Consider the following 115073-nt stretch of genomic DNA (forward strand, 5'->3'; position numbering starts at 1 on the left):
GGCTGTAGCGCGACAGATCCAGAGCCGTCATCCACCGGGCGCGATGTTCGGGGCTGGCGCGCATTTGTTCGCACAGTCGTGGGCTCCAGGGCCGGGAGGAAAACGCCAGGCGCAGCTGGTGAGTGCGCGGGTAAGAGAGATAAGACCGGGGCGGGGGCGCGTTTGCTGCGGGCTGGGTAATGAGCGTAAAGGCCGCATCCGCGCCGCTGACCGCGTATTCATGAAAGGTGTCGGCGGTCTCGTCGAATACGTACACAAAGCCGCCGTACAACTGGCGAAGGGTATAACCGCGAGTGTGCAGTGCCGGCAGCTGTGCCCAGACGCCGTCTTTGGGCAAGGGCTTGAGGGCTTCACTGTCGACATCGAAGCGCGACCGGTCCAGTGCATAACGCACCGGCACGATGGCGATGTCCGGCCCCTTGAACGGGCAGGAACTGATGGCGCTGGCCACGGTGCGGGGGAAACAGGTGGCGCGCCGCTGTGGCACGGTGCCGTCCTTTTGAGCCATGCCGAGCCTCCTTGGCGATGGGCTAAAACCAGAACGGATTACAAAAGGCGTGCCAGCAAAATATTTATATTTCAAATCAAGGGCTTAGAGATTAATTGGCCGAAATATCAGCCCGCACTCTCATGAAAATTGCGCAGGTTTTTGCACGGGTGCGCAGGTATCTGCACATTGACCGGATTCAGGTGTACGCCAGCAATCGACCACAGCTGATGATGCCGATCCACAGCGATATCGATAACAGCGCCTGAAGCCTGGCGATGGCAGGGGTGGAGGTGTCGATGTTCCACTGTTCGACCGAGCGATAGACTCCCAGGTGGAATATCGCGGCGTTGGCACCGGCAACGAGAATCAGCCCCAGCTTGAGCAGGAACACGCCGTTGCCGGCGAATTCGGCAGGTTGGGCGGCGAACATTGCGGCCCCCGCCGGTACGATCAGCAGCAGGGATGCCAGAGCCCAAAGCAGCAGATGTCGCGCCAGCATGCGGACCGGCAGGGTGGCGGCGCACCCCAGCAGACGCAGATCAAAAAGGGTGACCGCACCGACCAGCACCGAGAACCCGACGATATGGACGATCTCGACGGCAGGGTAAAGCCAGACCTGTTCGCGCATGGCCCGGCTGAGGGCTGCGCTTTCCAGCCAGGCCAGCCACGCCGGCATCAGCGCAACTCGATGGTTTTGCCGGCAATGGTGATGCGTTCGGCGCGCAGCTCGTCAGGCTTGTTGCGATTGGGATAGCCAGTGACTTCGGCCTTGGCGCCTACCGCCAGCATGTCCCGTGTCAGGCCACGATTTTCCATCCGTGAAGGCGGTGCAAGTATCACGTCCCAGGTCTTGTCGGCGGTCTTGAGTTTTACGTGCCCGTGGGGATTTGAATAATGGGCTTGCTCGATGGCCCCGTCGAGCTTCAGCACATTGGCGGCGTCGTATTCGCTCCAGCCGTGATGGGCCATCGCCGCGGAGGCGACCAGCAGAGTGGACAATCCGATGCAGCGGAGCATTGCTTTCATGGCGCGGTTTCTCCTGATGCGGATGATCGGGTTCGTGCCGGTAAGTGAATCAGGTGCAGCGGGAATGTGAATGTCTGTACGGTTGCAACCGACGGATGGTGCAGCGATGTCCGACGTCTTCGTGAGAGCCAGTTCAGGCTGACTCCTGCCGGGTCGGTGCTACCAGTAGGAGCGAGCTTGCTCGCGATACAGGCGACGCGGTGTCTCAGGCGGGTCAAGTTATCGTTTCATCGCCAGCAAGCTGGCTCCTACCGGGTAGGTGGCGCTCGTAGGAGCGAGCTTGCTCGCGATACAGGCGACGCGGTGTCTCAGGCGGGTCAAGTTATCGTTTCATCGCCAGCAAGCTGGCTCCTAATGGATAGGTGGCGCCCGCAGGAGCGAGTCTGCTCGCGATACAGGCGACGCGGTGTCTCAGGCGGGTCGCATTATCGTTTCATCGCCAGCAAGCTGGCTCCTACTGGATAGGTGGCGCCCGTAGGAGCGAGCCTGCTCGCGATACAGGCGACGCGGTGTCTCAGGCGGGTCGCGTTATCGTTTCATCGCCAGCAAGCTGGCTCCTACTGGATAGGTGGCGCCCGTAGGAGCGAGCCTGCTCGCGATACAGGCGACGCGGTGTCTCAGGCGGGTCGCGTTATCGTTTCATCACCAGCAAGCTGGCTCCTACTGGATAGGTGGCGCCCGCAGGAGCGAGCTTGCTCGCGATACAGGCGACGCGGTGTCTCAGGCGGGTCGCGTTATCGTTTCATCGCCAGCAAGCTGGCTCCTACTGGATAGTGATCTGCCCGTAGGAGCGAGCTTGCTCGCGATACAGGCGACGCGGTGTATCAGGCGGGTCCTGTTATCGCTACATCGACAGCTTCTTCAACCCTGCCAGCCCAGGCACCGAATGCTATTCAACCGGCTCGTACGGCAAACCCACATAGTTTTCCGCGATGGTCTGGCGCGCCGCCGCCGAACCCATGTGGTAGTCCAGCTCGGTCTGCTGGATGCGGCGGCTGAAACTGTCGGTGTCGGGAAACCGGTGCAGCAGCGAAGTCATCCACCAGGAGAACCGTTCCGCTTTCCACACCCGGCGCAGGCAGATCGACGAATAGCGTTCCAGCAGATCGGTGCGACCTTCACGATAAACCTTGAGCAGAATCCGGTACAGGGTGCTCACGTCGCTGGCGGCCAGGTTCAGGCCCTTGGCGCCGGTCGGCGGCACGATATGGGCCGCATCCCCCAACAGGAACAGCCGACCGTACTGCATCGGCTCGACCACGAAGCTGCGCAACGGCGCAATGCTCTTCTCGATGGAGGGACCGGTCACCAGGCGGTCGGCCAGATGCGTCGGCAGACGCATCTTGAGTTCTTCCCAGAAACGCTCGTCGGACCAGTCTTCCAGCTTTTCCTGGGCATCGACCTGCACGTAATAGCGGGTACGCACCGCCGAGCGCATGCTGCACAGCGCGAAGCCGCGCGGATGACTGGCGTAGACCAGCTCTTCGTTGACCGGCGGCGTATCGGCGAGCACGCCCAGCCAGCCGAACGGATAGACGCGTTCGAACACCTGCAAGGACTCGGCCGGAATCGACTGGCGCGAAACGCCATGAAAGCCGTCGCAACCGGCGACGTAATCGCATTCCACCCGTACGGTTTCGCCATTGTGATTGAAGGTCACCCAGGGCTGGTCGGTCTTAAGATCGCGGAGCTCGACGTCTTCCGCTTCGAAGAACGTCATGCCGCCAGCGGCGGCGCGGGCCTCGAGAAGGTCGCAGGTCACTTCGGTCTGCCCATAGACCATCACGCTTTTGCCGCCGGTCAGCGCCTTCAGATCGATCCGTTCGCAGCGGCCCTCGAACGCCAGTTCGAAGCCGTCGTGAACCAGACCTTCGGCGTCCATGCGTTCGCCGACGCCGGCTTCGCGCAGCAGCTCGACCATGCCTTGTTCCAGCACGCCGGCGCGGATTCGCGAAAGAATGTAGTCAGGGTTTTTGCGTTCGATGATGACGTTGGAAATGCCTGCGCGTTGCAGCAGCTGGCCCAGCAAGAGTCCGGACGGACCTGAGCCGATGATTGCGACCTGGGTTTTCATTGTATAGTCCTTTTGCTCGTTCAGGCCGTAGCCCCGCGAGCTGTCATTGTTGTTGTCTCCTGCATTTTTGATGGATGAAGACGGGATAAGAAGGCACTATCCGACGAATAAAAAGTACTTTTCGAGGATGGCAGACGCTCATGTCCCGAGCACGTCCAGCACCGATTCCAGTGTTCAAACTCTATGGTGAGGTCAAGGCGTGGCCCACGCCCGACCTGATTCATTGCGAGTCGATTCCGGAGCGCAGCCGGCTCCACGATTGGGAAATCAAGCCGCATCGGCACAGCGACCTGGTACAGGTTTTGTACGTGCAGGCGGGGCAGGCGCAGCTGAGCGTCGAAGACCGGACCTCATGCGTCACGACTCCGGTGCTGCAAGTGGTGCCGGCGCTGAGCGTACATACCTTCCGCTTTTCCGAAGATATCCAGGGACATATCCTGAGCCTCGCGCGGCCGCTGGTGGATGAGCTGGAGAGGGCGCTGGACGAATTCCCGCTGCGCACCGCCCGCTGTCATGCGCTGGAAGATGACGCTCAGTACATCGCCATGCTGTTTGCCGCGATCAGCGCCGAGTACCGGCAGCGCGGTCCGGGGCGCGACTTGATGCTGCACTCGTTGATCAATCTGCTGGCGGTATGGCTCAGCCGGCGCGGGCGCGAGCACGCCGAGGCGGACGTTTCCGTGCAGGACCGTGGCCGGGAGCATCTGCAGGCGTTCTTGCAACAACTGGAGTCGAGCTTTCGCGATCATGTGACCATCGATCAGCATGCGCGACGGCTGGGCATCAGCGCGGCGCACCTGAACGCGCTATGCCGCAGACTGAGCGACCAGTCGGCCTTGCAGATCGTCAACCAGAGACTGTTGCTGGAGGCCAAGCGCAACCTGGTCTACACGGCAATGACCGTCAACCAGATCTCCGACAGCCTCGGGTTTTCTGAGCCCGGTTACTTCTCGCGCTTTTTCAAGCGCGCCACGGGGCAGTCGCCGAAGGCGTTTCGTGAGCGACGTTGAAAGGGCGCCCGAAAGCGCCCTTGACGAGCCTCAGGTCACAACCTGATAGCAAGGCACGTAAGCCGCGCCGCCCGGCAGTTTCATCCGGTGCTGTTCGACGAATGCCTGCAAAAGCTTGTCCAGCGGGCGCATGATGGCCGGGTCGCCGTGGATCTGGTACGGCCCGTGCTCCTCGATCAGGCGGATGCCCTTGTCCTTGACGTTGCCGGCCACGATGCCGGAAAACGCCCGGCGCAGGTTGGCGGCCAGCTCGTGCGGGGGCAGGTCGTGGTTGAGCTGCAGTCGCGCCATGTTCTCGTGGGTCGGATCGAAGGGGTGCTGGAAGCCTTCTTCGATCTTGAGCAGCCAGTTGAAATGGAAGGCGTCATTGCGCTCGCGGCGGAACTGCTTGACGTCTTTCAGCCCGCGGGCCATGTAGCGCGCCACTTCGGCGGGGTTGTCGATGATGATTTCGTAGTGACGCTGGGCCGCTTCGCCCAGGGTAGCGCCGACGAAGGCATGCAGCTGCTGCAGATAGGGCTCGGTGCTCTTGGGGCCGGTCAGCACCACTGGGAACGGCAGTTGCGCGTTGTCCGGATGCATCAGGATGCCGAGCAGGTACAGGAACTCTTCGGCCGTGCCCGCGCCGCCCGGGAAGATGATGATGCCGTGGCCTACGCGCACGAAGGCTTCCAGGCGTTTTTCGATGTCAGGCAGGATCACCAGTTCGTTGACGATGGGGTTCGGCGCTTCGGCCGCGATGATTCCCGGCTCGGTCAGGCCCAGGTAGCGGCCGGCGGTAATGCGCTGCTTGGCGTGGGCGATGGTCGCGCCTTTCATCGGACCTTTCATCACGCCCGGTCCGCAACCGGTGCAGATATCCAGGCTGCGCAGACCCAGTTCGTGGCCGACCTTCTTGGTGTATTTGTATTCTTCGGTGTTGATCGAGTGACCGCCCCAGCACACCACCATCTTGGGCTCCACGCCGGCACGCAGGGTGCGGGCGTTGCGTAGCAGGTGGAAGACGTAGTCGGTGATGCCCTGCGAGCTGCTCAGGTCGATGCGCTGGCTGTCCAGTTCGCTCTCGGTGTAGACGATGTCGCGCAAGGCGCTGAACAGCATCTCGCGGGTGCTGGCAATCATTTCGCCATCGACGAAGGCATCGGCCGGAGCGTTGAGCAGTTCCAGGCGTACGCCGCGATCCTGCTGATGAATGCGGACTTCGAAGTTCTCGTAGGCCTCGAGGATGGTCTTGGCGTTGTCGACATGCGCGCCGGTGTTGAGGATCGCCAGCGCACACTGGCGGAAAAGGGTGTAGATGCTGCCGGAACCTGCGGCGCTCAGTTGTTGCACTTCACGTTGGGAAAGGGTTTCGAGGCTGCCTTTTGGGCTGACGGAGGCATTGATGACTTGTCTTGGGATCATTCTTGGTTCCATTGAACGATGCAGCCGAGCATGGCGTTGGCCGCTTCGGGACGCTCGCGTCGATGACGCCTGCGTCGGGATAGTGAGCATCGGGGACGTTCACGCCTGGCTGCCAGTTATTACAGCACTGAGGCGGGAAATCAATCATCGAGCGCCGCGGCCCGGACGAGATTGGAGTGGGAAATGTCCGATTAGCGCTATTCTCAGGATAGTCGTCACGGTTCAGATTCTTGCATCTCGTGCCCGCCTGCGCCTGAAGCGGCGGCTGTTTTTTGACGCCCGGTGCCGCCGATAATGAACCTGACCCCGATCACAGGGTCTGTTAGCTGATGGTCCGGCAGGGCAGTCTTCAGGCTTTGCCGTCCGGGGCACTGCAACGCTACCCAATGGCAGACCGCCAGTGCGGGCAGGAGTTGCATAAAACTGATCCAGTTGCAGGCCCATCGTTAGCTGGCCCGTTCATCGGGGCCTTTTTTCACCCAGAGAAAGATAATCATCGCCATGCCATCTCATTTTTGCGCACTTCTTTCACGTGCACCTGGCCTCTTCATTTCTCCGCGTCGCGCCCTGGGCGCGGCTTTCATGGGCGCCGTGCTGGCGGTGCTGAGCCCTTTGTCGGCGCAGGCCGCGCCGTCCGATCGCTGGGTCAGCGATAGCCTGACCACCTACGTGCGCAGTGGCCCGACCGATGGGCACCGGATCGTCGGCACGCTGAAGTCCGGCGAAAAGGTTGAGCTGCTCAGCTCCTCGGGACGCTTCAGCCAGGTACGCGGCGAGGGCGGCAGCACCGTCTGGATTCCCAGCGACGATTTGCAGGAAGCACCGGGCCAGGCCGAACGCGTGCCTCAGCTTACCCAACAGGTCGCGGATCTGACGGCGCAACTGTCGGACATCGACAACACCTGGAAGACCCGGGTGCAGGGCATGCAGGAAACCCTGGATGCGCGCAAGAAGCTGGTCGATGAGCTGGAAGCCCGCGCCAAGACCCTCAATGCGGAGCTGACCGATACCCAGGCCGAGTTGCGCACGACCCAGGCCAGGCTGGGTGACGAAAACAAGCAAGTCATGATGCGCTACATGGTCTACGGCGGCAGCATCGCCGGGGCCGGTCTGCTGGTGGGTCTGATCCTTCCGGCCCTGACCAGCCGCCGCAAGAAAAACGACGGCTGGGTCTGATCACGGCCGTCAACCGCGCGGGCTAGTCCTGTCAGTCATACGCTGTGCGCCAGCAGCGTATCGATTCATCTCTCATTTGCCGCGGCGCGTTTGCCGAATGCGCTCGCGGCATCCACTTTGGCTCTATAGTTTCTCCGACAACGGTCGAAAAACTTGGAGTCCCTGCAATTTGCGGATAATGGGCCGATTCTCGCCCCGTCAATTTTTTTCAGCGGCAGGCTGCCCTGGGACATTCCGCGCACCCCGGATCAGGGCGTAGCGTCGGGCGGCCTGCTGTTTTTACTTTCCTGTTTAGGATCCTGGATGCTGGCGTACAACCAAAAAAGCTTTCTGATCGTCGACGATTTTTCCGATTTTCGCAGCTCGGTCAGGTCGATGCTGCGCGAACTGGGCGTCAAGGAAGTGGATACCGCCGACACTGGCGAACAGGCGCTGCGCATGTGTTCGCAGAAGCGCTACGACTTCGTGCTGCACGATTTCAACCTGGGCGACGGCCGTAAAAACGGTCAGCAGGTGCTCGAGGACCTGATGGTCGAGCGGCTGCTCAGCTACGAAAGCGTGTTCATCATGGTGACCGCCGAGAACAGCCAGGCGATGGTGATGAGCGCGCTGGAATGGGAGCCCGACGGCTATCTCACCAAGCCGTTCAACCGCGCCGGACTGGCCCAGCGAATCGAGAAGCTGGTGCAGCGCAAGACCCTGCTCAAGCCGATCCTTCAAGCACTGGACCGCCGCAAGCCTGCCGAAGTGCTGGCCGCTTGCAACAAGCTGATTCAACAGGACCCGCGCTTTGCGCCGCTGTGCCTGCGCTACAAGGCCGATGCCCTGCGCGACCTGAACCAGCATGAGCCGCTGGAAGCGTTTCTCAAGGGCATTCTCGCCGACCGCGCTACGCCTTGGGCCTACGGCGCGCTGGGCAGTCTGTTGCTCAAGCGCGGCAAGACCGCCGAAGCCCAAGCCGTTTACGAACAGGCGATCAAGGCATTTCCAACCATGCCGGCGTTGTTCGACGGCCTGGCTGACGTGCTGGTCGCACGGGGCGATGCCAAGCGCGCCCAGAGCGTGCTCGAAAGCGCCGTGCGCCTTTCGCCGCTGGCGGTTCGGCGGCAGAAGCTCCTGGGCAAGCTGGCGCTGGATAACCAGGATTTCGAGACTTCGTCCAAAGCTTTCCGCCAGGCCGTTTCCCAGGGTCAGCATTCGCGTTTCAAGGATCCGGAGACCAATCTGGGTCTGGCCCACGCCCTGATCAACAAAGGCGGCGACCAGGGTCTGGATGCGCGTACCCGCGTGGAGATCAACAACGCGCTGGGTGATGTTGCCAAAGAGCACAGCAACGATGAGGGCCTGCAGGTCCGTACTCGTCTGATGAAGGCGGCCAGTCTGCAGCATTCCGACCCGGAAACCGCCGCCAAGCTGACCGAACAGGCCGTCGCCCGCATGGATAACATGGAGCAGTTTCTCGGTGCCGAAGCCGCGCTGGTGGTGGCCGCGCAGCTCAAGCAGCTCGGTCAGGAAGAGGCCGGCGCCGGGGTGCTGAAGAACTGTGCGGAAATGTACGGCGACGATCCCGCGATCATGAAAAGCGTCGCCAGCATGACCGACGATCCGGACATTCTCGGCACCAGCAAGGCCGCCATCGACTTCAACCTGCAAGGCGTGCGCAGCTACAAGGCCGGCAATCTGACCGAGGCGCAGGAGTTCTTCCGTCGCGGCCTGGCGTTGCAACCCAAGAACATCAGTATCGCGCTGAACATGGCGCAGTCGTTGCTGCATCCCGGACAGAATCTGGGCCAGGCCGGGCTCGAAGAATGTCGCGCCAGTCTCAGGTCGGTCGGCAAGATCCCTGATAGCGATCCTCGCTACGAGCGCTATCGCAAACTCAAGGAAAAGGCGTTCGGCGCATGAGTGACTCACAGCAGGGGCTGGATTTCTCCATGGTGATTGCCTCCACCGTGCATGACATGAAGAACTCGCTGGCAACCCTGACCCAGGCGCATACCCAGTGGCTGTCCCGGCTGCCGGAGGCCCATCGGGATACGCCGGAGAACGGCGTGATCGAGTACGAATTCGCCAGCCTCAACGGAATGCTGGTGCAGCTGCTGGGGCTGTACAAGCTCGGCGTCAATCAGCTGCCGCTGCGCCCCGACTATCACGAACTCGACGACTTCATCGAGGCGCAACTGGCTCATCAGCAGGAAGTGCTGGACAGTCGCGGCATCGGTGCCAGCGTCGACATAGACGACTTGAGCCCGCTGGGTTTCTTCGACCGCGAGCTGATCGGCTCGGTGGTCGCCAACATCATCGTCAACGCAATTCGCTTCGCCCGCGAGAAAATCCTCATCACCCTGGGTGATGATCAGCGTCAGCTGAAGATCTCCATCAACGACGACGGCCCCGGTTATCCGGCGCATCTGATCGAGCACCAGACCGACTACGTGCTTGGCATCAATCAGGGCAGCGGCAGTACCGGACTGGGCCTGTACTTCGCGTCCCATATCGCACGGCTGCACGCGCGCAACGGTGTGCAGGGACGGATCGAGATCGCCAACGGCGGCGAGCTGGGTGGCGGGTTGTTCAGTATCTACCTGCCATAAGAATCGAGGAGCGCCCCGAGCGGGGCGCCCGGCGGTTCACAGCGACAAACCCCACTGTTCCTTGATGCCGGTCAGGCTGTCGATCAATTCCTGATTCGACGCCACCGGGTATTTCAGCGGCATGTAGCCATGCTTGGCTTCGAAATGGCTCATGGCCTCCAGCACGTTCTGCCGATGACCGGCGTTGGACGCCAGGGTCGACTGTTCCACGCTCCACAGCTCATCACCCAGATACAGATGGGAATCGCTGATGTCGGGGAAGAACCAGAACGGGGGATGCATCTGCTGATTGATGATCGCCAGCGTGTGATCCACGTGCTCCAGTGCATTGTGGAAGGTCTCGTCCATGAGCCCTGCGCGCTCCAGGCTTAGTTTCGAATAGTAGGAAAACGCGCCGACGCAGTGGCGGTATAGCGGCAGGTTGATGGACTGCCCGTAGTCGATGTTGAGCACCGGATTCGGCTCTCCAGACGCGGTGCGGTTCATCAGCCCGTGCTGGCTGTAGTTGAGATGCTGGATGCCGGTCAGCTTCGACGTGAGGATGTACAGCTCGAAGACTGCCGGGTTCTTGATGAAGATGTCGTCTTCGATCAGAAAGAAGTGATCGCACTGTTGCTCGATCAGCAGCGACAGGGCCTTGTTCTTGGATTTGCCGACGCCCAGATTGGTGTCGTTGTGCAGAAACACGGCCGGGTCGTATTCCGAAAACTCCGGGTACCAGGCGCCGTCATTGATGATGACCAGATGGTCCAGCAGATGATGGGGCAGTGAGTCGTACAGCTTGCGCAACTGTGCCGGACGGTTGAACGTCACGATTCCGCAGCCGATTTTCTGGTTGTCTATCATGCAAGCCCCTGGGTTGCGTTATGTCCGGTCGGTCTTTGCCGAGCGGCACAGCCGGTGTCAGTTTTCGATCATGTCGTACAGCTCTGCCTGCCCGAAGCAAGATGGGTGCCAGCCATCGGCGAGGGTTGCGCGGCTCAAGCTTCCCTTCGCCAGGCCGATAAATCGGGGAGTTGTACAGACAAGTCAAACGGACACAGGTGGGGCGTCATGCGGCTAGCAACGAAATACTGTCAGGGAAAAGGCATCGAGCTGGGCGCTGCCGCGCACAACTCTTTTGGTCTGGTCGATTGCATGAACGTTGCGCCGTGCGACGGCACGCAATACCTGCATGAACGGGATCTGGCCGATTATCAGCAGTACCACACCGAACAGATGAAGATGTCCGGCCAGGTCTCCCGGGTCGACATGCTGGGCGATTTCCAGTGCATTCATGCGCCGGATGCTTCGGTCGACTACATCATCAGTTCGCATGTGATCGAGCACGTGCCGAACCTGTTCGCCGCCTTTATCGAAGCTCAGCGCGTGCTCAAGCATGGCGGTGTCTTCTTCTGCATCTTTCCCAAGCGCACGGCCGCCCGCACTGACCGGACCCGCAGCCTGACCACCCTGGCGCAGATGATCGAAGCCTATGAAAACAACGTCGACATGACTACGGTTTCCCAGGACGACTGGCGAGGTCACTATCAGGTTTTTTCGCTGCAAAGCATGGTGCGCGCGATCAACCATATCAATACGCAGGGGCTTGGCAGCTGGTTCATCGAATGCATCGAGGAAACCGACTCCAAGGTCGGCAACGGCCATACCCTGGTGCTGAGAAAGGTCGACGGCCTGTCCGCGGAAAAATGGCTCAAGGTCGAGGACTTCAACGCGCAGTTCAATCACTTGCTGATGGCCGGGGAGCTGGAAAACGCGCTCACCCTGACCAAGCTTCTGTTGTCCTTCGACTTCTTCGACGCCAACAAGCTGTACCTGGCGAGCGCCCTGAGTCGCCAGACCGGCAACCTCTACGAAGGTGTCGAGTTTCTGCGCCAGGCCCTGGTGGTCGACCCGGAGAACGAAGAGTACCGCCGCGAGTTCCTCGATGTGACGGGCGTGGCCTACGTCAATCCGGTCCTTTAAGCATGCGGACATGACAGGCGCTTGAAACCTTCTGTCCGGGATGCGTATGTTGTACGGACTGCCGCCCGGCGGCCCGTTCACAGACCAAGGATCGATCATGACCAGCCCTGACCCGCATTTTCTCGCCCAGCGTCTGACGGGCATCGATCAGGTGGAGTGCGTAACGCCCGACCTGAACGGTGTGCCGCGCGGCAAGGTGATGACGGCCGAGGGCTTTCTCGAAGGGCGACGCCTGCAGCTGGCGCGAGGTGTCTTGCTGCAATGCATCATGGGCGGTTATCCGGCCGCCCGGTTCTATGGCAGTGACGATGGCGACGTGGCAATGATCGCCGACGTCGATCAGATTCATGTGCTGCCTTGGGCAACGCCCGGCCGAGCGCTGGCGATCTGCGACACCCAGGAACTCGATGGAACGCCGTGCAGCCTCTCGACTCGCGCATTGCTCAAGGGCGTCATCGGCCGCTATGCCGAACGCGGCTTGCAGCCGGTAGTGGCGACTGAACTCGAATTCTTCGTTTTTGCCCCCAATCCGGATCCAGTGTTGCCTTTTGCCGCACCCGTAGGTGTCGACGGGCGTCGCGAGCAGGGCCATTCGGCCTTCAGTGTCAGCTCCAACAACGGTCTGCGGCCGTTCTTCGACGAAGTCTACGCGACCATGGCCGCGCTTGGGCTGCCTCGGGATACGTTCATGCACGAGATGGGCGTCAGCCAGTTCGAGATCAACCTGTGGCACGGCGATCCGCTGTTGCTGGCGGACCAGACGTTTCTGTTCAAGCACCTGCTCAAGGAGATCGGCCTCAAGCATGGGCTGAACGTCGTCTGCATGGCCAAACCGCTGGCGCACACGCCCGGCAGTTCCATGCACATTCACCAGAGCGTGGTGGACATCGACTCGGGCCAGAACATTTTCAGTACCTCGGATGGCGAGCCCAGCCACAGCTTCCGCCACTTCCTTGGCGGTTCTCAGGCCTGCCTGGCGGATTTCACCGCGCTGTTCGCGCCGAACGTCAATTCCTACCACCGGCTGTGTCATCCCTTCGCGTCGCCCAACAACGCCTGCTGGTCGCTGGACAATCGCTCCGCGGGCTTGCGCATTCCGGCCAGCGAACCGGCCGCCCGGCGCGTGGAAAATCGTCTGCCCGGCGCCGATGCCAACCCCTATCTGGCGATCGCGGCAAGCCTCGCGGCAGGTCTCTGCGGCATCGACCAGCAGCTTGAGCCCGACGCTGCGGTGCAGGGCGAAATCGAAGTCCCGGATCATCTCGCGCTACCCTGTACGCTGCATGCGGCGCTGGAACGGCTCAAACGCAGCGCGCTGGCCGAGGAACTGTTCGGGCGAGAATTCATCGAAGGCTACGTTGCTTCCAAAGACCTTGAGCTGACCAGCTTCCTCGATGAAATCACGCCTTGGGAGCGACGCGTTCTCGCGGCACAAGTCTAGGCTTCACTCATCATTCATCAGCCGGTCCGGATCGTCCGGTCGGCAACCTCTCATTTTTGGAAAGCCGATGCGCCAGATATGGAAGTCCTTCCGAGCGCTGTATTTCGCGACACTGATGATGCTGATTGGCTCGGGCCTTTTGAGTACCTACCTGGCGTTGCGGCTGGCCGCCGATCAGGTGGACAGCCTGTGGGTCGGCGCGTTGATGGCGGCCAACTATTTCGGCCTGGTGCTGGGCGGCAAGATCGGTCACCGGCTGATCGGCGGGGTAGGGCACATTCGTGCCTACGCCACCTGCGCGGGCATCGTCGGGGCGGCGGTCCTCGGCCACGGACTGATCACCTGGCTGCCGGCATGGCTGGTGCTGAGGGTTATTATCGGTCTGGGGATGATGTGCCAGTACATGGTGCTGGAGAGCTGGCTCAACGAACAGGCCGCCGCGCACCAGCGCGGGATGGTGTTCAGTGGCTACATGACCGCTTCCTATCTCGGGCTGGTGCTCGGACAACTGATACTGGTGGTGCACCCCGGCCTGGGGCCCGAGTTGCTGATGCTGGTAGCGCTGTGTTTTGCCCTGTGTCTGGTGCCGGTCGCGCTGACCCGCAGCATTCACCCGGCGCCGCTGCATCCGGCGCCGCTGGAGCCTTTGTTCTTCATCGGGCGCGTGCCGCAGTCGCTGACCGCCGTGCTGGGCGCCGGGGTGATCATGGGCGCTTTCTATGGCCTGGCACCGGTGTATGCCGCCGACCAGGGCCTGACCACCAAGCAGGTCGGTCTGTTCATGGGTTGCTGCATTCTTGCGGGGTTTCTCGTGCAATGGCCATTGGGCTTGCTGTCCGACCGTTGCGACCGCGCCAAACTCATGCGCATCTTCGCGGCAGCGCTGGTGGCGGCATCACTGCCATTGGCGGTCCTGCCCGAGGTGCCGGTGATGATGTTGTTCATCGTCGGCTTTCTGGCGTCGCTCATGCAGTTCTGCCTGTACCCGCTGGCGGTGGCTTTTGCCAATGACCATGTCGAGGCTGAGCGAAGGGTTTCGCTGACGGCGATGCTGCTGATGACCTACGGCATCGGCGCGAGCATCGGTCCGCTGGTGGCCGGCGTGATCATGAAGGCGCTCGGCGGGCATATGCTGTATGCCTTCGTCTGCTGTGCGGGCATCGTGCTGGTGCTGCTGATCCGGCCCAAGGCCGTCACCCATGAACATCAGGTGGAAAACGCGCCCCTGCATCACGTGCCGATGCCCGACAGCATGTCCAGCTCGCCGCTGGTGGTCGCCCTCGACCCGCGTGTGGATGAGCATGTGGTTCAGGAGCAGATGCAGACCGCCGTCGAGCCTGAGTACGATCCTTCGATGGCCGATACGCCCGTGGCCGAACATGAGGAAGAGACGCGGCCGGCGTGATTTGACGTTGTCGCGGTGTCTTTATCGCCAGCAAGCTGGCTCCTACACATCAGATCTCGTAGGAGCCACCGGGGCGGCGTTCCGCCTTGCTGGCGATGCATCAGAAATCGTCGTCCTTGTCGAAACGACGCGCCTCGCGCTGAAGCTGGTAGACAAAGCGCTCGACCTGGCGCTGGACCAGCCCGCTCATGTTATGAAAGCGCACGCCGGCGAAGGTGGTGTTCACTTTTTCTTCGAAATGCAGGTAGCGCAGTTCCACCGGAGCGGTCATGGCGCCGAAGGGCAGGTGGGCGACGAAGCGCTCGTAGACCTGACCCAGTTGCAGGCGTTCGGAGATATCGCCTTCGAAACGCAGCTTGCAGCCGGTGGCGGAAATGTCGAGGAGTTTGCCGGGGAGGGTGAATTTGATCCGGTCTCCGCCGATTTCGACATCAACCAGTTGGGCCAGTTTGAGAGCGGCCCGGAAGGCATTGCGGCGTTGGTGATACACGACTTCGTCGGGGAGGCTGCCACGGTACAGGCGCTGGCCGTCGACCTCGACAATGTCCATCTGCTGGCTGCTTTCCCAGGCGATGCGCACGCCGTCGTGGAAACCTTCTACTTTGTACGGCTCGCCATTGGCCAGAAACCGCTCGCCGTCGCGGGGGATCATCTCATCGAGCGCCAGTATGTTGCCGTCACGCTCGACTTCCACTACGTAGCTTTGAAAGCGTTGGGAGCGCTCATGAAAGGTGATGATCAAGGGATCATGGCTTTCCAGGAGCAACCGCAAGTTGGCGGCAATTTCCAAAGGTGTATTCAAGACCTTCGGGGGCTGCGGAGCATCGTCCGCGCTTGAGCCATTCACGTTTATCCATCTCCAGGCAAAATACTACGGCAACGCAACAACAGGCATTCTGCCACTACGCAACGAAGCTTGAAACAGGAAGTTACGCTTGACTGAGCGGACGCGGCCTCGCTCGCCCGGCGGTAGAGCCGCGGCTGTCATAAAGCGTCGGCGTGTCGCCGCCATTCAGGATGCGAAGCTGGTGAGCGGTGTTAACCTGCTGCAACTGGATAAGGCTGCCATTCTGCTCGTTGATGGCCTGACACTGTGCGATCAGATCGCTGAGTTCTTCGCTTGCCGCCAGGAGCTGTTCGCCGACATCCGACTGGCTCGCCAGCAACCCGAGACCTTCGCGGTTGGCCGGCAAGCCCATGCCGGTCAGTACCTGGCTGCGCTTGCGACCCTGCTGTTCGAGCAGCACCACCAGCGCCTGTTTCTGCGCGAGGATGTGTTCCATTTCCAGCATGTTGCGGCCATGCAGGACCAGCGTCTCGGCCTGCAGCATTTCGAGCAGGCGCCGGGCAGGCACCATGTCGTCGGTCATCATTTGAAGCAAAGTAGTGTCGTGCATCGCATGCTCTGGTTTTCAGGCGTCCAGAAGATCCAGCGCGAGCATTGGGCTAGCGTTGGGATTCAAAGTTAAGCATCTTGCTTGCAACGCGGTTGCTGTCGACGGTGTAGGTGCCGTTGGCAATCGCTTGTTTCAGTTCGGCTACGCGTGCGCTGTTGACGATGGGCTGGTCGCGCAGCTTGTCAGTGATCGTTTGCAACTTTTGAGCCTCACTGCTCAGGTGAACGGTCTCTCCGGTGCTTTTTACGTCGGCCGGGGCGCTGATGGATGCTGGAGCATCGGTCTTGCCGGTCGCGCTGGTGCGCGAGGTACCGGCGACGGACTGCGAATTGTTCAGGCGACTAAAGTCTATGACCATGATGAAAAACCTCTAGGTGTTTGGACGCTTGCCTTGTTTTCGGCCAATTCCGAAATAACTTTAGGCACGAAATGATAAAGCGTCGCAAAGACGCCCGATCACCGTCGGACAATCACCGCAGTCTAGAAAAGTCGCGCTCTGAGCGCCAGCACCACATCGTTTTCACATAGAGACTTCCACCTGCCCAGGCCCGGTGATGTTGGCTTTGATCACCCGGTTGGAATTGAGGTTCTTCACCCGTATCTGTTCGTTGAAACCACCATCGGACATCGCTTCGCCCGGCATCCGTACCGCCAGATTGCCGGCCCGTGCGATGATCACGACCTGATCACCCTTGCGCACCATCGCCGGCTGCTCCAGCGCGACCGGCGTAACCACCTGGTCGATGACCATTGGTCGGAGAACTTTCTGTCCGATCGCCTGATCGAGCGAAGCCAGGAAACCCAGACCGAGAGTGCCGACATCCCGCTCCCGCATCGCAACGTCCTCTGCCATCACGATCGCATCGCGCTTGAGAGGACGTACGACCGTCACTACATTTCGGTAAAGCAAAACCTGTGCCGGAACGAACACGGACCACGGGGAAGAGCCTTCGCAGCGCACTCGCACGCTCACCCGGCCTACCGGACGTGGCGAATGCAACTCTGCTGTCAAATCCTTGTCGCAGTACGCCATGCGTGTGCGGGGGTCCAGTTGCTTGACGTTGATTTCATAGCGGCCTTCGATCTGATTAGTGGTCAGATAGTCTTCAACTGTGAATTCAAGAAACCCCTGAGTGACGCCGATAAGCTGTTCAGGCAGTGTGAAGTTCTCGGCACGGCTGAATTGCGTCGTGGTCGAAACACACAGCAAAGCGATAGCGCACAGGGTTCTGCGGATAACTGGGGCGATGTGTCGAAAAATTGTCGTCGTAGCGTTCATGACATATACAGAGCAAGGCCCGTGCCGTTTACCGATGTCGGGGAACGGATGATGGTCGCTACAGGTTAGGGGGTCGGCATGGCGGGTGTAATGGATTCAGTGAACCAGCGAACGCAGCTGGTTGGACAGAATCGCCTCGAGCTGCTCTTGTTCCGTCTCGACGGCAAGCAGCTCTACGGGATCAACGTTTTCAAAGTCAAAGAAGTATTGCAGTGCCCCAAGCTGACCGTCATGCCCAAGTCGAGTCCGATCGTGCGAGGCGTTGCGAACATTCGCGGCGGCACCATCCCGATCATGGACCTGGCGATGGCGACCGGTTCGGCGGGGATGATCTCGCTGGTCAACTCCTTCGTGATCATCACTGAATACAACACCAAGGTTCAGGGTTTTCTGGTGCATTCGGTGGAGCGCATCGTCAACATGAACTGGGAAGAGATCCATCCGCCACCCAAGGGGACCGGACGCGATCATTATCTGACCGCGGTCACCCGGGTCGATAATCAGCTGGTCGAGATCATTGACGTGGAAAAGATTCTGGCGGAGGTTGCGCCGATTTCCGAAGATGTATCAGCTGGCGTCATCGACGAAGAGGTTCAGCACAAGGCAGTTTCGCTGCGAGTGCTGACCGTCGACGATTCGTCGGTGGCGCGCAAGCAGGTGACCCGCTGCCTGGAAACGGTCGGCGTGGAGGTAGTGGCCTTGAACGACGGCCGGCAGGCGCTGGACTACCTGCGCAAGCTGGTCGACGAAGGCAAGAAGCCTGAAGAAGAGTTTCTGATGATGATTTCCGACATTGAAATGCCGGAAATGGATGGCTATACCCTTACAGCTGCTATTCGGAACGATCCGCGCATGCAGCAATTGCACATCACCTTGCATACTTCGCTTTCGGGCGTCTTTAACCAGGCGATGGTCAAGAAAGTCGGTGCTGACGATTTCCTCGCAAAATTTCGACCCGATGACCTCGCGGCCAGGGTCGTGGCGCGGATCAAGGCAGCAGATATTAGCTAGGGACTTCGTTCCTGGTGGTTCACATGATTGAGAGGCGGCACCTTGTCTACGGGTAATTTGGATTTTGAGCAGTTCCGGGTCTTTCTGGAAAAAGCCTGTGGCATTCTGCTGGGGGAAAACAAGCAGTATCTGGTTTCCAGCCGTCTCAACAAGCTGATGGAACAACAGGGCATCAAGTCGCTTGGCGAGCTGGTACAGCGCATTCAGGCGCAACCGCGTGGCGGTCTGCGCGAGCAGGTCGTCGATGCTATGACGACCAACGAAACGCTGTGGTTCCGTGATACCTATCCTTTCGAAGTGCTCAAGAACCGGGTGCTGCCGGAGGCGATCAAGGCCAGTCCGGGTCAGCGCCTGCGCATCTGGTCGGCGGCCTGCTCGTCGGGTCAGGAACCTTACTCGCTGTCGATGTCCATCGATGAGTTCGAGCGCAGCAACCCGGGCCAGCTCAAGAGTGGTGTGCAGATCGTCGCCACTGATCTGTCCGGCGCGATGCTCAACAACTGCAAGACCGGGGAGTACGACAGTCTGGCGATCGGCCGCGGTCTGTCCCCGGATCGCCTGCAGCGTTATTTTGATGTCAAAGCTCCGGGCCGCTGGGCGGTCAAGGCGCCGATCAGGAGCCGCGTGGAATTCCGCTCGTTCAACCTGCTCGACAGCTACGCCAGCCTGGGCAAGTTCGACATGGTGTTCTGCCGCAACGTGCTGATCTACTTCTCGGCGGAAGTGAAGAAGGACATCCTGCTGCGTATCCACGCTACGCTCAAGCCGGGTGGCTACCTGTTCCTGGGCGCATCCGAAGCGCTCAACGGCTTGCCGGATCATTATCAGATGGTCCAGTGCAGTCCGGGCATCATCTATAAGGCCAAGTGACGTTCGGCGTCGCTCCATGAAAAAGAGACCTTCGGGTCTCTTTTTTATTGGAGCGGCAATCGCCAGCAAGCTGGCTCCTACGCGATCAACCGTAGGAGCCACCGGGGCGGCGTTCCGCCTTGCTGGCGATGGGGCGAAACCCTACGGCAATACTGGCAAAAAAACGGCGCGCCCCTTGCCGCTTTGCCACTCTCCAGCGGAAATGCCTTGCCGCTTTTCTGGCATTGCCGCCGCCGGTTTGGCTAAAAGCCCCGGAAACACTGGCTTTTTCGATTTGGCACGACGATTGCTTTCTCAGTGCTACGAAAGTCAGGACAACCGGTAAAGGTTCCCGAAATGAGCATCAGCTTCGATAAAGCCCTAGGCATACATGAAAAGGCCCTTAACTTCCGGGCGCAGCGCGCGGAGGTGTTGGCCAACAACATCTCCAACGCCGACACCCCGAATTTCAAGGCACGTGATCTGGACTTCTCTTCGGTGCTGGCCGCCGAAAACCAGAAGGTGCAGAACGGTCACTTCGCCCTGAACATGACCAACAGCCGTCATATCGAAGCTGAAGGCATGGGCATGGAGGACGGCACGCTGCTGTATCGCACTCCGTCCCAGCCGTCGCTTGACCAGAACACCGTCGACTCGCAGGTCGAGCAGGCCAACTACACCGAGAACGCGATGGGCTTCCAGGCCAGCTTCACGTTGCTCAACAGCAAGTTCAAAGGGCTGGTTGCAGCTCTTCGCGGAGAATAACCATGTCCCTTTCCAATGTATTCAACATTGCCGGTAGCGCCATGAGTGCTCAGAACACGCGTCTGAACACCACGGCCAGTAACATCGCCAACGCCGAGACCGTCTCATCCAGCATGGATCAGACCTACCGCGCTCGTCATCCGGTGTTCGCCACCGTATTCCAGGGCCAGCAGTCCACTGGCGGTTCGTTGTTCGAAGAGCAGGGGCAGGCCGGGCAGGGTGTGCAGGTGACGGGAATTGTCGAAGACAGCTCCAACCTCGAAGCGCGCTATGAGCCTAATCATCCTTCGGCCGACAAGAACGGGTACGTCTACTACCCCAACGTCAATGTCGTGGAAGAAATGGCCGACATGATCTCCGCCAGTCGTTCGTTCCAGACCAATGTGGAAATCATGAACACTGCCAAAACCATGATGCAGAAGGTCCTGACCCTGGGTCAGTGATAAAGGACGATTTCCATGGCCGTTGAAAACGACGTATCGACAAGCTTTATCAGCAAGCTGCAGAACCCGACGCCGACCGCGACGGACTCGACCGGTACGCTGGGCAAGGACGCGTTCCTGCAGCTGCTTGTCACCCAGATGAAAAACCAGAACCCGCTGGACCCTCAGGACAACACTCAGTTCGTGGCCCAGCTGGCTCAGTTCAGCAGCCTCGAAAGCATGCAGAACCTGACCTCGACCGTCGATTCGATTGCGTCGAGCTATCAGTCGTCTCAGGCATTGCAGGCGTCTTCGCTGGTGGGCCGCTCGGTGATCGTGCCAGCGACCTCCACACTGGTAGATACCGCCAAGGGCATGACCGGCACGGTCGTGGTGCCGTCGGCATCCAGCATGACCACCGTGAAGGTCACCGACGCACAGGGCAACGTGGTCAAGACCATCGACCTGGGCGCTCAGACCGGCGGCAACGCCAGCTTCGCGTGGGATGGCAAGGCCGACGACGGCACTACCGCCGCAGCCGGCAACTACAGTTTTGTTGCCAGCGGGACCCTCGAAGGCCAGAACACTGCGCTGACGACTTACCTGCCAGCGACCGTAAGCAGCGTGACCCTGGGCGTCAATGGCGCCGAAACAACTCTCAACCTGGCCAGCGGCAATACCGTTGCGTTGTCCAAAGTACAGACCATCGGAATTTAGAGCCGGCTAAACGGCGAAGGAGTGTTACATGTCTTTCAATATCGGCCTTAGCGGGCTCTATGCAGCAAACAAAAGCCTCGACGTTACCGGCAACAACATTGCCAACGTTGCGACCACCGGCTTCAAGTCGTCGCGCGTCGAGTTCGCCGACCAGTACGCCCAGTCGATCCGTGGCACCTCGGGCCAGACCAACGTCGGCAGCGGCGTGAGCACCGCGGCGGTTGCCCAGCAGTTCTCTCAGGGCAACCTGACCACCGGCACTGCCAACAGCCTGGACCTGGCCATCAACGGCAACGGTTTCTTCATGCTCAGCAACAACGGCGAGAAGCTCTACACCCGCGCCGGTGCATTCCACACCGACAAGGAAGGCTACGTCGTCAACAGCGCCGGCATGAAACTGCAGGGCTATAACGTCGATGCGAACGGCAGCGTCGTCACTGGTGCCCTGAGCGATCTGCGCGTCGATTCGTCGAACCTGGAGCCCAAGGCGACCAGCTCGATCACCAACGTCGCCAACCTGAACTCCACCACCGCGCTGCCCACGGTGACCACCTTCGACCCGAACGACACCAAGAGCTACAACATCAAGTACAGCACTCCGACCTACGACACTCAGGGCAATGCGCACACCCTGGACCAGTACTTCGTGAAGACCGGCACCAACACCTGGTCGATGTACTCGCTGATGGACGGCCGCAGCATCAACGACCCGACATCCGAAACCCCTGACGTGAACAACCTGACGTTCAACTCGTCGGGCGGTCTGGTCGTGACCGGCACTGGCGTGCCGACCAGCAGCGCCAACATCGCTTTCAACACCGATGGTACCTTCACCGTCAGCAACTGGACGCCTGCCGTTCAGGTCGGCAGCGGCACCACCACCAGCTGGGAAGCCAACGGCGCGACCGGCGACACTATCAAGCTGAACATGGCCGGCATCACCCAGACCGCATCGGTTTCGGGTCTGATCAGCCAGGACCAGAACGGCTATGCAACCGGTCAGCTGAGCGCCATGAGCGTGGACGCGACCGGCAACCTGTTCGCCACCTACACCAACGGCAAGTCGCAGGTGATCGGCCAGGTATCGCTGACCAACTTCGCCAACGTGCAGGGTCTGGCGCAGGCGGGCGGCACCAACTGGCGGGAAACTTACGCGTCGGGCGTTCCGGTCAGCGGTACTCCGGAGTCGGGCACCCTGGGTTATGTCACCGGTCAGGCGCTGGAAGATTCCAACGTCGACCTGACCATGGAACTGGTAAACCTGATCAAGGCGCAGAGCAACTATCAGGCTAACGCCAAGACCATCTCCACCCAGAGCACTATCATGCAGACCACTATTCAGATGACCTGATGATGGCTGAGTGAAGTTTGAATAAAAGAGCCCCTGATGAAGGGGCTTTTTTATGGGTATTATTCCGTCCTCACGACCGGCCTGGTTTCTGTAGGAGCGGACTTGTCCGCGAAGCAATTGATCAGACAATACAAGTGTGGCGCTCCTGCCAGCCATCGCGGATGAATCCGCTCCTACCCAGCTGCGCGCCGCCAGGCGCGCACCTCTTGGCAATCCGCAAATAACTAGAAGTATCCCACTTCATAACTAGAAAACTCCTACTTTGATGGGTGCGAGAATCGAGTTCGTGGTCACGGGACTTTCATGGCGTCGCGCAATGAACAGTTTTGTGAATGACAACAACAATTACGCATCCATGAACTGGCCGGTTATCCGGCTCGGGAGTCTTCATGTCATTCAATATTGCACTAGGTGGCCTGAGTGCCGCTCACAAGCGACTTGAAGTGGCGGGCAACAATATCGCCAACGTCGGAACCGTGGGCTTCAAATCTTCAAGGGCGGAATTCGCGGCGCTGTATTCCTCGGCGCGTCTGGGCAGCGGCCGCAACGCGGTGGGCGACGGCGTGCGCCTGGCGAACGTCAGCCAGAACTTCAACGCGGGCGGCGCGTTTTCCAGCGACGGTCATCCCTTGGACATGCGCATCCAGGGCAACGGTTTTTTCGTCATCAGTGATCGCGGTTCGGTGAGCTATACCCGAGCCGGCGCCTTCGTGAAGGATGCCAACGACTTCATCGTCGACAACCATGGCAGCCGGCTGCAAGGCTATGGCGCCGATGCGCGGGGGCAAATCATACCCGGGGTGCGGACCGACCTCAGGATCGATACGTCGAACATGGCGCCGAAGGCCACCACCGAGGTCAGCCAGGTCATCAACCTGGGATCGGCCACGCCATCGCTGGCGACGCTGCCGCTGTTCAACCCCGCCGATCCCTCGACCTACACCAAAGTCATCACCCGAACCATTCAGGACGCCGGAATCCCGGCGGTGCCCGAGGTGGTGGACGGCAACGGCACGGTGATCACTCCGGCGCGGCCCGCCATCCCGCCGGCTGACCATGAATTGAAACAGTACTTCGTCAAGACCGACGATGATCACTGGAATTCATACGTTACCGTGGACGGGATCAACCCGGCGGATCCCGATTCCATGGCGCCATTGCAATGGTCGCTGGCAAAACGTCCCGATGGAACCATGGCCTATGCCGGCGGCAGTCAGCACATCAAGAAGATTTCTGACACTGAATTCAGTCTGACCCGCTGGATACCCGCGCAACAAAAAGGCGGAGCCTGGGTGCCCAGTCCCGCTGCCAGTGGCGGACCGGTATCGCTGCCCCTCAGTCACGGCGGCGTCAACGGCATCGATGCGCTCGACCCGGTGGTCGATCGTCCGGTGCCAACGTTCCGTTCCTCGGACCCGACCTCCTATAACCATACCTTTTCCAGCAGGGTGTACGACTCCCAAGGCAATGAGCACGAACTCAAGCAGTACTTCGTCAAGGACGGAATCAACAGCTGGCGGATGCATCTGCTGATCAATGACCGCAACCCGATGGATGCGCAACGCACGGAACCCTATACCGCCGGTTTTCTGTTCAACGCCGACGGCACCATCAGCTCGATGACGGGCGGGCCCGGATTGCAACTGGACAACCAGACCCTGACCCTCACCGGCTGGATACCCTCGCGGCTGGTCGATGCCGGCAAGAGCACGGCGCAGTGGATTTCCAACGGCGCGGTTGCCCATCCCGAGGGAATCCGCCTGGACATGAGCCGGCTCTCGCAGCATAACGCCGAGACCGCGCGGTCTTCGTTGCAGGTGGATGGTTACTCGCCGGGATTGTTGACCGGGATGAACATCGACGGCAGCGGCATCATGCGCGCCAGTTTCAGCAATGGCCTGTACCGCAATATCGGCCAGGTGATGCTGGCCAGCTTCGCCAACGAACAGGGCCTGCAACCCCAGAGCGATACGCGCTGGACCGAGACCATCGAGTCGGGCGCGGCCATTTACGATGCGCCCGGCATCGGCACGCTGGGGTCGATCGTCGAACAGTCGCTGGAAGGCTCGAACGTCAAACTGACCGAGGAATTGATTGAGTTGATCCAGGCGCAGACCGCCTATCAGGCGAACTCCAAAGTGATCTCGACCGAAGCCACCTTGATGCAGACGCTCATCCAAGCGACGTAAGGATTCGCCGTGATCTATCGCCAGCAAGCTGGCTCCCACGTGCAGTAGACCTGTAGGAGCCAGCTTGCTGGCGATCCGTCGTGCTGGCGATAGATCAGATCGAACAATCCGCCTTGATATAGCTGCCATTCATCCTTGTCCACCCCGGCCCCGGACTGGTCTGGGCGCAGACGATGCGGTCGTCGCCCTGCCATTTGTAAAAGCGGGCCGGAGCTGCCTGGGAGGGCAGGGTGGCGATGATCAGGAGGCCGGCCAGTATGGCCAGCGCGCGGCGCTTCGAATGCATGGTGAATCCTTGGATTGTCAGGCTCTGACATTGACCGGGATACACAAGCAATCCCCTTGCCACCTCGCCACGCAGTTTTTTTGGCGTCGCGTCGGTCGCATCGCGGCCATTGTGGCAATCCTCCGCCGCCTCGAACAGCGCCGTCACTGCCCACGAGCGCCGGAACCCATCAAATCCGGGCCTTTCAGGCCCTGTGTAACAGTTTTGATAAGTTGGTTCGGAATTTGCTTAACCCCTCGCGAACAGCTACAGGCGGCAAGCGTCTGTCGGAGGAGGATTACTGTGGACAAGTTGCTTTACGTGGCAATGAGCGGCGCGTCTGAAAACGCCGTTGCGCAAAAGGCCCATGCCAACAACCTGGCGAACGTTTCAACCAACGGCTTCATGCGCGACCTGGAGCAGGCCCGCTCGATGCCGGTATTTGGCGAGGTGATGCCTGCCCGTGCCTATGCCATGAGCGAGCGTCCGGGTACCGACTTTTCCGGCGGCGCCATGATCGAGACCGGTCGCGAACTGGACATCGCCATCAAGGGCGACGGCTGGATCGCAGTGCAGACCGCCGACGGCGGCGAGGCCTATACCCGTAGTGCCGGCATGAACATCGACGCCCTTGGCGTGCTGCGCGACGGCAGAGGTTTGCCGGTCATGGGCAACGGCGGTCCTATCGCCGTGCCGCCTCAGCAGCAGATCGAGATCGGCGCCGACGGCACCATCAGTATCCGTTCTTCCGGCGAGAGCCCGCAGGTTATGGCTCAGGTCGACCGTATCAAGCTGGTCAACCCGGATCTGAACACCATGGAAAAAGGCCCTGATGGCCTGATCCACACCAAGAACGGTCAGCCGGCTCCAGCGGACGCCAACGTCCAGGTCGAGTCCGGCTTTCTGCAGGCGAGCAACGTCAACGCGGTCGAGGAAATGACCTCGGTGTTGAACCTGGCTCGTCAATTCGAGCTGCACGTCAAAATGATGAAAACCGCCGAAGAAGACGACCAGGCCATGGCTCGCGTCTTGCAGATTGGCTAACCACTGACAGCTTGCGCCGACAAACCGGCGCTCGAGGAGAAACGAATGCTTCCTGCAATGTACGTTGCCAAAACCGGTCTGGCCGCTCAGGACACCAACCTGACCACGATCTCCAACAACCTGGCGAACGTGTCGACCACGGGTTTCAAGAGCGATCGCGCCGAGTTCCAGGACCTGCTCTACCAGATCAAGCGTCAGCCGGGCGCGCAGTCCACTCAGGACAGCGAGCTGCCATCTGGCCTGCAACTGGGTACCGGTGTGCGCATCGTCGGCACCCAGAAGAACTTCACCGCCGGCAGCCTGCAGACCACCAACAACCCGCTGGACATGGCGGTCAACGGTCGTGGCTTTTTCCAGATCAGCCAGCCTGACGGCACCGTGGCCTACACCCGCGACGGCACTTTCCACCTCGATGCCAACGGCCAGATCGTGACTTCCAATGGCTACGCGCTGGAGCCGGCCATCGTGGTTCCGCAGAACGCCCAGACCTTCACGGTTGGCCAGGACGGTACGGTATCGATCACTCTGCCGGGCGCCGCGGCGACCCCGCAGATCATCGGCAACATCCAGACTGCCGACTTCATCAACCCGGCCGGCCTGCAGGCTATCGGCGGCAACCTGTTCCTGGAAACCGGCTCCAGCGGTGCGCCGCAGATCGGCACTCCTGGCCTGAACGGTCTCGGTCCGACCCTGCAGAACACCCTGGAAAACTCCAACGTCAGCACCGTTGAAGAACTGGTGAACATGATCACTACCCAGCGCGCCTACGAGATGAACTCCAAGGTGATCTCGACCGCTGACCAGATGCTGCAGAACCTGACTCAGACCCTGTAAGAACCTGATCCAACTGCTCAATCCGCCTGCTACACCGCGAGGTTTTTAGTGTCATGAAACGCCCAAGTGTCCTGCGTTTTACCGTATCGATCGTTTCTCTGTGCGGCATCACCATGCTCGCCGGTTGCGTGGCGCCCGCCGCGCGGCCGAACGATCCTTACTACGCTCCGGTGTTGCCTCGCACGCCCATGTCGGCGGCCGCCAACAATGGCGCGATCTATCAGGCGGGTTTCGAGCAGAATATGTACGGCGACCGCAAGGCGTTCCGGGTCGGTGACATCATCACCATCACCCTGTCCGAGCGGATGGCGGCGAGCAAGGCGGCCAGCTCTGACCTGAGCAAGGACAGCACCAACAGCATCGGCCTGACCTCGCTGTTCGGCTCGGGTCTGACCGCCAACAATCCCGTTGGCGGCGGCAATCTCAGCCTCAACGCCGGGTATTCGGGCTCCCGCGAAAGCTCGGGCGAGGGCAAGGCGGCGCAGAGCAACAGTCTGACCGGCTCGGTCACCGTGACCGTTGCCGACGTGCTGCCCAACGGCATTCTGGCGGTGCGCGGCGAAAAGTGGATGACGCTGAACACAGGCGACGAACTGGTACGCATAGCTGGCCTGATTCGTGCAGATGACATTGCGACTGACAATACTGTGTCGTCCACACGTATCGCCGATGCCCGCATTACCTATTCAGGTACTGGAGCATTCGCCGATACCAGCCAGCCAGGCTGGTTCGACCGGTTCTTCCTCAGCCCGTTGTTCCCTTTCTGATCGCGGGATAGACATGATCAAGTTCAAGCAACTGATAGCGGCAACCCTGTTGTTCACTGCGGCGTTCGGCGCTCACGCCGAGCGCCTGAAGGATATCGCCAGCATTTCCGGAGTCCGGGCCAACCAGCTGATCGGCTACGGTCTGGTGGTGGGCCTCAATGGTACGGGTGACCAGACCACCCAGACGCCGTTCACCTTGCAGACCTTCAACAACATGCTGTCGCAGTTCGGCATCAAGGTTCCGCCTGGATCGGGCACCGTGCAGCTCAAGAACGTCGCGGCAGTGGCGGTCTACGCCGACCTGCCGGCGTTCGCCAAGCCGGGTCAGACCGTGGACATCACGGTTTCGTCCATTGGTAACTCCAAGAGCCTGCGGGGCGGCAGCCTGCTGATGACCCCCCTCAAGGGTATCGACGGCAACGTCTACGCAATCGCCCAAGGCAACCTGGTGGTCGGTGGTTTTGACGCCGAAGGTCGCGACGGTTCGAAGATTACCGTCAACGTTCCGTCGTCCGGTCGCATCCCCAATGGTGCTTCTGTAGAACGCGCGGTGCCGAGCGGCTTCAATCAAGGCAATACGCTGACGCTGAACCTCAACCGTTCGGACTTCACCACTGCCAAGCGCATTGTCGACAAGATCAACGATATGCTTGGCCCAGGCGTCGCCCAGGCGCTGGATGGCGGCTCGGTGCGAGTGACTGCGCCTCTGGATCCGGGTCAGCGCGTCGATTACCTGTCGGTGCTGGAAAACCTGGAAATCGATCCGGGCCAGACGGCTGCCAAGGTCATCATCAACTCGCGTACCGGCACCATCGTGATCGGTCAGAACGTCAAGGTTTCGCCGGCGGCCGTGACTCACGGCAGCCTGACCGTGACCATCACCGAAGACCCGATCGTCAGCCAGCCAGGTCCATTGTCCAACGGCCAGACCGCCGTGGTGCCACGCTCGCGGGTCAACGCCGAGCAGGAAATGCATCCGATGTTCAAGTTCGGTCCGGGTACCACGCTTGACGAGATCGTGCGTGCGGTCAACCAGGTGGGCGCTGCTCCAGGCGACTTGATGGCGATTCTCGAAGCATTGAAACAGGCCGGCGCGCTGCAAGCCGACCTGATCGTAATCTGAGGGTTCGAGCATGGATATGCCCAAGGGCGGAATTTCCACGGCGGTCGATACCGGTGCCTACACCGATATCAACCGGCTGGCTTCGTTGAAGCATGGCGACAAGGACAGCCAGGCCAACCTCAAGAAGGTGGCCCAGGAGTTCGAGTCGCTGTTCGTCAGCCAGATGCTCAAGTCCATGCGATCGGCCAACGAAGTGCTGGCCAAGGACAACCCGATGAATACCGCCGCAACGCGGCAGTATCAGGACATGTATGACCAACAGTTGGCGGTGACACTGTCGACTCGCGGCAACGGTATCGGTCTGCAGGACGTGCTGATGCGCCAGCTCTCCAAGGACAAGGGCGTCAATCATGCGCCGGCTGCCGATACGTCCGCCGCGACCGCTGCCGCCGACGCGCCGGCCAAGACCGGTCTGGCCGGCAGCGTTTATCAGCGTCCGTTATGGGCGACCCGTTCCGCCGCTGCCGATCAGGCTGCCGGCGCCGCCTCTGTGGAAGGCCGCAACGATATGGCGGCGCTCAACGCGCGGCGCCTGTCGCTGCCGAGCAAGCTGACCGATCGCCTGCTGACGGGCATCGTGCCGTCGGCTGCGACCAATGTCGCCCAGGCAGCTGCCGGAAAACCGGCGCAGGCCGCAACTGGAAGCAACGGCGACTGGACCACCGATCCGAACCTGGCGCCAGCGCCAGAGTTCGTTCGCTCGGTTGCTCAGCCTCCGCTGGCACCGCCCAAGCGCGCGTTCGGCAATGCCGACCAGTTCGTGGCGACCATGCTGCCGCTGGCCAAGGAAGCCGCGGCGCGTATCGGCGTCGATCCGGTCATGCTGGTGGCGCAAGCCGCGCTGGAAACCGGCTGGGGCAAATCGATCATGCGTTCGCAGGATGGTGGCAGCAGCCACAACCTGTTCGGCATCAAGGCAATGGGCAGCTGGAAGGGCGCCGAAGCGCGCGCGATCACCAGCGAGTTCCGCGACGGCAAGATGGTCAAGGAAACGGCGGACTTCCGCTCCTACGACTCCTACGCCGACAGCTTCCACGATCTGGTCAGCCTGTTGCAGAACAACAGTCGTTATAAAGAAGTGATCAACTCGGCCGATAACTCTGAACAGTTTGTAAAAGAATTGCAGAAGGCCGGCTACGCCACCGATCCGGACTATGCCAGCAAGATCTCGCAGATCGCGAAGCAGATGAAGAGTTACCAGACTTACGCCGCCGCAGCGGGCTCTTCCACGACTTTATAAGGTTTTAATCATGTCGCTGATTTCAATTGGGCTCTCGGGAATTACCGCCAGTAATGCCGCGATCAATACCATCGGTAACAACACGGCCAACGTGGATACCGCCGGGTACTCGCGTCAGCAGGTAATGACCACGGCTTCGGCGCAGATCAACATTGGCCTGGGTGTCGGCTACATCGGCACCGGGACCACGCTGTCCGACGTGCGTCGGATCTACAACAGCTACCTTGACGCCCAATTGCAATCGAGCACCGCCCTGAGCGCCGACGCCGTGGCGTATTCGGGCCAGGCCAGCAAGACCGACGCACTGCTGTCCGACAGCACCACCGGTGTCGCGGCGCAGATGACCGCGTTCTTCACCAGCCTGCAGTCCATCGCCAACAACGCGACTCAGTCGGCCGAGCGTTCGAGCTTCCTGACCCAGGCCTCGGCGCTGGCCTCGCGGTTCAATTCCGTTGCCGCGCAACTGTCGTCGCAGAACGAGAACGTCAACGCTCAGCTCAACACCTACACCAGTCAGGTCAATGAGCTGACCAACACCATTGCCGGGCTGAACAAGCAGATCACCCAGGCATCGGCCGGCAACACGTCGCCCAACAGCCTGCTGGACTCGCGCAACGAAGCCGTGCGCCAGCTCAACGAGCTGGTCGGCGTGAAAGTGGTCGAGAACAACGGCAACTACGACATCTACACCGGTACCGGCCAGTCGCTGGTCAGCGGCGCCACGTCGTACAAGATGTCGGCAACGCCGAGCCCGGCCGATCCGCTGCAGTACAACGTGCAGATCGCCTACGGCCAGAGCCAGACCGACGTCACCACGGTCGTGACCGGCGGTGCGATCGGCGGTCTGCTGCGTTATCGCTCCGAAGTGCTGGTGCCGTCGATGAACGAGCTCAGCCGCGTCGCCATGGTCATGAACGATCAGGTCAACACGCAGCTGGCCCAGGGCATCGACAGCAAGGGCAACTTCGGCACCGCGTTGTTCAACAACATCAACACGGCCGAGCAGATTTCCCAGCGCAGCGTCGGCAATCTGAACAACAGCCTGGGTTCGGGCAACCTTGATGTCACCATCAAGAACACCAGCAAGCTCACCGGCAGCGACTACGAAGTCACCTTCAGCGACGCGGACAACTACACCGTGCGCCGCCTGCCCAGTGGCGAAAGCGTAGGTGCCGGCAAGCTGAGCGACAACCCGCCCAAGGAATTCGAAGGCTTCACCATGAGCCTGAACGGCGCTGCCGTGGCGGCGGGTGACAGCTTTAAGGTGACACCGACCCGCAATGGCGCGTCGGGCATGTCCGTGGCGCTGACCGATGCCAAGGACATCGCCGCTGCCGCGCCGCTGACCGCAGCCGCGGGCGTGAGCAACTCGGGCACCGGTGGTTTTACCCAGCCCGTGCTCAACACCAAGACCGACATCTACAACTCGACCAAGATGCTGGACCTGCGCAACGCGCTCAAGGACTCGACGCCGATGCGTTTGGTCATGGGGGCGGCCAGCAATGGCGTGCAGACCTATCAGTTGCTGGACGCCAAGGGCGCGGCGGTGACTGATCAGAACGGCAACGCCGTCACCGGCACCATCATTCAGGGCCAGAACAATACCCTGAAGCTCAACGTGGGCTACACCGATACCTCGACCACGCCGAGCAGCGCGACCTCATTCGAATTCGAGATGACGGTTTCGGGCACGCCCCAGGCCAATGACACCTTCTCGATCAGCCTGACCGGCGCCGGTTCGTCCGACAACCGTAATGCAGTGTCGACCGTGGCCTTGCAGACCGCCAAGACCGTGGGCGTGACCAACGGCAGCGTGGGCACCAGCCTGTCCGGCGCCTATGCGGACCTGACCGCGGCGGTCGGTACCCGCGCGGCACAAGGCAAGAGCGACGTGACCGCCACCGCGGCCGTGGTCAGCACTGCCAAATCGGCCCGCGATTCGGTTTCCGGCGTGTCCCTGGACGAAGAAGCCGCCAACCTGATCAAGTACCAGCAGTACTACACCGCGTCGTCGCAGATCATCAAGGCGGCGCAGACCATTTTCAGCACGCTGATCAACAGTCTCTAAGGAATCGTGAGCCATGCGTATTTCCACTACACAGTTCTTCGAAGCCACGACTGCCAACTATCAGCGCAGCTATTCGAACGTCATGAAGACCAGCGAGGAAATCTCCAGCGGTGTGAAGCTCAACACCGCCGCGGATAACCCCATTGGCGCCGCTCGCGTGCTGCAACTGTCTCAGCAGAACTCGATGCTGACCCAGTACGCGTCGAACATCACCACGATCAACACCAACATCACCAACACTGAAACCGCGCTGCGCAGCATTTCGGATTCCATCCAGGCTGCCCGTGAGCTGATCGTCAAGGCAGGCAACGGTTCGTACACCGACAGTGACCGCATCTCCACCGCCAACGAGCTCAAGGAATTGCAGCAGACCATCCTGGGCCTGATGAACAGTCAGGATTCCAACGGTCAGTACATGTTCGGCGGCTCGAAGTCGTCGACGCCGCCTTACTCGCTGAATGCAGATGGCTCCTACAGCTACGACGGCGATCAGAACGCCATCAAACTGGCGGTGGGCGATGGCCTGTCGCTGGCGGCCACCACCACAGGCTACGAGGCGTTCGAGCAGGCGCTGAACACTACGCGCACTTCGTCCACCCGACTGTCGCCGGCAACCGAAGACGGCAAGGTGACCCTGTCCAACGGCGTGGTGCAGAACAGCACTACCTATAACTCCAGCTATCAGGGTGGCGAGCCGTACACGCTGACCTTCATCAGCGCTACCGAATTTCGTATCACTGACGGCGCGACCCCGGCCAATGACGTGACCGTGGAAGCGTCGAACGCCGGCAAGATCGACTACAGCTCGTTCGCCGACCAGACGTTCACCTTCCGTGGCGTCGACCTCAAGCTCAACCTGAACCTGACCGACGCCGACAAGGCGACCTCCGGTTCGGCAGATACCGTGCTCACCGGTCGTAGCTATCAGTTGGCTTCGACGCCGGATACCATCACGGTGTCGCGCAGCCCCGGCAACGCATCTGCCGCGACCGTCAGTGGCGCGGCGGTCGGCACGTCCGCCGCTGATCTGACCACCTTCAACAATGTCTTTCCATCGACAGGCGCAGTGCTGCGTTATTCCGGCACCAATGGCTACGAGCTGTACGCATCGCCCTATACCGCCAACAGCTCGCCAGTGGCGGCGGGCGTGGTGACAGGCTCGGTGGTCAAGGCGGCAGGTGTGGAATTCACCATCGCCGGTGGCCCGCCAGCCGACGGCGACGTGTTCCAGGTACAGAGCGGTACTCACCAGACCGAGAACATCCTCAACACCTTGACCAATGTGATCAACGTGCTGAACACCAAAGCCGACGGCGACCTGGTGGCGACCCAGAAGCTGAATGCGGCATTGACCTCCGCCCTGGGTAACGTCACCAGCAGCAGCGAGCAGGTGTCCACGGCAATCTCCGCCGGCGGTGCGCGTCAGGTCGCTGCCAAGGCTCAGGACAGCACCAACGAGCTGCTCAAGAACAACAACACGCTGGAGCAGGACAGCTACGTCAACGCCGATGTGGTTGAAGCGACCACCCGCCTGACGTTGCAAAAGACTATGCTGGAAGCCTCGCAGGCAGTGTTCACCCAGTTGTCGCGGTTGAACCTGTTCAGCCAGTTGTAAGCCTGCCCGCGCAGGTCGTCTTTTCCTTAGCGGTGAGGGGAGCCATCCGACCGGCTGGTTTCCCGCCGGTCGTGAGTTCGTACTGTGAAATCAACTCCCCTCGTCAGCATCGTCATCCCCGCCTTCAACTCCGGCTTCTTCCGCGTCGCACTGCAAAGCGCGCTCGACCAGTCCTACGACAACCTTGAAATCATCGTCTGCGACGACAGCCGCACCGGCGAAATCAAGGCTGTGTTCGACGAGATCGTGCCCGCCGACAGCGGCATCGCGCGCTATGTCGCTAACCCCCAGCGGCTGGGCTTCCAGAACAATCTCTTGAGGTGCCTCGAACTGGCTCAAGGCGAGTACATCAAGTTTCTGTGCGACGACGATCGCCTGTACAACTTCTGCGTTGCGCGTCAGGCCCAGGTGCTGGACGAACACGAAGATGTACGGCTGGTGGTCGGCCGCCGCCATCTGGTGGACGTCGACGATTACGTGCTGCCGACCCGTATGGAAAACGTCGGCCTGGTGCCCTACGACGCGCTGTTCAAGGGCGACGACATGCTGGCGATTTTCGAACGCACGCCGCGCAACTATCTGGGCGGTCTGAGTACCGCACTGATGCGCCGCGCCGACGTTCAGGATTTCCTGCCGGCGCTGGCCCAGCCGGGTCAGGGCTTCGTGGCACTGCTGGATTTCGCGTTGTTCATCTGCCTGATGCGCCGCGGCAACCTGGTGGCGCTGCACAGCGTGGAAAGCGTGGAGCGGGTGCACCCAGCGCGCTTCAGCAGCCAGCCGGACATGTACCACAAGGCCACCACCGAATGGGGCTGGCTGGGCGAAATGCTCAAGGCCCGCAGCGGCGAGCAGGCGCCGGCCCAGGGCTGGGTGCGCTTTGTGCCGCTGCGCAAGGCCGCCGAAGGATCCCGCGAATGGGACGAGGTGGGCCTGTATGGCGTGATGGCCAACCGGCAGGGCGTCATGCGCAGCCGCGTCGGAGGCGACAGCGACAGCTTCGCCCAGCTCTACGATCAGTGGCTGGCGGCGCGCCGCTTCGGACCCAACGACGAAAAACTCATCGAAAAACGCGTGGCGTTGTGGCCGTCCCAGCCGCGTATCGTTACTTTGATCATCGACCCGCAAAACGACACCGAAGGTCTGCGAATCACCCTCGACAGCATCGCCGGGCAGGATTACCCCGCGCATTCGGTAGTGGTCATGACCGACGCGCCCAAGGTCGAAGACCCGCAGGTATTGCGTCTGCCCCTGCAGGACAATTGGGCCGGCCAGCTCAATGAAGTACTGCCACTGCTCGAAGGCGCCGACTGGGTCTACCTGCTGCGCGCCGGCGACCGCCTGACCAAGGCCGCGCTGCTGATCCTGGCCGAGCGGGTCGCGCAGGTGCCGGGCCTGATGTGCGTCTACAGCGACGAAGGCGGGCTGAATGAGGAAGAGTCCGGCGAGCCAATCTTCAAGCCCGATTTCAACCTCGACCTGCTTCGCGCCTACCCTTATGTCGGACGCGCGCTGGCGTTGCAGCGTCAGGGCGTGATCGAGCTGGGCGGGTTCGATGCGCGCTTCGGGGAGCTGGCGCCGCATGACGTTATCTGGCGTCTGCTGGAGACGGCGGGACCGCAGACCATCGAGCACATTGCCGAAGTTCAGGTCGAGTCGCGGCTGGCCTTCGCCCAGTGGCTGTCGTTGCCTGAAGTGGTCGAGCAGAATGCGCCGGTCGTGGCCGCGCATCTGGAGCGGATCGGACGTCCCCATGTGATTCACAAGGACCAGTCGCCGCTGATCAACCGCGTACAGTACCTGCATGACGAGCAGCCGCTGGTCTCGATCATCGTCAGCACCAAGGACCAGCTGGCCGCGCTCGAACGTTGCGTGGACAGCCTGCTGAGCAAGACGGCTTATCCGCATTACGAACTACTGCTGGTCGACAAGGCCAGCGAAAGCGCCGAGGCTCGCGCCTGGTTCGCCGCCATGGCCGATCTGGGCAGTGACAAGTTGCGTGTGTTGCGCGCGCCGGATGCGGACAACGAAGCTGCCAGCCAGAACTTCGCGATCCGTGAGGCGCGGGGTGATTACCTGGTGCTGTTCAGTCCCCATGCGATCGTGCTCCAGGGCGACTGGCTCGAACGTCTGCTCGATCACGCTCAGCGTCCGGAAGTGGGCGTCGTCGGACCGCGGATACTCGATACCCGGGGCAAGGTGCTGTACGCCGGCATGGTGCTGGGCATGGACGGTATCGCGGGCCGCCCGTTCATCAATGCCTCGGCCAATGCCGGCGGCTACATGCAGCGCATGCACCTGACCCAGGACTGGAGCGTGGTCAGCGGCAACTGCCTGATGGTGCGTCGCGACGTCTTCGAAGTCGTGGGCGAACTGGACAACGCGACGTTCACCCAAGGGCTGCATGATCTCGACCTGTGCCTGCGGGTCGGTCGCGAGGGTTATCTGGTCGTCTGCACCCCCGAGGCCTCGGTGGCGCTCGCCGAGCCGTCCGCACCTGTGCGCAGCCCTGAGTCGCGTCAGAAGCTGGACGACGAGCAGCAGGCGTTCTACCGCCGCTGGCTGCCGACCATCGCGCGCGATCCGGCCTACAACCCGAACCTGAGCCTGAGCGAAGCGACCGCGTTTCATCTGGAACCCGGTCTGCTGGCCGGCTGGAATCCATTCTGCACGCGCCATCTGCCTTCAATTCTGGGCATGGCCGTCAACTCCTCGGCGGTCGGGCATTACCGCGTCAGTCAGCCTCTGATCGAACTGGCGGCGGCGGGGCGGATCATCGGGCGCATGAGCTACGAATCGCCTTCCATCGTCGAGATCGAGCGCCAGTCCCCGGACGTCGTGGTCTTCCAGGGGCGTTACACCGAAGCCAAGGTGCCGGATATCGTGCAGGTCAAGAACCTGTCGAATGCGATGCGCATCTTCGAGCTGGACGATTACATCGCCGACGTCCCGGAGCGCAACGAACACCGCCGCAACATGCCGGACAACATCGCGACCATGCTGCGCAAGGGCGTGCAGCTGTGCGACCGCGTCGTGGTGTCGACCCATCCACTGGCCCAGGCCTTGTCGAGCATGCACAGCGACATTCGCGTCGTGCCCAACATGCTCGCGCCGCACCTGTGGAACAATCTCAAGACCAAGCGCCGCACCTCCGACAAGCCGCGGATCGGCTGGGGCGGTGGCACCAGCCACCGTGGCGATCTGGAACTGATCGTCGACGTGGTACGCGAGCTGGCCGATGAAGTGGAGTGGGTGTTCTTCGGCATGTGCCCGGATCTGCTGCGGCCCTATATCCATGAATTCCACACGGCGGTGAGCCTGAGCACTTATCCGGCCAAGCTCGCCAGCCTGAATCTTGATCTGGCGCTGGCGCCGCTGGAGTTCCACATTTTCAACGACTGCAAGAGCAACCTGCGTCTGCTCGAATACGGCGCCTGCGGCTATCCGGTGATCTGCTCGGACACCGAGGCCTATCGTGGGCACTTGCCGGCGACCCGGATCTACACCAACAGCTCGCAGGAATGGCTGCAGGCGATCCGCATGCACCTGTCCGATCCCAATGCCAGCTATCGTATGGGAGACGAATTGCGTGAAGCGGTACTGCGCGACTTTATGTTGCGTGGCGAAAACCTGCAGTACTGGGCCAATGGCTGGCTGCCGGACTGACCGAACTTCAACCCAATGCGCTCCAGCGATACGGCTGGAGCGAACCTGTATTTGCCGCCGCTGCGAAGGGTATTCAGCCACCCTGTGACATCGACTCTTCGAGCCGGCTCTGGTTGCCAAGGAAAGACTATGCAAGACACATTCGGGAATGCCGTTACGCCCAGCCATCAAGACCTGACGCTGGTACTGCTGGCCCAAGATCAGGCGGATTTCCTGCGCCGCGCATTGAAGTACTACAGTGACTTTCCTTTTGCCATCCGTGTCGTGGACAGCTCGTCGAAGGCCGACGAACATGCCATGGCGATTCTGGGGGCGCAGTATGTCCATCGCCCGGAATCGGGCAACGCCGACCTCAGCGCGCGAATCGCCGCCGGCGTGGAACAGGTGACGACACCTTTCGTGGTCTGCGCCGACGTTAGCACTTTTCTGCTCGCCGAAGGTCTCGGCCAGTCGCTGGACTTTCTGCGGGCCAACCCGCAATACGGTGTCGCCCAGGGCTACAGCCTGAGCTACCAGGCACACGTCAATCATGTCGACTATCTGCGTCGCGATCGCAAAGTGATCGAAGATCACGCCGCCGAGTTGCCTCAGGAGCGCTTGTCGAGTCTGCTGGGGGCGAGCATTTCCCTGCTCAACGCCGTGACGCGTACCGAGCTGGCGCAGCGCTGGTTCGCCTCGGTCCCGGAGCACACCGAACCCCATTGGCAGGACATCGGCCAGATGAGCTTCATGGCCGCGGCAGCCCGGGTCCGGATCCTGCCGGTCGCCTACGCCTTGCACCTGCTGGAAGACGAAGCGCGTCACGCTCGCCATTGCACCCTTATCCAGGCGGCATTGAGCCACAAGGATCCCAAGGCGACCGGTGTTCGACAGGATTTCGCGCGCATGCTGATTGCCGCGCTGGGCGAGGGCTCGGCACTGAACAGCGAGCAGGGCGAGGCGCAGGTGCTGGCCGCGCTGGAGGCGATGGCCGCCGATCTGCAAACCCACCCGTTCCAGGGCAAGGAAGTGCTGTTCAAGGCGCAGTGGAATGTCGCGTTCGAGCGCTCCGAGCCGCGTTTCGAGCCGGAGCAGTTCGTCGAGTTGCCGTTCTATAACCAGCCGCTGTTCGATGAGCTGGCCAGAATCGAGTTTCTGATTCATGTCCTGCCGGCCGGTCGCGTGCAACTCGGCGAACTGGAAGGCGCGCTGCTGCGCCAGGCCGAGTTGACCCGGGCGCAGCTGAATCCGGATGCCGAGACCCTCAAGAGTCGCCTGTGGCAAGCCTACGCGCTGTATGCCTTCAACCTGGGTGTGGTGCAGAGTCTGGCCGTCGAACTGGAAAACTCCGCTGCCGACGAGGAAGAAACCACGCGTCTGGTGGCCTGGGGTCAGCGTCTGCAAGCCGTATCCAGTACTGACAACGCGCGGCTGCTCGACGATATGCCGTCCGGGCGTCTGCTCAACTGGCTGGACAGCCGCGACCCGGCACCGTTCGAGCTCAAGAAGCAGACTGCCCGACTCGCGGCGCAGCCTGGCGAATCGCAGATCGGCATCCTGTTGCTGGATCTGGAAGCCGACATTTTCAAGTTGCAGATCACTTTCGACAGCTTGATGAACAGCCACTACAAGGCGTTCAAGGTCATCGTGTTCACCACCGGCGATCTGCCCGCCGTCACCACTTTGCAGAACACGCTGCATTTCGTGAAAGTGACCGAAGCCAATTACGTCGATCGCATCAACCAGACTGTCAAGCAATCGACCAGTGACTGGCTGATGCTGGCCACGGCTGGTGAGCAGTTCACACGCAGCGGCCTGTTCAAGGCCAGCGTCGAACTCGCCGATGCCGCGCAAGTGCGCGCGGTGGCCGTGGACGAGATTCATCGTCAGGCCGACGGCACGCTCACGCCGTTGTTCCGTCCCGGTTTCAACCTGGACCTGTTGCAAAGCGTGCCGGCCCTGATGGCACCGCACTGGTTGATTCGCCGCGAATTGCTTGTCCAGGTCGGCGGCTATTCCAGAGAATTCGACAAGGCGCTGGAATTCGACTTGCTGCTGCGCCTGGTCGAGCAGGGCGGCATGAGTGGGCTGGCGCACTTCAGCGAGCCGGTGGTGATCTGCGACGCGCCTGAGCTTGAGGTCAACCAGGCCGAGCAGAAGGCGTTGACCCGCCATCTAGGCCAGCGTGGTTATCAGGCCGAGGTCAGCTCCGCGCTGCCGGGCACTTACAAGATCGACTATCGCCACACCACGCGGCCGATGGTTTCGATCCTGCTGCACAGCCAGGACAACCTCGCCGACCTGCAGCGCTGCCTTCAGAACGTGTTGCAGCGCACCCGCTATCAGCGTTATGAAATCCTCATTGCCGATAACCACAGCAGTTCCCCGGAACTATTGGCCTGGCTGGACCAGCAACAGCAGGCGTCCAGTCGCGTGCGGGTGTTCAAGTCCGATACCCGGATCAGTCCGTCCGCGCTGCGAAACCAGGTCAGCCGCGAGGCCAAGGGCGAATATCTGATTCTGCTCGACGCCGAGAGCCAGGTGGTCAACGTCGGCTGGATCGAATCCTTGCTCAATCAGGCCCAGCGGCCGGAAGTCGGCGTGGTCGGCGTCAAGCTCGTGGACCGCGAGGGCTCGGTGACCCAGGCCGGGTTGATCCTGGGCTTCGAGGGCAGTGTCGGTTCGGCCTTCGTGGGCGAATCCAAGCGCGCTCGTGGATACATGCAGCGACTGGTGGTGGAGCAGAACTGGTCCGCGGTCTCCGGCGCATGCCTGATGATCGGCAAGGAGCTGTTCGACGCGGTGGGCGGGCTGGACGAAAGCGCGTTCGCAAACAGCCTGGCGGATGTCGACCTGTGCCTCAAAGCGGCCCAGTCCGGCTACCTCGTTGTCTGGACACCCCATGTCCAGGTCGTGCACTCAGGGGCGATCGAGGCGACGGACGAAGCGCGTCGGGCGCTGGCCGACAAGTGGTCTGCGGCATTCGCTCAGGATGAAGCGTACAACATCAATCTGGACCTCAAGGCGCCCGGCTTTACCCTCATATCTGCCTGAAGCCTGCGGGCAGCGGCGATTGCGTCCCCGGTGCGGGACGGATCGCCAGGCCGCCGCGCCGTATCGCGCGGCTGCGCCACACTTCCTCCCGGACCATCCCCGGCCCGTTCCGAAAACGCACAAAGCACCGGATGCGAGTGACCTGCAGGTCATAAAGTGCATCTTCACCTTATCGTATTGCGGGAACCGACGTTCGCCCGGCTTGCCTGGACAGGCCCTGGGCCTGAAAATGCCCGCTAATTACCTCCATTCGGTAGCGCCCTGATACGTCTGGGACGAACATTGACCTGTTTACTAATCGGGAAGCCACGATGATTGGCATAAAAAGCATAGCGAGCTACGTGCCGAACGACGGCGTTGATAACTACGCTCAAGGCGCCAAATTCGGCAAGGATGAAGAGTTCATCCTTGGGAAGATCGGCTCCACCTTCCTGCCGCGCAAGGCAGAGGGTCAGGAAACCTCGGACCTGTGTGTTGAAGCCGCCAATGTGCTGTTTGCCAACAACCCGCAACTCAAGCGCGAAGACATCGACGTCCTGATCGTCGTCACCCAGAACGGCGACGAGGAAGGTCTGCCCCATACCGCCGCCATTGTCCAGGACAAGCTGGGCCTGTCGACCAACGTGGCGGCTTTCGATATTTCGCTGGGCTGCTCCGGTTATGTCTACGGCATCTACGCGATCAAGGGCTTCATGGAGGCAGCCGGCCTCAAGAACGGCCTGCTGTTGACCGCCGACCCTTATTCCAAGATCGTCGACCCGGAAGATCGCAACACCACCATGCTGTTCGGTGATGCGGCGACCGCAACCTGGATGGGCGAGGGCGCTCCTTGGTTGCTGGGCAAGGCCAAGTTCGGCACCGACGGTGCCGGCGCGCCGCATCTGAAGGTCAGCAACGGGGTGTTCTTCATGAACGGCCGTCAGGTGTTCAACTTTGCACTGCTCAAGGTTCCGGCGCACTTGCACGAGCTGCTGGGCGAATCCGACCTGACGCCGGACGACATCGACGCCTTCTGCATTCACCAGGGCAGCGCGGCGATCGTCGATGCCGTGGCGCGTCGTTTCGAAGACAAGCCCGAGAAGTTTCTCAAGGATATGGTGGAGACCGGCAACACCGTGTCGTCCAGCATTCCGCTGTTGATCGAAAAGCACGTCATGAACTCGTCCTGGAATCGCGTCGCGCTGAGCGGTTTCGGCGTGGGACTGTCCTGGGGCTCGGCGATCATCTATCGCGGCTGATACGTCCAGCGTCATCGAAAAAGCGTCCGCCGGTCCGACCGTCGGGCGCTTTTTCATATAAACACCGAAACCGGCATAATCGCACCCCGTGATGCCGGTCGCATTTCACCCTGAAATGCCTGCTCCATCGAGCGTTTTTCTGGCGTCATTTCCTCGCCGTTTGGGTCGCAAGCCCTTGTTTTGCAAGGGCTGGCAGTTTGCTGGCAAATTTTTTCAAAAAATCCCTCAAGCAACCTGCCACCGCGACGATAACTATTACGAAGGTTCTCTAGGCACACCCGGCGCTTGCAGGGGCCGGAAGCCACGTAGTACCAAAACCAACGAGGAATTCATCATGGCTTTAACAGTAAACACCAACGTTGCCTCCTTGAACGTTCAGAAGAACCTCAGCAAGGCGTCTGACGCTCTTTCGACTTCGATGACCCGTCTGTCCTCCGGCCTGAAAATCAACAGCGCCAAAGACGACGCCGCTGGCCTGCAGATCGCTACCCGCATCAACTCGCAGATCCGTGGTCAGACCATGGCAATCAAGAACGCCAACGACGGTATCTCCATCGCTCAGACCGCTGAAGGCGCTCTGCAAGAGTCCACCGCCATTCTGCAGCGTATGCGTGAACTGGCTGTTCAGTCCCGCAACGACAGCAACAGCGCTGATGACCGTGTCGCTCTGAACAAAGAATTCACTCAGATGAGTTCGGAACTGACCCGTATCGCCAACAGCACCAACCTGAACGGCAAGAACCTGATCGACGGTTCCGCCAGCACCATGACTTTCCAGGTAGGTTCCAACACTGGCGATTCGAACCAGATCACTCTGACCCTGAGCTCCAGCTTCGACGCTGACACTCTGGGTGTGGGTTCGGCCATCACCATCGCCGGTTCCGACAGCGCTGCAGCAGAAACCAACTTCTCTGCCGCTCTGAACGCAATCGACTCGGCTCTGTCGACCATCAACTCGACTCGTGCTGACCTCGGTGCTGCCCAGAACCGTCTGACCAGCACTATCTCCAACCTGCAGAACATCAACGAAAACGCCAGTGCCGCACTGGGTCGCGTACAAGATACCGACTTCGCTGCTGAAACTGCACAGCTGACCAAGCAGCAGACCCTGCAGCAGGCTTCGACCTCTGTTCTGGCTCAGGCTAACCAGCTGCCATCCGCTGTACTGAAGCTGCTTCAGTAATATCGGAATGAGTTTGGCGGGGGAGTGCGTAACAGTGCTCTCTCGCTTTTTTACTTTCAGAGATCATGGTCATGGATATGAGTGTAAAGCTGAACCTGTCTTATCCGGCCGTTCAACCGGCTAACCCTGCCCCCGTGGCGGAAAAGCCTGTCGAAAAGCCTGCCGACGCGCCCGTTGAGGCGTCGACTGAAAGTAAGGGCTCACCCCTCAAGGACAAAGAGGCTCAGGAAGACGCGAAGGCGAAAGCCGCCGCGGAAGACATCCAGAAATTCTTCCATGCGGTCAAGCGCAACCTGGAGTTCTCCATCGATGAAGCGTCGGGTAAAGTGATCGTCAAGGTCATTGCAAGTGATTCCGGTGAAGTGGTCAGGCAGATTCCCAATGCGGAAATCCTGAAGCTGGCTGAAAGCCTGAGCGATGCGAACAGTTTGTTGTTCCGCGCCAAGGCCTGAACTGGCACGCAACTTGTTGTGTAATCCGCGATTCCTTGAGCGGGTCAAAAGACCGACAGCAATCCTGAAGTGAAGGGAGATGCACAATGGCAAGTCCAATTACACCGTCTACTGGCCTGGGTTCGGGCCTGGAAATCGGCACCATCGTCGACGCGCTCGTTTCCGCCGAAAAGACCCCCAAGCAGAACCAGATCACCAAGGCCACTACCGCAAACACGGCGTCGCTGTCCGCGGTCAGTCAGATCAAAAGTGCCCTGGCGACTTTTCAGTCGACCCTGGACACTCTCAACAGCACCACGACCCCGGCATTCCTGGGTTTTGCGGCTACCTCTTCGAACGAATCCGCGATCAAGGCTACTGCCACCAACTCGGCGGTGAACGGTACCTATTCCCTCGAAGTGGTTTCGCTGGCAACCGCCTCCAAGGTGGCGACGGCTTCGCTCGATACTACAGCTGCCAGTGCTATTCCGAGTGGTAAGCTGGCTATCACTCAAAATGGCATTACCAATACGGTCGACATCGCGGACGGGTCCACCCTCCAGCAGGTGCGCGACAAGATCAACAGTGACCTGCAAGGCAAGGGCATCACTGCCAACATCATCACCGACCAGAATGGTTCGCGACTGGTGTTCAGCTCTACCAACACCGGCAAGGGCAGCGATATTTCCGTCGTGGGCAGTGGCAACGTGGGAACGCTTCTCGACGTTGATGGCACCAAGGCGCTGGCTTCCGGCAGCCCGACTTCGGCAGGTTATATTACCGCTCCGGCCGCTGACGCTGAGATCAAGATCGACGGCCTGACCATTACCAGCAAGACCAACAAGGTCGACAGCGCGATTTCCGGTCTGACCCTGGATCTGGTTGCCAAAGGAACGAGCACCGTCACCGTCGCGACCAACACCGAAGGCCTGAAGACCTCTCTCCAGTCGTTCGTGGATGCGTTCAACACGCTGGTCACGCTGACCAAGTCCTTGACCACCGCGACTCTGCAGTCCGACGGCACTTACAAGAGCGCCGCGTTGACCGGCGACTCCATGCCTCGTTCGCTGCTGGCGGCGGTGCGCAATGAAATTGCGACGGCAACCTCGAACAGCGGTCTGGGCAGCCTCGCGCAGCTTGGTATCAAGACTGCTCAGGCCGACGGCAAGCTGACTTTCGACAGCTCCGCTTTCACCACGGCCTTGAACGACAAGAAGCTGGGCGGCCAGATCCAGACTTTGTTCACCGGTGATACAGGTCTGCTGGCGCGCCTCGGCAAAGCCATCGAACCCTACACCAAGAGCGACGGTGTGCTGGCGCAGCGAACCACCAGCCTCAACAAGGTCACCACTCGGCTGGCGAACGATCAGGCTGCGCTGGATCGTCGCATCGAGTCGCTGACAACGACGCTGACCAAGAAATACAACGCCATGGATCTGGTCGTCGCCCAGCTCAAGGCAACGTCTTCGAGTGTGACCTCGATCTTCGAGGCCATGAACGCTCAGAAGAATGCGTCGTAAGACACGCATGCGCCAAGAACCCGACTTCATGTCGGGTTTTTGCTTTTGGACTAAAGTTTTTTGACTCCACGTCGATAGCGTGGGTATACGAATCTGGAGTGATCACGAGGTCCCCTATGAATCCGATGTTAGCGTTGCGGCAGTACCAGAAGATTGGCTCAGTGGCTCAGACGTCCGAAGCCAGTCCTCACCGCCTGGTCCAGATGCTCATGGAAGGCGGGCTCGACCGCATCGCTCAGGCCAAGGGCGCCCTGGCGCGCGGTGACATAGCCAACAAGGGCGTCTTCATTGGCAAGGCCATCGCCATCATCGGCGGGCTGCGCGAAGGCCTGGATCTCGAAAACGCCACCCAGGCGCTGCATGACCAGGACAGTCTTTATCACTACATGATGAAGCGTCTGGCCGAGGCCAATATCAAGAACGACGCAAAGATGCTCGACGAAGTTGCCGGTCTCTTGATCACGGTCAAGGAAGGCTGGGATGCGATTGGCGCGTTGCAATAGATTGCTGTATTGAGGAGGTCTTGCCATGAGTGCTGCGCTCAAGCGTATAGCGGAAACCCGTGATGCCCTGGTCGGTGCGCTGGCCGAACGTGACTGGGAAGCCATCGGCCGGCTCGACCTGGCCTGTCGCGAGTGTGTCGATGCGATGGTGTCGGAAACGCCGGATGATGAGCCGGGGCTGCGCAGTAATCTGGAAGAGCTGCTCGGGGTCTACAGACAACTCATTGACGTCGCCAGCGGCGAACGTCAAGCGATCGTCGACGAAATGACACAACTGCAAGCTGGAAAAAATGCTTCGCGGGTTTATCATCTTTTTGGCTAGCTTTTATTTGTCGTTTTAATTATCTTTTGATTGTCCGACAAAATGTTCGCCATTAATTTGACTGTGTGCGTTTTTTTGACTTAACTAGTGATGTTCACTATTTTCTGGCGTTTTAAGCTTTACAGCGGTTTAGATGCCAAGCTGCCCGCGATGTCGGGCATTGAGTTGACTAGGGAAGTTGCTATTGCATGTGGCGTGAAATCAAGATTCTGCTAATCGATGACGATAGCCAGCGCCGCCGCGACCTGGCGGTGATCCTGAATTTTCTTGGCGAAGAGAACCTTTCCTGCTCAAGCCAGGACTGGCAGCAGGTAGTCGGTTCTCTGGCATCCACCCGCGACGTCTTGTGTGTGCTGGTAGGCACCGTCAATGCGCCGGGCAGTCTGCAAGGGCTCCTTAAGACAGTGGCTGCATGGGATGAGTTCCTTCCCGTGTTGCTGATGGGCGAAAATAATTCTGCGGAATTGCCGGAAGACGCTCGTCGCCGGGTACTTTCCGCCCTGGAAATGCCGCCCAGCTACAGCAAGCTGCTCGATTCCCTGCATCGTGCCCAGGTCTATCGCGAGATGTACGATCAGGCGCGCGAGCGCGGTCGTCACCGTGAACCCAATCTGTTCCGCAGCCTGGTCGGCACCAGCCGCGCGATCCAGCACGTACGGCAGATGATGCAGCAAGTGGCCGACACTGACGCCAGCGTCCTGATTCTCGGTGAATCGGGCACCGGCAAGGAAGTCGTTGCGCGCAACCTGCATTACCATTCCAAACGCCGTGACGCGCCTTTCGTGCCGGTCAACTGCGGCGCTATTCCGGCCGAGCTGCTGGAAAGCGAACTGTTCGGTCATGAGAAAGGCGCGTTCACCGGCGCCATCACCAGCCGGGCAGGGCGTTTTGAGCTGGCCAACGGCGGCACATTGTTCCTCGACGAGATCGGCGACATGCCGTTGCCGATGCAGGTCAAGCTGCTGCGGGTACTCCAGGAGCGGACGTTCGAACGGGTTGGCAGCAACAAGACCCAGAGCATCGACGTGCGCATCATCGCGGCGACCCACAAGAACCTCGAAACCATGATCGAGCAGGGCAGTTTCCGCGAAGACTTGTACTATCGCCTCAATGTGTTCCCCATCGAAATGGCGCCACTGCGTGAGCGGGTCGAAGACATCCCGCTGTTGATGAACGAACTGATCTCGCGCATGGAGCACGAGAAGCGCGGCTCCATCCGCTTCAACTCGGCGGCCATTATGTCCCTGTGTCGTCACGGCTGGCCGGGCAACGTCCGGGAGCTGGCGAACCTGGTGGAACGCATGGCGATCATGCATCCGTATGGCGTGATCGGTGTCGCCGAGCTGCCGAAAAAGTTTCGCTACGTGGACGACGAAGACGAGCAGATGGTCGACAGCCTGCGCAGCGACCTGGAAGAGCGTGTCGCCATCAACGGCAACACGCCAAACTTCGCCACCGGCGCAGTGCTGCCGCCAGAAGGTCTGGATCTCAAGGATTATCTGGGTGGACTGGAACAGGGCCTGATCCAGCAGGCGCTGGACGACGCCAACGGTATCGTGGCTCGCGCAGCGGAACGCCTGCGGATCCGGCGTACCACGCTGGTCGAGAAGATGCGCAAGTACGGCATGAGTCGCCGGGAAGGCGATGAGTCGCTGGAAGACTGACCGGTTTTTGACGGCTTGAAAATAAACCTCTGATTATTCAGAGGTTTTTTTTCGGCATGAGGATTGCAAAGTCGCTCTCAACATACCGTTTACTGACGGTTCGCCCAGCGAGAGATGAACGATGTCCAATGCCGCCCAATTGTCGTCAGCCGTGCTCAGTCCTGTGCCGTTGTGCCCTGAGCTGCAAAGCCGCAATGGTCTTGAGCAAGCGTTTTCGTTGTTCAACCAGATGTCCACGCAGCTGACCAGTTCCTACGGATTGCTGGAAGCGCGGGTTGCCGAACTCAAGGGCGAACTGGTCCAGGCCGATGTCGAGCGCTTGCAGGAATTGGCGGAAAAAGAGCGTCTGGCCAATCGTCTGCAGAATCTGATGGATCTGCTGCCCGGCGGTGTCATCGTGATCGATGGCATGGGCGTGGTGCGCGAGGCGAACCCCGCGGCCATAGACCTGTTGGGCCAGCCGCTGGAAGGCATGCTCTGGCGGCATGTCATCAGCCGCTGCTTCGCGCCGCGCAAGGACGACGGGCATGAAGTCTCGCTCAAGGACGGTCGCCGGCTGTCCATCGCGACCCGCTCGCTAGGGGCCGAGCCCGGGCAACTGGTGTTGCTCAACGACCTGACTGAAACCCGTCGCTTGCAGGAACAGCTCGCGCGTCATGAGCGCCTGTCGTCGCTGGGGCGGATGGTCGCTTCGCTGGCCCATCAGATCCGCACGCCATTGTCGGCGGCCATGATCTATGCCAGTCATCTGACCGAACAGCCTCTGCCGGTGGAAACCCAGCAGCGTTTCGCGGGGCGGCTCAAGGAACGTCTGCACGAGCTGGAGCATCAGGTGCGCGACATGCTGGTGTTCGCCCGGGGCGAGCTGCCGTTGACCGATCGGGTTACGCCGGGCGAGCTGTTTCAAGCCTTGCAACAGTCGGCGCATACCCATGTGCAGGATGTCGCGGTGCGCTGGCAATGCGAGCGCATCGACGGCGAACTGCTGTGCAATCGCGACACCCTGGTGGGCGCACTGCTGAATCTGGTGGAAAACGCGGTGCAGGCCAGTGCCGGGCGTAGCCGATTGAAAATTCACGCTTACGGTCGTGGCGACCGGCTGCGGTTGTGCATCAGCGACAACGGCAGCGGGATGGATCGCGACGCTCTGGCGCGCATCGGCGAACCCTTCTTCACCACCAAGACCACCGGCACCGGGCTGGGTCTTGCCGTCGTGGCGGCCGTGACCCGCGCGCATCAGGGCAGCGTTGAGTACCGCTCGCGCGTCGGGCGCGGGACCTGCGCCATCGTTACGCTGCCACTGATTCCTGCTTCCTTTGTTACAGGTGCCGACTGATGTCGATCAAAGTGCTGCTGGTCGAAGACGATCGTTCTCTGCGTGAAGCGCTGGGCGAAACCCTGGAACTGGCCGGCTACGGCTACCGTGCGGTCGGCTCCGCCGAGGAGGCGCTGGTCGCGGTCGAGCAGGAGCCGTTCAGCCTGGTGATCAGTGACGTCAACATGCCGGGCATGGATGGTCACCAGTTGCTGGCCGAGCTGCGCCAACGTTTCGCTCATCTCCCGGTTTTGTTGATGACGGCCCACGGTGCCGTGGAGCGTGCGGTAGACGCGATGCGTCAGGGCGCGGCGGACTATCTGGTCAAGCCTTTCGAGCCGCGCGCGCTGCTGGCGCTGGTCGCTCGTCACGCGGCCGGCAAGCTCGGGCCGGTCGAAAGCGACGGTCCTGTGGCAGTAGAGCCAGCCAGCCTGCAATTGCTCAACCTCGCCAGCCGCGTGGCCCAGAGCGATTCCACGGTACTTATCTCCGGCGAATCGGGCACCGGCAAGGAAGTGTTGGCGCGTTACATTCATCAAAAATCGCCCCGTGCCGATAAGCCGTTCATTGCGATCAACTGCGCCGCGATTCCAGACAACATGCTCGAAGCGACACTGTTCGGTCATGAGAAAGGTTCGTTCACCGGCGCCATCGCTTCGCAGCCCGGCAAATTCGAACAGGCCGACGGCGGCACGATCCTGCTCGATGAGATTTCGGAAATGCCCCTGGGTCTGCAAGCCAAGCTGTTGCGCGTGCTGCAGGAGCGGGAAGTTGAGCGGGTCGGCGCGCGCCGGCCGATTAGTCTGGACATTCGGGTAGTGGCGACCACCAACCGTGATCTGGCGGGAGAAGTGGCGGCGGGGCGGTTCCGCGAAGATTTGTACTATCGACTGTCGGTATTCCCGCTGGCCTGGCAAGCCTTGCGTCAAAGGACCGCCGATATATTGCCGCTGGCCGAGCGGTTGCTCGCCAAACACGTCAAGAAAATGAAGCACGCTCCGGTTCGGCTGTCCCCCGAAGCGCAGGCCTGTCTGGTTGGCTACTCATGGCCGGGGAACGTGCGTGAACTGGACAACGCTGTGCAGCGCGCTTTGATCCTGCAGCAGGGCGGGGTGATCCGCGCCGAGGACTTTTGTCTGGCCGGTCCCATCGGTGCGGGACCGGTCCAGGCGCCGATTAATGTCACTGCCGCGCCCTTGCTGCGTAGTACCGAGCAGTCGAGCGCCGAAATACCGGCACAGGGCGGCGTCGGCGAGTCGGCCGGAGCCTTGGGCGACGATCTGCGGCGTCGGGAATTCCAGATGATCATCGACACCTTGCGCAGCGAGCGCGGGCGTCGCAAGGAGGCCGCAGAGCGGCTGGGCATCAGCCCGCGAACCTTGCGCTACAAGCTGGCCCAGATGCGCGACGCGGGCATGGACGTCGAAGGTTATCTGTTCGCCAATTGATCCTGGCGTGCAGGCGGAAGTATCGCCACCCGATTACATCAGATTCAGACAGCGCCCCTTGTATGGGGCGCTGTTCATAAACAGAAAATGAACGGCCGCAGGACACGGTTTACCGGCAGGGATGCAAATCAGGGGCGCGAGCGGCAAGTCTTTGCCGCATAGCTGGCACTCTTGTTGCTACGTCTTATGTATCCGCTGAACCAGTGTCAAAAATTTGCGGGCCTTACGAGAGAAGATGTCCATGAGCCAGGGTGTTGAATTTAATCGCTTGATGTTGGATATGCGGGCCATGCAGGCAGAAGCCATGGCAGCCCCCAAGCCTGTGAACGCAAGCGCACAGATCAGTGGCGGCAGCTTTGCAGATCTGTTGGGTCAGGCTGTCAACAAGGTTGCCGACACCCAGCAGGCGTCGAGTCAGCTTGCGAGCGCGTTCGAGATGGGCAAGAGCGGTGTGGATCTGACCGACGTCATGATTTCGTCGCAGAAAGCCAGTGTTTCGTTTCAGGCCCTGACCCAGGTTCGCAATAAACTGGTCCAGGCTTACCAAGACATCATGCAGATGCCGGTTTAAGGGACGTACTGAGTCATGGCCGAAGCTACAGCCGATCCGGTTCCTGCACGCGCGGGCACACCCGACAAGAAACCTTTGTTTGGTCTGGCGTTCCTGGAAAATCTTTCCCAGATGACCATGCTGCGTCAGGTCGGCCTGCTGGTCGGTCTGGCCGCCAGCGTGGCCATCGGTTTTGCTGTGGTGCTGTGGTCGCAGCAACCCGACTATCGCCCGTTGTACGGCAGCCTTGCGGGCATGGACAGCAAGCAGATCATGGACACCCTGACTGCAGCCAACATCGCCTATACCGTGGAGCCGAATTCCGGCGCCTTGCTGGTCAAGGCCGATGACGTGCAGCGTGCGCGCATTCAGCTGGCCCAGGCCGGTGTCGTGCAGAACGATGCCAACATCGGCTTCGAGATCCTCGACAAGGATCAGGGCCTGGGTACCAGCCAGTTCATGGAAGCCACGCGCTACCGTCGTGGTCTGGAAGGTGAGCTGGCGCGTACCATTTCCTCCTTGAACAACGTCAAGGCGGCCCGCGTTCACCTGGCGATTCCCAAGAGTTCGGTATTCGTTCGCGACGACCGCAAGCCGAGCGCATCGGTGCTGGTGGAGCTGTATGCCGGCCGTTCGCTGGAGCCCGGTCAGGTGGTGGCGATCACCAATCTGGTCGCGACCAGCGTGCCGGAACTGAGCAAATCGCAGATCACCGTCGTCGACCAGAAAGGCAACTTGCTGTCCGATCAGGCCGAGAACTCCGAGCTGACCATGGCCGGCAAGCAGTTCGACTACAGCCGTCGCATGGAAGGCATGCTGACTCAGCGTGTGCAGAATATTCTGCAGCCGATACTGGGCAACGACCGCTACAAGGCCGAAGTCTCGGCAGTGGTGGATTTCAGTGCCGTCGAGTCGACCGCGGAAAGCTTCAACCCCGATCAGCCCGCGCTGCGCAGCGAGCAGTCGGTCAATGAACAGCGCTCCAGCAGCCTCGGCCCGCAAGGCGTTCCGGGTGCGTTGAGCAATCAGCCGCCCGGTCCGGCGACCGCGCCACAGACCACCGGGGGTGCCGCCGGCGCCGCAGCCGCGGCCATCGCCCCTGGCCAGCCGCTGCTTGATGCCAATGGTCAGCAGATCATGGACCCGGCGACCGGTCAGCCCGCTCTGGCACCGTACCCGGCTGACAAGCGTGTGCAGTCGACCAAGAACTTCGAGCTGGACCGTTCCATCAGCCACACCAAGCAGCAGCAGGGCCGTCTGACCCGCCTGTCGGTTGCGGTCGTGGTAGACGACATGGTCAAGACCGATCCGGCCACAGGTGACGTGACCCGCGCGCCCTGGAGCGCCGCCGACCTGGCTCGCTTTACGCGCCTGGTGCAGGATGCCGTCGGTTTCGACGCCAGCCGCGGCGACAGTGTGAGCGTTATCAACGTGCCGTTCTCCAGTGAGCGCGCCGAAGAATTGCCGGAGATTCCGTTCTACTCGCAACCCTGGTTCTGGGACATTGTCAAACAGGCCGTGGGCGTGATCTTCATCCTGATTCTGGTGTTCGGCGTACTGCGTCCGGTGTTGAACAACATCACCAACGGCAAGAGCAAGGAACTGGCCGGTTTCGGCGATGACCTGGGTGGCGGCATGGGCGGTGGCATGGACGGTGAATTGTCCAACGACCGCGTCAGCCTGGGCGGCCCGCAGAGCATTCTGCTGCCGAGCCCGACCGAGGGCTATGACGCCCAGCTGAATGCAATCAAGAGTTTGGTGGCCGAAGATCCGGGCCGTGTGGCCCAGGTCGTAAAAGAGTGGATTAACACTGATGAATGATCGAGCCGTCGTAGCCAAACTGACCAAGGTCGAAAAGGCAGCGGTCCTGCTGTTGTCGCTGGGTGAAACCGATGCGGCCCAGGTGCTGCGGCACATGGGCCCCAAGGAAGTCCAGAAAGTGGGCGTGGCCATGGCTCAGATGCGCAACGTGCATCGCGAGCAGGTCGAAGAGGTGATGAGCGAGTTCGTCGATATCGTCGGCGACCAGACCAGCCTGGGCGTGGGTTCGGATGGCTACATCCGCAAGATGCTCACCCAGGCGCTGGGCGAAGACAAGGCGAACGGTCTGATCGACCGTATCCTGCTGGGTGGCAACACGAGCGGCCTGGACAGCCTCAAGTGGATGGAGCCGCGCGCCGTGGCAGACGTGATCCGTTTCGAGCACCCGCAGATCCAGGCCATCGTGGTGGCGTATCTGGACGCGGACCAGGCGGGCGAAGTGCTGGGTCACTTCGACCACAAGGTGCGTCTGGACATCATCCTGCGCGTCTCGTCGCTCAACACTGTACAGCCGGCCGCCCTGAAAGAGCTCAACCAGATTCTCGAGAAGCAGTTCTCCGGTAACGCCAATACGTCGCGGACCACCCTGGGTGGCATCAAGCGCGCGGCCGATATCATGAACTTCCTCGACAGCTCCATCGAAGGCGCGCTCATGGATTCGATCCGCGAGGTCGACGAAGATTTGTCGGTGCAGATCGAAGACCTCATGTTCGTCTTCAACAACCTGTCGGACGTCGACGACCGCGGTATCCAGGCACTGTTGCGCGAAGTGTCTTCGGATGTGCTGGTCCTGGCGCTCAAGGGTTCGGACGAGGCGATCAAGGAAAAGATCTTCAAGAACATGTCCAAGCGCGCCGCCGAACTGCTGCGCGACGACCTGGAAGCCAAGGGCCCGGTACGCGTCAGCGACGTGGAAACCGCACAGAAAGAAATCCTCACCATTGCGCGTCGTATGGCCGAGGCCGGCGAGATCGTGCTCGGTGGCAAGGGTGGCGAGGAAATGATCTAAGGATTGGCCTGATCGATGTCCAGCTCCAGTAGTAAAGAACCGCCAAGCGACCTGATTCGTCACGAGGACATCCGCGGGTTCGATGCCTGGGCGCTGCCCAGCTTCGATCCCGAACCCGAGCCGGAACCCGAACCCGAGCCGATGCCTGAAGAGGAACCGGCTCCCAGCGAAGAGGTTCCGCTGGAGGAAGTCCAGCCGCTGACCCTGGAAGAACTCGAAAGCATTCGTCAGGAAGCCTGGAACGAAGGCTTCGCCACGGGTGAGAAAGAGGGCTTCCACAGCACCTCGCTCAAGGTCCGTCAGGAAGCCGAAGTGGCACTGGCGGCCAAGGTCGAGAGCCTTGAACAGCTGATGCAGCATCTGCTCGAACCCATCGCGAAACAGGATACACAGATCGAGAAGATGCTGGTTCATCTGGTCGAGCATATTGCCCGTCAGGTCATCCAGCGCGAATTGCAGACCGATTCGTCGCAGATCGCCAATGTGCTGCGCGACGCCTTGAAGCTGTTGCCGATGGGCGCCAACAATCTGCGGATCTTCATCAACCCGCAGGACTTCGGGCTGGTCAAGGCGATGCGCGAGCGTTACGAAGAAGCGTGGAAAATCGTCGAGGACGACACGCTGCTGCCGGGCGGTTGCCGCATTGAAACCGAACATAGCCGTATCGACGCCAGCGTCGAGACCCGCCTGTCACTGGCCATCGCCAAGATGTACGACCAGATGCATGACCAGGTCATGCATCCGGCGGCCCCGGACCTGAACGTCGACACCGATGTTCCAGCCGAACAGTCTGCCACCGCACAGCCACGCAAGGACGCTGACGATGCGTCTTGATCGAACCAGCTTCGGCAAGCGCCTGGGCACCTACGCCGACTCGATCCGCCTGCCGGTGCAGCCGGTGGTCGAGGGGCGTCTGCTGCGCATGGTCGGTCTGACCCTGGAGGCCGAAGGCTTGCGTGCCGCCATGGGCAGCCGCTGCGTGGTCATCAACGACGACAGTCATGATGCCGTCGAGGTCGAAGCCGAGGTGATGGGCTTTGCTGGCGGCAAGGTCTTTCTCATGCCGATCGGCAGCGTGGCGGGCATCGCGCCGGGTGCGCGAGTGGTGCCGCTGGCCGACACCGGTCGCCTGCCCATGGGCATGACCATGCTCGGTCGAGTGCTCGACGGCGCCGGTCGACCGCTGGACGGACGTCCGCCGATCAAGGCCGAAGACTGGGTGCCCATGGACGGCCCGACCATCAACCCGCTCAAGCGCGATCCGATCAGCCAGCCGCTGGACGTCGGCATTCGCTGCATCAACGGCTTGCTCACGGTTGGCAAGGGGCAGCGTCTGGGCCTGTTCGCCGGTACGGGCGTCGGCAAGAGCGTGCTGCTGGGCATGATGACCCGCTTCACGGAAGCCGAGATCATCGTGGTCGGGCTGATTGGCGAGCGGGGTCGTGAGGTCAAGGAATTCATCGAGCATATTCTGGGCGAGGAAGGCATCAAGCGCGCCGTGGTCGTCGCCTCGCCAGCGGACGATGCGCCCTTGATGCGCCTGCGTGCCGCCATGTACTGCACTCGCATTGCCGAATATTTCCGCGACCAGGGCAAGAACGTACTGCTGCTCATGGATTCGCTGACCCGTTTTGCCCAGGCCCAGCGGGAAATCGCGCTGGCTATCGGCGAGCCTCCAGCGACCAAGGGCTATCCGCCTTCGGTCTTCGCCCGGCTGCCCAAGCTTGTCGAACGCGCCGGCAACGCCGAAGCAGGCGGTGGCTCGATCACGGCGTTCTACACCGTTCTGTCCGAAGGCGACGACCAGCAGGACCCGATTGCCGACTCGGCGCGTGGCGTGCTCGACGGGCACATCGTGTTGTCCCGGCGTCTGGCGGAGGAGGGGCACTATCCGGCCATCGACATCGAGGCGTCGATCAGCCGGGTCATGCCCGCGGTGGTCAGCCCGGAGCACATGGCCCGTGCTCAACACTTCAAACAATTGTGGTCGCGCTATCAGCAGACGCGCGACCTGATCAGCGTCGGTGCCTACGTGGCCGGCGGTGACCGGGAGACTGACATGGCCATCGCCCTGCAACCGGCGCTGGTGCGTTATCAGCGTCAGGGGCTGCGCGACAACGAGAGCATGCAGGCCAGTGGCGAAGCGCTGGCGGCCGTGTTCGGTCCGGCCCCTGGCGGCTGATGACCGATGGCTCAGAGTCGAGCGGCGCGTCTGGCGCCCGTGGTGGAAATGGCCGAGGCCGCCGAGCGAAGCGCGGCGCAGCGGCTTGGCTATTTTCAGGGCCAGGTCAATCTGGCCCTCAACAAACTGCAGGAGCTCGATCAGTTCCGTCACGACTACCAGCAGCAGTGGCTGGCGAAGGGCAGTGGTGGCGTATCCGGGCAGTGGATGATGGGTTACCAGCGCTTTCTCAGCCAGCTCGACACCGCCGTCGCCCAGCAGAACAAGAGTCTGGAGTGGCATCAGTCCAACCTCGACAAGGCGCGTACCTCCTGGCAGGAGGCCTACGCCCGGGTGGAAGGGCTGCGCAAGCTGGTACAGCGCTACATCGACGAGGCTCGTCGTCTGGAAGACAAGCGCGAGCAGAAGCTGCTGGACGAGTTATCCCAGCGCCTGCCACGTCACGAGCCTGACTGATCGACCGGGTCCATGAAGTCTGAACGGTTATCCGGGCCGGTTTCTCTTCGAGGCCTTTGGTTCGCCTATTTTGTAAACACCCTCTAAGCTTTGGGTGTCTCGGTGATGAAACATTAGGGATCAATATGACTGTCACGTCCGAGCTTTCCCCCGATCGTCAGCAGTTGACGATCTTCGTCGAGGGCCGTTTCGACTTCGGTGCTCATCAGGACTTTCGCGCGGCGTATCAGGATCGTCCCGGAAACCTCAACTACGTCGTGGATCTGCGCGGTACCCAATATCTGGACAGCTCTGCGCTGGGCATGCTGCTCTTGCTGCGCGACCATGCCGGCGGGGACACGGCCCGCGTCAGGCTGATCAACTGCACGCCTGACGTGATCAAGATCCTGACCATTTCCAACTTCTCCAAATTGTTCCAGCTGAGCTGACGCCTTGGGCACCGTTTCCAAGGGGCTGTGCATTCTCATCGCCGAAGACAGCCCCAGCGACCGGCTGCTGCTGTCGACCATCATCGGTCGGCTGGGTCATCGGGTACTGAGCGCCGCGACGGGCATCGAGGCCGTCGCCGTATTCGAGCTTGAGCGGCCACAGCTGGTACTGATGGACGCGATGATGCCGGTCATGGACGGTTTTGAAGCGGCGCGGCGCATCAAGAAAATGGCCGGCGAGTCGCTGGTGCCGATCATTTTCCTGACGTCTCTTACCGAAGGCGAAGCCTTGGCGTACTGCCTGGAAGCCGGCGGCGACGATTTCATCTCCAAGCCCTACAACCCAGTGGTGCTCGCGGCCAAGATCAACGCCATGAATCGCCTGCGCCTGTTGCAGGAGACCGTTCTGCAACAGCGCGATCAGATCGCCCGACACCACGAATACCTGCTGCATGAGCAGCGCGTCGCCAAGGCTGTGTTCGACCAGGTGGCTCATTCCGGGTGCCTGGGCGCGTCAAATATCCGTTATCTGCAATCGCCCTATGCGCTGTTCAATGGTGACCTGATGCTGGCCGCCTATACCCCTGCGGGCCTGATGCACGTATTGCTCGGCGACTTTACTGGCCATGGGCTGCCGGCTGCGGTGGGTGCCATGCCCTTGGCCGAAGTATTCTACGGCATGACCACCAAGGGTTACGGCCTGCCGGAAATCCTTCGCGAGATGAACGCCAAGCTCAAGCGCATCCTGCCGGTGGACATGTTCTGCTGCGCCACGCTGCTAAGCGTCAATATTGCCCAGCGGCAAGTGGAGGTATGGAACGGCGGGCTCCCCGAGGGCTATCTGTTGCGCGGCCATGGCCGTGAATCGACGCCGCTTGCATCCCGCCATTTGCCGCTGGGCGTGTTGAGCGTCGAAGCCTTTGACACCCGCACTGAAGTGCATCCGCTGGCGCCGGGCGACCGCATCTTTCTGCTCTCCGATGGCGTGCTGGACACGTCCAACAGCTGTGACGAGCGATTTGGCGGGCAACGCCTGCGAGAGGTGCTGGCGGCCAATCGCGAACCCGAGCTGCTGATCCAGGAAATACTCCAGGCCCTGAACGACTTCGGCGGCAAGGCTCGGGATGACGTCAGCATGCTGGAAATCATTGCCGACGAATCCGCGATGCCGACGCCGCCGCCCTTGATCTATTCCGACAGCGGGGCGTCGAGTCCGCTGGACTGGTCGGCCAGCTTCGAATTCCGCGCCGCGACCCTCAAACGCTTCAACCCATTGCCGTACGTCGTGCAGTTGCTATTGGAAGTCCATGGACTGCGCGCGCAGACCAGCGCGTTGCACAGCGTGCTCGCCGAGCTGTACAGCAATGCCCTCGAACACGGAGTTTTAGGGCTCGATTCGGCGCTTAAACATGATGCGGCCGGATTTGCCAGCTACTATGAACAGCGGGCCGAACGTCTGACAGCGCTCGACAGCGGTTTCATCCGCTTGCATGTCAGCGTCAAGCCAGTGGCGCAGGGCGGCCGGCTGACGGTCAGCATCGAAGACAGCGGTCGGGGCTTCGACGCCCGGCAGGTGCTGGCTACGCCGCCGGCGCTCGACAGTCTGTACGGGCGGGGCATCCGGCTGGTGTGCGAACTTGGTCAACAGGCCCGCTGGAGCGACGATGGCCGGACTGCCAGCGTAGAGTTTTCATGGAGCGCAATGGCATAATCGGCCGCGAATCAAGGAGCGAACAAGTGTCGATTCATGTGGACAGCAGCGTGTTGAGCGCTTTGCAGGATGTCATGGAAGGTGAGTACCCGACCTTGCTCGACGTCTTTCTTGAAGATTCCGAGCAACGGGTCGCGCAATTGCACGCGGCCTGCCATTCCCCTGCGCCGGATTTGCAGGCGCTGAGCCTGAATGCGCACAGCTTCAAGGGCAGCTGCGCCAATATGGGGGCTTTCAAATTGTCCGAGCTATGCCGGCAACTGGAGGACCAGTCCCGCCTGGGAAAGCGCGATGAGCTGGAGCGCCTGATCGAGCAGATCGACGCCGAATACCTGACCGTACGCCGGCTTTTCATCGCCGAGCGGCGGCTCTACAACAGCTGATACCAGCCCCCTTCGGTAGGAGCGGCTTCAGCCGCGAAGCGCCGGTACATCCGACGAGACGCACTGGTTCGGACGCCTATCTCGCGGATAAATCCGCTCCTACAAACCGCGCAAGCGTTTATTGGCCCGGATCTTGCTGTAGCTTGGGCAACCAGCTGCTTTCTGCGGAGTTTCAAATGTCCCTCGCCACTAATGTGCTTCTCCAGGCCAGCACTGCCGCGACCTCCAGGTCCGGTATGGCCAACACCGCTTCAAAACCAGCCGATGCTGGCAGGGACGGGGCTTCCAGCTTCTCCAACGTCTATGACCAACAAGGGCGGGACAAGGTCGCTCAGCATCAGGACGCCCCTGCGAAGACTTCTCGTGACACGGAAAAGAACAAGCCTGTGGCGGCCAAAGACAAGGCCGATACCGGCCAGCCCGCAGCCGGCTCTCAATCGACCGTTGCCGAAAGCGGCAAAGACTTGCCTGCCGATTCGGCGGCAGCGACCGCTGAGCAATCCGCCGGTGATGAGGCGGACACGTCCGAAGCGGCGCTGGCCGCAAGCGACGCACTCAGCACCGACTCGCTCGATCCGGCTCTGCTGACTGCGGATGGTCCGGTTCCGGGGGAACTGCCTGTCGCACTGGTGACCGATTCGGCGCCCGATGCGAATACAGCTCCCGTACTGGCCGCCATGAATGCGGCGCCGGTTGCGACGGTTGTGGAAGACTCCTTCGACCCGGACGCCGATCCGCTCAAGGACCTGCCTGCCGTGCAGTTGGCGCTGGAAAGCGCCAACGCCAAGACGCACTTTGCGCCGCAGAACCATCAGGCTGCCGCCAATGTGCCTGCCGATCCGGAAGCTGACCCGACTCAGAACCTCGCCAATAACCTGGCGGCGCTCACCGAGCAGCAGGCGTCGGATGAAAGCAGCACCGAGAGCAGCGACAAATCCTTCACCAGCCTGATTGGCGACGCCCTCAAGGACGTCAAGAGCGCGGCAGGCGACACGCGGGTCGACAACTTCGCCGAGCGTCTGGCGGCTCTGAGTCAGGCCGCGCAGCCGGCCAGGACCGCCGCGCCATCCACGCCGTTGCTCAGCCAGCCTTTGGCGATGCACCAGAGCGGCTGGAGCGAAGGTATCGTCGAGCGTGTGATGTATCTGTCGAGCCAAAGCCTCAAGTCGGCGGAAATCAAGCTGGAACCGGCGGAACTCGGTCGTCTCGACATTCGCGTCAACATGGCGCCGGATCAGCAGACCCAGGTGACCTTCATGAGCGCCCACCTCGGCGTTCGCGAAGCGCTGGAAAGCCAGATGTCTCGGCTGCGCGACTCCTTCACTCAGCAAGGCCTGGGGCAGGTTGACGTGAACGTTGCCGACCAGTCACAGCAGCAGGCGCAACAGCAAGCCCAAGAGCAGGCCAGCCGTGCCCAGCGTGGCGGTCGCGGTTCGAGGCTGTCGGGCGGTGACAGCGGCGATGACGGTGCCGTGGCCGAAGCTGCAGCGCCGGTCAGTCAGCCTGTGCAGCGGGTGGTGGGGACCAGCGAGATCGACTACTACGCCTGATCAACGGTAACCATCGCCAGCAAGCTGGCTCCTCCGTAGGAGCCAGCTTGCTGGCGATATTGCCTTCCCTCTCTATCTGTTCCCTCATTCGTATCCCCCCGCACAACTCTGGCATAACACTTGCTCAGCCACTGTCATGTATTGAAGATCCCCTCAATAGCGACGGATTATTGGCATGGCGAAGAGCGACGAACCCAAAGACCCAGCTTCCAAAGGAAAACTCAAACTCATCATTATCGCAGTGGTAGCGTTACTGCTCGCGGTGGGTTTGTCGGTGGGAGCAACCTGGTTCATCATGCACAAATCCGACAGCGCGCCGGACCCGGCAGCCGCGGCCGCCGCGACCGATGTCAAGCCGGTGGCGGTCTACGAGCCGTTGACTCCGGCGTTCGTGGTCAACTTCAATGCCAACGGTCGCCAGCGCTACATGCAGGTCAGCATCACCATGCTCTCGCGCAATGCCGCCGACATGGAAGCGCTCAAGGCGCACATGCCGGTCATCCGCAATAACTTGGTCATGCTGTTCGCCGGGATTCCCTTCGAATCGCTGGCAACGCCGGTAGGTCAGGAAATGCTGCGTCAGAAAGCGACCGCCAGCATTCAGGAAGTGGCTCAGAAAGAACTCGGCAAGACTGTGATCGAGCAGCTGCTGTTCACTAACTTCGTATTGCAGTAGGACCCCCACATGGCCGTGCAAGACCTTCTGTCCCAGGACGAAATCGACGCGCTGTTGCATGGTGTCGACGATGGTATGGTCCAGACCGAAAGCCCTACCGAGCCTGGCAGCGTCAAAAGCTATGACCTGACCAGCCAGGACCGGATCGTCCGCGGTCGCATGCCGACCCTTGAGATGATCAACGAGCGTTTCGCGCGCTATACCCGCATCAGCATGTTCAACCTGCTGCGCCGTTCGGCGGACGTGGCGGTCGGCGGGGTGCAAGTGATGAAGTTCGGCGAGTACATCCACTCGCTGTATGTGCCTACCAGCCTCAATCTGGCGAAGATCAAGCCTTTGCGCGGCACGGCACTGTTCATCCTCGACGCCAAGCTGGTGTTCAAGCTGGTGGACAACTTCTTCGGCGGCGACGGTCGTCACGCCAAGATCGAGGGGCGCGAGTTCACGCCGACCGAGCTGCGCGTGGTGCGCATGGTGCTGGATCAGGCGTTCATCGATTTGAAGGAAGCCTGGCAGGCCATCCTGGAAGTCAACTTCGAGTACATCAACTCGGAAGTGAACCCGGCCATGGCGAACATCGTCGGCCCGAGCGAAGCGGTCGTGATCTCCACCTTCCACATCGAGCTGGACGGCGGTGGCGGCGACCTGCACGTGACCATGCCGTACTCGATGATCGAGCCGATTCGCGAAATGCTCGACGCCGGTTTCCAGTCCGATCTGGACGACCAGGACGAGCGCTGGATCAACGCATTGAAGGAAGACGTGCTGGACGTTTCGGTGCCTTTGACCACCACGGTGGCCCAGCGCCAGTTGCCGTTGCGCGACATTCTGCACATGCGCCCAGGGGATGTGATCCCGGTCGAGCTGCCGGATGCGCTGATCATGCGTGCTAACGGCGTGCCGTCGTTCAAGGTCAAGCTCGGCTCGCACAAGGGCAATCTGGCCCTGCAAGTAATCGAACCCATAGAGCGGCGCTGACTCAAACGTCGGTGCCGGTAATTGTTGCGTAATTGAATCATTGCCCGCAGAGGACAACCAATGGCTGATGAAAACGAAATGACGTCTGCTGAAGATCAGGCGTTGGCCGATGAATGGGCTGCGGCCCTGGGCGAGGCTGGCGAAGGCGGGCAGGCGGACATCGACGCGCTGCTGGCCGCCGATGCCGGGAACTCGTCCAATCGCATGGCGATGGAAGAGTTCGGCAGCGTGCCGAAGACGGCAGGTGCGGCCACTCTGGACGGCCCCAATCTGGACGTGATCCTGGATATCCCGGTGTCGATTTCCATGGAAGTGGGCAGCACCGACATCAACATCCGCAACTTGCTGCAGCTCAACCAGGGTTCGGTGATCGAGCTGGACCGTCTGGCGGGTGAACCACTGGACGTGCTGGTCAACGGCACGCTGATCGCCCACGGCGAAGTGGTCGTGGTCAACGAGAAGTTCGGGATTCGTCTGACTGACGTGATCAGTCCGAGTGAACGTATCAAGAAGCTGCGCTAAGTGAGGCGGTTTCTGGCGGTTCTGACGTTTTCCGTACTGGCACCGGCCCTGGCCTGGGCGGCCGAGCCGGCGGCGCCATCCGCGCCTGCACAGGCGACTGCGCCCCAGGCCGCCGCGTCGCAGGTCGCCAACACCGGCATTAGCATGGGCGGTCAGCTGTTTCAGCTGCTGCTCGGCCTGCTGCTGGTCATTGCGCTGATCTTCGTGCTGGCCTGGGTCATGCGTCGCGTCCAGCGCGTCGGGCCCAACAGTGGTCAGGTTATCGAACTGATCAGCTCCCGGGCGCTGGGGCCGCGTGATCGTCTAATGCTGGTTCAGGTCGGCCAGGAGCAGATTCTGCTGGGCATCACGCCCGGTCGCATCACACCGCTGCATGTGCTCAAGGAGCCGGTGCAGGTGCCGGAGCGCGAGCAGGTGACGCCTGAGTTCGCCCAGCAACTGATGAAACTGATGGGCAAGGATAAGGACAAGAAGTAATGGGCGCCTTGCGTTTCCTGATAGGCCTGCTGCTGTTGACGGCAGCGCCGTATGTGTTTGCGGCCGACCCTTGGTCGGTGCCGGCTATCACGTTGTCCAACGGGGCCGACGGCCAGCAAGAGTATTCGGTCAGTCTGCAGATTCTGCTGATCATGACGGCGCTGAGCTTTATTCCGGCGTTCGTCATGCTGATGACCAGTTTCACGCGGATCATCATCGTGTTCTCGATCCTGCGTCAGGCCCTCGGCCTGCAACAGACGCCGTCGAACCAGATCCTGACCGGCATGGCGCTGTTTCTGACCATGTTCATCATGGCGCCGGTGTTCGATCGCGTTAACCGGGACGCCTTGCAGCCGTATCTGGCCGAGCAATTGAGCGCGCAGGACGCCGTGGCTCGCGCGGAAGTGCCGATCAAGGATTTCATGCTGGCGCAGACCCGCACCAGCGATCTCGAACTGTTCATGCGCCTGTCCAAGCGCACCGACATCCCGTCGCCGGATGCCGCGCCGCTGACGATTCTGGTCCCGGCATTCGTGATTTCCGAGCTCAAGACCGCGTTCCAGATCGGCTTCATGATCTTCATTCCGTTTCTGATCATCGACCTGGTCGTCGCCAGCGTCCTGATGGCGATGGGTATGATGATGCTGTCGCCGCTGATCATCTCGTTACCGTTCAAGATCATGCTGTTCGTGCTGGTGGATGGCTGGGCGTTGATCGTCGGCACTCTGGCCGGCAGTTTTGGTGGTGTATGACTCGTAGTGACGTGAGGGCTGACCGATGACGCCGGAAGTAGCAGTCGATCTGTTTCGGGAAGCGCTGTGGCTGACCACGGTGCTGGTAGCGATTCTGGTAGTGCCCAGTCTGATCTGCGGCCTGCTGGTGGCCATGTTTCAGGCCGCCACGCAGATCAACGAACAGACCTTGAGTTTCCTGCCTCGCCTGATCGTCATGCTTTTGACTCTGATCGTCGTGGGGCCGTGGCTGTTGAAGATCGTCATGGAATACATCCTGTCGTTGTACGGCAGCATTCCGACGCTGATCGGCTGATTCCGCATGCAGCCTGTGCTTGCGCTGACTGACGCCCAGATCAGTACCTGGGTCGCCAGCTTCATGCTGCCTCTGTTCCGGATCGTCGCGGTGCTGATGACTATGCCGATCATCGGGACCACGCTGGTGCCCCGGCGTGTGCGGCTTTACTTCGCGCTGGCGATCACGGTTGTGATCGCTCCGGTGCTGCCCGCCATGCCGACCGTCGAGGCGCTTGACCTGAGCGCCTTGCTGCTGATCGGCGAGCAGATCGTCGTCGGCGCCGCCATGGGCCTGTCCTTGCAGTTGTTCTTCCACATATTCGTGGTGGCAGGGCAGATCATCGCCACGCAGATGGGCATGGGTTTCGCGTCCATGGTCGACCCCACCAACGGCGTGTCTTCGGCGGTCATCGGCCAGTTCTTCACCATGCTGATCACCTTGCTGTTCCTGGCCATGAACGGCCATCTGGTGGTGCTCGACATTCTGGTCGAGAGTTTCAACACCATGCCGGTGGGCGGCGGTCTGCTGGTCGACAACTTCTGGCAACTGGCGACCGGACTGGGCGCGGTAATGAGTTCTGGACTGCGCCTGGTGCTGCCGGCCATTACCGCCTTGCTGGTGATCAACATCGCATTTGGCGTCATGACCCGCGCGGCGCCGCAACTCAATATCTTCTCCATCGGCTTTCCGCTCACGCTGGTGCTGGGCATGGTCATCCTCTGGATGTCGATGGCCGACATTCTCACTCAATATCAACCGATGGCGACCGATGCCCTGCAGGCGTTGCGCGATCTGGTGAGGGCCCGCTGACATGGCCGAGAACGAGAACGGTCAGGACAAGACAGAAGAGCCCACGGAGAAAAAGATCCGTGATGCCCGCGCCGAAGGCCAGATCGCCCGCTCGAAGGAGCTCACCACGCTGGTGGTGATGCTCATGGGTGCGGGGGGACTGCTGGTGTTCGGCGGCGGCATTGCCGAAATGATGCTGGCGCTGATGCGCAACAACTTCACCATTACCCGCGAGTCCATCATGGACACCACGTTCATGGGCAAGCTGCTGCTCGCCTCCGGCGAACACGCATTGATCGTGGTGCTGCCGTTCCTGATCGCCATGCTGTTCGCGGCGCTGGTGGGGCCGATCATGCTCGGCGGCTGGCTGTTCGCCGGCAAGTCGCTGATGCCCAAGTTCAGCCGGATGAACCCGGCGGCGGGCCTCAAGCGCATGTTCTCGCCCAGCGCGCTGGTGGAATTGCTCAAGTCCCTTGCCAAGTTTCTGATCATCCTGATCGTGGCGCTGATCGTGCTCTCCAAGGAGCGCAACGATCTGGTGGCGATAGCCCATGAGCCGCTCGAACAAGCCATCGTGCACAGCCTGCAAGTGGTGGGCTGGAGCAGTTTCTGGATGGCGTGCGGACTGATTTTCGTCGCCGCGGCGGATGTGCCGTTCCAGTTGTATTCCGCGCACAAGAAGCTGCTGATGACCAAGCAGGAAGTGCGCGACGAGTACAAGAACAGCGAGGGCAGCCCTGAGGTCAAGCAGCGGATTCGTCAGTTGCAGCGGGAAATGTCCCAGCGGCGGATGATGGCGGCGATCCCGGAGGCCGACGTCATCATCACCAACCCGACCCATTATGCCGTGGCGATCAAATACGATCCGGAGCAGGGCGGGGCGCCGATGCTGCTGGCCAAGGGTACGGATCTGATCGCCCTGAAGATCCGCGAGATCGGCGCGCACAATCAGATCCTGATCCTGGAGTCGGCGGCCCTGGCCCGATCGATCTACTACAGCACCGAGCTTGAACAGGAGATCCCCGCCGGGTTGTACCTGGCCGTGGCGCAGGTATTGGCCTACGTGTATCAGATCCGCCAGTACCACGCCGGCCGTGCCAAACGCCCCGCCCCGCTCGGCGACATGCCCATCCCGCCGGACCTGCAGCGCGACGCGTGACCGTTGCGCTGTCGCTTGTGGGAGGGAGCTTGCTCGCGACGGGATTCATGCATCTCGCCTGACGCACCGCCTGGACCGATCTGCTGCCGCTGCGCGGCAGATCGCGAGCAAGCTCGCTCCCACACCCCCCTGTAGGAGCCAGCTTGCTGGCGATTCACGCTGTCCGGATTTCCTGCCGCTGCACGCCAGATCGCGGCTAAAGCCGCTCCTACACAAAAGTTGGACAGCTTTTTGCACTAAGAGAATCAGGATGCCTCGAGGCGTCAAAGTTTTGATTCAGTGCGCAGGGTGAAGAATCAGTGGATCGTTCTCAGTTAATCAGTGGCGCACGTAGCAACCTGGCAGGGCTGGGCCGCGGACAGCTTGGTATTCCGCTGTTGTTGCTGGTCATGCTGGCAATGATGATGTTGCCCATTCCGCCGTTCCTGCTGGACGTGTTCTTCACGTTCAACATTGCGCTGTCGATCGTCGTGCTGCTGGTGTGCGTGTACGCCATGCGGCCTCTCGACTTTTCCGTGTTTCCGACCATCCTGCTGGTCGCCACGCTGTTGCGCCTGGCGCTGAACGTCGCTTCGACCCGCGTGGTCATGCTCCACGGCCAGGACGGTCACGCCGCGGCCGGTAAGGTGATCCAGGCCTTCGGTGAAGTGGTGATCGGCGGCAACTACGTCGTCGGTATCGTGGTCTTCGCCATCCTGATGATCATCAACTTCGTGGTCATCACCAAGGGTGCCGGCCGTATTTCCGAAGTGAGCGCGCGCTTCACCCTCGACGCAATGCCTGGCAAGCAGATGGCGATCGACGCCGACCTCAACGCCGGTCTGATCGATCAGACCGAAGCCAAACGCCGTCGCGCCGAAGTCGCGCAGGAAGCCGAGTTCTACGGCTCCATGGACGGTGCGAGCAAATTCGTGCGTGGCGATGCCATCGCCGGCCTGCTGATCCTCTTCATCAACCTCATCGGCGGCGTGCTGGTGGGTATGCTGCAACACAACATGGCCTTCGCCGACGCCGGCCGTGTCTACACCCTGCTCACCATTGGTGACGGTTTGGTGGCACAATTGCCATCACTGTTGCTGTCCACTGCCGCCGCGATCATGGTGACCCGCGCTTCCGGTTCGGAAGAGATGGGCAAGATGATCCACCGCCAGATGTTCACCTCCTACAAGGCTCTGGGGGTATCCGCCGCGATCATGATCGTCATGGGGCTGGTGCCGGGCATGCCGCATTTCGCGTTCATCAGCCTGGGCCTGTTGGCCGGTGGTGGCGCTTATCTGCTGTGGAAGAAGGAAAACCGCGTGAAGGTCGAAGCTCTGGCTGAAGTGCAGCGTCAGCAGGATCTGCTGCCGTCGCCGACCCGCGCGCAGGAAACCAAGGAACTGGGCTGGGACGACGTGGCACCGATCGACATCATTGGCCTGGAAGTGGGCTATCGCCTGATTCCGCTGGTGGACCGCAATCAGGGTGGTCAACTGCTGGCGCGTATCAAGGGTGTGCGCAAGAAGCTGTCTCAGGAGCTGGGCTTTCTGATGCCGACCGTGCATATCCGCGACAACCTGGATCTGGCGCCGAGCGCCTATCGTTTGACGCTGATGGGTGTGATTCTGGCCGAAGCCGAGATCTACCCGGATCGGGAACTGGCGATCAACCCTGGTCAGGTTTTCGGCACCCTCAACGGCATCACCGCCAGAGACCCGGCGTTCGGGCTGGAAGCGGTGTGGATCGAAGTCAGCCAGCGCAGTCAGGCACAGTCCCTGGGTTACACCGTGGTGGACGCCAGTACCGTGGTGGCGACCCACCTCAACCAGATTCTCTACAAGCATTCCCACGAGCTGATCGGCCACGAGGAAGTCCAGCAGTTGTTGCAGATGCTCGCCAAGAGCTCGCCTAAACTGGCTGAAGAGCTGGTGCCCGGTGTGCTGTCGCTGTCGGCGCTGCTCAATGTCCTGCAGGCGTTGCTCGCCGAGCACGTACCGGTACGCGATATCCGCAGCATTGCCGAGGCTATCGCCAACAACGCCGGGAAGAGTCAAGATACCGCCGCTATGGTGGCGGCCGTCCGGGTCGGTCTAAGCCGCGCAATCGTGCAAAGCATTGTAGGCATTGAGCCGGAGCTGCCTGTTATCACGCTCGAGCCAAGGTTGGAACAGATATTGCTCAATAGTCTGCAGAAGGCTGGTCAGGGTCAGGAAGAAGGCGTTCTTCTCGAGCCGAGCATGGCCGAGAAGCTCCAGCGGTCGTTGATCGAGGCCGCCCAGCGTCAGGAAATGCAAGGTTTGCCGGTCATTCTGCTGGTAGCGGGTCCGATTCGGGCCATGCTCTCGCGGTTTGGACGTCTGGCGGTACCAAGTATGCATGTACTGGCGTATCAGGAGATTCCTGACAACAAGCAAGTCACCATCGTAGCGACTGTCGGGCCTAACGGCTGAGGTAAAGAGTCATGCAAGTTAAGCGATTTTTCGCCGCCGATATGCGTCAGGCCATGAAGCTGGTTCGCGATGAGCTGGGCGCCGAGGCGGCCATCATCGGTAACCGGCGCATCGCCGGCGGTGTCGAGCTGACTGCCGCTCTGGATTACAAGCTGTCCGCGCTGGCACCCCGTGTGCCGAACATGGAGCTGGAGGACGAGCTGCGCAAGACCCAGTCGCGCATCGTCTCCGCCCAGGCCGAACTGGACAACCGCAGCGACAGCGATCCGTCGATCAACCTGCAGTTGTTCTCCGGCAAGCCGCTGACCGCACCCGATACACACATCGAGCCGACCCTCGAAGAGCCGCCGCGCCCGTACAGCTACGCGCCGCCGGCCGCTTCCGCCGAGCCTGCCGCCGGCCAGCGCGCCATCGATTCGATGCGCGCCGAACTGAACGGCCTGCGCGAGCTGCTGGAAGTCCAGCTCGGCTCGCTGGCCTGGAACCAGCTGCAGGGCAGCCGTCCGCAGCAGGCCAACCTTTGGCGCCGCCTGCAACGCGTCGGCCTGTCCGGCCCGCTGTCGCGCGACCTGCTGGCGATGGTGCCGGAAACCGACGAACCCCGTCAGGCCTGGCGCATGCTGCTGGCGCACCTGGCGCGGATGATCACAGTGCCCGAAGTCGAGCCGCTGGAAGAGGGCGGTGTGATCGCCCTGGTCGGCCCGGCCGGCATGGGCAAGACCACCACGCTCGCCAAGCTGGCCGCCCGCTACGTGCTCAAGTACGGCGCGCAGAACATCGCGCTGGTCAGCATGGACAGTTTTCGTATCGGCGCGCAGGAGCAGCTCAAGACACTGGGCCGCATCCTGAACGTGCCGGTGACTCATCTGGACCCGGGCCAGTCCCTGGCCCAGGCGCTGGAGCCGCTGATTCGCAAGCGCGTGGTATTGATCGATACCGCCGGCCTGCAAGCCAGCGATCCTGCGCTGCGTCTGCAACTGGAAAGCCTGGCGGGTCGTGGCATCCGCTCGCGCAACTATCTGGTCCTGGCGACCACCAGCCAGAAGCAGGTGCTGTCAGCCGCGTACCACAGTTACAAGCGTTGCGGCCTGGCCGGATGCATTCTGACCAAGCTGGACGAAACCGCGAGCCTCGGCGAAGTGCTGAGCCTCGCAATCAGCCACGAATTGCCCGTAGCGTATCTGACCGACGGGCCGCGCATTCCTGACGACGTGCATCTGCCGCGCCGCCACCAGTTGGTGAGCCGTGCCGTAAGTGTGCAGATGCAGGACGAACCGAGTGAGGAAGCGATGGCTGATATGTTTGCCGACCTCTATCACACCCCCGGCAAGAGAGTGGGTTAAGTGATGGGTACCAGTGGAATGTCCCTGCATCAATGGTCTGCCAAGCATCGTTCGGATTCGAGCATGCAGCCCGTAATGTGGCTTCGGTCTACGCAAGACAAGGTAAAGAAATAACATGGGCAGCATGCATCCCGTACAGGTCATCGCGGTGACCGGTGGCAAAGGTGGCGTAGGCAAGACGAACGTGTCGGTGAACCTTTCACTGGCCCTGGCCGAACTCGGCCGGCGCGTCATGCTGCTCGACGCCGATCTGGGTCTGGCGAACGTCGACGTGCTGCTGGGTCTGACGCCCAAGCGTACGCTGGCCGACGTCATGGAAGGTCGTTGCGAACTGCGCGATGTGCTCCTGCAGGGGCCGGGCGGCGTGCGCATCGTGCCCGCCGCTTCGGGTACCCAGAGCATGGTGCATCTGACGCCCGCGCAGCACGCCGGTCTGATCCAGGCGTTCAGCGAGGTGGGCGACAATCTCGATGTGCTGGTGATCGACACGGCCGCCGGTATCGGCGAGTCGGTGGTGAGCTTCGTGCGCGCGGCCCAGGAAGTGCTGCTGGTGGTCTGCGACGAGCCGACTTCCATCACCGACGCCTACGCGCTGATCAAGTTGCTCAACCGCGACTACGGCATGAATCGCTTCCGGGTGCTCGCCAACATGGCGCAGAGCCCGCAGGAAGGCCGCAACCTGTTTGCCAAGCTGACCAAGGTGACCGACAGGTTCCTGGACGTGGCGCTGCAGTATGTCGGCGCTGTTCCTTACGACGAGTGCGTGCGCAAGGCGGTGCAGAAGCAGCGCGCGGTGTACGAAGCGTTTCCCCGTTCCAAATGTGCGCTGGCCTTCAAGGCCATTGCCCAGAAAGTAGATACATGGCCCTTGCCGGCCAACCCAAGAGGTCATCTTGAATTCTTCGTCGAACGGCTTGTTCACCAGACCAGCGCAGGTTCCGTCCAATGACTGCGAGCGGATTTCAAATGTATAGCAAGGCTTCCAGAAACTCGCAGTACGAGCTGATCGAGCGCTACGCGCCGCTGGTCAAACGTATCGCTTACCATCTGCTGGCGCGTCTGCCGGCCAGCGTTCAGGTCGAGGACCTGATCCAGGCCGGCATGATCGGTCTGCTGGAGGTGTCGACCAAGTACGACTCCACCAAGGGCGCGAGTTTCGAGACGTATGCCGGCATCCGGATTCGTGGCGCGATGCTCGACGAAGTGCGCAAAGGTGACTGGGCACCCCGTTCGGTGCATCGAAACACGCGCATGGTCAGTGACGCGATTCGCGCAATCGAAGCGAGAACCGGCCGTGACGCTAAAGATCACGAAGTTGCTGCCGAACTCCAGTTGAGTCTCGACGATTACTACGGGATTTTGAACGATACCCTGGGCAGCCGACTGTTCAGCTTCGACGACCTGTTGCAGGACGGCGAGCATGAAGGGCTGCACGAGGACGGCGCGAGCGCTTCGCTCGAACCGTCGCGCGATCTGGAAGATGAGCGCTTCCAGGCCGCGTTGGCCGATGCAATTGCCAATCTGCCGGAGCGCGAGCGTCTGGTATTGGCGCTGTACTACGACGAAGAGCTGAACCTCAAGGAAATCGGTGAGGTCCTGGGGGTCAGCGAATCGCGGGTCAGTCAGTTACACAGCCAGTGCGCCGCTCGTTTGCGGGGGCGTTTGGGAGAGTGGCGAGCGCGTTGACAGGCAAGGCGCGTCCAGTGGGCGCGCAGTGACTGGAACTGGCTGTGCAGAGCGTTACGTGGTAATGGGACGGATCGAACAGGCGGCCTTGCGGGTGAAGACCCGAAGGCCGCTTGAAGTATGTGGCTGTCGTTGTGCCAAGCCCGTCGTGTTTCGTACAGCCGGGGGTGTGCTGTGCCAGTATTGATTGAACAGCGCGTTCAGGTGCTGAACGCGTCAAAGACTGCTTGGAGGTCGAATTGGACAAGAACATGAAAATCCTTATCGTCGATGACTTCTCGACGATGCGGCGCATCATCAAGAACCTGCTGCGTGACCTGGGGTTCACCAACACATCGGAAGCGGACGACGGTATTACCGCGCTGCCGATGCTGCAAAGCGGCGCCTTCGATTTTCTGGTGACCGACTGGAACATGCCTGGCATGTCCGGTATCGATCTTTTGCGTCAGGTCCGTCAGGACGAACGTCTGAAGAATCTTCCGGTGCTGATGGTGACCGCCGAAGCCAAGCGGGAGCAGATCATCGAAGCTGCCCAGGCCGGCGTGAACGGTTACGTGGTTAAGCCTTTTACCGCCCAGGTGCTGCAAGAGAAGATCGAAAAGATCTTCGAACGCGTCAATAGCTGAGGCATGCCGCGAGGGCGCTATGGAGAACAAAGATTCGTTGGGTGACTTCGAAGCCACCCTCAAGAGGCACGCACAGGAACTCGTCACCAGTCTTGAAAAAGGCCGGTTCGGCGATGCCGTGCAACTCATCCATGAGCTTAACCAGACCCGTGATCGCGGCCTGTACCAGGAAGTCGGCAAACTGACCCGCGAGTTGCACAGCGCGATCGTCAATTTCCAGATCGACCCGCACATGCCGCAAGCCGAAGAAGTGTCGCAGATCACTGACGCGACCGAGCGTCTGTCATATGTGGTGCGACTGACCGAGGGTGCGGCCAATCGCACGATGGACCTGGTCGAGCAAAGCACGCCGTTGATGAACAGCCTCAGCGCCGACGCCAAGGCGTTGAGCGAGGACTGGGGACGTTTCATGCGCCGCGAAATCGGCGCCGAAGAGTTTCGTGATCTGGCCAAGCGGGTCGACGGTTTCCTGACGCGTAGCGAAAAGGAAACCCACGCCGTTGCCACTCACCTCAACGACATCCTGCTGGCCCAGGATTACCAGGACCTGACCGGTCAGGTGATCAAGCGGGTAACGCAGCTGGTGACCGAGGTAGAGAGCAATCTGCTCAAGCTGGTGCTGATGGCCAGCCATGTCGATCGCTTCGCCGGGATCGAGCATGACGCCGAAGCGCTGCGTGCTGAAAAAGATCCCAAAAAACATCTCACCCAGGGTGAAGGTCCGCAGATTCATGCCGATAAACGTGAAGACGTCGTATCCGGTCAGGATGATGTAGACGATCTGCTATCGAGCCTCGGCTTCTAGGTCTGTTGACGGTTTAATTTTAGGGAGCACCCCATGAGCTTCGGCGCCGATGAAGAAATCCTTCAGGATTTTCTGGTAGAGGCCGGCGAAATTCTGGAGCAGCTGTCGGAGCAATTGGTCGAGCTGGAAAGCCGACCGGATGATGCCGACCTGCTCAACGCAATTTTTCGCGGTTTTCACACTGTAAAAGGAGGCGCCGGCTTCCTCCAGCTCCATGAGCTGGTGGAGTGCTGCCACATCGCCGAAAACGTGTTCGACATCCTGCGCAAGGGTGAGCGACGCGTCGACTCCGAATTGATGGACGTGGTCCTGGAAGCCCTGGACACGGTCAACAGCATGTTTGGTCAGGTTCGGGAACGCACCGAGATCACCCCGGCCACGCCCGAGTTGCTGGCTGCGCTGTCGCGCCTGGCCGAACCCCAGTCGGCCGATGCACCGGTCGCCGAGCCTGAACCTGTGGCCGCGCCGGTCGCGGTGGCAGAGCCGGCGAGCGACGACATCACCGACACCGAGTTCGAGCAATTGCTCGACTCGTTGCAAGGTGCTCAGTCCGAATCAGTCGTGGCGGCGCCGCAAGCGGCCCAGCCTGCCAGCGACGAAATCACCGATCAGGAATTCGAATCGCTGCTGGACCAGCTGCACGGCAAGGGCAAGTTCGCGGCTGATACCGCTGCCGCGCCTGCGCCTGTGGCCGCTGCTGTCGCAGCGCCGAGCGCCGAGAAGTCGCCAGCCAGTGACGAGATCACTGACGACGAATTCGAAGCCTTGCTGGACCAGTTGCACGGCAAGGGCTCGTTCGATGGCGCGGTGGCGGCGTCCGCACCCGCTGTCGCACCGGCAGCCAAGGCGCCCGCCGCCAGCGCACCGGCGTCCGACGAAATCACCGATCAGGAATTCGAAAGCCTGCTCGACGACCTGCATGGCAAGGGCAAATTCGAGGCTTCCGCACTGGTTGGCAGCGCAGCGCCCGCAGCTCCTGCCGCGCCTGTTGCCAAAGCCACGCCGGCGCCGGCTCCTGCGGCCAAGCCCGCTGCTGCCGTCGCCAAGCCTGAAGCCGCGCCCGCCAAGGCTGCGCCGGCCCCGGCCCGCGCGCCTGCCGTCGGCGGTGAGAAGCCTGTTGCCTCCGAAGTGGAAACCACAGTACGGGTCGACACGGCGCGCCTCGACGAAATCATGAACATGGTCGGCGAGCTGGTGCTGGTGCGTAACCGTCTGGTGCGCCTGGGGCTCAACAGCGGCGACGAAGCCATGTCCAAGGCGGTGTCCAACCTGGACGTGGTGACCGCCGACCTGCAGACCGCGGTCATGAAGACCCGGATGCAGCCGATCAAGAAAGTCTTCGGCCGCTTCCCGCGTCTGGTCCGTGACCTGGCGCGTCAGCTCAAGAAAGAGATCAACCTGGAACTGGTGGGTGAAGAAACCGACCTGGACAAGAACCTTGTCGAGGCACTCGCCGACCCGCTGGTCCACTTGGTGCGCAACGCCGTCGACCATGGCATCGAGACGCCGGAAGAGCGTGAAGCCTCCGGCAAGAATCGTGGCGGTCGCGTAGTGCTTTCGGCCGAGCAGGAAGGCGACCATATTCTGTTGTCGATTTCCGACGACGGCAAGGGCATGGACCCCAACGTGCTGCGTTCCATCGCCGTCAAACGCGGCGTGATGGACAAGGACGCCGCCGACCGTCTGAGCGATACCGACTGCTACAACCTGATTTTCGCGCCAGGCTTCTCGACCAAGACCGAGATTTCCGACGTGTCGGGCCGTGGCGTGGGCATGGACGTGGTGAAAACCAAGATTTCCCAGCTCAACGGTTCGATCAACATCTACTCCACTAAGGGCCAGGGTTCGAAGATCGTCATCAAGGTGCCGTTGACCCTGGCGATCATGCCAACGCTGATGGTGATGCTGGGCAACCAGGCATTCGCTTTCCCGCTGGTCAACGTCAACGAGATCTTCCACCTGGACCTGTCGACCACCAATGTCGTCGACGGACAGGAAGTGGTGATCGTGCGCGACAAGGCGCTACCGCTGTTCTACCTCAAGCGCTGGCTGATCAGCTCGGCCGAGCACGAAGAGCAGCGCGAAGGGCATGTGGTCATCCTTTCCGTGGGCACTCAGCGCATCGGCTTCGTGGTCGACCAGCTGGTGGGTCAGGAAGAGGTGGTGATCAAGCCGCTGGGCAAGATGTTGCAAGGTACTCCGGGCATGTCCGGCGCCACCATCACCGGCGACGGCCGCATCGCGCTGATTCTCGATGTACCCAGCATGCTCAAGCGTTACGCCGCCCGGCGTATTTGATTCTGGGGTCGCGGCCAGCCCGGCTGCCCGCGACGCCTATTGGAGTGTTTATGGCAGTCAAGGTCCTGGTGGTGGATGATTCCGGTTTCTTCCGGCGCCGCGTTACGGAAATTCTTTCTTCGGACCCCAACATCCAGGTCGTCGGCACGGCGACCAACGGCAGGGAAGCGATCGAACAGGCCCTGGCACTCAAGCCGGACGTGATCACCATGGACTACGAAATGCCGATGATGGATGGCATTACGTCGGTCCGTCACATCATGCAGAAGATTCCGACTCCGGTCTTGATGTTCTCCTCGCTGACGCACGAAGGTGCCCGCGTCACCCTGGACGCACTGGATGCCGGCGCGGTGGACTTCCTGCCCAAGAATTTCGAAGACATCTCGCGCAACCCGCAGAAGGTCAAGCAACTGCTGTGCGAGAAGATTCACAGTATTTCGCGCAGTAACCGGCGCTTCAGTGCCTTTGGTTCAAGCCCGGTCGCGACCGCCGCGCCAGCACCGAGCCCGCCGACCTCTGCGGCACCCGCTGCCGGACGTGCGCCTGCGCCCATACCCGCCCGCGCTGTACCGCCCCGCCGGCCTGCAACTGCGGCCGCACCTGCGCATACCCACGCCCCGGCGCCGTCGCATAATTCGCCCGCGCCCAAGCGCAAGCCTTACAAGCTGGTCGCCATCGGCACGTCCACCGGCGGACCGGTAGCGCTGCAGCGCGTGCTGACGCAACTGCCTGCCAGTTTTCCGACGCCACTGGTGCTGATCCAGCACATGCCGGCGGCCTTCACCAAAGCGTTCGCAGAGCGTCTGGACAAGCTGTGCAAGATCAGCGTCAAGGAAGCTGAAGACGGCGATGTCCTGCGTCCCGGTCTTGCGTTGTTGGCTCCCGGCGGCAAACAGATGATGGTGGACAGTCGCGGCACGGTGAAAATCCTGCCCGGCGACGAGCGCTTGAACTACAAGCCTTGCGTGGATATCACCTTTGGCTCCGCGGCCAAATCCTACGGCGACAAAGTGCTGGCGGTGGTACTGACCGGCATGGGCGCCGATGGACGCGAAGGCGCGCGCCTGCTCAAGCAGGGCGGCAGCACGGTGTGGGCGCAGGATGAAGCGAGCTGCGTGATTTATGGCATGCCGATGGCTGTCGTCAAGGCTGATCTGGCAGATGCGATCTACAGCCTGGACGATGTCGGTCGGCATCTGGTCGAGGCGTGTATCTGATGGATGTTTTGAGTCTTATCGGTCTTATCCTGGCATTCGTTGCGATCATCGGCGGTAATTTTCTCGAAGGCGGTCATCTTGGCGCGCTGCTCAACGGCCCGGCAGCCTTGATCGTGCTGGGCGGTACTCTGGGCGCGTCGCTGTTGCAGGCGCCGATGAGCGCCTTCATGCGTGCCATGAAAATCGTCAGCTGGATTCTGTTCCCGCCGCGCATCGATCTTGCCAGCGGCGTCGACCGCGTGATCGGCTGGAGCATGACCGCGCGCAAGGAGGGTCTGCTCGGGCTGGAAAGCGTCGCCGACAGCGAACCTGACAACTACTCGCGCAAGGGCCTGCAACTGCTGGTCGACGGCGCCGAACCCGAAGCGATCCGCAGCATTCTGGAAGTGGACTTCATCACCCAGGAAACCCGCGACCTGCAAGCCGCCAAGGTGTTCGAGAGCATGGGCGGCTATGCGCCGACCGTGGGTATCATCGGCGCGGTCATGGGCCTGATCCATGTGATGGGCAACCTGGCAGACCCGACCCAGTTGGGCAGCGGGATTGCCGTGGCGTTCGTCGCTACCATCTATGGCGTCGCCACCGCCAACCTGATCCTGCTGCCGATCGCCAACAAGCTCAAGGCGATCGTGCATCGCCAGTCGCGCTATCGGGAAATGCTGCTCGAAGGCCTGCTGTCCATTGCCGAAGGCGAGAACCCGCGCTCCATTGAACTCAAGCTGCAAGGCTTCATGGAGTAACTGGTCATGGCCCGCCGTCGTCTGCCCGAAGAGCATGAAAATCATGAGCGTTGGCTGGTGTCCTACGCCGACTTCATCACCTTGCTGTTCGCCTTTTTCGTGGTGATGTACTCGATTTCCTCGATCAACGAAGGCAAGTACAAGATCCTGTCCCAGGCGCTGGTGGGCGTGTTCAACGACGCCGAGCGCAGCATGAAGCCGATTCCCATCGGCGAGCAGCGGCCACTGTCTGTGAAGCCGGCCGAGCCGCTGATCAAGGACAGCGAACAGACCGAAGCGGGTATTGCGCAAAGCGCATCCGATGCGCTGCAAAGCATTGCCGACGACGTACGTGATGCTTTTGGCGACCTCATCAAGTCGGACCAGATGACTGTGCGCGGCAACGAGCTGTGGATCGAGATCGAACTCAATTCCAGTCTGCTGTTCACCAGCGGCGACGCAATGCCCAGCGATCAGGCGTTCAACATCATCGAGAAGGTCGCAGGCATCGTCAAACGCTTCGACAACCCGATCCATGTGGAAGGTTTTACCGACGATCAGCCGATCAGCACGGCGCAGTACCCGACCAACTGGGAGCTGTCCTCGGCGCGTTCTGCCAGCATCGTGCGCATGCTGGCGATGGACGGCGTCAATCCGGCGCGGCTGGCTTCGGTCGGCTACGGCGAATTCCAGCCTATCGCCAGTAACGCGACCGCTGCCGGCCGTGCCAAGAACCGCCGCGTGGTGCTGGTCATCTCGCGTAACCTGGATGTGCGCCGCAGTCTGACCAGCAACGGCTCTGCCAACGTCAAACCTGACGCGGCGTTGAGGCGTGCTGGCACACAACCTGCAGCGGTTCCCGCCAAACCGCCGGCACGCGCGAACACTGTCAATTCTCCGTCGCCAGCCCCCTGATCCTCGTTCTCTGGTAGCTGGACGTCGTTGTGCGCAAGGAAAAACTTCAATGAGAGTCTGGGCAGTCGCCAACCAGAAAGGTGGAGTCGGCAAGACCACCACGACCGTCGCCCTGGCCGGCCTGCTGGCCGATGCCGGCAAGCGCGTAGTGGTCGTCGATCTGGACCCCCATGGCTCCATGACCAGCTACTTCGGCCACGATCCCGATGAACTGGAGCACAGCGCGTTCGATCTGTTCCTGCACAAAGGGCAGGTGCCGGAAGGCTTGCCCGGCCAGTTGCTGCTGCCCACCAGCGACTCTCGCATTTCGCTGATTCCCTCCAGCACCGCGCTGGCGACCCTGGAGCGCCAGTCGCCCGGCCAGAGCGGCCTGGGTCTGGTGGTTGCGAAAAGCCTGGCGCAGCTGTGGCAGGATTTTGACTACGCGCTGATCGACAGTCCGCCGTTGCTGGGCGTGCTGATGGTCAACGCGCTGGCGGCCAGCCAGCAGCTGGTGGTCCCGGTGCAGACCGAGTTTCTGGCGGTCAAGGGTCTGGAGCGCATGGTCAACACCCTGACCATGATCAATCGCTCACGCAAGACGCCCTTGCCGTACACCATCGTGCCCACCTTGTTCGATCGGCGGACCCAGGCGTCGATGGGCACCCTGAAACTGTTGCGCGATACCTTTCCCGAGCATGTCTGGCAGGCGTATGTGCCGGTGGATACGCGTTTGCGCGACGCCAGTCGGGCAGGCATGACGCCGTCGCAGAATGACCCGAAGAGCCGTGGCGTGATCGCCTATCGGGCGCTGCTCAAGCACCTGTTGTCAGAGCAGCTTTCGGCTCAGGTTGCCTGACGTGCGCGTCCATTCTTTCATCGGGGTTCGCTCAAGTCGGACCTCACTGCGGCCGATAACTCATTCAGGCGGCATTCGCTGCAACTATTCTCGGGTCCCGGCATGAACCGCCCAATCGAAGTAGCAACACGACCCAAGCTGGCATTGCAGTCCTATCTGGATGCCTTGCTGCACGACGCCACGGCCGAGCTGGAAGAGCCGTCCGTGAGCGTCGACGAATTTCAGGCGGCCGTGCTCGAAGAGCAGGCGATGGACCAGCGTCTCAAGGCGCAGGTCAAGCCGATGGCGGCCGTCGTCTCTGCGCCGTTGCCGGTCGCCGCGCCAGTCGCATCGCCTGTTGTGGCGCCTGTAGCGGCGCCGAAACCGGTGGTGGTCGAGCAGCCCGTCGCGCTTGATCTGCCGGCACCAGTGGTGGAGCGGGTCGAGCCGCTGGCCGAACTGAGCGCGCCGGTGGCGCAGAATACTCCGACGCCGCCGCCGACCCTTGAAGGTCGTCCGGCGTGGGCCGCCGAGCCGTTCGAGTGCCTGCTGTTCGATGTCGCGGGCCTGACGCTGGCCGTTCCGCTGGTTTGCCTCGGCTCGATCTATCAATTGGCCGGCCAGGAACTCACGCCGTTGTTCGGCCAGCCGGACTGGTTTCTGGGAATCCTGCCGTGTCAGGCGGGCAACCTGAAAGTGCTGGATACCGCGCGCTGGGTCATGCCTGACCGCTACCGCGACGATTTTCGACAGGGATTGCAGTACGTGATTTCGGTGCAAGGGTACGAGTGGGGGCTGGCGGTGCATCAGGTCAGTCGATCGCTGCGCCTTGACCCCAACGAAATCAAATGGCGCAGCCAGAGAGGGCAGAGGCCCTGGCTGGCTGGCACGGTGATCGAACACATGTGCGCGCTGCTGGATGTATCGGAGTTGGCCGAGCTGATTGCCAGTGGCGCGGTCAAGCAGTTGAACAAATCGAAATAATCATGGGCCGGCGCCGAGCGCCACCCGCAAGTACACACCTGAGGGGTTAGCGGTATGAACAAGTCGTCTGCACAGGGTTCCGAAGATCCTATTCTGCAATGGGTCACTTTCCGCCTGGACAATGAGTCCTATGGCATCAACGTGATGCAGGTGCAGGAAGTGCTGCGCTACACCGAAATCGCTCCGGTGCCGGGCGCACCCAGCTACGTGCTAGGCATCATCAACCTGCGCGGCAACGTCGTCACTGTGATCGACACTCGTCAGCGCTTCGGCCTGGCGCCGGTGGAAGTCAGCGACAACACCCGCATCGTGATCATCGAAGCGGACAAGCAAGTGGTCGGTATACTGGTCGACAGCGTGGCGGAAGTGGTCTACTTGCGTCAGTCCGAGGTTGAAACCGCGCCGAACGTGGGTAACGATGAGTCGGCCAAGTTCATTCAGGGCGTCTGCAACAAGAATGGCGAACTGCTGATCCTGGTCGAACTGGACAAGATGATGTCCGAAGAAGAGTGGTCCGAGCTGGAGAATATCTGATTGATGCTTGAGGTAGCTGTCGTATTGCTGGGCGTTCTCTGGGCCGTGACCCTGGGGCTGTTTCTCTCTCATATCAAGCGCCAGCGCAAGCTGGATGCCGAACGTGACGAGGCCGGCGCCCAGCGCGATCAACGGATCAAGGATCTGTTCAGGCGTCTGGACAACTATCAGAGCGGCACGGTGCGCATGGGCGAGGATCTGCATGAACTGCGTGCAATCGTCGCTCCGCTGCCGGACAAGGTCACGGCGCTGGAGCAACGCGATCCCTCCACGCTGTCCTTCGCCCAGGCCGCGCGTCTGGTCGGCATGGGTGCCAGTGTGGAAGAACTCACCCAGTCTTGCGGCCTGACCCAGGCCGAAGCCCAGTTGATGACCAAGTTGCACGGCAACCCGCAGCGGTAAGCCGTTTCGGCGCTTCTGCGGGGGACGATCCCTGCTGCCGCTGTGCGGCAGATCGCGAGCAAGCTCGCTCCTACAGAGGCACATCACCGGCTGTAGGAGCCAGCTTGCTGGCGATGAACGATCACGCGTTGTGCCTGAAACGCCGCAGCAATCCCTACTGCTGCTTTGCGGCAGATCGCGAGCAAGCTGGCTCCCACGAGGTCCGCGTGCGCCACGAACTCTGTAGGAGCCAGCTTGCTGGCGATGAAGGTTCACGCGTTGTACCTGAAACGCCGCAGCAATCCCTTCTGCCGCGCTGCGGCAGATCGCCAGCAAGCGGGCTCCTACAGGTAAGTCAGTGCTTTGGGGTGATATCCCGTTCCACCGGCGGTGCATTCGGGTCTTGCCCGACGGGAAATTTGCCTTTGAGATGCCATGCGAAAGCGATGATTTCGGCGATGGTCCGATACAGCGCTTCGGGAATGCTGTCGCCCAGCTCCATGCGCGCCAGCAGTTTGACCAGCTCGGCATTTTCATAGATCGGAACTTCGTATTCCCGGGCAATCGCCAGAATGGCTTCGGCCAGTTGATCGTCTCCCTTGGCGCTCAAGGTCGGGGCGCGCTGGCCGTCGTAGGTGAGGGCGATGGCCTGGCGGGGCGTGCTGTCGGAAGGGTTCATCAGGCGTTCTCGTCGATCCAGCGTTGTTCGAGGGTCGTGCGCGGGCCTTGCGGCGGCGCGCCGTGGTTGCAGGCCAGTTCACCGACCGCCAGACCGCAGGCCAGCAGTCTATCCCGCAAATGGTCCAGCTCCCGGCCGATCAATGCCGCGCTTTCCGGGCGCTGCGCCCATAACTGGCTGGACAAGGTGCCACGCAGCAGTTGCGCCTGAACCTGCAAGGGTCCCAGCGGCTCCAGGTCGAATGCCAGTTCGATCCTCCAGATTTTCTCGCGAGTCTCCGGGCTTTCGCCGCTGTCGTGCTCCGCCTCGGATGAGTTCTGCCCAGGCGTATCTTCACGCTGGATCTTGACCTGCAATGGCACGATGTCATGCGCGTTGCGCATCGGAATTTCGCTCTGCCAGGTGGTGACCTGATTACCCTCGGCATTGACCCGGGTCTGTTCAAGGCCCCCCAGCTGATGACTCTGCAACCGGGAAACCGCCGCGGCGGCCAGTTTCAGCAGCAGTTCCAGATCCTCTTCCTTTTCACCCCCCCCGACATTGCGCGCGGGCAGCGGAAACGCGCCGGGCGGTGTCCGGGGTGCAACCATGCCCAGAGTGCCCAGCGCGCTGCGCAACATGCCGGGCATGGCCCGCGCCAGGGTATTCGAGGCGGCGGCCGCGCCATAGGACGCGTTGTCCGGCAGACCCGGCATGATCTGCGCGATCAGGCGCATCAGGTTGGCCTTGAGGTCCGGCGTCTGCAACGGGTTGAGCCCCGCCAGCAACCTCGCTTCCATGAACGCACCGCTGGCGTTGAGTGCCTGAGCCACGCCGGAGGCGCTGGTCATCTGCTTCAGATCGGGAAGGCTCGCCAGCAATTGGTCGATGCCAGCCTGGAGCGGCGCGCCAATCGCCGGGCTGTTGCGCGGCAGGTTTTGCAGCGCGTTCAACAGTGTTTCCAACGAGCCCTGCCGGTTCTGCTGGGTGGCCAGTTGCTGGGCGACTGCCAATTGGTCGAGGCGCCCGGGCAGGGGCACGAAACTCAGCGCCTGATTGCCCTGAACCTGCGCGCTCAACAGGCTACCGACGGTCAACGGCTGCGGGCTGTCGATGGTCAGGGTCATTCCGGCTTGTGCGGTATTGAGCAGCATCACCATGGAACGGTAGACCGGCGACGAGGCCGGCTGGCCGGCGAGCAGGTCGGGTATCTGCGCAATGACCTGGCTGGTCATGACCTTGCCCTGCAGCAAGGTGCCCACGGGCAGTTGCCGGGTATCGATGCTGGTCAGCGAGTTTTTCAACGCGGTATTGATCTGTTGCAGGGTCAGCGTCAGCTCGTTGGGCGATGCTTGCGCCACTTGCAGACTGGTGCCCGGCGTGAAGGGCAGGGCGCTGATCACCGGCAGGCTGGTCTGGATGCCATTGGCAGTGATCAGCCTGAGCAGCAGCTGAAAGTTCTGCTCGACCTGCTTGAGGGCGACGACTTCGGCATCCACGGTCTGCCCCTTCGGCACCAGGTTGGGCGCGGCTTGCAGCAGCGCGAGCACCTGGGCCTGAGCAAGACTGGCGCGCAATTGGGCCGTCGAGGGCACGGCGGCGGGAACGCTGGTGATGTCACCTGTCATTTGCATGAACCTGAGCAAGTTTGCCCCGTCCGGAGCAGGGCATACATGTATAATGCTGGCCATTTTGCAATGGCCGGACGCAACGAAGTTGCACCAATGTAACGGCCGTTTCAATCCTGACTTGAACCGCCTGCTGCCTGATTCATGCTGCGCACCGCGTACCTTGCGAGCGCTCGATGCCGTTCTGGAAACCCTGATGACCCGTGCGACACCCACACTGCAAGCCGCTGCCCTGTGTTGCGAACGGGACTGGCGGGTGCTGTTCGAAGACCTGGATCTGCGCCTGGACGCGGGCGACATGGTGCAGATCAGCGGCCCCAACGGCAGCGGCAAGACCAGTCTGCTCAGGCTGCTGGCCGGGTTGATGCAGCCGACCGCGGGTCAGGTGCTGCTCGATGGCCGTCCATTGAGCGAACAGCGTGTCGAACTGGCCCGTCATCTGCTGTGGATCGGCCATGCGCCGGGCATCAAGGAGTTGCTGACGCCGGCCGAGAACCTGTCCTGGCTCTGCGCGCTGCACCAGCCGGTGGCCGACGCGGATACCGAAGCGGCGCTTGAAGCCGTGGGGCTGCGCGGCTTCGAGGATGTGCCTTGCCATACCCTGTCGGCCGGTCAGCAGCGCCGCGTCGCGCTGGCCCGACTGTATCTGCCCGGCCCCTCGATCTGGATTCTGGACGAGCCTTTCACCGCGCTGGACAAGCAAGGCGTCGCTCAGCTCGAAACGCATCTGGCAGCGCATTGCGAGCGCGGCGGCGTGGTCGTCCTGACCACTCACCACAGCCTGCTGCACAAGCCTGCGGCTTATCGGGATCTTGATCTGGGGCAGTGGCCGGTATGAGAAATGTCTTTACCCTGCTGCTGGTCCGTGAAGCGCGGCTGCTGGTCCGCCGTCCGGCGGAGCTGGCGAACCCACTGGTTTTTTTCGCTATCGTGATTGCATTGTTCCCTTTGGCCGTCGGGCCGGAGACTCAATTGTTGCAGACCCTCTCCCCGGGCCTCGTGTGGGTCGCGGCTCTGCTGGCCGTGCTGCTGTCGCTGGACGGCCTGTTTCGCAGCGATTTCGAAGACGGCTCCCTCGAACAATGGGTCCTTTCGCCCCATCCCCTGCCTGTCCTGGTGCTGGCCAAGGTGCTCGCGCACTGGGTCTTCTCGGGTCTGGCGCTGGTGCTTCTCGCGCCGCTGCTGGGCCTGATGCTCGGGCTGCCGGCCCGCTGTCTGCCGGTCTTGCTGGTGTCTCTGCTGCTGGGTACGCCGGTGCTGAGCCTGCTCGGGGCGGTGGGCGCCGCGCTGACCGTCGGTCTCAAGCGGGGCGGGCTGTTGCTGGCGCTGCTGATTCTGCCGCTGTACATCCCGGTGTTGATCCTGGGCAGCGGCGCACTGCAAGCGGCGCTGCAAGGAATGCCGACCGCGGGCTATCTGCTCTGGCTCGGAAGCCTGACCGCCCTGGCGGTGACTTTGACACCCTTTGCCATAGCCGCTGGCCTGAAGATCAGCGTCGGCGAATAATTGAGGTTGCGGGACGCAGCTGTCTGCAATACGACACCGATCCCGCGCAAAACCCTGGATGCACCGTGATGAAAAGCAACCTGATCAAAAGCCGCATCAGTTGGGCCTGGTTTCACAAACTCGGCTCGCCCAAATGGTTCTATGCCACCAGCGCGCGGTTCCTGCCGTGGCTCAGCGCGCTGGCAGCAGTGTTCCTGCTCGTCGGCATCATCTGGGGGCTGGCGTTCGCGCCGCCGGACTATCAGCAGGGCAACAGCTTCCGGATCATCTATATCCACGTACCTGCCGCCATGCTGGCGCAGTCCTGCTACGTGATGCTGGCAGTATGCGGCGTGGTCGGGCTGGTCTGGAAAATGAAGCTAGCCGACGTCGCCCTACAGAGCGCCGCACCCGTGGGAGCCTGGATGACCGCGCTGGCGCTGGTCACAGGCGCCATCTGGGGCAAGCCGACCTGGGGTGCCTGGTGGGTGTGGGATGCGCGGCTGACCTCGATGCTGATCCTGCTGTTCCTGTATTTCGGCCTGATCGCGCTGGGCAACGCCATCAGCAATCGCGACAGCGCAGCCAAGGCTTGCGCGGTGCTGGCAATCGTCGGCGTGGTGAACATTCCGATCATCAAGTATTCGGTGGAGTGGTGGAACACTCTGCATCAGGGCTCGACCTTCACCCTCACCGAAAAACCGGCCATGCCCGCCGACATGTGGCTGCCGCTGCTGTTCACGACGCTGGGCTTCTACTGCTTCTTCGGCGCCGTGCTTTTGTTGCGCATGCGCCTGGAAGTGCTCAAGCGCGAAGCGCGCACCCAATGGGTCAGGGCCGAGTTGGAACACAGCCTGAATGGGACCAGGGAGAATCAGCGGTGAGTTTCGAGTCGTTCAGCGATTTTCTGGCGATGGGGCGTCACGGCCTGTTCGTCTGGTCGGCCTACGCCATCGCCCTGGCGGTGCTGGTCATCAACGTGGCGATGCCGCTTGCGGCGCGTCGGCGTCATCTGCAACAAGAGGCGCGTCGTCTGCGCCGGGAGACTTCCAAGTGAACTCTGCGCGCAAAAAGCGCCTGCTGATCATCCTCGCGATTCTGGTCGGCGTCGGCATTGCCTTGGCCCTGGCGTTGAGCGCCCTCAAGGAAAACATCAACCTGTTCTACACCCCGACCCAGATCGCCAATGGCGAGGCGCCGCTCGGCACCCGCATCCGCGCTGGAGGCATGGTGGCGCAGGGTTCGCTGCAGCGTTCCGCCGATTCGCTGGACGTGCGCTTCGTAGTGACTGACTTCAACCGGTCGGTGACTATCGCCTACCGAGGCATCCTGCCGGATCTGTTCCGCGAAGGGCAGGGCATTGTCGCCCTGGGCAAGCTCAACGCCGACGGCGTCGTGGTGGCCGATGAAGTGCTGGCCAAGCACGACGAGAAGTACATGCCGCCGGAAGTGACCAAGGCGCTCAAGGACAGCGGCCAGACGGCGCCGGCCACCCCACCATCGAAGCAGGGTTGATCATGATTCCTGAACTCGGCCATCTGGCCATGATTCTGGCGCTGTGCTTCGCCGTCGTGCAGGCCAGCGTCCCGCTCATTGGCGCCTGGCGCGGCGACCGCCTGTGGATGAGCCTCGCTCGCCCGGCCGCCTGGGGACAGTTCGCGTTTCTGGCGTTCGCCTTCGCTTGCCTGACCCAGGCGTTCATGACCGATGACTTCTCGGTCGCCTACGTCGCGGAAAACTCCTACAGCGCGCTGCCCTGGTACTACAAATTCAGCGCCGTGTGGGGCGCGCACGAAGGTTCCTTGCTGCTCTGGGCCTTAATCCTGGGCGGCTGGACATTTGCGGTGTCGATCTTTTCCCGGCAGTTGCCGCAAACGATGCTGGCCCGGGTGCTGGCGGTGATGGGCATGATCAGCGTCGGCTTCATGTCGTTCCTGATCCTGACCTCCAATCCATTCTCGCGCATCCTGCCGCAAGTTCCTGCCAACGGTCGTGACCTCAACCCGCTGTTGCAGGACATCGGCCTGATCGTGCACCCGCCCATGTTGTACATGGGCTACGTCGGTTTTTCCGTGGCCTTCGCATTCGCCATCGCCGCGCTGCTGGGCGGACGACTGGACGCGGCCTGGGCACGCTGGTCGCGGCCCTGGACCATCGTCGCCTGGGCGTTCTTGGGCATTGGTATCACCTTGGGTTCCTGGTGGGCCTATTACGAACTGGGCTGGGGCGGCTGGTGGTTCTGGGATCCGGTGGAAAACGCCTCGTTCATGCCCTGGCTGGTGGGCACCGCGCTGATCCACTCGCTGGCGGTCACGGAAAAACGCGGGGTCTTCAAGAGCTGGACAGTGCTGCTGGCGATCGCGGCATTTTCCCTCAGCCTGCTGGGAACCTTCCTGGTGCGATCCGGCGTGCTGACCTCGGTGCACGCGTTCGCGTCCGACCCGGCGCGGGGCGTGTTCATACTGGCGTTCCTGCTGGTGGTGGTAGGTGGTTCGCTGACGCTGTTCGCCGTGCGCGCGCCGGTGGTCAAGAGCCAGACCGGCTTCGGACTCTGGTCCCGGGAAACCCTCCTGTTGGGCAATAACCTGCTGCTGGTGGTCGCCGCTTCGATGATCCTGCTGGGCACCCTGTACCCGCTGGTGCTGGATGCGCTGAGCGGCGCGAAGATGTCGGTCGGTCCGCCGTATTTCAACGCTTTGTTCGTGCCGCTGATGGCATTGCTCATGGTGGTGATGGCAGTCGGCGTGCTGGTGCGCTGGAAGGATACCCCGATCAAATGGCTGCTCGGCATGCTGACGCCGGTGCTGCTGGGCAGCGCGGCACTGGCGGTACTGATGGGCCTGCTGATGGGCGACTTCAACTGGGCGGTGCTGGCAACTGTGATGCTGGCGGCCTGGGTGCTGCTGGCCGGTGTCCGCGACCTGCTCGACAAGACCCGGCACAAAGGGCTGTTCAAGGGCATGCGTGGGTTGAGCCGCAGCTACTGGGGCATGCAACTGGCGCACATCGGCATTGCCGTCTGCGCGCTGGGTGTGGTGTTGTCCAGCCAGTACAGCGCCGAGCGCGACCTGCGGCTGGCGCCCGGGGAATCCACCGAGCTGGGCGGCTATCAGTTCGTGTTCGAAGGCGCCCGCCATTACCAGGGCCCGAACTTTACCTCCGACCGCGGCACGATCCGGGTCCTGCGCGACGGCGAAGTGTCGAGCGTCCTGCATCCGGAAAAACGCCTGTACAGCGTGCAGCAATCGATGATGACCGAGGCGGGCATCGACGCCGGCTTTGCCCGCGATCTGTACGTCGCGCTGGGCGAGCCGCTGGGCGAAGGTGCCTGGGCCGTGCGCATCCACGTGAAACCCTTCGTGCGCTGGATCTGGCTCGGTGGGCTGCTGACCGGCCTGGGCGGCGCGCTCGCGGCGCTGGACCGGCGTTATCGGGCAAAAGCCGAGCGCCGGGCGCGCGAATCGATCGACGCAGCGGAGGCCGTGGCATGAAACGCTGGATGATGGCTGTGCCGCTGGTGATCTTTCTCGCCGTCGCGGTTTTCCTGTACCGGGGACTGTACCTGGACCCCGCCGAGCTGCCCTCGGCGCTGATCGACAAACCCTTTCCCGAATTCTCCCTGCGCGAAGTGCAGAGTGAAAAGCTGCTGACCCGCGCCGACCTGTTGGGCAAGCCCGCGCTGGTCAACGTCTGGGCGACCTGGTGCATTGCCTGCCGCGCCGAGCATCCGGTGTTGAACCGTCTGGCGGAGCGGGGCGTGCGCATCTACGGCGTCAACTACAAGGACACCAACGCCGACGCGCTCAAGTGGCTCAAGGAGTTCCACGACCCGTACCAGCTCAATATTCGCGATGAAGAGGGCTCTCTGGGTCTCAACCTGGGCGTGTATGGCGCGCCTGAGACCTTCCTGATCGACAGCAAGGGCGTCATTCGTCACAAGTATGTCGGCGTGATCGACGACACCGTCTGGCGCGAAAAACTCGCCGGCCTGTATCAGGCGCTGGTGGACGAAGCCGGCGAGCCGGGGAGCAAGCCATGAAGCGCTGGTTGTTCGCTGTCTTGCTGGGCACGAGCCTGTTCGGCACGGCCCAGGCCGCCATCGATGCCTATCAGTTTCGCGACGAGGCCGAGCGCGCGCGTTACAGCGAGTTGACCCGCGAGCTGCGCTGCCCCAAGTGTCAGAACCAGGACATCGCCGACTCCAACGCGCCAATCGCCGCCGACCTGCGCAAGGAAATCTACCGGATGCTTGGCGAAGGCCAGAGCAACCGGCAGATCATCGACTTCATGGTCGACCGCTACGGCGAGTTCGTGCGCTACAAGCCTGAACTGAATTCGCGCACCTGGCTGCTGTGGTTCGGCCCGGGAGCCTTCCTGGTGCTCGGGCTGGTGGTCATCGGGGTGATCGTCGGGCGCCGCCGTCGCGCCAGTGGCGGACCCATCGATCCGCTTTCCGCCGAGGAGCGCCAGCGCCTCACCCAACTGTTGGATAAGAACCGAGAATGATCGATTTCTGGATGGCCATCGGCCTGCTGCTTCTGGTGGCCCTGAGTTTTCTGCTGGTTCCTGTCCTGCGCGGCCATCGCGCTCACGCCGAGCAAGACCGTGAAGCCGTCAATGTCACTCTGTATCAGGAACGTCTGGCCGAGCTGCAAGCCCAGCACGATGAGGGCGTGCTCAGCGCCGAACAGGTGGAAAGCGGACGCGCCGAAGCGGCCCGCGAACTGCTGGCCGACACTGCCGGCGCGGCGCAGGCTCGCGCCTCCGGGCTTGGCAAGCTGCTGCCGATTCTGGCCGCGTTGCTGGTGCCACTGATGGGGTTGGGTCTTTACCTGCACCTCGGGTCGAGCGACAAGGTTGAGCTGACCCGCGAATTCGCCCAGCCGCCGACTTCGCTGGCCGACATCACCCACCGGCTGGAACGCACGGTCAAGGCTCAGCCGGACTCGGCCGAAAGCTGGTATTTCCTGGCCCGCAGTTACATGACCCAGGACCGGCCGGCGGATGCCGCGCGGGGCTTCGAACGCGCCGTGACCCTGGCCGGGCGGCAGCCGGAACTGCTCGGGCAGTGGGCGCAGTCGCTGTACTTCGCGGGCAACAAGTCGTTCACGCCGCAGGTGCAGGCGTTGACCGACGAGGCGCTCAAGGCCGATCCGAAGGAAGTCACCAGCCTGGGGCTGCTGGGGATCGCGGCATTCGAGGGTCAGCGGTATCAAGAGGCGGTGGAGTACTGGACCCGGCTGCTGGCGGCCTTGCCGGCGCAGGATTCGTCGCGCTCGGCTCTGGAGGGCGGCATTGCCAGGGCGAGGGAGAAGCTGGAGCAGAGTGGTCAGCCTGTGCAAAGCGCCACTAAACCGGCCAGCATCAGGTTGCGGGTCGAACTGGCGCCTGCGCTCAGGGACAAAGTGTTGCCGGGTGATAGCGTATTCATCTTTGCTCGCGCCGTAGGCGGACCGCCCGCGCCGTTGGCGGTGAAGCGGGTCACGGTCGGCGACTTGCCGGCCGAGGTCGAACTCGGCGATGCGGACGCCATGATGCCGCAGCTGAAACTGTCCAGTTTCGCGCAAGTCCAACTGATGGCGCGGATCTCCCGCGCTGGTCAGCCGACCCGCGGAGAATGGGTCGGCAGCAGCCAGCCGCTTGCCAGCAACGAGACCGCCCGGCAGGCGCTGACCATCGACAGTCCAGACAGATAGAGAAATCGCCTATGTATCGCACCGCTCGCGTCACTTTGTTGGGAATGGTCCTTGGCCTGAGTGCCTGTGCGGTACAGCCACCCGACACCACCCCGCGCGGACCGCGCAGTCAGGAGCCGATTCAGTCGTTGCCGGGCGGCGGGCAACCGCCGGCCACTCCGAAAAAGTCACAGCCTGCTCCGAGCAAGGCGCCTTCGAGCGGACCCAAGACCTCAGCCAGCTTCGCGCCGCCGCCGGGCGGCGACAGTCATTGGGACGCGCGGATGGGCGTTTACGTGATGGACAAGGAACCGAACACCTTTTACCGCCAGCGTACTTATTACAAGTGGGATAACGGCTGGAGCTGGGCGACCAGCCTGGACGGCCCGTGGGAATCGACCGATTCCAGCGGCGTCCCGGCAGGGTTGGGACGCAAGTTCGGTCAGTAAAGCCTATCGCCAGCAAGCTGGCTCCTACGGACCGCACTGTAGGAGCCAGCTTGCTGGCGATGCGCGATACGGCTTACTTGGCCGGATAGATCTGGTCGAACACGCCGCCATCCACGAAGTGGGTCTTCTGCACGGTGCGCCAGTCGCCGAAGGTCTTTTCCACCGACAGGAAATCGACTTTCGGGAAGCGATCCTTGTACTTGGCCAGTACTTGCGGGTCGCGTGGACGCAGGTAGTTGTTCGCCGCGATTTCCTGACCTTCAGGCGACCACAGATACTTCAGATAACCTTCCGCCAGCGCGCGCGAACCTTTCTTGTCGACCACCTTGTCTACCACGCTCACCGGCGGCTCGGCCTCGGCTGAAACGGTCGGGTAGACCACTTCGAACTGGTCGCGACCGAACTCGCGGGCAATCATTTCCGCCTCGTTCTCGAAGGTCACCAGCACGTCGCCGATCTGGTTGGTCATGAAGGTCGTGGTGGCGCCACGGCCGCCGGTGTCGAGCACCGGAACATGGGCGAACAGCGAGCCGACGAACTTGCGCGCGGCGGCTTCGTCGCCACCGTTCTTGAGCGTGTAGCCCCACGCCGACAGGTAGGTGTAACGACCGTTGCCTGAGGTCTTCGGGTTGGGCACGATGACCTCCACGCCATCCTTGATCAGGTCCGGCCAGTCTTTCAGCGCCTTGGGATTGCCCTTGCGCACGATGAACACCGTGGCCGAGGTGAAAGGCGCGCTGTTGTTCGGCAGGCGGCTGACCCAGTCCTTGGGTATCAGCTCGCCGTTGTCGGCCAGTGCGTTGATATCGGTCGCCATGTTCATGGTGATGACATCGGCCGGCAGGCCGTCGATCACTGAACGGGCCTGCTTGCTGGAGCCGCCGAAGGACATCTGCACCGTGACGTTTTCGTCATGCTTGGCCTTCCAGTGTTTCTGGAAAGCCGTGTTGTAGTCCTTGTAGAAATCACGCATGACGTCGTAGGACACGTTCAACAGCGGCGGGGCGGCCTGGGCGGCACCGGCGATGGCCATGCCTGCGGCCAGTAACGAGGCGGCGAAGAATCTGTTCACTGCGTAATCCTTGATGTCAGTATTGTTGGATTGATGGCTTATGGCCGCGACTATAGCCGCGGAGCCGGCACCGGCTAAAGACCGAAAAAATCTTTGCTTATGCCTGTTTTTCCTGCTTTGCAAACAGCGCATTGCCACACCGGGAACAGAAAGCGGCGCCGTGCTCGTGGAATTTCTTGGCGCATACCGGGCAGTCGTGTTTCAGTTGCTCGCCGCGCATGGCGTTGGCCAGCTCAGCGGTGAAGATACCGGTCGGCACGGCGATGATCGAATAACCGATGATCATCACTAGCGAAGAAAGCATCTGACCGAGCGGCGTCTTGGGTACGATATCGCCGAAGCCTACGGTCGTGAGAGTGACGATGGCCCAGTAGATTCCCTTGGGAATGCTGGAGAAACCGTTCTGCGGGCCTTCGATCACATACATCAGCGTGCCGAAAACGGTCACCAGCGTGGATACGGTAACCAGAAAAACGATGATCTTCTGCTTGCTCCCCCGCAGCGCCGCCAGCAGGTAGTTGGCCTGCCGCAGGTAATTGCCCAGCTTGAGCACGCGGAAAATCCGCAGCATACGGATGATTCGCACGATCAGCAGATACTGGGCGTCGCTGTAGTAGATCGCCAGCACACCGGGCACGATCGCCAGCAGATCCACCAGTCCGTAGAAACTGAACGCGTACTTCATGGGCCTGGGCGAGCAGTACAGGCGCAGCAGGTATTCGACGGCGAAGATCAGCGTGAAGCCCCACTCCACATAGGCGAACCAGTCCGAGTATTCGCGGTGGATGCTCTCGATGCTGTCGATGATGGTGACCAGCAGGCTGAGCAGAATGATGACCAGCAACGTCTTGTCGAACCGCCGTCCAGCGGGTGTGTCGGTCTGGAAAATGACGATATGCAGCCGTTCGCGACGGCTGAGTGGTGTGTCCATGGGAATGCTCGCGATGAAGATCGGGAGAGCCTAGGGGGATTGGGGGATCGCGCGCAAGTGGAGCGGCAGGGCAACCACCTCGGCTGCCCGCCAGCACGCACGGTGTGGGAGCCAGCTTGCTGGCGATTGGCGTTATCTGACACACCGCGCCGTCTAGTTCTGCTGCCGCTGTGCGGCAGATCGCTAGCAAGCTAGCTCCCACGGTTTTGCGGTGTGCGTGGGAGCCAGCTTGCTGGCGATTGGCAATAACTGGCACACCGCGTCGTCTGACTTTGCTGCCGCCTTGCGGCAGATCGCCAGCAAGCTGGCTCCTACGGGTTCATTGGGTGTTGGCTTTCTCCCACCCGCCGCCAAGCGCCAGGAACAGGTCAATCTGGCCGATGGCAACTTGCGTGTTGGCTACGGCCAGTTGCGCGCGTACGTCGGTGTAGGTCCGCGTTGCCTGCAGATCGGCGAGGAACGAGGCGCGGCCTGCTTGGTAGAACCTGTGCGTCTGCTCGGCTGCTTCACGGGCCGACGCTTCGGCTTCCTTGAGCGCATCGCGGCGATCCAGCAGGGAGGTGTATTGCGCCAGGCTGGTCTGGGTCTCGCGGATGGCGTTGAGCACCACGCCGTCGAAGTGGGCGAGGGCGGCCTGTTGCGAGGCTTCCGCCTGATGAATGCGCGCCCGGGTGCCATTGGACGGAATGGTCCAGTTGATCAGCGGACCGAAGCCCCAGCGATTGGCCGACGGTTTGCCGAGGTTCTCGATCAGGCCCACGGTCCCGACCGTCGCGCCGATGCTGATGTCGGGGTACAGCTCGCCTGTCGCGACGCCGATACGCGCGGTGGCCGCGGCCAATTGCCGCTCGGCCTGACGCACATCCGGACGACGCTTGAGCAGCGCGGCGCCATCGCCCACTGGCATGAGCTGTGCGATGTGCGGCAGCTCGTTGCAATCGCTGACCCCCGCGGGCAGCTGATCCAGTGGTTTGGCCAGCAACATCGACAGGCGGAAAAGACCGGCCTGGCGCTGGGCTTCATAGCGTGGCAACTCGGCGCGCAGCGACTTGAACTGGGTCTGGGAGCGGGTAACCTGGGTTTCATCGCCACGCCCGGCATCGCGCAGGCGCTGGTTGAGGGTGACGCTCTGCTGTTGCAGCTCCAGTGACTCGCGGGCGATGTCGAGTTCTTCATTGGCCGCGCAGACTTGTGTGTAGGCGCGCACCACGTCGGCGACCACGGTGATCCGGGCGGTGTCGGCTGCGGCCTGGGTCGCGTCGACGTTGGCCTGTGCCGCTTCGATACCGCGCTGCAAAGTGCCGAACAGGTCGAACTGGTAGGACGTAGTCAGCCCCACGTCGCCGACATTGGCGACCGGAACCTTGTCGGTCAGCAGAAAGGCTTCGCCCGACTCCTGCAAGCGCTGCGCGCCGACCTTGGCGCTGTTGGTGAAGCCGCCGGCCGCTTCCGCTTCCGAGGTCTGGTAACGGGCGCGTTGCAGGTTGGCGGCCGCTACCCTCAGGTCGGTGTTGGACGCCAGCGCCTGGCGCACCAGTTCCTCTACGCGCGGATCCTGATACAGCCGCCACCACTGACCGGGCACCGGCGCCGGCACAGCATTCGCCGATGCGCCGGCCAGATCGCCCTGCAGGTCGGGGCGGTTGATGGCGCCGTCCCTGGGCAGTTGATAATCGGGGCCGACCACCTGGCAGGCGGACAGCAATAGCCCCAGTCCGAGGATACTCAGGCGTGCCATGGGTTTCATCGCGCGGCCTCGTCGATGATCGACACGGTTGCGGTCCGTCCGGCGATCATGCGGAAGTCCGCCGGTACTTCGTCGAACGCGATACGCACCGGAATGCGCTGCGCCAGCCGTACCCAGCTGAACGCCGGGTTGACGTTGGGCAGCAGGTTGGAGCCGCTGGTGCGGTCGCGGTCTTCGATACCGGCGACGATGCTGACTACATGTCCGGTCAGGTGCGCGTTGTCGCCGATGACCCGGATATCCACGCCTTGGCCGATGCGAATGCCGTCCAGCTTGGTTTCTTCGAAATACCCGTCGATGTGGAAGGAGTTCGAGTCCACCACCGACAGCACCGGCCGGCCCGCAGTCACGAATTCGTGGGTGCGGGGCGCCCGATCGTTGAGGTAGCCGTCCACCGGACTGCGGATCACCGAGCGGTCGAGGTTCAACTGCGCGGCGTCGACCGCGACTCTGGCTTCGTTGAGCGCCGACAAGGCGCGGGCTTCACGGGACTGGCTTTCTTCGAGTTGCTCGCGGGCGACCAGATTGCCCAGGCCACGGTTACGGCGGTTTTCCCGGCGTGCCTGCTCCCAGGTTTCCTGGCGCTCGGCGACTGTTGCCTGCGCTTGACGCAGCGCCAGCCGGAAGCGGTCCTGGTCGATGGTGAACAGCACCTGGCCCTTGTGCACCGGCTGGTTGTCGGTCACCTCGACCTGCTGGATCAGCCCGGACACATCCGGTGCGATCTGCACGATGTCGGCGCGGATGTGGCCGTCCCGCGTCCAGGGCGCGTACATGTAATACATCACCATGCGCCACACCACGATCGCGGCCAGCGCCACCACAAGCAGGGTCAGGACCACGCGGCCCAATGTCAGTATCGGTTTTTTCATGTCATCAGGTATCGACTGAGAGTATCCACGGCGCCGAGCAACAAAGCGTATAGACCTACGTTGAACAAAGCCCGGTGCCAGACCAGGCGGTAGAAATGAAGGCGCGACAGCACCGCATGCAGGCCGAGAAACAGCAGGTAGGCGATGCCCATCAGCGCAAGAAAGGTGGGGATGAAGATCCCGCTGATATCCAGTTCACCGATCATAAGGCGGCTCCGTCCAGGCCATGGGGCGAATGTTCGATCGTCTCGCCGGCGCCGCCGACGACTTCCACGCCGGGCAATAGCGCCAGGCGCAGGCCGCTCAAGGCGTGCATCAGGTGCGCGCGCGCCGGCTCTTCGCCCATCTCCGCGAAGGTGAGGGCGCGGCGTGCGCGGTCCATGGTCATCAGCAGACCCTTGGGCGCCGGGGTGCGCTCGCCAGCCTTGAGGCAGGCGCGAAAGTAGCTGCCCACCTCGCTGACCACCTGACGCAACAGCGGCTGGGCGTTCGGCGTGGCGCGGGGCGTATAGGCCAGCAGGTCGAGCATGTTCAGGGCGACGCGCAATTCGCGCAGCGCTACGCTGGTGTCCTGTGCGGTAAGGGTCAGGCGCGGTACATGCTGCATGAGGCGGTCGAGCATCTGCACGCCCATCCGGCGGTGCTGCGCGAGGCTGGCGGTGTCGCTGAGGCTGGCGATGTCGCGCCAGCTGAAGCGGGTCAGACGTTTGGCCGCGACCTCCACGCCAAAGGGACGGACCACCAGCGTCCAGATGAAGGCGAACAGCAATCCCGCCGGACCGGCCAGGTTGGAATTGATGAAGTTGAGGAAGTCCGCGTCGTAGGCGCTCTGGATGCTGACGAACGAGGCGGTGTTGACGATGGTCAACAGCGTGCCGAGGAAGAAACGCGGCTGGACGGTCAGCGTGCCCACGCAAATGAAAGGCACCGCGAACGCCAGCACCAGCATCGGGAAATCATGCAGATTGGGCAGCACCACGAACAGATAGAGGCTGGCGAAGACCACCGACAGCAGCGTCCAGAAGAAGAAGCGATAGATCTGCGGCGCCGGATCGTCCATGGCCGCGAAGAAACTGCATGACACCGCGGCCAGGGCAACCGCGCTCGCGCCGTCTTTCCAGCCCAGCAGAATCCACAGCACGGAAGCGACGATGATCGCCAGCACGCTCGATGCCACCGAGTACAGCATCAGTCCGCGATCGAAGAAAGGCGTCAGACGGCCCAGGCGCCAGTGACGATAGACCGCCCGCCATTGCGACTGATCGTCGGTCTTGATCGCGTACTGCAGGGTCCGGCAATCGAGCCACAGGTCGACCCATTCGCCCAGGCGGTACAAAGCGTTGGACAGCAGCAACTGGTCACGGTCATCGAGCAGGGCCGGGTCGGGTTGCAGGCGCTGCAGTGCCTGATGCAGGTGCTGCCAGGCGTCGTCCTGCGGCCCGTCTGCGCTGCTTCCCAGCCATTGACGGGCTTGCGCGAGGACTGGCGACAGGCCTGCGAGCAGGGTCGGGGTGCGCCGCTCCAGCGCCCAGAGTGCATCGTCGAGGGCGTCGATGACCGGCAACAGGTGAATCATGCGACCGCGCAATTCGTGAGCATTGCGGATGGTCTGCTTGCGCGTGCCTTCATAACTGAGCTGGCCGATCATCATCTCCAGCGAGTTGAAGCTGCCCACCATGGAATTGCGCAGCGCGCCGATTTCATCGGCCTGGACACGGCGACCCAGAAAACGCTCGCAGTAGGCCGCGGCATCGTTGAACCATTTGTCGGTGGTCGCCTGGAACACCGGAGCTAGCCGCCGGGGCCAGAAAATCGACCCCACTACGGCGGCGCAGATGATGCCGAGGAAAATTTCCTCGGTACGCGAAACGGCAATCTCGAACACCGCCTGCGGGTTGTCCACCACCGGCAGCGAGATCAACGGCATGGTGTAGCCGGCCAGCATCAGGGCATAACTGTTGGCCGTGCGCAGGTGCAGGGACAGGAACAGCAGCGTGCCGGTCCACAGTCCGATCACCACTGCCAGCAGCAGGGACGTCTGAACGAAGATCGGCACCAGCAGGACCGAGGCCGCCGCGCCCGCGAAGGTGCCGAGCGCACGATACAGCGCCTTGGAACTGGTCGGACCGACGAAGGGGCTGGAAACGATATACACCGTCGCCATCGCCCAGTAAGGGCGAGGCAGCTCCATGATCAGTGCGATGTACAGCGCCAGCATCGAGGCGCCGAACGTCCGCACGCCGTAGAACCAGTCGCGGCCGGGCGGCACGCCGTCGAAAAAGCCCTTGATGGCCAAATTTTTCAGCGCAAAGCCCATTTACGACTGCGCCTCGCTGTCTTGCTGCGACAGATCGTTGAAAGCCTGGAAGACTCGCAAGGTCGCCTCCAGGTCAGCGCGGTCGATATCCTTCAGCGCATGCGCGCGCAAGCGGGCCAGTTCAGCTTCGATAGAGGACGCCAGGGACCGTCCATGTTCAGTCAGGCTCAGCGCCTTGGCGCGTCGGTCATTGGGATCTTCGGTACGGCAGACGATGCCGGCCGCGCACAACTGATCCAGCAGGCGCACCAGGGTCGGGCTTTCCATGCCGGCGGCCTGGGCGACCTTGACCTGATGCACGCCGTCGCCCAGCCGGGCGATTGCCAGCAGCGGACCGGCACAGGCTTCGGAAATGCCATAGGTCACCAAGGTGGCCTGACAACTGCGGCGCCAGTGGCGGGAGGCAGCGACCATCGCACTGCTGAGGGACCGATGAAGTGATTCCAGGGACATGGGAAACCGTGATGGATGGAGAAATTAGTTTGCAGCCATATTGTTAGCGGCAACATTAGTAGCTTGCTAACTATAATATCCTGTAACAAAGTCTTGCGGTCAACTGGAATCTGCTAACCGGCTCGCAGACTCTGCGCCAGCAGGCGTCCTGCAGCGCCAAGCCGGAAAAGTTCATCGATAGCGGTTAAAAACATTGACCGTTCGTCGGGATGGCCGTGCGCGATTAAGAGCACTGGTCTACGGCTGTCCAAAAAAATGACAGTGGGTGTTTCATTCAAGAAACACGAAGTGCGTGGGTTTGAGGTTTTCGAGGCACAGATTTCTACCGCGATAGGTGATCTCAAATTGATGGCTTTAGCGTCTGGTGCCGGTTTAATGACGCCGGAACGCTGGCGCTGCGGGCTAAAGATCGGCCATTGCCGCCGATAGCGAATGGCGAATCCAGCGGGCGTTGAAACGTCCGTTCCAGAGCCATCCTGTCGGTGCCGAAGCACCCTGCGAGCTACCCATGATCGACCTCGCCATGTGGAACCTGTCCGTCCCGGTTGGAAAGCCGGCGGTCACTATCGATACGCCCAAATTGGTGAACGGATACCAGGATGGTTACTTCCGCTCCGGCAACACGCTGTTCTTCTGGGCCCCGGTCACCGGGTCCACGACGGACAACGCCAAGTACCCCCGCACCGAGCTGCGCGAAACCCTGGCTGACGGCCGCGCATACAACTGGACCTATCCTTCTGCGGACAACTTCCTGCGAGCGGCACTGACCGTCAACCAGGTCCCGTCGACCGGCAAGATCGTGATCGGCCAGATCCATTGCGCCAAGAGCACCGAGCCGTTGCTCAAGGTGGAGTACCAGTACAAGGAAAAGCTCAAGACCGGCAACATCGTCGCCAAGTTGCGCCGCAGTCCGGACGCCGAAATCGAGGTGATCAGCATCGCCCAGGGCGTACCGCTCAACGAACGGTTCAGCTACAGCATTCATCTGACCCCGGCGGGCAACCTGACGGTCAATGCCTATGACTCGGTCTGGAATGTGAAGCTCGACCCGGCCTGGAGCACCAAGCCGCTGTACTTCAAGGCGGGCGTCTACACCCAGGACAACACCGGTTATGCCACCGAAGGCGGCGCGGCGACCTTCTACAAGCTGACCATCGCCCACGACAAGAAGGCGTGAGCCTCTAGCGCGGGAAGAACAGGCTGAAGCGGATCAGTCCGGGAGCGGGCTGAGTCACTTCGGCCCGACCGCCATGCAAATGCATGATGGCGGCAACGATTGCCAGACCCAGGCCGTTGGAATCGGAGCGTTGATGACGCGACGGGTCCGCGCGGTAGAAACGGTCGAACAGCCGGGCCAGGTCTGTTGGCGGTAACGCCGGCCCGTGGTTCTCTACATCCAGCCGGCAATGCTGGCCCGATGCATCGATCCGCAGATGAATCTCGCTGTTCTCATCGGCATAACGGATCGCGTTGGCGACCAGATTGCTCAGTGCGCGGCGCAGCAGTCCGGGATCAGCCAATACGGTGTCTTCGCCGCTCATCCGCAGCGTCATCCCGCGTTCCTCCGCCAGCCCCTCGAAGTAGCCTGCGACCCGTTGCAACTCGTCCTGCATGGCCAGCGTCTGGCGCTCCAGCGCGGCCTGGGGTTCGTCGGCCCGGGCCAGGAACAGAATGCTTTCCACCAGGCGCGAGATACGCTCCAGCTCCTCCAGATTCGAGGCCAGCAGCGCTTGATATTCATCAGGGCTGCGATCCTGCCGCAACGCGACCTGGCAATGCCCCATCAGAGAACCGAGCGGGGTACGGATTTCGTGGGCCAGATCGGCCGAGAACTGGGTCAGGCGCCGGTAGCCGTCGTCCAGCCGGTCGAGCATGGCGTTGAATGCTTCACTCAGAGGTTGCAGTTCGACAGGCGTGTCCCGGTTGTCCAGCCGGGTGTGCAGGCTGGCCGGGGTGATCGCCGCCGCCTGCGCCGCCATCCGGTGCAGAGGCCGCAAGCCGCGTCGCAACAGCACATAGCCGAGCAGGGCGGTGATCACAAACGCCAGTGCCACTGCCGCGTAGATACGCTGGCGAAAGGTGGCGAGCATCGCCGTTTCCTTGGCCATCACGTGAGCCGCCAGCAAGCGCACGGTGACGCCGTTGGAGTTCACCTGCACTGCGGCGGCGCGCAACGGCACGCCCTGCAACGTCATGCCGCTGCGCAGGTCCTGCGCACGGGGCGACTGATCCAGCGGCGGGGTGGGCAATTCCGGCAGCGGAGCCCGTTGCGGGTTAACGGCGATCACCGGCTGCCGGCCCGGCTCGCCGATAATGAAGATATCGTCCTCGCTGTCCAGCATGTTCTCGAACAACTGGGGACTGCCTTGCAGTCGCTCCAGCGTCAGGTCATAGCGCAACAGTTTGCGAAAGTGATCCAGGCGCGCCAGCACCGCATGATCGCTGCGTTGCAGAACCGTCTGCTCAATGGATCGATACAGATAAAGCCCCGCGCCGCCCACGGTGAACATCGCCACCAGCGCGAACGCCAAGGTCGAGCGCAGGGTCAGGGATGGCTGGCGTCGGACGCGCACGGGCGTACCTCACAGACGTAACCGATGCCACGCACCGTATGAATGAGCTTGACCGGGTAGGGCAGGTCGATCTTGCTGCGCAGGCGTTTGATCGCCACGTCCACCACGTTGGTGTCGCTGTCGAAATTCATGTCCCAGACTTCGGAAGCGATCTGCGCCCTGGACAGCACATCGCCTTCCCGGCGCAGCAGCAGATGCAGCAGGGCGAATTCCTTGTTGGTCAGCACGATCACCTGTTGCTGGCGTGTGACCCGCCGACGCAGCAGATCCAGTTCGAGGTCGGCGATGTGGAAATGGTCGGCTTCGCGCACCACGCCGCGCCGCAGGATGGTACGGATGCGCAGCAGCAGTTCGGTGAAGGAAAAGGGTTTGACCAGATAATCGTCGGCGCCCAGTTCCAGCCCGCGGATCCGGTCCTGCACCTGATCGCGGGCGGTGAGGAACAGCACCGGAACGTCCTGACGGGCGCGCAGGACCTCGATGATCTGCCAGCCGTCGATGCCGGGCAGCATCACGTCCAGCACGATCAGGTCATAGCGATTTTCCAGCGCCAGGTGCAGGCCGTCAGCGCCATGGCTGGCCCAGTCGACCTGATAGCCGGATTCGCTCAAACCCTTCTTGAGGTACTCGCCGGTTTTGGTGTCGTCTTCGATGAGCAGGATATGCATGGCGGAGTCGTCGCAAGGGAGCAGTCAGGTGGTCGGGGAAGCGTTCCCCGCGCCGCGTCGGACGCTGAGTCTACCCAAGTGAGCGCCGGGAGTCGGTGACATTTTTGTCATTGATTTTGCGCGCACGGCGGATGACAAAAATGTCATCGGCCAGTCATGTTGCAGTACCGGTGGCGCGTCGAGGATCAAGGTTCTTTCTTCGATCCTCTGCATACAAGGAACCACCGATGAAGACTGCACTGTCCACCACCTTCGGCCTGCTGCTGCTCGGCGCCGCCGCCGTGACCCAGGCCGCCGACCTGCCCGTGGTCAAGCCGTTGCGCGGCACGGTCGAGAGCCTGCAGGCCGACACGCTGAACTTCACCACCCGCGGCCGCCAGCACCAGAGCGTTCAGTTGACCGACAAGACCGGCATTCGTCTGGTCTCCAAGGCCGACCTGGACACCATCAAGGCCGACAGCTTCGTGGGGTCGGCGGCCATCCCCCAGGCTGACGGCAGCCTCAAGGCGCTGGAAGTCACCGTGTTCGAAGCCAGCCTCAAGGGCAGCGGCGAAGGCCATTACGGCTGGGAAAACGCTGACGGCAGCACCGGCACCATGACCAATGGCACGGTGGGCACTTTGTCCAAGGCCAACGGCCGGACCCTGACGGTTCGCTACAACGGCGGCGAGAAACAATTGGTGGTTCCCGAGGATATCCCGATTGCCTATGTCGAGCCGGGCGACCGCAGCGCGCTGAAGGCCGGAGCCAAGGTCGTGCTGTTCCCGGCGGACGACGGCAAATCCGCGCGCGGTATCGCCGTCGGCAAGGACGGTTTCACTCCACCCATGTAAGGCGTCGCGGCGCCGGCCGGCTGCCCCGGCCGGCGCCGCGAATGCTCCGTTTCCGGGAGTCATCCGCATGAAAACCCGTCCGATACACCCCTGGCCCGTGCGCCTGACCCATTGGGTCAATGCCGCAGGCATGGTCTGCATGTTCATGAGCGGCTGGGCGATCTACAACGCTTCGCCGCTGTTGCCGTTCACGTTTCCCAAGGGTCTGACGCTGGGCGGCTGGCTGGGCGGAGCCATCGCCTGGCATTTCGCGGTCATGTGGCTGCTGGTCATCAACGGCCTGGCCTACGTGCTGTACGGCCTGCTCAGCCTTCACTTCCGCCAGCACCTGCTGCCGGTACGCCCCGGCGACGTCAGACGCGATGCCATCGATGCGCTGCGCTTGCGACTGGTGCACGTCAAGGGCGAGTACAACGCGGTGCAGCGCCTCATGTACTGGCTGGTGCTGGGCCTGGGCGTGCTGGAAGTGCTCTCGGGCATCGCCATCTGGAAGCCGGTGCAGTTTCAGGAACTGGCCAGCCTGATGGGCGGTTTCGACAACGCTCGCTGGGTCCATTTCGCGGCGATGACCGGCATCGGTGCCTTCGTCGTCGTTCATCTGGCGCTGGTGATCCTGGTGCCCAAAACCCTGCTGCCGATGATCACCGGTGGCCGACGAACCCCGACGACGGAGGTAGCGGATCATGACTGAACCGCGCAAGCGCATTCGCCTGGAACCGGCCCAGCAAAGCCAATTGGTGGACATTCAGCGGCGCAATTTCCTGCGCGGCGGGTTGACGCTGGGCGCGATGACGATGCTGACTGGCTGCAACCTGCAGGACGGCGATCAGGTCGATAAAGCGCTATGGGCCATGTCGCGCTGGAACGACCGGGTGCAGGCCTGGCTGTTCAATGGTCAGAAACTGGCGCCGACCTACAGCAAGACGCAGTTGACCAATCCTTTCCCGTTCAACGCCTTCTATCCCGAGTACAACGTGCCCGAGCTGGAACTGTCCGACTATCGGCTGGCGGTGTCCGGGCTGGTGCGCGACAAGAAGCCCTGGACCCTGGAAGGGCTGCGCCGACTGCCGCAGCGCACTGACATCACGCGGCTGATCTGTATCGAAGGCTGGAGTGCCATCGGGCAGTGGGGCGGCGTGCCGCTTCGGACCTTTCTGGAATATATCGGCGGGGACACGACGGCGCGCTACGTGGGGTTCAAGTGTGCCGACCGGTATTACTCCAGCCTCGACATGGCCACCGCGCTGCATCCGCAGACCCTGCTGGCGCTGGACTTCGGCGACGTGGCCCTGCCGCCTGATTTCGGCTACCCGGTGCGGGTGCGCGTCCCGACCAAGCTGGGGTTCAAGAATCCCAAGCACATCGTCGAGATTGTCGTGACCAACGAAAACCCCGGCGGGTATTGGGAGGATCAGGGGTACAACTGGTTCAGCGGGATTTGAGGAGCCGCAGTCCGTGTAGGAGCCAGCTTGCTGGCGATCGCGAAATGCCAGACATACTGCGTCATCGTTTATCGCCAGCAAGCTGGCTCCTACGGGTTACAGGGTGCAGCAAATTGTAGGAGCTGGCTTGCCAGCGATCTGGCGCGCAGCGGCAGTAAAACCGGACGACGCGCGCTGTGTGTCAGGGGTTACGAATCGCCAGCAAGCTGGCTCCTACAGGGTTGGTGGGTATCACAAATCCGTGTAGGAGCTGGCTTGCCAGCGATTGGCTCAGTTCAACCCCAGCTTGCCGCGCAGGGTCGAGAGGTCTTCGGCCAGGGTGTTGACCGGGCCGACCAGGGCCTTGCGGTCGTTTTCCTTGACCTTGTCGTAGGTCTGGAAACCGCCGTCCTTGGTGCGGTAGCGGGCCAGGATCTTGTTCACGGTAGCGAAGTTCTTGTCGACCTTGGCGACGAACGCCTGATCCTGACCTTCGATGTGCGGACGGAACAGATCGACGATCTTCTTGGCGCCGTCGATGTTGCCCTGGAAGTCATACAGATCGGTATGGCTGTAGCGATCTTCCTCGCCGGAGACCTTGGTCGCCGCCACTTCTTCGAGCAGTGCCGCCGCGCCGCCGACCACTTTCTCGGGCGGGAAGGTCAGTTCGGCCACACGCTTTTCCAGATCCTTGACGTCAGCCATCAGCTTGTCGGCAATCGGACCCTGGTCCTTGGTGGTGTTATGGGCGAACAGCGCATATTCCAGGCGATGGAAGCCGGTGAAATCGTCGGCTTCGACACCTTGTTCGTGGTCGTCTTCACGGGAATCGATCGAAGCGTCCAGGTCGCTGAACAGCTCGGCGATCGGCTCCACCGATTCATAGAACACGCGGGTCGGCGCATAGAGCTTCTTGGCGGTTTCGACGTCGCCTTTCTTCACCGCGTCGGTGAATTGCTGGGTGTGGCTGACCAGCTCTTCGATGTTTTCGGTGACATAGATCTTGTAATCCGAAACCGGGCCGACCAGATCCAGAGGGGCGGTGGCGGCGAAAGCGGCCAGAGGCGCCTGGAGCAGGCCAAGGGTCAACAGTAAAGCCAGGGGCGTCTTTTTCATGCTTGTCTTCCGGGGCTGAAGGTTGAGGGTCATGCGGTTTTGGCAGGCGAAGCAGCGGCCAGCAAAGAGCGGCCAAGGAAATCGTTTTGGTCGGTCACGCCCGGCAGGGTGAAGAAATAACCGCCGCCGACCGGCTTGAGGTATTCCTCCAGCGGCTCGCCATTGAGGCGGTTCTGCACGGTGATGAAGCCTTTTTCCAGATCCGACTGGTAACAGATGAACAGCAGGCCCATGTCCAACTGGCCGTTCTTGTTGACGCCGTTCGAGTAGTTGAACGGCCGGCGCAGGATCAGGTTCTGCTGGCTTTCCGCAGTACGCGGGTTTGCCAGACGGATGTGCGAGTCCAGGCGGGTCTTCTTGCCTTCGGGGTCGGCGGCGTAGTTCGGCACGTCGGTTTCGACCTTGCCGTCCATAGGGGCACCGCTGTTCTTGGTGCGACCGAAGATCGACTCCTGTTCCTGCAGCGGGGTGCGGTCCCAGCGTTCCACGAAGTTGCGGATGATGCGCACCGCCTGGTAGCTGCCGTTCGCGGCCCAGGCCGGCTCGTCGCTGCCGGGCTGCACCCAGACCAGCGCATTCATGGCTTTTTCATCGCTGGAATCGGGGTTAGCCGACCCATCGCGAAAGCCCAAGAAATTGCGCGCGCTTTCTGGCGGTTCTCCAGCCTTTTTCGGCGCTTGCGGCGGCACGGAGCCTTCCTGTTTCCAGCGCACGAACAACAGGTCCGGCAGGTTCTTGACGATGTCGCGCAGCGCATGGATGTTGCTGTCGGGCGTGTTGGCGCAAAACTGGATGCTCAAGTCGCCATGGCAGCAGTCAGCGTCCAGCGCGTCGTTGGGGAAACCGACCATGCGGCTCAAGCGCTTGGGTTTGACGTCGGCAAGGCCGAAACGCTCGTCGAACAACGACTCGCCTACCGAGACAGTGATGGTCAGGTTGTCCGGCGTCACCACCGGTCCGAGGATGCCGGAATCCGGCGGCGGCAACTTGGGGTCGACTTCCGGAACCGGGCCGCCGGTCATCAGAAAGGCGATCCGCTCGTTGAGGGTGCGGAACATGCGCTCCAGCTCCTCGCGGTCGGCGGCCAGCACATCAAAGGCCACCAGCATGCCCGCGGTAGGACGCGGATTGACGATACCGCTCTGGTGAACCCCGAAAAACGCGTTGCGGTCTTCGGTCTTGTCGCTGTTGGGTGCTTCAGTCACCTTTGCCGGCGCGGCAGCCAGCACGTTGTTGCTCAGGCTGCTGCCCGCCAGCGCGGCACCGGCGGCGCCCAGCCCCATCAGCACGCGGCGGCGCTGAACGGACTGCGGTGCGTTATTGGCGTCGGTTTTCTTCATCTTGCTGCTGTGCTCCAGTCAATCAGAGGCTTGAAAGGCCAAGTGCCGGGTCGATGCCTTCGAGTGCATCGGCCAGGGCGCGCGCTTTGTCGGCGATCTGCTGCCGCTGCGCCGGTTCAACCTGGTCGTACGGGCGATAACCCTCGCCGGTGCTCAGGGCGTTCAGCGTGGTGTCCAGATCGGCTGCGGCGGCATCGATTTTCTGCACCAGATCGCCGGCGGTCTTGCTCAGCAGCGGACGCAACAGGTCGATGACCTTGCGGCTGCCTTCGAGGTTGGCCGCGAAACCGTTCAGGTCGCTGTGGCTGTAGCGCTCTTCTTCACCGGCTGCGCGGGTGTCGGCGAGGCTGCGCAGATTGCGCACCACGATGCCGGTCCACTGCTCGGGCGCCAGGCTCTGGGCCAAGAGTTGCTGCTTGAGCTGGGTGACGTCGCTGACCAGGCGCTGAGCCACTGGCGCCAGGCCTTCAAGACTCTGCTCTTTGAACAGGCCGTACTCCACCCGGTGGAAACCGCCGAAGCCCGGGTCCTGCTCGCGTTTTTCGTAATAGTCGGCACGGGCGTTGATCGCGTTATCCAGTTCGGCGAGGCGCTGCGCGGCGGGCGCAATGCGCTGGTACACGGTGCGGGCTGGCAGATAGGCCGCCTGGGCCGCTTTCAGGTCACCGGCCTCGATGGCCTGTTGCAGTGCAGTGGTGGACTTGATCAGTGCCGAGCCCTGCATGCTCAGGTACACACGGTATTCGGACAGCGGACCGATGAAGGCGGTCATCGACGGACGCGCCTTGGCACGGGCTTCGGATTCGGCGGTCGGGGTCACATGCAGCGTGCCGCGCGGATTGCTCAGCAGCCCGCAGGTGATGACATAGTCGCCGGGCGCGAGGTTGGCGTTGATCAACTGGCTCAGGCCGGGGGCGATGTTTTCCCGCTCTTCGACCACCAGCACGCCGTCGAGGATTTCCCACTCGACGGCGCGTTCGGAGCGGTTGACGATGCGGAAGGCATTCTTGCCGGCCGGTACCGTCAGTGCATTGGGTTCGCAATTGTGAGCGTGGATGTTGACCACGGTTTCGGCGCCCGCATTGGCGGCGCGCTTGGTCGCGGCCACTTGCGAGGCGTAGTAAAACAGGCCACCGGCGGCGATCATCAGGATCACCGAACCGGCCACGGCCAAACGCAAGGCGCGGGGAGCTCTGGCGCGTGCGCCAGGCCCTGAAGGTTGATTCGACATGGGGCCCTTATTCGTTGGTGACGGAAGACGGGTGTCGGGGCGCCGGCTTGCCGGCGGTCGGCGCGTGGGGCATGAAAAACAGCGCCAACGCTCCGATCAGGTAAATGAGGTAGGCACTCAGGGTGCTGACGGTCGGCGCGTCCTGATAGCCGAACATGCCCGCCAGTACCGCGCCGGTCGGGCCATCCATCGGCAGGGTCGCGCTGATGTCGAAGACCACGTCCTGCAGGTGGTTCCAGACTCCGGCTTCGTGCAACGCCTGGACCGAGTTGGCGAGAATGCCGGCCGCGACCAGCAGGATAAACAGCCCGGTCCAGCGGAAGAACAGGCTCAGGTTCAGGCGCAGGCTGCCCTTGTACAGGGCGACCCCCAGCGCTACCGATAGCAGCAGGCCGAGCAGGGCACCCAGGGGCGCACCCGATCCTTCACTCTGCTGGAACACGGCCAGCAGGAAGAACACGGTTTCCAGACCCTCGCGGGCCACGGCAAAAAACACCATGGCGATCAACGCCCAGGTCTGATTCTTCGAACCAGCCAGCGCGGCATCGAGGGATTCATGCAGGGCGTGCTTGATCGAACGCGCCACCTTGCGCATCCAGAACACCATGGAACTGAGGATGCCGACCGCGATCAGGCCGACGATGCCTTCGAACAGTTCCTGCTGCTTTTGCGGAAACTCCGCGCTCATCAATTCCAGCCCGCCGCCGACGAACAGCGACAGCGCTGCGGCGAGAAACACGCCTACCCAGACGGCGGGCATCCACTCGCCACGGCCGGTCTGTTTGAGGTAGCTGGCGATGATGCCAACGATAAGCGCGGCTTCGATGCCTTCGCGCAGCATGATCAGGAAAGGAACGAGCATGATTCACCGGGTAAGACGGGGAGGGTGACTATATGTTTCCGCATAAGAAACACTGCGTAACATAATGATACTCATTCTTGAATGAATGTAGTTGTTTTTTTATCCGTTTTGGTTATTTGCGGTTTGTTCAGGTTTTATTCAGCTGATCGCGCATTGCCAGCATTCGTGCATTCGTAGGAGCGGATTTATCCGCGATGGTCGGGAAGGTCGACACATTGGCTGCGTCCGATACATTTTTCGCGGATGAATCCGCTCCTACGGGCGCTCGTCTAGAGCGCTTATGCGCCCGCAGCCTCCCCCATCGCCAGCAAGCTGGCTCCTACAGCGATGAGCAACACCCCAACTCGTTCAAGACCCGCCACGCCAGCCTGACCCGTTCTTCATTGGGATAATTCCGGTTCGCAAGCACCACGATGCCCAGCTTGCGCTCGGGCAAAAACGCCACGTAGCCGCCAAACCCGTTGGTTGAACCTGTTTTGTTGACCCACACATCATCTTTCGCAGGCAAAGGCGGGGCCAGCTCCTCGACGCGCTGGCTTTCGAAGACCATCTCCCGGGAATTGCCTTGCAGCAGCGCGTCCAGGTGCAGGGGCGCGTCGTATTGTTCCCAGATCATGGCCTGAGTCATGGGGCCGACCTTGAAATAACCCATGCGGGTATCCAGCAGTGCGCGCTGGAGCGAGTCGCCTGTCGCCGACGCGGTCAGGTGCGCTTCGACGAAACGCAGCAGGTCGCGGCTGGACGATTTGACGCCGTAGGCCTCGGCCGACAGTACGCCGGGGTTCAGGCGCACCGGTGCATTGGTTTTGTCGTAGCCCTGGGCGTAATCCGCCAGCCGGCCGGTGGGCACCTGCAACCAGGTGTCGCGCAGCCCCAGCGCTGGAAACAGCTGCTTTTCCATGGCCTGATCGAACGGCATCTTCATGCCGCGGGCCGCCACCACGCCCAACAGACCGATGCTCGGGTTGGCATAGCTGCGCTGGGTGCCGGCAAGATACTGCGGCTGCCAGGCCCGAAAATAGGCCATCAGTTGCTGTTCGTTCTGCACCTGTTCGGGCATCTGCAAGGGAAATCCACCGGCGGTATGCGTCGCCAGATGATAGACCGGCAATTTGCCCAGACGGCTGTCGCGCAGTTGCGGCAGGTAGCTGTCGATGCGAGCAGTCAGCGACAGCTGCCCGTTGGCCTGAGCCCAGGCGGCCAGCGTGGCGGTAAAAGTCTTGCTGATGGAGCCCAGTTCGAAAAGGGTGTCCGGGCTCACGGGCTGATCGCTCTGGCGCGACGTCGTGCCGAAGTCGTAGAAGCGCTGCCGGCCCTGGTCGGTGACTGCGATGGACAGGCCGGGGATGTCGTAGCGTTGCATAACCTCACGCGCCGCTTCCTCCAGTGTTGTCCTGAGCCCGTCATCGGGCGTGCCCTGCGCCAGCGCAAGACCTGCGCCGAGCAGCCATGCGATGCCTGAAATACAAGTGATTCTGCGGCGCATCAAGCTTTACTCCTGTCTGTGCGATTCGTGTCGTTTTCATCGGCGTCCGTGCACGCGGCACCTTAGGCAGGCGCTGCGCCGGGGCTCAATAAACATTTGCTCTCAATGTGTTGCGTGGCACGTTGATAACCGGTGGCGCGGCCAGGATGTGTGGCCGGTCACGGCGCGGGCGAGTAACATGCCGGTTTTTTTCCGCTCGAGGTTCGTGCCTCGTGACGCAGTCAGGTAATTCATGAAATCGAAATCCATACGTGCCGACGTGCTGGCCGGTCTTACTACGTCTTTCGCGCTGGTGCCCGAGTGCATCGCGTTCGCTCTGGTGGCGCATCTGAACCCGCTGATGGGGCTATACGGCGCGTTTATCATCTGCACCCTGACCGCGCTGTTCGGCGGGCGGCCCGGCATGATATCCGGCGCGGCCGGCTCCATGGCGGTCGTGATCGTTGCGCTGGTGGTTCAGCACGGTGTGCAGTATCTGCTGGCGACGGTGCTGCTGGGAGGGCTGGTCATGATCCTGTTCGGCCTGCTGCGCCTGGGCAAGCTGGTGCGACTGGTGCCGTACCCGGTGATGCTCGGCTTCGTCAACGGCCTGGCGATCGTGATCGCCATGGCTCAGCTGGAGCATTTCAAGGCCGGCGAGCACTGGCTGAGCGGCACGCCGCTGTGGGTGATGCTCGGACTGGTCGCCGCGACCATGGCAATCGTGTATTTGCTGCCCAGACTGACCAAGGCCGTGCCCCCGGCGCTGGTGGCGATTCTCGGCGTCGGACTGGCGGTGTACCTGCTGGGTCTGCCGACCCGCACCCTGGGCGACATGGCGCACATCGCCGGCGGTTTCCCCGCGCTGGCAGTGCCTGACGTGCCGTGGAACCTGGAAACCCTGCGGATCATCGCGCCTTACGCGATCCTGATGGCGCTGGTCGGCCTGCTGGAAACCCTGCTGACGCTGAACCTCACCGACGAGATCACTGAAAGCCGCGGCTTCCCGGATCGCGAGTGCGTGGCGCTGGGCGCGGCGAACATGGCGTCCGGTCTGTTCGGCGGCATGGGCGGCTGCGCGATGATCGGCCAGACCGTGATCAACCTCAGCTCAGGCGGTCGCGGGCGACTGTCCGGCGTGGTCGCCGGAGTCATGATCCTCATGTTCGTGCTGTTCCTGTCGCCGCTGATCGAGCGCATTCCGCTTGCCGCGCTGGTCGGCGTGATGTTCGTGGTCGCCCAGCAGACGTTCGCCTGGGCCTCGCTGCGGGTGCTGCGCAAGGTGCCGGTCAGCGACGTGCTGGCGATCATTGCCGTGACGGTCGTCACGGTGCTGACCGACCTGGCGACTGCCGTGATGTTCGGCATCGTCATCGCCGCGATCAACTTCGCCTGGCAGCATGCTCGCGAGCTGTACGCCGAAAGTCATGTTGAAGCGGACGGCAGCAAGCTGTATCACCTGCATGGCACGCTGTTTTTCGCCTCCACGACGCCATTTCTGGAGCAGTTCGACCCTGCGCAAGACCCCGAGCGCGTGACCCTCGACTGCCGGCACCTGAGCTTCGTGGACTACTCGGCCATCGCCGCGCTCAAGACGTTGCGCGAACGCTACGCCAAGGCCGGCAAGCACTTGCGCGTGGTGCATCTGTCGGAGCGATGCAAGCATCTGCTCAAGCGGGCAGGCGTGCAGCCTCACTGATTCGTCAGACCGACTCATCCACTTTCGAAGGTACTCGCCGGATGTCAGCTTTGTCCCCCTTGCAGGCTTATGAGCAGGCGCTGGAGCGCGGTTTTCAGCCGGATGACGCGCAGTTGCAGGCGGCGCGGCAATTGCAGGCTTGTTATGAAGCGTTGAGCGGCAAGAGCGGCAGCGCGCAGGGTGTCTACCTCTGGGGACCTGTCGGACGCGGCAAGACCTGGCTGATGGACCGGTTTTTCGACAGCCTGAGTGTCCCGGCCCGCCGCCAGCATTTTCATCACTTCATGCGCTGGGTACACAAGCGCATGTTCGAGCTGATCGGCACCCCCGAACCTCTTGCGGTGGTCGCCCGCGAGCTGGCTCGGGAAGTGCGGGTACTGTGTTTCGACGAGCTGTTCGTTACCGATATCGGCGATGCGGTGATTCTCGGCGGATTGCTGCAGGTCATGTTCGAACAGGGGGTGGTGCTGGTCTGCACTTCCAACCAGCCGCCGGATCAGCTGTACAGCCACGGCCATAATCGCGAGCGTTTCCTGCCGGCCATCGCTGCGATCCAGCGCTACATGCGGGTGGTGCCGGTCGATGGCGGCGAAGATCACCGCTTGCATCCGGGCCAGTTGCTACAGCGTTACTGGGTGAGCGAGACCGGTGGTTCCGGCGCCCTCGCGGAGACTTTCGAGGCGTTGAGCGCCGGGCAGCCGGTGCACGACACCCAGGTGATGCTCGGCTACCGCAGCATCAATGTGGTTCGGCATGCCGACACTGTGATCTGGTGCCGCTACCGGGATTTGTGCGAGCAGCCCTTGGCGGCGATGGATTTCATCGCCCTGTGCGACCGCTTCTCGGTGATCCTGCTCAGCGAGGTCCCGGCCCTGAGCCAGGCCGGGCGCGAAGCGAAGATCGCCCGCGGCACCGAGGACGCGGTGGAGCAGGTCGCGGCCGGGGATCGCGAGCTACCGCAGCTGTCGCCCAAGGACGACGGCGTGCGCCGCTTCATCGCCCTGGTGGACGAGTGTTACGACCGCCGGATTCCTTTGTACATCGAAGCGCGGACGGCCATGGACACGCTCTATACCGAAGGTTATCTGGCCTTCGCGTTTCGCCGCACCTTGAGCCGGCTCCAGGAAATGCAGCTGGAGCGCTTTACCGAGCGTTGAACTTCAGCTCGCATCCCGGCGGCGCTGGGCCAGCATATGCTTGGCGCCTTCGAGCATCAGGACCACCACTGCCAGCCAGATCGGCAGGTAAGTCAGCCATTCATCCGCGCCGATGGTTTCGCCCAGCAGCAAGGCAACGCCGACCAGCAGCACGGGTTCGACATAGCTGAGCAGCCCGAACAGACTGAACGGCAACAGACGGCTGGCGACGATATAGCTGACCAGCGCCGACGCGCTGATAACGCCCAGCAGGGGAATCAGACCGTACAAGGCGGGCGTCTGCCGGATCGCCAGGGGATCGCCCTGAGCGATGAACCACAGCCCGACCGGCAGCATGAACGCCATGTCGAACCACAGGCCGCCCAGGTTATCGGTCCCCAATCGGCGGCGCAGCACGAAGTACACCGGATAGCCGATGGCGACCACCAGGGTTTCCCAGGAAAAACTGCCCATGCGCCAGACTTCGTGAAGCACGCCCGCCAGGGCAAAACATGCGGCAATTTTTTGCAGACGCGAGAGATGTTCGCCGTAAACGATGCGGCCGGTCAGAATCATGGTCAAAGGCAGCAGGAAGTAACCCAACGACACTTCCAGGCTGCGCCCGTGCAAGGGCGCCCACATGAACATCAGCAGTTGAATGCCCAGCAGAAACGATGACAGCAGCAGGCCGAACAGGAGCGCTGGCTGTTGCCTCAGGCGCGCGGCCAGCTTGCCAACCAGCCTGATATCGCCGCTGACCAGCATGAACAGCGTCGCGAACGGCACCGTCAACAGCATCCGCCAGCCAAAGATTTCCTCGCCCGTCAGCGGTTTCATCAGCGACGTGTAGAAGTACATCACTCCGAACAGCGTGGAGGCGAGAACCGAAAGCGTCACACCCTTGTACACAGCGGCCTCTTGTCATCCATATCCATGCCTGCACCGAATTGGGGCAAGTGGCTGCCATTCTAGGGGGCTTTACCGGAAATTTCCGGTCATTTTTTTCCGCCCGTGTAGGAGCGGATTTATCCGCGAAGCGTACTGACGGTTTACCGGGATATACGACTGCTGCGCAGCCGATCGCGGATGAATCCGCTCCTACGGGTGCGCGTGGTGCGGGCGCAGGTCGCATGCCACGAGGCACCTTTGCTAGGCTGTCACGCTTGACGACAAGGAGGATGCATGACCAGTTTCAGCACGGCGGCCCAGGAAACCCAGGCGCTGCAGGAACAAAGATCCACGCGCATTGCGTTCTTCATCGCCGGCTTCAGCATGGCGTCATGGGCGCCGATGGTGCCTTATGCCAAGGCACGCGTTGGTCTGGACGATGGCACCCTCGGCATGCTGCTGTTGTGCCTGGGCGTTGGTTCGATCCTGGCGATGCCCATGGCCGGTGCGCTGGCGGCGCGTTATGGCTGTCGGCGGCTGCTGGTGGCCTCGACCCTGGTGATCTGTCTGTGTTTGCCGCTGCTGGCAACGGTTTCGAGTCTGCCGCTGCTGGTAGCGACGCTGTTCGTGTTCGGCGCCGGCATGGGCGGCATCGATTGCACGGCCAACGTTCAGGCGGTGATCGTCGAGCGGGCCAGCGGCAAGACCATGATGTCGGGCTTTCACGGTCTGTTCAGCCTGGGCGGCATCATCGGCGCGGCCGGTGTCAGCGGGCTGCTGAGCCTGGGTATGACGCCTTTGACGGCCATGCTAGTGGTGGTTGCGCTTACACTGTTGGCGATGTTCAAGGCCATGCCGCATCTGCTGCCCTATGGCAGTCCATCCGAAGGCCCCGCATTCGCCATTCCCCACGGCGTGGTGCTGTTCATCGGGCTGCTGTGCTTCACGGTCTTTTTGGCCGAAGGTGCCATGCTGGACTGGAGTGCGGTGTTTCTGACCTCCTTGCGCGGCGTCGAGACAGCCTACGCCGGGCTGGGTTATGCGGTGTTCGCCACGACCATGACCCTGGGCCGGCTGTTCGGTGACGCGATCGTTCATCGCGTCGGTTCACGACGCGTCATTCTGCTGGGCGGGTTGTGCGCGGCGGGCGGTCTGGCGCTGGCGACGCTGGTGCCGTCCTGGGAGGCAGCGCTGCTGGGATTTGCGCTGGTCGGGGCAGGGTGCTCGAACATCGTGCCGGTCTGCTACAGCGCCATCGGGCGGCAGAAGACCATGCCGGAAAGCGTGGCGATCCCGGCGGTCACCACAGTGGGTTACGCCGGGATCCTGGCCGGGCCTGCCGCCATCGGTTTCGTTGCCCATATCAGCAGTCTCGAAGCGGCTTTCCTGATCGTCGCCGTGATGCTGCTGGGCGTTGCGGTCAGTGGCACCAGGCTCAAGACCTGACGATCAGAGCGTGCGCGCCATGCCCGAGACCCGGATCGAGCTGCCGGGTTCTCGGGTGATTTCGGCGCGCAGGCGCGACGGGCTGCCCATGTCCTCGCCCTGAAGAATGTCGATCATTCCGCCATGGGGCCACTGGATATCGCGCAGATAACCGGCAAAAGCTGCGGTGGCGGCGCCGGTCGCGGGGTCTTCATAGACACCGCCGAAGGCGAACGGATTTCGGGTGTGGAAATACTGCTCGCTTTCGGCCCAGACCAGCAAAATCGTCGCCCAGTTTTCCCGCACCATGAGCGTGCGTCCCGCCTGCTGGTCGTAGTGCATGGCTTTGAGTTTCGCCCGGTCATTGAGCGCCAGCACGAGGTGACCGGCCCCGCCGTTGATGGCTGCCGGTGGAATGCGTTGGTCCAGATCGTCCCGGCTGTAGCCGAACAAGCGCAGCGCCTCGTCGAGCAACTGATCCGATACAGGACCGCTGTGGGTCGGCGGCGACTGCAGCGCGGCGGAAAACAGTTCGCCCTGGGCATGGCCTTCGACCGTGATTTGGGCCTGGTTGAGGGTCAGTTCGAAGACGCCGTCGCCTTGCCGCGCAGCCAGCGCCGCGCCCAGGGCGATGGTGGCATGCCCGCAGAAGGGTACTTCCGCGAGAGGTGAAAAATACCGTACCCGCCAGCCGCCTTCGAGAGGGGCGGCAAACGCGGTCTCGGAGAATCCGACCTCAGCCGCGATGCGCTGCATGCTGGCGTCGTCCGGCAGCACATCGCCGATCCATACGCCCGCGGGGTTGCCGCCATGA

The 115073-nt window shown here is 61.8% G+C and carries 111 protein-coding genes (1 of these 111 running past the window's edge); 82 read left to right on the top strand and 29 right to left on the bottom strand.

Going from position 1 to position 115073, the window contains the following annotated elements; genetic code table 11:
- From TRP66_RS15600 to pobA, 4 genes are all read right to left on the bottom strand, one after another.
- Window positions 1-508: toxin VasX (locus tag TRP66_RS15600; protein WP_333404290.1), on the bottom strand; the 508-nt coding region annotated here is incomplete at its 3' end.
- 178 nt (window positions 509-686) lie between these two features.
- Window positions 687-1166: a DUF6644 family protein gene (locus tag TRP66_RS15605; protein WP_333404292.1), complete on the bottom strand. Its 480-nt coding sequence runs from the start codon at window positions 1164-1166 to the stop codon at window positions 687-689.
- Complete coding sequence (locus TRP66_RS15610) at window positions 1166-1516, bottom strand: DUF6152 family protein (protein ID WP_333404294.1); 351 nt, start codon at window positions 1514-1516, stop codon at window positions 1166-1168. Before TRP66_RS15610 ends, TRP66_RS15605 begins: the two co-directional genes overlap by 1 nt.
- Window positions 1517-2405: 889 nt before the next feature.
- On the bottom strand, window positions 2406-3590 hold the full coding sequence (gene pobA / locus TRP66_RS15615) for a 4-hydroxybenzoate 3-monooxygenase (RefSeq protein ID WP_333404297.1): 1185 nt from the start codon (window positions 3588-3590) through the stop codon (window positions 2406-2408).
- A gap of 140 nt (window positions 3591-3730) precedes the next feature.
- Here pobA and TRP66_RS15620 point away from each other — a divergent pair, with 140 nt between their 5' ends.
- Complete coding sequence (locus TRP66_RS15620) at window positions 3731-4600, top strand: helix-turn-helix domain-containing protein (protein ID WP_333404299.1); 870 nt, start codon at window positions 3731-3733, stop codon at window positions 4598-4600.
- A 30-nt stretch (window positions 4601-4630) separates the two neighbouring features.
- Here TRP66_RS15620 and ppnN read toward each other — a convergent pair whose 3' ends face one another.
- A complete protein-coding gene (ppnN, locus tag TRP66_RS15625; RefSeq protein WP_333404301.1) occupies window positions 4631-6004 on the bottom strand; it encodes a nucleotide 5'-monophosphate nucleosidase PpnN in 1374 nt (457 codons plus the stop codon).
- Window positions 6005-6505: 501 nt separating this feature from the next.
- Between ppnN and TRP66_RS15630 the strand changes: the two genes are divergently transcribed.
- The 3 genes from TRP66_RS15630 (at window position 6506) to TRP66_RS15640 (ending at window position 9774) form a co-directional block, all read left to right on the top strand.
- The gene (locus TRP66_RS15630) at window positions 6506-7180 is read left to right on the top strand and encodes a TIGR04211 family SH3 domain-containing protein (RefSeq protein WP_333404303.1); all 675 of its coding nucleotides are present in this window, start codon (window positions 6506-6508) and stop codon (window positions 7178-7180) included.
- Window positions 7181-7483: 303 nt separating this feature from the next.
- The gene (locus tag TRP66_RS15635; protein ID WP_333404305.1) at window positions 7484-9085 is read left to right on the top strand and encodes a response regulator; all 1602 of its coding nucleotides are present in this window, start codon (window positions 7484-7486) and stop codon (window positions 9083-9085) included.
- On the top strand, window positions 9082-9774 hold the full coding sequence (locus TRP66_RS15640) for a sensor histidine kinase (protein WP_333404307.1): 693 nt from the start codon (window positions 9082-9084) through the stop codon (window positions 9772-9774). The genes TRP66_RS15635 and TRP66_RS15640 overlap by 4 nt, the downstream gene beginning before the upstream one ends.
- A gap of 36 nt (window positions 9775-9810) precedes the next feature.
- Here TRP66_RS15640 and TRP66_RS15645 read toward each other — a convergent pair whose 3' ends face one another.
- A complete protein-coding gene (locus TRP66_RS15645; protein WP_333404309.1) occupies window positions 9811-10620 on the bottom strand; it encodes a glycosyltransferase family 2 protein in 810 nt (269 codons plus the stop codon).
- Between the two features lie 207 nt (window positions 10621-10827).
- Here TRP66_RS15645 and TRP66_RS15650 point away from each other — a divergent pair, with 207 nt between their 5' ends.
- From TRP66_RS15650 to TRP66_RS15660, 3 genes are all read left to right on the top strand, one after another.
- Window positions 10828-11739 carry a methyltransferase domain-containing protein gene (locus TRP66_RS15650; protein ID WP_333404311.1) on the top strand — a complete coding sequence of 304 codons (912 nt, stop codon included), beginning with the start codon at window positions 10828-10830 and terminating at the stop codon, window positions 11737-11739.
- A gap of 199 nt (window positions 11740-11938) precedes the next feature.
- A complete protein-coding gene (locus TRP66_RS15655) occupies window positions 11939-13180 on the top strand; it encodes a glutamine synthetase family protein (RefSeq protein ID WP_333404718.1) in 1242 nt (413 codons plus the stop codon).
- 67 nt (window positions 13181-13247) lie between these two features.
- Window positions 13248-14585: an MFS transporter gene (locus tag TRP66_RS15660; protein ID WP_333404313.1), complete on the top strand. Its 1338-nt coding sequence runs from the start codon at window positions 13248-13250 to the stop codon at window positions 14583-14585.
- A 100-nt stretch (window positions 14586-14685) separates the two neighbouring features.
- Here TRP66_RS15660 and TRP66_RS15665 read toward each other — a convergent pair whose 3' ends face one another.
- From TRP66_RS15665 to flgA, 4 genes are all read right to left on the bottom strand, one after another.
- Window positions 14686-15432 carry a flagellar brake protein gene (locus TRP66_RS15665; protein WP_333404314.1) on the bottom strand — a complete coding sequence of 249 codons (747 nt, stop codon included), beginning with the start codon at window positions 15430-15432 and terminating at the stop codon, window positions 14686-14688.
- Window positions 15433-15514: 82 nt separating this feature from the next.
- The gene (locus TRP66_RS15670; RefSeq protein WP_333404316.1) at window positions 15515-15982 is read right to left on the bottom strand and encodes a flagella synthesis protein FlgN; all 468 of its coding nucleotides are present in this window, start codon (window positions 15980-15982) and stop codon (window positions 15515-15517) included.
- Between the two features lie 49 nt (window positions 15983-16031).
- On the bottom strand, window positions 16032-16340 hold the full coding sequence (gene flgM / locus TRP66_RS15675) for a flagellar biosynthesis anti-sigma factor FlgM (protein WP_333404318.1): 309 nt from the start codon (window positions 16338-16340) through the stop codon (window positions 16032-16034).
- Between the two features lie 162 nt (window positions 16341-16502).
- Window positions 16503-17261, bottom strand: a complete 759-nt coding sequence (gene flgA, locus TRP66_RS15680; protein WP_333404320.1) for a flagellar basal body P-ring formation chaperone FlgA — start codon at window positions 17259-17261, stop codon at window positions 16503-16505.
- A 78-nt stretch (window positions 17262-17339) separates the two neighbouring features.
- On the opposite strand from flgA, the gene TRP66_RS15685 reads away from it, so the two are divergent.
- From TRP66_RS15685 to TRP66_RS15720, 8 genes are all read left to right on the top strand, one after another.
- Window positions 17340-18272 carry a chemotaxis protein CheV gene (locus tag TRP66_RS15685; RefSeq protein ID WP_333404322.1) on the top strand — a complete coding sequence of 311 codons (933 nt, stop codon included), beginning with the start codon at window positions 17340-17342 and terminating at the stop codon, window positions 18270-18272.
- Window positions 18273-18314: 42 nt separating this feature from the next.
- Window positions 18315-19142: a protein-glutamate O-methyltransferase CheR gene (gene cheR, locus TRP66_RS15690; RefSeq protein WP_333404324.1), complete on the top strand. Its 828-nt coding sequence runs from the start codon at window positions 18315-18317 to the stop codon at window positions 19140-19142.
- 16 nt (window positions 19143-19158) lie between these two features.
- Window positions 19159-19467, top strand: coding sequence for a hypothetical protein (locus TRP66_RS15695; protein ID WP_333404326.1), 309 nt, complete (start codon window positions 19159-19161; stop codon window positions 19465-19467).
- Window positions 19468-19478: 11 nt separating this feature from the next.
- On the top strand, window positions 19479-19886 hold the full coding sequence (flgB, locus tag TRP66_RS15700) for a flagellar basal body rod protein FlgB (protein WP_333404328.1): 408 nt from the start codon (window positions 19479-19481) through the stop codon (window positions 19884-19886).
- A gap of 2 nt (window positions 19887-19888) precedes the next feature.
- Entirely contained in the window at window positions 19889-20329 is a 441-nt protein-coding gene (flgC, locus tag TRP66_RS15705; protein WP_333404330.1) for a flagellar basal body rod protein FlgC, read from the top strand.
- Window positions 20330-20344: 15 nt separating this feature from the next.
- On the top strand, window positions 20345-21025 hold the full coding sequence (gene flgD, locus TRP66_RS15710) for a flagellar hook assembly protein FlgD (RefSeq protein WP_333404332.1): 681 nt from the start codon (window positions 20345-20347) through the stop codon (window positions 21023-21025).
- Between the two features lie 28 nt (window positions 21026-21053).
- Window positions 21054-22376 (top strand): flagellar hook protein FlgE, encoded by a 1323-nt coding sequence (gene flgE / locus TRP66_RS15715; protein ID WP_333404334.1) that lies wholly within the window; start codon window positions 21054-21056, stop codon window positions 22374-22376.
- 389 nt (window positions 22377-22765) lie between these two features.
- The gene (locus TRP66_RS15720) at window positions 22766-24565 is read left to right on the top strand and encodes a flagellar hook-basal body complex protein (RefSeq protein ID WP_333404336.1); all 1800 of its coding nucleotides are present in this window, start codon (window positions 22766-22768) and stop codon (window positions 24563-24565) included.
- A gap of 94 nt (window positions 24566-24659) precedes the next feature.
- Here TRP66_RS15720 and TRP66_RS15725 read toward each other — a convergent pair whose 3' ends face one another.
- Entirely contained in the window at window positions 24660-24851 is a 192-nt protein-coding gene (locus TRP66_RS15725; RefSeq protein WP_333404720.1) for a hypothetical protein, read from the bottom strand.
- 282 nt (window positions 24852-25133) lie between these two features.
- Here TRP66_RS15725 and TRP66_RS15730 point away from each other — a divergent pair, with 282 nt between their 5' ends.
- The 50 genes from TRP66_RS15730 to TRP66_RS15975 all read left to right on the top strand — a co-directional run bounded on the left by TRP66_RS15730 (window position 25134) and on the right by TRP66_RS15975 (window position 80336).
- Entirely contained in the window at window positions 25134-25874 is a 741-nt protein-coding gene (locus tag TRP66_RS15730; RefSeq protein WP_333404338.1) for a flagellar basal body rod protein FlgF, read from the top strand.
- 45 nt (window positions 25875-25919) lie between these two features.
- Window positions 25920-26708, top strand: a complete 789-nt coding sequence (flgG, locus tag TRP66_RS15735; RefSeq protein ID WP_333404340.1) for a flagellar basal-body rod protein FlgG — start codon at window positions 25920-25922, stop codon at window positions 26706-26708.
- Window positions 26709-26761: 53 nt separating this feature from the next.
- Window positions 26762-27475, top strand: coding sequence for a flagellar basal body L-ring protein FlgH (gene flgH / locus TRP66_RS15740; protein ID WP_333404342.1), 714 nt, complete (start codon window positions 26762-26764; stop codon window positions 27473-27475).
- A gap of 13 nt (window positions 27476-27488) precedes the next feature.
- Entirely contained in the window at window positions 27489-28598 is a 1110-nt protein-coding gene (locus tag TRP66_RS15745) for a flagellar basal body P-ring protein FlgI (protein WP_333404344.1), read from the top strand.
- Window positions 28599-28608: 10 nt separating this feature from the next.
- Window positions 28609-29838, top strand: a complete 1230-nt coding sequence (gene flgJ, locus TRP66_RS15750; RefSeq protein WP_333404346.1) for a flagellar assembly peptidoglycan hydrolase FlgJ — start codon at window positions 28609-28611, stop codon at window positions 29836-29838.
- A 10-nt stretch (window positions 29839-29848) separates the two neighbouring features.
- Window positions 29849-31906, top strand: a complete 2058-nt coding sequence (flgK, locus tag TRP66_RS15755; RefSeq protein WP_333404348.1) for a flagellar hook-associated protein FlgK — start codon at window positions 29849-29851, stop codon at window positions 31904-31906.
- 13 nt (window positions 31907-31919) lie between these two features.
- Window positions 31920-33521: a flagellar hook-associated protein 3 gene (locus TRP66_RS15760; protein WP_333404350.1), complete on the top strand. Its 1602-nt coding sequence runs from the start codon at window positions 31920-31922 to the stop codon at window positions 33519-33521.
- Window positions 33522-33605: 84 nt separating this feature from the next.
- Window positions 33606-37184 carry a glycosyltransferase gene (locus TRP66_RS15765; protein WP_333404352.1) on the top strand — a complete coding sequence of 1193 codons (3579 nt, stop codon included), beginning with the start codon at window positions 33606-33608 and terminating at the stop codon, window positions 37182-37184.
- Between the two features lie 129 nt (window positions 37185-37313).
- The gene (locus TRP66_RS15770; RefSeq protein ID WP_333404354.1) at window positions 37314-40217 is read left to right on the top strand and encodes a TIGR00180 family glycosyltransferase; all 2904 of its coding nucleotides are present in this window, start codon (window positions 37314-37316) and stop codon (window positions 40215-40217) included.
- Between the two features lie 311 nt (window positions 40218-40528).
- On the top strand, window positions 40529-41455 hold the full coding sequence (locus TRP66_RS15775) for a ketoacyl-ACP synthase III (protein WP_333404356.1): 927 nt from the start codon (window positions 40529-40531) through the stop codon (window positions 41453-41455).
- Window positions 41456-41789: 334 nt separating this feature from the next.
- Window positions 41790-42638: a flagellin domain-containing protein gene (locus TRP66_RS15780; RefSeq protein WP_333404358.1), complete on the top strand. Its 849-nt coding sequence runs from the start codon at window positions 41790-41792 to the stop codon at window positions 42636-42638.
- A 71-nt stretch (window positions 42639-42709) separates the two neighbouring features.
- On the top strand, window positions 42710-43090 hold the full coding sequence (locus TRP66_RS15785) for a flagellar protein FlaG (RefSeq protein WP_333404722.1): 381 nt from the start codon (window positions 42710-42712) through the stop codon (window positions 43088-43090).
- 86 nt (window positions 43091-43176) lie between these two features.
- Window positions 43177-44589, top strand: a complete 1413-nt coding sequence (gene fliD / locus TRP66_RS15790; RefSeq protein ID WP_333404360.1) for a flagellar filament capping protein FliD — start codon at window positions 43177-43179, stop codon at window positions 44587-44589.
- Between the two features lie 116 nt (window positions 44590-44705).
- Window positions 44706-45092, top strand: a complete 387-nt coding sequence (gene fliS, locus TRP66_RS15795; RefSeq protein WP_333404362.1) for a flagellar export chaperone FliS — start codon at window positions 44706-44708, stop codon at window positions 45090-45092.
- Between the two features lie 25 nt (window positions 45093-45117).
- On the top strand, window positions 45118-45414 hold the full coding sequence (fliT, locus tag TRP66_RS15800) for a flagellar protein FliT (RefSeq protein ID WP_333404364.1): 297 nt from the start codon (window positions 45118-45120) through the stop codon (window positions 45412-45414).
- A 188-nt stretch (window positions 45415-45602) separates the two neighbouring features.
- Window positions 45603-47078 (top strand): transcriptional regulator FleQ, encoded by a 1476-nt coding sequence (gene fleQ / locus TRP66_RS15805; RefSeq protein WP_333404366.1) that lies wholly within the window; start codon window positions 45603-45605, stop codon window positions 47076-47078.
- A gap of 121 nt (window positions 47079-47199) precedes the next feature.
- A complete protein-coding gene (locus tag TRP66_RS15810) occupies window positions 47200-48414 on the top strand; it encodes a sensor histidine kinase (RefSeq protein WP_333404368.1) in 1215 nt (404 codons plus the stop codon).
- Complete coding sequence (locus TRP66_RS15815; protein ID WP_333404370.1) at window positions 48414-49841, top strand: sigma-54-dependent transcriptional regulator; 1428 nt, start codon at window positions 48414-48416, stop codon at window positions 49839-49841. The genes TRP66_RS15810 and TRP66_RS15815 overlap by 1 nt, the downstream gene beginning before the upstream one ends.
- 241 nt (window positions 49842-50082) lie before the next feature.
- Window positions 50083-50412, top strand: coding sequence for a flagellar hook-basal body complex protein FliE (gene fliE, locus TRP66_RS15820; protein ID WP_333404372.1), 330 nt, complete (start codon window positions 50083-50085; stop codon window positions 50410-50412).
- Between the two features lie 15 nt (window positions 50413-50427).
- Window positions 50428-52212, top strand: coding sequence for a flagellar basal-body MS-ring/collar protein FliF (gene fliF / locus TRP66_RS15825; protein ID WP_333404374.1), 1785 nt, complete (start codon window positions 50428-50430; stop codon window positions 52210-52212).
- A complete protein-coding gene (gene fliG, locus TRP66_RS15830; protein WP_333404376.1) occupies window positions 52205-53221 on the top strand; it encodes a flagellar motor switch protein FliG in 1017 nt (338 codons plus the stop codon). Before fliF ends, fliG begins: the two co-directional genes overlap by 8 nt.
- A gap of 15 nt (window positions 53222-53236) precedes the next feature.
- Window positions 53237-54055, top strand: a complete 819-nt coding sequence (gene fliH / locus TRP66_RS15835; RefSeq protein WP_333404378.1) for a flagellar assembly protein FliH — start codon at window positions 53237-53239, stop codon at window positions 54053-54055.
- Window positions 54045-55403, top strand: a complete 1359-nt coding sequence (fliI, locus tag TRP66_RS15840; protein WP_333404380.1) for a flagellar protein export ATPase FliI — start codon at window positions 54045-54047, stop codon at window positions 55401-55403. The genes fliH and fliI overlap by 11 nt, the downstream gene beginning before the upstream one ends.
- 6 nt (window positions 55404-55409) lie before the next feature.
- Window positions 55410-55859, top strand: a complete 450-nt coding sequence (gene fliJ, locus TRP66_RS15845; protein WP_333404382.1) for a flagellar export protein FliJ — start codon at window positions 55410-55412, stop codon at window positions 55857-55859.
- A 125-nt stretch (window positions 55860-55984) separates the two neighbouring features.
- Window positions 55985-56287, top strand: coding sequence for an STAS domain-containing protein (locus TRP66_RS15850; protein ID WP_333404384.1), 303 nt, complete (start codon window positions 55985-55987; stop codon window positions 56285-56287).
- A 4-nt stretch (window positions 56288-56291) separates the two neighbouring features.
- On the top strand, window positions 56292-57998 hold the full coding sequence (locus TRP66_RS15855; RefSeq protein WP_333404386.1) for a SpoIIE family protein phosphatase: 1707 nt from the start codon (window positions 56292-56294) through the stop codon (window positions 57996-57998).
- Window positions 57999-58024: 26 nt separating this feature from the next.
- Window positions 58025-58381, top strand: coding sequence for an Hpt domain-containing protein (locus TRP66_RS15860; protein ID WP_333404388.1), 357 nt, complete (start codon window positions 58025-58027; stop codon window positions 58379-58381).
- A 176-nt stretch (window positions 58382-58557) separates the two neighbouring features.
- Complete coding sequence (locus TRP66_RS15865; protein WP_333404391.1) at window positions 58558-59931, top strand: flagellar hook-length control protein FliK; 1374 nt, start codon at window positions 58558-58560, stop codon at window positions 59929-59931.
- 175 nt (window positions 59932-60106) lie between these two features.
- Window positions 60107-60607 (top strand): flagellar basal body-associated protein FliL, encoded by a 501-nt coding sequence (gene fliL / locus TRP66_RS15870; protein WP_333404393.1) that lies wholly within the window; start codon window positions 60107-60109, stop codon window positions 60605-60607.
- A 9-nt stretch (window positions 60608-60616) separates the two neighbouring features.
- The gene (fliM, locus tag TRP66_RS15875; protein WP_333404395.1) at window positions 60617-61585 is read left to right on the top strand and encodes a flagellar motor switch protein FliM; all 969 of its coding nucleotides are present in this window, start codon (window positions 60617-60619) and stop codon (window positions 61583-61585) included.
- Between the two features lie 60 nt (window positions 61586-61645).
- Window positions 61646-62107, top strand: coding sequence for a flagellar motor switch protein FliN (gene fliN, locus TRP66_RS15880; protein WP_333404397.1), 462 nt, complete (start codon window positions 61646-61648; stop codon window positions 62105-62107).
- Window positions 62108-62584, top strand: a complete 477-nt coding sequence (gene fliO, locus TRP66_RS15885) for a flagellar biosynthetic protein FliO (protein ID WP_333404399.1) — start codon at window positions 62108-62110, stop codon at window positions 62582-62584.
- Window positions 62584-63336, top strand: coding sequence for a flagellar type III secretion system pore protein FliP (fliP, locus tag TRP66_RS15890; protein ID WP_333404401.1), 753 nt, complete (start codon window positions 62584-62586; stop codon window positions 63334-63336). Before fliO ends, fliP begins: the two co-directional genes overlap by 1 nt.
- Window positions 63337-63361: 25 nt before the next feature.
- On the top strand, window positions 63362-63631 hold the full coding sequence (fliQ, locus tag TRP66_RS15895) for a flagellar biosynthesis protein FliQ (protein WP_333404403.1): 270 nt from the start codon (window positions 63362-63364) through the stop codon (window positions 63629-63631).
- Between the two features lie 6 nt (window positions 63632-63637).
- Entirely contained in the window at window positions 63638-64423 is a 786-nt protein-coding gene (fliR, locus tag TRP66_RS15900; protein WP_333404406.1) for a flagellar biosynthetic protein FliR, read from the top strand.
- A 1-nt stretch (window position 64424) separates the two neighbouring features.
- Entirely contained in the window at window positions 64425-65561 is a 1137-nt protein-coding gene (gene flhB, locus TRP66_RS15905) for a flagellar biosynthesis protein FlhB (RefSeq protein WP_333404408.1), read from the top strand.
- Between the two features lie 299 nt (window positions 65562-65860).
- A complete protein-coding gene (gene flhA / locus TRP66_RS15910) occupies window positions 65861-67990 on the top strand; it encodes a flagellar biosynthesis protein FlhA (RefSeq protein ID WP_333404410.1) in 2130 nt (709 codons plus the stop codon).
- An 11-nt stretch (window positions 67991-68001) separates the two neighbouring features.
- Entirely contained in the window at window positions 68002-69333 is a 1332-nt protein-coding gene (gene flhF / locus TRP66_RS15915; RefSeq protein WP_333404412.1) for a flagellar biosynthesis protein FlhF, read from the top strand.
- Between the two features lie 115 nt (window positions 69334-69448).
- Complete coding sequence (gene fleN, locus TRP66_RS15920; RefSeq protein WP_333404413.1) at window positions 69449-70282, top strand: flagellar synthesis regulator FleN; 834 nt, start codon at window positions 69449-69451, stop codon at window positions 70280-70282.
- Window positions 70279-71019, top strand: coding sequence for an RNA polymerase sigma factor FliA (fliA, locus tag TRP66_RS15925; RefSeq protein WP_333404415.1), 741 nt, complete (start codon window positions 70279-70281; stop codon window positions 71017-71019). The genes fleN and fliA overlap by 4 nt, the downstream gene beginning before the upstream one ends.
- Window positions 71020-71270: 251 nt before the next feature.
- A complete protein-coding gene (locus TRP66_RS15930; RefSeq protein ID WP_333404417.1) occupies window positions 71271-71645 on the top strand; it encodes a chemotaxis response regulator CheY in 375 nt (124 codons plus the stop codon).
- A gap of 19 nt (window positions 71646-71664) precedes the next feature.
- A complete protein-coding gene (locus TRP66_RS15935; RefSeq protein WP_333404420.1) occupies window positions 71665-72450 on the top strand; it encodes a protein phosphatase CheZ in 786 nt (261 codons plus the stop codon).
- A 33-nt stretch (window positions 72451-72483) separates the two neighbouring features.
- The gene (locus TRP66_RS15940; RefSeq protein ID WP_333404422.1) at window positions 72484-74748 is read left to right on the top strand and encodes a chemotaxis protein CheA; all 2265 of its coding nucleotides are present in this window, start codon (window positions 72484-72486) and stop codon (window positions 74746-74748) included.
- Window positions 74749-74798: 50 nt separating this feature from the next.
- Complete coding sequence (locus TRP66_RS15945) at window positions 74799-75965, top strand: protein-glutamate methylesterase/protein-glutamine glutaminase (RefSeq protein WP_333404424.1); 1167 nt, start codon at window positions 74799-74801, stop codon at window positions 75963-75965.
- On the top strand, window positions 75965-76705 hold the full coding sequence (locus TRP66_RS15950; protein ID WP_333404427.1) for a flagellar motor protein: 741 nt from the start codon (window positions 75965-75967) through the stop codon (window positions 76703-76705). The genes TRP66_RS15945 and TRP66_RS15950 overlap by 1 nt, the downstream gene beginning before the upstream one ends.
- Window positions 76706-76711: 6 nt before the next feature.
- Entirely contained in the window at window positions 76712-77599 is an 888-nt protein-coding gene (gene motD, locus TRP66_RS15955; RefSeq protein WP_333404429.1) for a flagellar motor protein MotD, read from the top strand.
- A gap of 49 nt (window positions 77600-77648) precedes the next feature.
- A complete protein-coding gene (locus TRP66_RS15960) occupies window positions 77649-78437 on the top strand; it encodes a ParA family protein (RefSeq protein WP_333404431.1) in 789 nt (262 codons plus the stop codon).
- A gap of 102 nt (window positions 78438-78539) precedes the next feature.
- Window positions 78540-79400: a CheW domain-containing protein gene (locus TRP66_RS15965; protein ID WP_333404433.1), complete on the top strand. Its 861-nt coding sequence runs from the start codon at window positions 78540-78542 to the stop codon at window positions 79398-79400.
- A gap of 54 nt (window positions 79401-79454) precedes the next feature.
- Window positions 79455-79934, top strand: a complete 480-nt coding sequence (locus TRP66_RS15970; protein ID WP_003370201.1) for a chemotaxis protein CheW — start codon at window positions 79455-79457, stop codon at window positions 79932-79934.
- Window positions 79935-80336 (top strand): DUF2802 domain-containing protein, encoded by a 402-nt coding sequence (locus TRP66_RS15975; RefSeq protein WP_333404471.1) that lies wholly within the window; start codon window positions 79935-79937, stop codon window positions 80334-80336. It begins immediately after the preceding gene.
- A 334-nt stretch (window positions 80337-80670) separates the two neighbouring features.
- Here TRP66_RS15975 and TRP66_RS15980 read toward each other — a convergent pair whose 3' ends face one another.
- Window positions 80671-80994 (bottom strand): EscU/YscU/HrcU family type III secretion system export apparatus switch protein, encoded by a 324-nt coding sequence (locus TRP66_RS15980; protein ID WP_333404473.1) that lies wholly within the window; start codon window positions 80992-80994, stop codon window positions 80671-80673.
- Complete coding sequence (gene fliK, locus TRP66_RS15985) at window positions 80994-82601, bottom strand: flagellar hook-length control protein FliK (protein ID WP_333404475.1); 1608 nt, start codon at window positions 82599-82601, stop codon at window positions 80994-80996. The genes TRP66_RS15980 and fliK overlap by 1 nt, the downstream gene beginning before the upstream one ends.
- Window positions 82602-82797: 196 nt before the next feature.
- Here fliK and ccmA point away from each other — a divergent pair, with 196 nt between their 5' ends.
- The 10 genes from ccmA (at window position 82798) to TRP66_RS16035 (ending at window position 90210) form a co-directional block, all read left to right on the top strand.
- Entirely contained in the window at window positions 82798-83439 is a 642-nt protein-coding gene (ccmA, locus tag TRP66_RS15990) for a cytochrome c biogenesis heme-transporting ATPase CcmA (RefSeq protein WP_333404477.1), read from the top strand.
- Window positions 83436-84107, top strand: a complete 672-nt coding sequence (gene ccmB / locus TRP66_RS15995; RefSeq protein WP_333404479.1) for a heme exporter protein CcmB — start codon at window positions 83436-83438, stop codon at window positions 84105-84107. Before ccmA ends, ccmB begins: the two co-directional genes overlap by 4 nt.
- A 68-nt stretch (window positions 84108-84175) precedes the next feature.
- Window positions 84176-84970, top strand: a complete 795-nt coding sequence (locus tag TRP66_RS16000; RefSeq protein WP_333404481.1) for a heme ABC transporter permease — start codon at window positions 84176-84178, stop codon at window positions 84968-84970.
- A complete protein-coding gene (gene ccmD, locus TRP66_RS16005) occupies window positions 84967-85143 on the top strand; it encodes a heme exporter protein CcmD (protein WP_333404483.1) in 177 nt (58 codons plus the stop codon). Before TRP66_RS16000 ends, ccmD begins: the two co-directional genes overlap by 4 nt.
- Complete coding sequence (ccmE, locus tag TRP66_RS16010; RefSeq protein WP_333404485.1) at window positions 85140-85601, top strand: cytochrome c maturation protein CcmE; 462 nt, start codon at window positions 85140-85142, stop codon at window positions 85599-85601. Before ccmD ends, ccmE begins: the two co-directional genes overlap by 4 nt.
- Before the next feature lie 2 nt (window positions 85602-85603).
- Complete coding sequence (locus tag TRP66_RS16015; RefSeq protein ID WP_333404487.1) at window positions 85604-87577, top strand: heme lyase CcmF/NrfE family subunit; 1974 nt, start codon at window positions 85604-85606, stop codon at window positions 87575-87577.
- A complete protein-coding gene (locus TRP66_RS16020) occupies window positions 87574-88125 on the top strand; it encodes a DsbE family thiol:disulfide interchange protein (RefSeq protein WP_333404489.1) in 552 nt (183 codons plus the stop codon). Before TRP66_RS16015 ends, TRP66_RS16020 begins: the two co-directional genes overlap by 4 nt.
- Complete coding sequence (locus TRP66_RS16025; protein ID WP_333404491.1) at window positions 88122-88592, top strand: cytochrome c-type biogenesis protein; 471 nt, start codon at window positions 88122-88124, stop codon at window positions 88590-88592. Before TRP66_RS16020 ends, TRP66_RS16025 begins: the two co-directional genes overlap by 4 nt.
- Entirely contained in the window at window positions 88589-89782 is a 1194-nt protein-coding gene (gene ccmI / locus TRP66_RS16030) for a c-type cytochrome biogenesis protein CcmI (RefSeq protein WP_333404493.1), read from the top strand. The genes TRP66_RS16025 and ccmI overlap by 4 nt, the downstream gene beginning before the upstream one ends.
- Window positions 89783-89793: 11 nt before the next feature.
- A complete protein-coding gene (locus tag TRP66_RS16035) occupies window positions 89794-90210 on the top strand; it encodes a hypothetical protein (protein WP_333404495.1) in 417 nt (138 codons plus the stop codon).
- Window positions 90211-90283: 73 nt separating this feature from the next.
- Here TRP66_RS16035 and TRP66_RS16040 read toward each other — a convergent pair whose 3' ends face one another.
- From TRP66_RS16040 to TRP66_RS16070, 7 genes are all read right to left on the bottom strand, one after another.
- On the bottom strand, window positions 90284-91282 hold the full coding sequence (locus TRP66_RS16040) for a sulfate ABC transporter substrate-binding protein (protein ID WP_333404497.1): 999 nt from the start codon (window positions 91280-91282) through the stop codon (window positions 90284-90286).
- Window positions 91283-91379: 97 nt separating this feature from the next.
- Window positions 91380-92213: an ion transporter gene (locus TRP66_RS16045; protein ID WP_333404499.1), complete on the bottom strand. Its 834-nt coding sequence runs from the start codon at window positions 92211-92213 to the stop codon at window positions 91380-91382.
- 319 nt (window positions 92214-92532) lie between these two features.
- Entirely contained in the window at window positions 92533-93960 is a 1428-nt protein-coding gene (locus tag TRP66_RS16050; protein ID WP_333404501.1) for a TolC family protein, read from the bottom strand.
- Window positions 93957-94832, bottom strand: coding sequence for an HlyD family secretion protein (locus TRP66_RS16055; RefSeq protein ID WP_333404503.1), 876 nt, complete (start codon window positions 94830-94832; stop codon window positions 93957-93959). The genes TRP66_RS16050 and TRP66_RS16055 overlap by 4 nt, the downstream gene beginning before the upstream one ends.
- Entirely contained in the window at window positions 94829-95038 is a 210-nt protein-coding gene (locus tag TRP66_RS16060; protein WP_333404505.1) for a DUF1656 domain-containing protein, read from the bottom strand. Before TRP66_RS16060 ends, TRP66_RS16055 begins: the two co-directional genes overlap by 4 nt.
- Window positions 95035-97122 (bottom strand): FUSC family protein, encoded by a 2088-nt coding sequence (locus TRP66_RS16065; RefSeq protein WP_333404724.1) that lies wholly within the window; start codon window positions 97120-97122, stop codon window positions 95035-95037. Before TRP66_RS16065 ends, TRP66_RS16060 begins: the two co-directional genes overlap by 4 nt.
- A 27-nt stretch (window positions 97123-97149) precedes the next feature.
- Window positions 97150-97602 carry a MarR family winged helix-turn-helix transcriptional regulator gene (locus tag TRP66_RS16070; RefSeq protein WP_333404507.1) on the bottom strand — a complete coding sequence of 151 codons (453 nt, stop codon included), beginning with the start codon at window positions 97600-97602 and terminating at the stop codon, window positions 97150-97152.
- A gap of 508 nt (window positions 97603-98110) precedes the next feature.
- On the opposite strand from TRP66_RS16070, the gene TRP66_RS16075 reads away from it, so the two are divergent.
- Complete coding sequence (locus tag TRP66_RS16075) at window positions 98111-98779, top strand: polysaccharide lyase family 7 protein (RefSeq protein WP_333404509.1); 669 nt, start codon at window positions 98111-98113, stop codon at window positions 98777-98779.
- A 4-nt stretch (window positions 98780-98783) separates the two neighbouring features.
- Here TRP66_RS16075 and TRP66_RS16080 read toward each other — a convergent pair whose 3' ends face one another.
- Both TRP66_RS16080 and TRP66_RS16085 read right to left on the bottom strand, forming a co-directional pair.
- Window positions 98784-100112, bottom strand: coding sequence for a heavy metal sensor histidine kinase (locus tag TRP66_RS16080; RefSeq protein ID WP_333404726.1), 1329 nt, complete (start codon window positions 100110-100112; stop codon window positions 98784-98786).
- 35 nt (window positions 100113-100147) lie between these two features.
- A complete protein-coding gene (locus TRP66_RS16085; RefSeq protein ID WP_333404511.1) occupies window positions 100148-100843 on the bottom strand; it encodes a heavy metal response regulator transcription factor in 696 nt (231 codons plus the stop codon).
- Between the two features lie 227 nt (window positions 100844-101070).
- Between TRP66_RS16085 and TRP66_RS16090 the strand changes: the two genes are divergently transcribed.
- From TRP66_RS16090 to TRP66_RS16100, 3 genes are all read left to right on the top strand, one after another.
- Entirely contained in the window at window positions 101071-101676 is a 606-nt protein-coding gene (locus tag TRP66_RS16090; protein WP_333404513.1) for a hypothetical protein, read from the top strand.
- Between the two features lie 67 nt (window positions 101677-101743).
- Window positions 101744-102367 carry a cytochrome b/b6 domain-containing protein gene (locus TRP66_RS16095; RefSeq protein ID WP_333404515.1) on the top strand — a complete coding sequence of 208 codons (624 nt, stop codon included), beginning with the start codon at window positions 101744-101746 and terminating at the stop codon, window positions 102365-102367.
- Entirely contained in the window at window positions 102360-103118 is a 759-nt protein-coding gene (locus TRP66_RS16100; RefSeq protein ID WP_333404517.1) for a molybdopterin-dependent oxidoreductase, read from the top strand. The genes TRP66_RS16095 and TRP66_RS16100 overlap by 8 nt, the downstream gene beginning before the upstream one ends.
- A 270-nt stretch (window positions 103119-103388) precedes the next feature.
- Here the strand turns inward: TRP66_RS16100 and efeO (TRP66_RS16105) are convergent, their stop codons facing one another.
- The 5 genes from efeO (TRP66_RS16105) to ampC all read right to left on the bottom strand — a co-directional run bounded on the left by efeO (TRP66_RS16105) (window position 103389) and on the right by ampC (window position 109132).
- Window positions 103389-104213 carry an iron uptake system protein EfeO gene (gene efeO, locus TRP66_RS16105; protein WP_333404519.1) on the bottom strand — a complete coding sequence of 275 codons (825 nt, stop codon included), beginning with the start codon at window positions 104211-104213 and terminating at the stop codon, window positions 103389-103391.
- Window positions 104214-104242: 29 nt separating this feature from the next.
- A complete protein-coding gene (gene efeB / locus TRP66_RS16110) occupies window positions 104243-105553 on the bottom strand; it encodes an iron uptake transporter deferrochelatase/peroxidase subunit (protein WP_333404521.1) in 1311 nt (436 codons plus the stop codon).
- A gap of 22 nt (window positions 105554-105575) precedes the next feature.
- The gene (gene efeO / locus TRP66_RS16115) at window positions 105576-106784 is read right to left on the bottom strand and encodes an iron uptake system protein EfeO (protein ID WP_333404523.1); all 1209 of its coding nucleotides are present in this window, start codon (window positions 106782-106784) and stop codon (window positions 105576-105578) included.
- A 7-nt stretch (window positions 106785-106791) separates the two neighbouring features.
- Window positions 106792-107646 carry an iron uptake transporter permease EfeU gene (gene efeU, locus TRP66_RS16120; protein ID WP_333404525.1) on the bottom strand — a complete coding sequence of 285 codons (855 nt, stop codon included), beginning with the start codon at window positions 107644-107646 and terminating at the stop codon, window positions 106792-106794.
- Between the two features lie 319 nt (window positions 107647-107965).
- Window positions 107966-109132, bottom strand: coding sequence for a class C beta-lactamase (ampC, locus tag TRP66_RS16125; protein WP_333404528.1), 1167 nt, complete (start codon window positions 109130-109132; stop codon window positions 107966-107968).
- Between the two features lie 232 nt (window positions 109133-109364).
- Between ampC and TRP66_RS16130 the strand changes: the two genes are divergently transcribed.
- On the top strand, window positions 109365-110810 hold the full coding sequence (locus TRP66_RS16130; RefSeq protein ID WP_333404530.1) for a SulP family inorganic anion transporter: 1446 nt from the start codon (window positions 109365-109367) through the stop codon (window positions 110808-110810).
- A gap of 41 nt (window positions 110811-110851) precedes the next feature.
- Window positions 110852-111967 (top strand): cell division protein ZapE, encoded by a 1116-nt coding sequence (gene zapE, locus TRP66_RS16135; protein ID WP_333404532.1) that lies wholly within the window; start codon window positions 110852-110854, stop codon window positions 111965-111967.
- A gap of 3 nt (window positions 111968-111970) precedes the next feature.
- Here the strand turns inward: zapE and rarD are convergent, their stop codons facing one another.
- Window positions 111971-112855 carry an EamA family transporter RarD gene (rarD, locus tag TRP66_RS16140; protein WP_333404534.1) on the bottom strand — a complete coding sequence of 295 codons (885 nt, stop codon included), beginning with the start codon at window positions 112853-112855 and terminating at the stop codon, window positions 111971-111973.
- Window positions 112856-113128: 273 nt separating this feature from the next.
- Here rarD and TRP66_RS16145 point away from each other — a divergent pair, with 273 nt between their 5' ends.
- Entirely contained in the window at window positions 113129-114280 is a 1152-nt protein-coding gene (locus tag TRP66_RS16145; protein ID WP_333404536.1) for an MFS transporter, read from the top strand.
- 3 nt (window positions 114281-114283) lie between these two features.
- On the opposite strand, the gene TRP66_RS16150 is transcribed toward TRP66_RS16145, so the two are convergent.
- A protein-coding gene (locus TRP66_RS16150; protein ID WP_333404538.1) for a PhzF family phenazine biosynthesis protein crosses the window boundary here: on the bottom strand, window positions 114284-115073 show its 3' portion. 44 nt of this gene lie beyond the right edge of the window; 790 of the gene's 834 nt are visible here — the last part of the coding sequence; its start codon lies off the right edge, out of view — the gene reads right to left on this strand; it ends in the stop codon at window positions 114284-114286.

It is taken from the genome of Pseudomonas sp. JDS28PS106 (assembly GCF_036706555.1).
Lineage (GTDB): Bacteria > Pseudomonadota > Gammaproteobacteria > Pseudomonadales > Pseudomonadaceae > Aquipseudomonas.

Coding starts and splice junctions, on each gene's coding strand:
- TRP66_RS15605 (WP_333404292.1), bottom strand. CDS start 1,166: ATGCCGGCGTGGCTGGCCTGGCTGGAAAGCGCAGCCCTCAGCCGGGCC.
- TRP66_RS15610 (WP_333404294.1), bottom strand. CDS start 1,516: ATGAAAGCAATGCTCCGCTGCATCGGATTGTCCACTCTGCTGGTCGCC.
- pobA (WP_333404297.1), bottom strand. CDS start 3,590: ATGAAAACCCAGGTCGCAATCATCGGCTCAGGTCCGTCCGGACTCTTG.
- TRP66_RS15620 (WP_333404299.1), top strand. CDS start 3,731: ATGTCCCGAGCACGTCCAGCACCGATTCCAGTGTTCAAACTCTATGGT.
- ppnN (WP_333404301.1), bottom strand. CDS start 6,004: ATGATCCCAAGACAAGTCATCAATGCCTCCGTCAGCCCAAAAGGCAGC.
- TRP66_RS15630 (WP_333404303.1), top strand. CDS start 6,506: ATGCCATCTCATTTTTGCGCACTTCTTTCACGTGCACCTGGCCTCTTC.
- TRP66_RS15635 (WP_333404305.1), top strand. CDS start 7,484: ATGCTGGCGTACAACCAAAAAAGCTTTCTGATCGTCGACGATTTTTCC.
- TRP66_RS15640 (WP_333404307.1), top strand. CDS start 9,082: ATGAGTGACTCACAGCAGGGGCTGGATTTCTCCATGGTGATTGCCTCC.
- TRP66_RS15645 (WP_333404309.1), bottom strand. CDS start 10,620: ATGATAGACAACCAGAAAATCGGCTGCGGAATCGTGACGTTCAACCGT.
- TRP66_RS15650 (WP_333404311.1), top strand. CDS start 10,828: ATGCGGCTAGCAACGAAATACTGTCAGGGAAAAGGCATCGAGCTGGGC.
- TRP66_RS15655 (WP_333404718.1), top strand. CDS start 11,939: ATGACGGCCGAGGGCTTTCTCGAAGGGCGACGCCTGCAGCTGGCGCGA.
- TRP66_RS15660 (WP_333404313.1), top strand. CDS start 13,248: ATGCGCCAGATATGGAAGTCCTTCCGAGCGCTGTATTTCGCGACACTG.
- TRP66_RS15670 (WP_333404316.1), bottom strand. CDS start 15,982: ATGCACGACACTACTTTGCTTCAAATGATGACCGACGACATGGTGCCT.
- flgM (WP_333404318.1), bottom strand. CDS start 16,340: ATGGTCATAGACTTTAGTCGCCTGAACAATTCGCAGTCCGTCGCCGGT.
- flgA (WP_333404320.1), bottom strand. CDS start 17,261: ATGAACGCTACGACGACAATTTTTCGACACATCGCCCCAGTTATCCGC.
- TRP66_RS15685 (WP_333404322.1), top strand. CDS start 17,340: ATGGCGGGTGTAATGGATTCAGTGAACCAGCGAACGCAGCTGGTTGGA.
- TRP66_RS15695 (WP_333404326.1), top strand. CDS start 19,159: ATGAAAAAGAGACCTTCGGGTCTCTTTTTTATTGGAGCGGCAATCGCC.
- flgB (WP_333404328.1), top strand. CDS start 19,479: ATGAGCATCAGCTTCGATAAAGCCCTAGGCATACATGAAAAGGCCCTT.
- flgC (WP_333404330.1), top strand. CDS start 19,889: ATGTCCCTTTCCAATGTATTCAACATTGCCGGTAGCGCCATGAGTGCT.
- flgD (WP_333404332.1), top strand. CDS start 20,345: ATGGCCGTTGAAAACGACGTATCGACAAGCTTTATCAGCAAGCTGCAG.
- flgE (WP_333404334.1), top strand. CDS start 21,054: ATGTCTTTCAATATCGGCCTTAGCGGGCTCTATGCAGCAAACAAAAGC.
- TRP66_RS15720 (WP_333404336.1), top strand. CDS start 22,766: ATGTCATTCAATATTGCACTAGGTGGCCTGAGTGCCGCTCACAAGCGA.
- TRP66_RS15725 (WP_333404720.1), bottom strand. CDS start 24,851: ATGCATTCGAAGCGCCGCGCGCTGGCCATACTGGCCGGCCTCCTGATC.
- flgG (WP_333404340.1), top strand. CDS start 25,920: ATGCTTCCTGCAATGTACGTTGCCAAAACCGGTCTGGCCGCTCAGGAC.
- flgH (WP_333404342.1), top strand. CDS start 26,762: ATGAAACGCCCAAGTGTCCTGCGTTTTACCGTATCGATCGTTTCTCTG.
- TRP66_RS15745 (WP_333404344.1), top strand. CDS start 27,489: ATGATCAAGTTCAAGCAACTGATAGCGGCAACCCTGTTGTTCACTGCG.
- flgJ (WP_333404346.1), top strand. CDS start 28,609: ATGGATATGCCCAAGGGCGGAATTTCCACGGCGGTCGATACCGGTGCC.
- flgK (WP_333404348.1), top strand. CDS start 29,849: ATGTCGCTGATTTCAATTGGGCTCTCGGGAATTACCGCCAGTAATGCC.
- TRP66_RS15760 (WP_333404350.1), top strand. CDS start 31,920: ATGCGTATTTCCACTACACAGTTCTTCGAAGCCACGACTGCCAACTAT.
- TRP66_RS15770 (WP_333404354.1), top strand. CDS start 37,314: ATGCAAGACACATTCGGGAATGCCGTTACGCCCAGCCATCAAGACCTG.
- TRP66_RS15775 (WP_333404356.1), top strand. CDS start 40,529: ATGATTGGCATAAAAAGCATAGCGAGCTACGTGCCGAACGACGGCGTT.
- TRP66_RS15780 (WP_333404358.1), top strand. CDS start 41,790: ATGGCTTTAACAGTAAACACCAACGTTGCCTCCTTGAACGTTCAGAAG.
- TRP66_RS15785 (WP_333404722.1), top strand. CDS start 42,710: ATGGATATGAGTGTAAAGCTGAACCTGTCTTATCCGGCCGTTCAACCG.
- fliD (WP_333404360.1), top strand. CDS start 43,177: ATGGCAAGTCCAATTACACCGTCTACTGGCCTGGGTTCGGGCCTGGAA.
- fliS (WP_333404362.1), top strand. CDS start 44,706: ATGAATCCGATGTTAGCGTTGCGGCAGTACCAGAAGATTGGCTCAGTG.
- fliT (WP_333404364.1), top strand. CDS start 45,118: ATGAGTGCTGCGCTCAAGCGTATAGCGGAAACCCGTGATGCCCTGGTC.
- fleQ (WP_333404366.1), top strand. CDS start 45,603: ATGTGGCGTGAAATCAAGATTCTGCTAATCGATGACGATAGCCAGCGC.
- TRP66_RS15810 (WP_333404368.1), top strand. CDS start 47,200: ATGTCCAATGCCGCCCAATTGTCGTCAGCCGTGCTCAGTCCTGTGCCG.
- TRP66_RS15815 (WP_333404370.1), top strand. CDS start 48,414: ATGTCGATCAAAGTGCTGCTGGTCGAAGACGATCGTTCTCTGCGTGAA.
- fliE (WP_333404372.1), top strand. CDS start 50,083: ATGAGCCAGGGTGTTGAATTTAATCGCTTGATGTTGGATATGCGGGCC.
- fliF (WP_333404374.1), top strand. CDS start 50,428: ATGGCCGAAGCTACAGCCGATCCGGTTCCTGCACGCGCGGGCACACCC.
- fliG (WP_333404376.1), top strand. CDS start 52,205: ATGAATGATCGAGCCGTCGTAGCCAAACTGACCAAGGTCGAAAAGGCA.
- fliH (WP_333404378.1), top strand. CDS start 53,237: ATGTCCAGCTCCAGTAGTAAAGAACCGCCAAGCGACCTGATTCGTCAC.
- fliI (WP_333404380.1), top strand. CDS start 54,045: ATGCGTCTTGATCGAACCAGCTTCGGCAAGCGCCTGGGCACCTACGCC.
- fliJ (WP_333404382.1), top strand. CDS start 55,410: ATGGCTCAGAGTCGAGCGGCGCGTCTGGCGCCCGTGGTGGAAATGGCC.
- TRP66_RS15850 (WP_333404384.1), top strand. CDS start 55,985: ATGACTGTCACGTCCGAGCTTTCCCCCGATCGTCAGCAGTTGACGATC.
- TRP66_RS15865 (WP_333404391.1), top strand. CDS start 58,558: ATGTCCCTCGCCACTAATGTGCTTCTCCAGGCCAGCACTGCCGCGACC.
- fliL (WP_333404393.1), top strand. CDS start 60,107: ATGGCGAAGAGCGACGAACCCAAAGACCCAGCTTCCAAAGGAAAACTC.
- fliM (WP_333404395.1), top strand. CDS start 60,617: ATGGCCGTGCAAGACCTTCTGTCCCAGGACGAAATCGACGCGCTGTTG.
- fliN (WP_333404397.1), top strand. CDS start 61,646: ATGGCTGATGAAAACGAAATGACGTCTGCTGAAGATCAGGCGTTGGCC.
- fliP (WP_333404401.1), top strand. CDS start 62,584: ATGGGCGCCTTGCGTTTCCTGATAGGCCTGCTGCTGTTGACGGCAGCG.
- fliQ (WP_333404403.1), top strand. CDS start 63,362: ATGACGCCGGAAGTAGCAGTCGATCTGTTTCGGGAAGCGCTGTGGCTG.
- fliR (WP_333404406.1), top strand. CDS start 63,638: ATGCAGCCTGTGCTTGCGCTGACTGACGCCCAGATCAGTACCTGGGTC.
- flhB (WP_333404408.1), top strand. CDS start 64,425: ATGGCCGAGAACGAGAACGGTCAGGACAAGACAGAAGAGCCCACGGAG.
- flhF (WP_333404412.1), top strand. CDS start 68,002: ATGCAAGTTAAGCGATTTTTCGCCGCCGATATGCGTCAGGCCATGAAG.
- fleN (WP_333404413.1), top strand. CDS start 69,449: ATGGGCAGCATGCATCCCGTACAGGTCATCGCGGTGACCGGTGGCAAA.
- fliA (WP_333404415.1), top strand. CDS start 70,279: ATGACTGCGAGCGGATTTCAAATGTATAGCAAGGCTTCCAGAAACTCG.
- TRP66_RS15930 (WP_333404417.1), top strand. CDS start 71,271: ATGAAAATCCTTATCGTCGATGACTTCTCGACGATGCGGCGCATCATC.
- TRP66_RS15935 (WP_333404420.1), top strand. CDS start 71,665: ATGGAGAACAAAGATTCGTTGGGTGACTTCGAAGCCACCCTCAAGAGG.
- TRP66_RS15940 (WP_333404422.1), top strand. CDS start 72,484: ATGAGCTTCGGCGCCGATGAAGAAATCCTTCAGGATTTTCTGGTAGAG.
- TRP66_RS15945 (WP_333404424.1), top strand. CDS start 74,799: ATGGCAGTCAAGGTCCTGGTGGTGGATGATTCCGGTTTCTTCCGGCGC.
- TRP66_RS15950 (WP_333404427.1), top strand. CDS start 75,965: ATGGATGTTTTGAGTCTTATCGGTCTTATCCTGGCATTCGTTGCGATC.
- motD (WP_333404429.1), top strand. CDS start 76,712: ATGGCCCGCCGTCGTCTGCCCGAAGAGCATGAAAATCATGAGCGTTGG.
- TRP66_RS15960 (WP_333404431.1), top strand. CDS start 77,649: ATGAGAGTCTGGGCAGTCGCCAACCAGAAAGGTGGAGTCGGCAAGACC.
- TRP66_RS15965 (WP_333404433.1), top strand. CDS start 78,540: ATGAACCGCCCAATCGAAGTAGCAACACGACCCAAGCTGGCATTGCAG.
- TRP66_RS15970 (WP_003370201.1), top strand. CDS start 79,455: ATGAACAAGTCGTCTGCACAGGGTTCCGAAGATCCTATTCTGCAATGG.
- TRP66_RS15980 (WP_333404473.1), bottom strand. CDS start 80,994: ATGAACCCTTCCGACAGCACGCCCCGCCAGGCCATCGCCCTCACCTAC.
- fliK (WP_333404475.1), bottom strand. CDS start 82,601: ATGACAGGTGACATCACCAGCGTTCCCGCCGCCGTGCCCTCGACGGCC.
- ccmA (WP_333404477.1), top strand. CDS start 82,798: ATGACCCGTGCGACACCCACACTGCAAGCCGCTGCCCTGTGTTGCGAA.
- ccmB (WP_333404479.1), top strand. CDS start 83,436: ATGAGAAATGTCTTTACCCTGCTGCTGGTCCGTGAAGCGCGGCTGCTG.
- TRP66_RS16000 (WP_333404481.1), top strand. CDS start 84,176: ATGAAAAGCAACCTGATCAAAAGCCGCATCAGTTGGGCCTGGTTTCAC.
- TRP66_RS16015 (WP_333404487.1), top strand. CDS start 85,604: ATGATTCCTGAACTCGGCCATCTGGCCATGATTCTGGCGCTGTGCTTC.
- TRP66_RS16020 (WP_333404489.1), top strand. CDS start 87,574: ATGAAACGCTGGATGATGGCTGTGCCGCTGGTGATCTTTCTCGCCGTC.
- TRP66_RS16025 (WP_333404491.1), top strand. CDS start 88,122: ATGAAGCGCTGGTTGTTCGCTGTCTTGCTGGGCACGAGCCTGTTCGGC.
- ccmI (WP_333404493.1), top strand. CDS start 88,589: ATGATCGATTTCTGGATGGCCATCGGCCTGCTGCTTCTGGTGGCCCTG.
- TRP66_RS16035 (WP_333404495.1), top strand. CDS start 89,794: ATGTATCGCACCGCTCGCGTCACTTTGTTGGGAATGGTCCTTGGCCTG.
- TRP66_RS16045 (WP_333404499.1), bottom strand. CDS start 92,213: ATGGACACACCACTCAGCCGTCGCGAACGGCTGCATATCGTCATTTTC.
- TRP66_RS16050 (WP_333404501.1), bottom strand. CDS start 93,960: ATGAAACCCATGGCACGCCTGAGTATCCTCGGACTGGGGCTATTGCTG.
- TRP66_RS16055 (WP_333404503.1), bottom strand. CDS start 94,832: ATGAAAAAACCGATACTGACATTGGGCCGCGTGGTCCTGACCCTGCTT.
- TRP66_RS16060 (WP_333404505.1), bottom strand. CDS start 95,038: ATGATCGGTGAACTGGATATCAGCGGGATCTTCATCCCCACCTTTCTT.
- TRP66_RS16070 (WP_333404507.1), bottom strand. CDS start 97,602: ATGTCCCTGGAATCACTTCATCGGTCCCTCAGCAGTGCGATGGTCGCT.
- TRP66_RS16075 (WP_333404509.1), top strand. CDS start 98,111: ATGATCGACCTCGCCATGTGGAACCTGTCCGTCCCGGTTGGAAAGCCG.
- TRP66_RS16080 (WP_333404726.1), bottom strand. CDS start 100,112: ATGTTCACCGTGGGCGGCGCGGGGCTTTATCTGTATCGATCCATTGAG.
- TRP66_RS16085 (WP_333404511.1), bottom strand. CDS start 100,843: ATGCATATCCTGCTCATCGAAGACGACACCAAAACCGGCGAGTACCTC.
- TRP66_RS16090 (WP_333404513.1), top strand. CDS start 101,071: ATGAAGACTGCACTGTCCACCACCTTCGGCCTGCTGCTGCTCGGCGCC.
- TRP66_RS16095 (WP_333404515.1), top strand. CDS start 101,744: ATGAAAACCCGTCCGATACACCCCTGGCCCGTGCGCCTGACCCATTGG.
- TRP66_RS16100 (WP_333404517.1), top strand. CDS start 102,360: ATGACTGAACCGCGCAAGCGCATTCGCCTGGAACCGGCCCAGCAAAGC.
- efeO (WP_333404519.1), bottom strand. CDS start 104,213: ATGAAAAAGACGCCCCTGGCTTTACTGTTGACCCTTGGCCTGCTCCAG.
- efeB (WP_333404521.1), bottom strand. CDS start 105,553: ATGAAGAAAACCGACGCCAATAACGCACCGCAGTCCGTTCAGCGCCGC.
- efeO (WP_333404523.1), bottom strand. CDS start 106,784: ATGTCGAATCAACCTTCAGGGCCTGGCGCACGCGCCAGAGCTCCCCGC.
- efeU (WP_333404525.1), bottom strand. CDS start 107,646: ATGCTCGTTCCTTTCCTGATCATGCTGCGCGAAGGCATCGAAGCCGCG.
- ampC (WP_333404528.1), bottom strand. CDS start 109,132: ATGCGCCGCAGAATCACTTGTATTTCAGGCATCGCATGGCTGCTCGGC.
- TRP66_RS16130 (WP_333404530.1), top strand. CDS start 109,365: ATGAAATCGAAATCCATACGTGCCGACGTGCTGGCCGGTCTTACTACG.
- zapE (WP_333404532.1), top strand. CDS start 110,852: ATGTCAGCTTTGTCCCCCTTGCAGGCTTATGAGCAGGCGCTGGAGCGC.
- TRP66_RS16145 (WP_333404536.1), top strand. CDS start 113,129: ATGACCAGTTTCAGCACGGCGGCCCAGGAAACCCAGGCGCTGCAGGAA.